The organism is Hahella sp. CCB-MM4 (assembly GCF_002260525.1).
Lineage (GTDB): Bacteria > Pseudomonadota > Gammaproteobacteria > Pseudomonadales > Oleiphilaceae > Hahella.
Genome location: NZ_MRYI01000010.1, coordinates 57,672 through 173,014, shown reverse-complemented (window position 1 = coordinate 173,014; position 115,343 = coordinate 57,672). Strand labels below are relative to the sequence as shown.

The window sequence follows — 115,343 nt, the reverse complement described above, 5'->3', positions numbered from 1 at the left end:
GCTCCCCTACCAATGAATTGATGCGTCATTGCCTGTTGGTCTGGCTGCTGGCCGACCTGGGTTGGATTTCTGCCAGTCTGGCTCTGCCGGTACTTTTTGTCGTTCATTCCATCAGCCTGCAATTTACCACCACCATGCCCTGGCTGATCAGAAATCTGATCCGCACGCCAGTCCCCATCATTGCCCTGAATGCCTTCCTGCTTCTTCTGGTGGCTTACCCCAGCCCCTGGCTGGTTGGAGCCTCGACAGTGGTTATTATTGGCTCCTACGTGCTGTCATTCTTCAGAGTTGCTCTATCAATGCTCAGCCCCTCCCCCAGCAGGGATCTGCCAGATACACGATGACTACAAAATTTGCATAGCCACTAGCCCAATTAACCACCAAAACGACTACAATAAACAGCCGGAACGTTGTAACCAAGGCGGTAATACCAGATTACTGATCAACTTACCTGACAACTATGCGCCAAAAACAGGGAATGAGTGTTGTGACAACATTGAGGATGCTTGCTTTTATCTTTTCTATTCTTTTCCTCCCGGAAGCCATGGCCGGCTGCGAGCGGCCATTGTCAATGGGATGGGAATCCTGGGAGCCCTATATGTACCGGGACCAGGAAGGCAAGCTCACCGGCCTGGATATCGAGTTGATACAACAGGTATCGAAAGAAATCGACTGTCAGATAGAATTTATCGAAACCCCCTTCAAACGCCACCTGATTGAACTTAAAAACGGCAACATCGATCTGGCAAGCTCCACCCAATACACCAGTGAAAGAGAAGAGTTTGCCTGGTACTCGATTCCATATAGAACCTCAAAATACAGCCTGATCATTCGGCGGGGTGAGCTCGATAAGTTTCCGTTCAAAACTTTCGAGGACTTCCAGAACAGTGACATACACCTGGGTATTACCCGGGGCTATTTCTACGGCGAGAGAATGGCAAGGATCATTGATAAGAAGTCCGGAAATATCGTCATCGAAGACGTGGTAGCCGAAGCCATAAACCTCAGAAAGCTCCTGGCCAACCGGATCGATGCTTTTCTCGCAGATCCGGTTGTCATTCAAAGTGTTGCCATAGAGGACAACACGCCTGACAGCTTTGAAGTCCACCCCCTCCCCATTCATGCCACAACTTTCCACTATATTGCCAGCCGCCTGTCCGTCCCAGAAAACCTGATGATGCAGATCGATAAAGCATTGACCACCCTGAATCGGGACGGGTGGATAGGCCAGTTGTCTGAGAAATATCAGGGAATGAGCAACTGACGTCACCTTACCGATGACAAATGCCGTCGATGAGGTAACAATAGCCACCGACTGAATTGTTACAAAAATAGAGAAACGCCAATGATACCAAGCTTAGATATATCCAGGTTCGAGACCGACAAAGAGGGATTTCTGAAGGACTTCGCTGAAGCCTACAAAAGTTGGGGATTCGCCGGTATTACGCATCACGGCATTGATGCAGAGTTGATTCGGAAGTCACTCAAGGTTACGGAGTCTCTGTTTGCCCTGCCCGAGGAAGTCAAAATGAAATACTTCCTGGACAACGGCGGCACTCGCGGATACACCCCGTTTGGAACGGAAATCGCCAAAGACGCTCAACATGTAGATCTGAAAGAATTCTGGCATGTGGGAAGAGACATTGAAGGTGTACCCCCTTATCCGCAACTCCAGCCCAATATCTGGCCAGAGGAACTGCCAGAATTCAAAACGACCATGTTGTCGTTATATAAGGCCCTGGACAGCCTCGGACGCCGGATGCTCTCGGCATTTGCCCTAACTCTCGGTGAAAGTGAAGACTTCTTCGATAACAAGGTAAATCTTGGCAACAGCATTATCCGACCATTGCACTATCCTCCTCTGCCGGAAGGCGAGACTGCCAGCGTCAGGGCGGCTGCTCATGAGGATATTAACCTGATCACTTTGTTGGTAGGTTCCGAGCAGGCCGGACTGGAGGTTCTTAACAAACACAATCAGTGGGTTCCAATTACCATGATTCCCGGCACGATTGTCTGTAACGTTGGAGACATGCTGCAACGCCTGACGAACCATGTGTATCCATCCACGACCCATCGGGTTGTCAATCCGGACGGAGATGCCGCCAGACACAGCCGTTACTCTATCCCGTTCTTCCTGCACCCGAACCCGGACGTATCGCTTGACTCGTTACCGCAGTGTGTTACCGAAGATAATCCTAAACGTTATCCGCCAATCAGCTCCCATGACTATCTGCTGGAACGGTTGCGTGAGATAGGCTTGACTAAATAACTGCAATAGAAATAATCACGTCTCGCCGAGTCTTTGACTCGAACGTGTTTGATGTCACCAGGGAATGATATTCCATGAAGAAGTTTTTGGTTCTGATCGTCGCTTGTGCGGCCATCTATCAGTATAAACCGGAGTGGATACCATTCCTTGATCCTGGCGTTGGATTTGCCTCCGACGGCAATGCTCAAACCATTATGTTCACTTTCAATGAATGCGCTACTCCCTGTGATAAGGCTATCAACGATCTTCAAGAGAGAGGGGTCGACTTTCAACTGATCAATGTCAATGATTCAGAAGAGAACATGGCGATCTGGAGAGACCTTAAGGCCCCCAATTCATTTCCTCTGATCGTTGCCGGGAGTGAACGCAGTTACAGTGATGCAACAGGGGAAATTGCTTCGGTGTTGGCGGTTAACTTTGGTGACAAGTACCTGACCTCAGAAGAAATGGAGCTGTTTGAACGGCATTTCAATTCAGATGGTTCAGATAAAGTGATCATGTATGGCGCGAGTTGGTGCCCTTACTGCAAGAAAATGCGGGAATACTTTGCAGAAAACAACATCGACTACGAAGAAATTGATGTTGAAAAAGCCAGTAATAAAGAACAGCTGATCAGAGCTTTAAGCATTTCCGGGTATCCGGTTACCTACATCGGCTACCATCGCGTAGAAGGAATGAACCCTAAGAAAATCAGTAAGCTTGTCGGCAGTTAAGCTGACAATAAGTTCCGCGCCTCCTGCTTCTAACTGCGTCTTCTTCCTTATTTCGGTGATATAACCAAACCAGGTTTTATCACCGATAACTCCTTCCTGCACCCAATTGTTTGTTTTCCCACCCAAACCTTTCGAATTATCACTTTTTCTTTCATATATTTTCTTTTTTTTACTTTTTAGTTCCTTTTCCCTATGCTACTTTCGTTTATAGGTCATAATAAATAATCCGCTCAAAGCCTGGCCAAAGTTGAGCAAATGTGCAGGACTTAGACAAAAAACATTTGAAAAATAAGTGACCTGGACAAAATGAAGGCTAAGAAATGCCCGCTAAAAACAAACATAAAACGAACGTGGTATATGAAAAATGAAAACTATCACAACAGGTTTACATACTTCCATCGCCTCCGCGTGCCTTGCCACTTCCCTGCTCCTAAGCTCCACTCCTTCTCAAGCTTCATACGCCGATCAGATAAGCCCGAAACAACGTGCAGTTATCGAACACTGGGTTGATACCGAATTTAAAGATTCTTCTATCAGCCGGGATCAGCAAATCGAGGAGTTAAGTTGGTTTGCAACCATTGCAAAGCCTTATCAGGGCCTGGAACTAAATGTTCTGTCTGAAACCATCAAGACACATGAATACGAATCCCAGGTACTTGCCAAGGCCTTTGCTGAGATCACCGGCATCAAGGTAAATCATGAGTTGCAACCGGAAGGTACCGTCATCGAACGTTTATGGATTCAGTTCATCTCTGACCAGCATCGATATGACGCTTTTATCAATGATTCAGACAATATCGGCACACATTCCCGCTCAGGGAAAATTCTGGCATTGAGCGACTATATGCAGAACGAGGGTAAGGACGTCACTCTGCCGACACTGGACACCGACGACTTTATTGGCATGAGCTTTGTGACCGGACTGGATGGCAAAGTCTATCAGCTGCCGGACCAGCAGTTCGCCAACCTGTATTGGTTCCGCTATGACTGGTTCCAGCGGCCGGAGCTGCGGAAACAATTCAAGAAAATCTACGGCTATGAGCTGGGCGTTCCGGTTAACTGGTCAGCCTACGAAGACATTGCCGACTTCTTTACCAATCACGTCAAACAATTAGACGGCAAACGGGTCTATGGCCATATGGATTACGGCAAGCGTGATCCTTCTCTCGGGTGGCGCTTTACCGATGCCTGGTTCTCCATGGCAGGATCCGGAGATGCAGGCTTTCCTAACGGCAAACCCGTAGATGAATGGGGCATCCGGATCGACGGCTGTCATCCGGTTGGCTCCAGCGTGGCCAGAGGTGGGGCGACAAACAGCCCGGCATCAGTGTACGCCCTGGAAAAATATATCAAATGGTTGAAAGAATATGCGCCACCTGAAGCTATCCATATGAACTTCTCTGAAGCCGGCGCAATTCCCGCACAAGGCCAGATCGCTCAACAGATATTCTGGTACACCGCCTTTACCGCAGATATGACCAAACCGGGCCTGCCGGTCGTTAATGAAGATGGAACCCCAAAGTGGCGCATGGCTCCCTCCCCCCACGGAGCTTATTGGAAAGAGGGCATGAAACTGGGTTACCAGGACGCGGGATCCTGGACGATTCCCAAAAACATGACACAGACCCGCCAGAAAGCCACCTGGCTCTATGCCCAATTCACCGTGGCCAAAACAGTCTCATTACGCAAAACACTGGTGGGCCTGACTCCTATCAGGGAATCCGATCTAAGATCGACGGCAATGCAAAGGGTGGCTCCCAAATTAGGCGGGCTGGTTGAATTCTATCTGAGCCCTGCCCGCAAAGCCTGGACTCCGACAGGGGTTAACGTTCCCGATTATCCCAAGCTTTCCAAATACTGGTGGCAGACCATCGCCAGTGCAGTGACGGGCGAAAAATCCGCCAAAGCTGCTCTTGATCATCTGGCTGAAAAACAGGACAGAGCCATGGCAGTTATCCAGCGTAAAGCTGAGCTGCAAACTTGTGCTCCCATAATCAAAGACGCCAGTGAAGTGGAAGGTGAAGTGTACTGGCTGCAACAACCAGGCTCGCCCAAGCCGAAGCTCAGCAATGAAAAACCCAAAGGGATTACCGTGCCTTATGACCGGCTATTGCAGGCATGGAAGGAAGGCCGAGTTATGTAGAGAGTCATGTAGAAAGTTATGTAAAAGGTATGTAGAAAGCGTTATATAAAGAGCTAAATAGAAAAGCAGAACAAACAACAGAACAAACAACAAGCAGTTTTTAGGAAGATAACCAAGGTGAGCCCAGCCTGGCCCTAGTTGGCCAGGCTGGGTTTTCTTTAAGGAAGAACGCAGCTGTTACTCCAGCCGGTCTCGGGTGAATAACAACCGTTCAGGTCACGAAACAAATCTGCTGTCTGAGCTCCACTCCCCGAAGCTCCCGCATCATTGAATATCAAGTTGGTAGACCGCACACCTTCCGGCATCTGGAAAAAGTACCAACCGTTACCCAAATCTTCCATCGGCGTACCCGGCCAGCCAGCCCCCTCTACTGCAGCTCCCCAAAAATACAGATTGGGTAAATCGCTCCACTCCGCAGGCTTTTCAAACCAGAACTTCAAGCCCGGCAAGGTACATTCATCTGTCCAGTCTCCAGCAATACTGTAGCAACCGTCCCCTTCGCGGTACAGGTCAGTCGTCTGCCCGCCAGCACCTTGATTGTTGAAGATCAGGTTGCCAGCAGTCACACCATTGGGAAAGGTAAAGCTATACCAACCATCCCCAAGATCGGTCATGGGAACACCCGGCCAGTCCACAGCTGGGGTTTCCGGGCTGGTCTCCCAGTAATAGACGCTTACAGCATCCCATCCTTCTGTGTTATTGAAATACACAGTAAAGCCGGGTTCTGTAATCACGCCGTACTGAGGATTGCAGGGAAAATCTGATTGCCCGCCAGACTGCCTGGCAACAAATACAGCAGCCGTTCGTGCCGGAATGCTAAAGCTGTTAGCGCCTGAATCATAGTTCGCTGAGCGTACAATCGTATCAACGCCGGTTTGCTGAACCTGGTGCAGCTCAAATAACTGCCCGGCCAGAGCCTGGGAAGAGAACGTCAGAGTTTCATCATCAGCATTAAACAGAATCACCAGACCGTTCAGCTCGCTATCCAGATCCACACCTGCACAGCTGCCATCGCTGACTGCCATCACAATCAATCCTGGTATCTGTCCTGCACCGGAGTTAAGAAAACTCAGCCGGCGATTGACATCATCGGCACTGTCCAGTCTCAGTAACGGCGTCGAGTAGCGAACGGACAACTGCTCCTGGAACAGACGCGAAGCCAGCTCAATATGCTCCGGCTGCGGCGCAATATTCGGATTGCTCATAATCTCAGACATCACCGTCCAGCGGGGTCCGTTCTTATCCTGGGAAGGAAGTCCTACCGCCCAGTTATTGTCCTGCTTGGTGAAATCCACTTTGTTGAACCAGTCTCCTGCATCAAAACTATCCCGTCCCATGGATTTGGAACGCAACAGGTCAGTTCCCATCTGATGGAATGGGACCCCCTGAGCATAGTTAACAAATGCCTGACTCAATACCTGAACCCGGACGCGAGCATCCATTCCCAGGTTATCCGGCAATTTGGCCTGCGTGTTATCCCATAGGGATTCATTGTCGTGCTTGTCGATATAGACAATATTTTCCTGGGGATCCGCTGTATATCCAACCCCGGAATAACTCTGCCCGGTAGTGACATTGCCGGCATTGTCTTCAAATGGGTAATTTTTAAGATTTCCGGCCAGCCCGATACGAATCCGGTCCGCTTGATCACCAATACTGCTGGCGCCGCCGGTTACTCCATTGGGGTAGGTTTCATTTCCATTGGCAAAGCCCTGGGCACGTCCCCGATCGGTAAAATTACCACCTCGCACAGCATCACGCAGACGATCATTGAAGGTACCGATTCCAGTTCCCGCCATGTTTGGCTGTGTCGCCTGTTCAAAACGTTGGTTGCCCGCCACTTCACCGAAGTCCCAGCCTTCTCCGTAGATATATATATTGGCTCCGTCTACCCCATGTTCAACTGAATTCAGCGTAGCCAATGCCTGCTGGATATCCTCCATAACAGCTTTAGGGTGATGGCCCATCAGGTCAAAGCGGAAAGCATCCACTTTGTAGTATTGTGCCCAGTTTTTCAGCGCCTGCACCATCAGGTGCTCCATCATGGCGTGCTCGGCCGCGGTGTTGTCACAGCAGGTGGAGGACTCAACGTCCCCATTGGTCGCATTACGCCGGTGATAGTATCCGGGGACGACTTTATCCAGCACGGACTTGTCATATAAACCTGACGCATAGGTATGGTTGAACACCACATCCACCACCAGCTTCAGTCCGATTTCGTCCAGCGCCTTGACCATTTCGCGGAATTCCAAAATTCGGGTTTTCCCCTCTGGATTCGTGGCATAGCTTCCTTCCGGCACATTGAAATGGTAAGGGTCATACCCCCAGTTAAAGCCATCAACCGACGGGAATCCCTCGGTACGCATATCATAATTAATCGCCTGAATGCGCGTATTAACCGGGTCCGCGTCCTTCAATTGGGTAAACACATCGCGAATAGATGTGTCACCGAATTCCTCACAACCTTCCTGAACCGCCGGAACAGATACCTTGTCACACAGCCGACTATAGGGGTCATCCAGGTTCACCTGATCATCCGGGTTTTCTTTCACTGAAGCCAGATCGTTAACCGGCAGCGCATGAAAATGAGTCAGACCTGCTTGCTTCAGCTCCTTGAGGTGCGCCATACCGGCAGATAGTGCCATGCCGTTCTCACCGTCATAGGTAAACGCCTTATATTTACCGCGATAGGCTTTCGGTACCACTGGATCATTGGCGCTGAAATCCCGGATATGACCTTCATAGATACTGATATCCTTGTGCGCCGGAAGACTTTTCACCAGAGAATCCCATCCCGCAGGCTTCAACGTCGGATCATTGGCAATATCCACAAACTGACTGTACTGACTATCCATACTCAGGCTTAAGGAATACGGATCCGTCACTTCGTAGGTTTCAACCTGATCATTTGCCGGGTGATAAACCTGTATTTCGAATCGGTAAAACAGATCCAACCAGCCACTATTTCCCGCAAAGGTGTAGACACCGTTTTCCTGTGACGTAGGAGTTAAGGTTTCAAGCAGATCCTTATCGGCATCGTAGAGCTTCAACCTGACACTTTGAGCCGTTGGTGCCCACAACCGCAGATTGAATTGTCCGTCATTGACAACAAAGCCCAATTGCCCCGCATAGGAATACAGCTCATCAATCACGCCTGGCGTCTGTACATAGGTAGCCTCCAGCAGATGGTCGTCTGCATCATATGAAGCAACCACCAACTGTCCCTTCAAGGCTGACTTAATTTCTTCCTCAGAGGCAGAAAGGGTATAAACAGGCCAATCCGCAAGGTGCTTGAATTTTGCCTTGGAGGCATCTGACAGAGGACCTCCCGTAACCAGATCCAAGGACTGTTCAGCTCCCGCGACCACATTGTCTTCAATGACAATGGACGCAGAGCTTGATGACAGTAACTTGTAGTTTGAAGCGCGGCTGTCCAGCGCCTGCCATACCAGCTGACTGCTGTTCAGCCAATGCGCCCGGAAACCATCGATGGTCACTACCCGATTATCAGGTACCACACAGGTATCGCTCCAGCTGTCATCGTTCTCGCCGAAGCAACCGTCTTTATCACGGAAGAGATCCCCCGTCTGGTTGCCCTGACCATCATTGAAAATCAGATTCGCTGAAGAGACATCCGCGGGAAACTGATACTCATACCAGCCTTCGCCCAGATAGGTCGCAGAAACTCCGGGCCACTCCACTGCCGGGGCAGGATCGGCGTTCCAGTAATAAACATTGATAGCATCTCCCCACCCATCAGGTTTCTTGAAACGCACAAGAATTCCGGGCTGAGGATGATCGCAATCATCGCTCCAGACATCACCGCTGATGTCATAGCATCCATCACCTTCACGATATAAATCGGTCGTCTGGGCGCCTTCCCCATTGTTAAAAATAATGTTTGAAGCGGTCACACCAGCGGGAAACTGATAGCTGAACCAACCTTTACCCAGATCTTCCATGGCAACACCGGGCCAGGAAACACCGCCCGCGGGGGCATTGGTATTCCAGTAATAGATCAGTGCGTTTGACCAGTCTTCCGGTTTCTCAAAATAGACTTTAAAACCAGGAATGGCGCAGCTGTCGGTCCAGCTTTCAGTTGAAACCGAGTAGCAGCCATCCCCCTCACGGTACAAGTCAGCGGTTTGATGGGTCCCGTCGTTGAATATCAGGTTGGCCGCCTGGACGTTGTCGGGAAACGTGTAGCTGAACCAATCATCGCCCAGAGACTCCATCGCCTGCCCCGGCCATTCGGGCCCTTCAACTTCGGCATTCCAGAAATAGACATTAGGTATCCCCCAGCCAACGGGCTTGCGGAAATAAACCGATATTCCCGGCTCGCTGCCCCCGTCGGTATCGGGATTACACGCATCCACCCAACTTGAGTTGATGTAACAGCCGTCTGTATCACGAGACAGATCAGCGGTTTGGTGCCCCTGACCATCATTGAAAATCAGGTTCGCAAATTGGACTCCATCATCAAACTGGAAACGGAACCAACCATTGCCCATAGCCTCGGCAGGAACACCAGGCCAGTCCACACCAGACTGGGGGACGGCATTCCAATAATAGATGTTGACACTATTTCCCCAATCCTCGGGTTTCTTGAAGATGATATTCAGCCCTGGTTCTGCACCGACCTCCACAGTCACTTCCTCAGAGACCTGCTGCCAGCTCCATGGATTCCTCGCTTTCGCGCGAAACGTCAGTAGGGTTCCCGCTTCATGTTGGTCAGCGTTATAAAACACCCGATAGTCGGGAGTCTTATCGGTACCGATGCCTTCAAATTCACCGCCGTTAACACTGACTTCAAAGCTGACCATGGACATTGGCAACAGAGTATTGTCTTCCCACTGGATCTGGGCCGGAACCTCAAAACGGCCACTGACCTTTTTCATCGGGTCCAACAGCAAAGAGACAGTGTCGATGCCTGGTGTTGAGATTTTCTGCCGCCCCTGATAAATCCTGACGGATAATGCAGGAATCGTGATAGTGACATCACCGGAGGTGTCTGCATTCAGAGAGAGTGACTTCGGATATACCGGCTTATACCGGTCACTGGTCGCCGGAAGAGTCAGACTCTGCTCTTCTGCGGAGGTGTTCATGACAACAAGCACCTCTTTGGGATCGTTATCCAGGACTCTGGAAAACGCAAACAGGCCGGTTGCATCGTCCACATGACGTATAAACATACGCCCTTGTCGCAGCGCGGAGTAATGATCCAATACCTCGGCATAGGCTTTAAGGGCACGGTACATGGGGTGGCGCCGGTCAAAGTTGTCATCGGCGGTGGTCGCATCGGTACCAATCAAGTCATTGTCGTTATAACTGAGGACCTGACTGGGCATCATATCTTCGCGAGAACCCGTATCACCGCCGTCACCGGTAAATCCTTGTTCATCTCCGTAGTAAACCACTGGAATGCCACGCCCAAAGTAGTTGAGTGCATACGCCAGTTTCAGTCGGGCAAGATGATCAGCGTCAGATTCATTGGGATTAGCGTTGCGAATTTCCCGGCCTAATCGCCCAACATCGTGATTACTGACGAAATTCATCAGGGTACCGGCATCGCTGTCCGCGTCGGTATACCAATCGTCATCCGCAAGAATTCCCGCAAGCCGAGACGGGCCGTTGTTATAGGCGAAAACATCTCTGGCGGCGAAATACATACCAAAATCCAAGGCGGAAGGAATCTGTCCTTCTGTGGTATAGCGGCTGATGACTCTGGGACTTCCGTCAAACACCTCTCCGAAAATAAAGAAATTACGTACCCCTTCAGCTTCCGCATGGGCCAAAATTTCCGGAGTCCATTGTTGCCAGAAGCTCATATCCACGTGCTTGACGGTATCCAACCGGAAACCATCAATTTTGAATTCGGATATCCAAAATTTGAATATATCCACCATCCCCTCAACAACCTGAGGATCCGCAGTGTTCAGATCATCCAGCCCATAGAAATCACCCAGAATACTTGATTCACCAGAGAAGGTGCTGTCACCGCGATTATTGTAATGGGCAGGGTCATTTAACCAGGCCGGAACCTTGTCATTTTCACGACCGGCAGGGATAAACGGTGTATAAGCGGACTGAGAGCTATCCACATAAGGGCAGCTATCCATACCGTCCTTCAACGTACCATCCGGATTGTGACATTCGTCATAACCGATCACATCAGCGGTATGGTTCACCACGATGTCAAAAAACACCTTCAGACCCATTTTGTGTGCTTTCTCTATCAATTGAGAAAGCTCCTCGTTGGTTCCCAGGTGAGGGTCGATGTGGGTGTAATCCAGTGTCCAATATCCATGGTAGCCCGCCCCACTGGGGATCGCAGCTTCGTTTCGGAACACAGGAGTCATCCAGATTGCCGTTACCCCCATCTCCTTCAGATAGGGCAGTTTTTGCAACAGGCCGGCAATATCACCTCCGTGATAGTAGGCCTCGTCTTGCTGATCAAAACCATTATCGTCCCGGGTTCCCGGGATGTTTCCGATATCATTGGAAGGGTTTCCGTTATGGAATCTATCTGGTAAAACAAAGTAGAAGACTTCGTCCTGAATAGAGCGCTCTTTACAGGCACTCAACGCCAGAAGCACAAACAGCAAGGCGAATGCCCTGCTGAGGGAGAGGAGCAGGTTATGTGTCATGGTGATTTCCCTGTTATTTTTTGTAACAAACCATACCGATAACCACCAAATTCACATCATCCCAGCCCTTAGCGGCCGGGGCGTAGGAAAAAGGTTGAGAGGGGGGAGATCAATAAAAACAGCTCAAACCACTTTTTTCGCAAAAGTGTTAGTTCTATCATCCCTGAGAGATATCAATTTGAAGTATTATTAACGAGTCGACGTTTAGGGAATTGAGTCTTAGTTGGGCTGACACACTATAATAATAGCCAGTAACTAAGTGAAAGCGGCTTCACTTTATGTTTTAAGGAGTACTCACATGAAATCTGTATTTACCGCCATGGCTGTCAGCGTTGCTCTGATCAGCGCCCCTGTTTTTGCTGACTGCACCAAAATTGTGAAAGAAGTGGACTACGAGTTGCTACACAGCTCTGTAGACTCAAAAACCAAGTCACAAGCTCGAGAGCTTAAGAAACAGGGAGAAGATCTCTGCAAGGCTGGCGATCAAAAAGGGGCAAACCGCACCTTAAACCAAGCATTGCATATTTTAAGCCCCAGCTGATACCCGGCCGTCAGGAAACAGAAACAGGGGTGGAGAATAACGTTCTGATATGCTCCACCCGCTTTCTGTTCACTCCAAGATCGGAATACCCCAACCTTGATGCTGAACGCACATGGATCAAGGAATGTTCCGCGTCACAGAAAAACTCCAAGTCGTCTACAAACCCTAGCCATTTAGTCGCACACTCAAAATACAGATAGCCGTCACGCTCCTCTACAAGCGTCGCTCCGGGAATTCTTGAAACAATCTTCTTCAGTTTTTGCAGGGCTCCTTCCGGGGAACCTTCGTATTTCAAAGGGGTAATTCCGTGACGTTTTCGCTCATCCTGACTACACACACAGTTGGGCTTACCGGAGCATAAAGACAATTTCCCTTTTTTGACTCCAATATTCTGAGGGCGCTTACCTGCCAGCATGGAAATCTCCCTTTCAAGTGGTTTGCCTGATATCTATAGCTTAGCCCCGGTCGTGGGTAAAACCCAGTAGGTCTACTACCAGGTTTTTATTCGATTCGACACCTGCCCGGATAGATAATAAAAAGAGGCTTTATCTTGTGGCTGAGGCCAGACCTATGCCAAAGCACATGAATGTACCGCCACCGATTCTATTCACGATCTTCCCCCCGCGATCTGAAGACAGCCAGCCACGAGCCATTTTGGCCAAATGGGCATATAACATATGAATCATCACCACCAGAGCACTGTAAGTGACCACCAGCAATAGAAATTGATTGGAATAGTTAGAGGAATAATCGACAAACTGGGGGAAGATGGACATAAAGAAGAACACAGCCTTCGGGTTGGTCAATTGCAGAGTCAGCCCCTCGAGAAACTGTCTTCTTTTCTTTCTCGGCTTTCCAGTCGAAGTAAACCCATCCTGATCAATTTTGACGGCTGGCGAGCGCCACAGCTTAATACCGAGGTAAATAAGATAGGCGGCTCCAATGAACTTCATGATCGTGAAAGCCACGGATGAAGCAGCCAGCAGAACGCCCAGGCTTGTCGCCGATACTCCGGCTACAATGAACGTACCAAAAGCAATTCCCAGAATCCCCCCTATCGCTCCGCCGGCACCATATCGAATGGCGTTGGTCAACGTCAGCAGGACTCCTGGACCCGGACTTAACACGGTGATCGTGGCAATAATGACGAATATCACATAACTTTCCATTCGATAGACCTTATGTTGCGATATATCTTCTGTAGCGATAGTTGACAGCAGAACCCACTGAAGTCAGATTCTATACCGCCGAGAGACGACGGCTGATCGGATGTTCCGGATTCAATTCAAGCAAATCCCATAAGTTGCCGTACAAATCCTCGAATACCGCAACTGTACCGTAATCCTGTTCCGACGGCTCACGAACAAAATTCACCCCCTTTGACACCATACGATGATAATCACGCCAAAAATCGTCGGTATTCAAAAAGAATGATACCCTGCCACCTGTCTGGTTGCCTATATACTGCCGCTGGTTTTCGTTGGAAGCCCTGGCCAGCAATATAGTAACTCCTCTGGACCCCGGAGGAGACACCACCACCCAGCGCTTGTCCTGCTCCGGCTGATAGAGATCTTCAACCAGTTCAAAACCCAGTGTGCCAACGTAGAACTGAATAGCCTCGTCATAATCCATGACCACCAGCGTAAAGTGCACAATGTCCTGTTTCATGGTTCTATCCCTGTACAAATTCGGTATCGATTAGGAACGACAGCACTGACGCACACGCGACGCAAAGATTGTTATGTCATTCACAAAAAAATACCCCGACAAGCGGGGTATTTTCATCACGGAGAAAGATACTACCTGGACAACTCAAGCAGCAACTTGTTTAAGCGGTTTACGTAGGTGGCCGGATCTTTCAAGTGTTCCCCGCCCGCCAGTTTGGCCTGGTCGAATAACACGTGGGCCAGATCATCGAAGCGCTCATCCTGCTCTTCTTTCAATCGGGTCACCAAAGGATGCTCCGGATTGATTTCGAATATCGGTTTGCTTTCCGGAACCTGTTGACCGGCGGCTTCCATAATTTTTCTCATCTGCAGACCCATATCGTATTCGCCTACGACAAGACAGGCTGGAGAGTCTGTCAGACGGTGGGTGACACGAACTTCGGCCACTTCGTCTTTCAGCACATCCTTGATCCGGTTAATCAGCGGCTCAGCTTCTTTACTGGCCTTTTCCTGCTTCTCTTTCTCTTCCTTGTCTTCAGCGTCACCAAGATCCAGTTCACCTTTGGCGATATCCTGGAAGTGCTTACCGTCATATTCATTCAGGTGACTCATCAGCCACTCATCAATACGGTCGTGCATGATCAACACTTCGATATCTTTCTTGCGGAAGATTTCCAAATGCGGGCTGCGCAGACCTGCTTCGTATGATTCAGCAGTAATGAAGTAGATCTTCTCCTGGCTGGCTTTCATACGGCCAATATAATCATCCAGAGACTGAGTCTGCTTGCCGTCTTTGTCCACTGTGGAGGAGAATCTAAATAGCTTGGCCACTTTTTCGCGGTTAGCGTAGTCCTCTGCCGGACCTTCTTTCAACACACGTCCGAACTCATCCCAGAAAGACTGATATTGCTCTGCATCGTCTTTCGCCAGCTTGGTCAGCATATCCAACACACGCTTGGTTAAGGCTGAGCGCATGCTGTCCACTGCTTTGTCGTTCTGCAGAATCTCACGGGAAACGTTCAGGGACAGGTCATTCGTGTCCACCACACCTTTGATGAATCTCAGGTACAGCGGCAAAAACTGCTCCGCATCATCCATAATGAACACACGTTGGATGTACAGCTTCAGGCCACGCGGCGCTTCCCGGTTATACAGGTCATAAGGAGCTTTGGCGGGAACATATAACAGGCTGGTGTAATCCAGGTTACCTTCCACACGGTTATGAGCCCAAAGAATAGGATCAGAGAAGTCGTGGGAGATGTGCTTGTAGAATTCCTTGTAATCCTCGTCTTTTACTTCGGATTTCGGCAACGTCCACAATGCAGTGGCTTCGTTAACCGATTCAAATTCCACAGGCTTTTCTTCTTTCTTCTCTTCGCCTTCTTCGTCCATTCCTCCCATATCTTCTTTCAGCATTTCTACCGGGAAAGAAATATGGTCGGAATATTTTTTCACCAGACTGCGCAAACGCCAGCTGTTGGCAAACTCTTTTTCATCTTCCTTCAGGTGCAGAACGATCTGGGTGCCCCGTTCAGTTTTCTCTGTCGACTCGATAGAGAACTCACCTTCACCATGGGATTCCCAGTGCACCCCTTCAGAGGCATCAGTACCTGCCCGGCGGGTAAACACCTCAACCCGATCAGCCACGATAAACGCACTGTAAAAGCCTACCCCAAACTGGCCGATCAGTTTGGCATCTTTCTTCTGATCTCCGGAAAGGCTTGCCAAAAACTCAGAAGTACCTGATTTCGCGATGGTTCCCAGGTTCTGAATCACTTCATCCCGGGTCATACCAATACCGTTATCAGTCAGAGTCACCGTGCTGTTTTCAGCATCAAACTCCAAACGGATCTTCAGTTGCTCATCACCCTCATACAACGACTCATCGCTAAGGCCCTGAAACCGCAATTTATCCAGAGCATCAGAGGCGTTGGATACCAGCTCACGAAGGAAAATTTCCTTGTTGCTGTAGAGTGAATGGATCATCAGGTGAAGTAGCTGTTTGACCTCGGTTTGGAACCCCAAGGTTTCTTTTGGCGCTGCAGTCGTCATCGGTGATTAAACTCCTGACCTTAGTTAAATGAAAAGTTAAATGAATAAGTTTTATGAAAAAGCTATGTGAAATTTTCAGTATTTAGCGCGGACTTGGCTGCCCGCTGGAGGAATCATTCACTATCCTCCACTACATGACGGCAGAAGATGGGGGCAAAAAAGAACATTTCAAGCATTCGGTGAGAAATGAGTCTGGTGTATGATGACCAAAATCCAGATATCCATGAGGCAAGAGAAAGTGGGAGACGTTGTTCCTTTCAAAAGACCGTCCCTGAAAGACAAACACAAGGGGAAAACCTTGTGTCGCAACGGTTTTCACAAGTGGGAGATACAGAACAACAAGCAGTTTGACGTCAAATTAGGAAAACTGGTGACCGTTTATAAATGCGCCCGCTGCGGCGAAACCAAAGTGAAAGCACATTAAAAAGGAAAGCATACTGAAGTGCGCACTCCCCTGCTCTTCCCGTGTTAACCGCCGGCAGATGCCGGCCAGGTCAGCTCCCATGGTGATTGCCAGTCCCCCATCAGAGAGGACCTGCTGAACTCCTGAAACAACAGTCCCTGATCAGGCGTTTGTAGAAAACACCATTCCCGTCCCAGACATTTGAATCTCATCGCAAAGGCATGCAGATATAATCGGTCGACATTGCCCCCCTCTTGCCAGACAGATCCACCTCCGTATCGAGTATCTCCCAGAATTGGCGCTCCCAGGCTTTTCAGTGCCACCCTTGCCTGATGGGTTTTGCCGCTATAGAGGCGCAACAGAAAACAGCGGACGCCGGGTATCAGACTCCTACTGTAGAAATAGGTTACCGCGGGATTCTTCTTTTCCCGGGTTAACTTCCAGGCCCCACCTCGCGATTTCACCATGTCTCCAGTGACCCAGCCTTGTTTCTTCGAAGGCTTTTGATCACTCAATGCCAGATAGTATTTTTCCACCCGGTGCTGGGAAAATTCTTCTGTCATTGTTTTAGCCATTGCCGCCGACTTGGGAAGAATCAACAATCCGGAAGTCGGTTTATCGAGGCGATGAACGGGAAATACAGGATATCCCAGTGTGTTCTGGACGATCGTGCAGATTCCGGGCTCGGAAGACTCATCGTGAAATCCAATTCCCGGCGATTTGTTAATCACTACAAATTCCGGCTGCTCCTCAACAACAGAAAAGGCCGGATGAATTAATGGATTTACTGAAGAAAAATGTGACGGCACCGCCCCTCCGTAGAGACTGCTTCAAGCAGAGATATTTAAAGGGGCGCTAGCATACCATGTCCGCGGGAACAATAAGGAGCTCCAGAGAGACTGGCTCTACTCCTGACTCTTGCGGGCCTTATAATCGTTCAGGTTAACAACATTAGCCGCCTGCTGGGTTTCACGGCTACGTCGTTGCTCCTGGTATTCGAGGGGCTCGTTCAGATAGAAATGCAGTTCAGAGAAAGACTCATACATGAGCTCACTGATACGCATGCAGGCTGCGAGAGGTGTTTTGGATTTGGCACGGGTCATATCGATCTGAAACTGCAAGCCTCTCAGACGATTCTGGTATTCACTGCGCGCGGACGATATGACATTCTCCACCATCTGCTCTCGCAGGGCTTCGAGTTCTTCCGGACGCTTTTGTGCCATTTCCAACAATAAATCGAAATTTGGAAGTTCCATCTGCTACTCAGCTGTACTACTTGTGTTTTGCCACGCTACTGTCAATTCGTGTAAAACCATCAGCTCTGATACAGCTTCCAATGCAATATCTTTCGGGCAAAACTGACTAACATTTAACCACCCAGTCAGTGTACCCGGCTGTCTATGGCCTGTATAGAGTTAATTTTTGTATCTGGCGCACCCTGTTTGTAATGTTATGTAAACTTAATTATTAGTTTGTACGTCAAAATATTTGAAATTCAATAACTTCTTTTTACCCCTTCCTGTATTTCAATTGAAATAATTTAAGACCAAAGGCTAAAAGGTTTTTTCCAAAATGTGACTTGATCGAAAAGAAGACGGGTGCCCGTTGATGGATAAGATACCTCAACCCGGCAACAGGCGGTCCTGGAATCTCCGCAGACGGTTCTGAATCCGGTCTTTGGTCAGGTGATAAGGGAACAGAACGACACCTGTTCCAAGGTCAGTCATTAATTGTGTTCTGGGCAAGCCTTCGTACAGATTAAGGTAGGTACCTGCCATGGCTGTTAGCGAGCGACTGAGATGTAAATAGTCACTCTGTACAATAATGCCCATTTGATAAGTGTTTGAAAGCAGGTGCATAACCGCTTGTAAGCGTCGGTGTATTCCTGGGCGTCCTTCCTTCAACAGAACCTTCCAGGGTTTACTCCCCAGGGGTTGTACCTGCTTCTTGGCCAGTGTTTCAGCCAGCGCCTCACGTATCGCCTCACGGCGCTGGCGATTGTCTTCCGGGTGAGTGCTCATGTCGATCAGAGCCTCTGTCAGCTTATCAATATCCGCCGTCAGAGCTCCGACAATGTAGTCCCATACCAGTGACCACTTACCTTCCATTGCAACAGTGTTACCCCAATCAATCAGATAGAGCCGACCTTCAGGGGTAACCATGATATTCCCCGGATGCAGGTCTCCATGGAATTCCTGGTAAACCAGGATATGCTGCAGCACGGTATACAGAAAACGCTGGGCAATATGGCGCTGGGTATCGCCTCGATCCGCACCGGCCAGTTCTTTCACCAGTCGGTCGACAGACACTGCCGTGTCGAGATATTCCATCTCAATGACCCTTCCGGTGGCTGAATATAACCGCGGCACTGACCAGCATTCCCCTTCCTGGGAGCGCTCATAGAAGCGATTCTGTATCGCCGCCTCGCCTTCAAAATTCAGTTCCTGCTCAAATCCCCGGGTGAACTCTTTCACCTGTTTGGACATAGCTTCAAGAAATGGCAGCAGCTTGGAGTGAGGCGCCCAATATTGACTGGAAATCAGCATCAGCTCCAGCGCCAGAGCTCCCATCTGAAATTCCCTCTCAAGATTATGCCGGGATACCTTGACCACCACCGGAATCAGTACTTCCTCTCCTTCCCTGACCACCGGTTTTTTCGCAACATAGACTGATCCTATGGAGCCGGAACGCAGGGGCTTTGATATATCAAAGCTGAAATATATTTCCTGTGGAGTTTTGCCATAGCACTCAAGAAATGCCTGATTGACCTCATCAGCCGTCATCGGACTGACATCCTGCTGGAATACCCGAAGCTCTCTGGCAATTTCCTCTGGAAGAAAGTCTGCATTGGCTGCAGCGACCTGAGCCATTTTGATAAATAACGGCCCGAACTCGCTTACCATCTGGGCCACTATCTGTGCCTGGCTGGCAAAATCCCTGGGATCGGTTTGCAGGAACGGCTTGATATAGCGAATGGCGCGAATCTGTCGTCGTAATATAATCAAATCGCTGCGCAGCACCCGGGCCTTGATCATCATATCGCCGATAGCGACCTGGTTAACCCGACGCAAATGCTTGGTACGATTGACCAGATCCACCAGTAGTGGCTCATAGGTTCTGAGCACCGAGCGGATAATTTCAAGGTTGAGCTCAACCAGTCCTTTAAGCTCTGGCGCACTGATCAATTCTTGGAAAAAATCCCAGAATTCATCAACCAACGCCTCAGGAACTTCCACCGGACTGCGGGATACCACCTGCTTCACCAGAAACTGGATCAGCCCTTCAGTGGTCTCTTCATTGGGGATTAACTTGTACTTGCGCAGATAGCGGGTCAGTGCCCGGGACTGTTCAGATATGGGATGCTGATAGAGAACTTCGAACAGCTTATCAAGCTCATCAGACAATTGCTCCCGGTCAATCGATTCCTCACTTAACAGCAAGTGCATCAAAGGACCAAAAGCGCTCGGGAGTTTGACAGTACTGACAGCCAACTGCCCCGCCCCACGCAACATCCGATCAGTGCGACGGCGGAGAACAGGAAAGTTGATTTCAATAAAGTTCTTGGATTCTGGACTATTCATGCAGATTGAATGAGGTCCGGGCCTGATCACGATGGATAGGCAGCTTATCAAGTTCGGTCGATTTGAAACAGAGTTTTATGGCGAATTTGGAATGATGGTATCCAATTCCCCGTATTTTCCCTTGTATTTCAAGATATAAGTCTTCCAAAGTCATGCATATATCCGTTGCAGTGATTCAAAGAGTTATTTACTTCATGCCCGTCAGCAGTTTAAATGACCAACGGTCACTTGATAATATTTCAGGCTGATACATCCGTTATCAACCGCCTTAATCATAATAATGCACTCAAAGAAAGTATAAAGAGACCTACAACTTCGCACTTTCTCAAGGAAATCATATACATGACAAAAACCGCACTTATTACCGGAGCTTCTTCGGGTATTGGGTTGGCACTTGCCAGGCAGTTTGCCGGCGAAGGCTGGAATCTGGTACTGGTCGCCCGTCGGCAAGCCCAGCTGGAACACCTGGCAAAACAGTTGAAAGATGAGTTTGGCGTGAACAGTCACTGCATCGCCATTGATCTCAGCAAAGAAAACTCTGCCCGGGTACTCCATGACGAAGTCAGATTCCGCAATTTGGAAATCGATTGCCTGGTCAACAATGCCGGACGAGGCCACTACGGGGCCTTTATCGACCAGCCTCGCGAAATCAGCGAGGAAACTCTCTATCTCAATATCACTACCCTCACCTCCCTTTGCCATCTGTTCGGCAAAGAGTTTTCCAACCGGGGCAACGGCTACATTTTGAATATCGCGTCCGTCGCAGCCTTTATCCCCGGCCCGGGCATGGCCATATACAACGCGACCAAATCCTATGTCCTGTCACTGTCACGAGCCCTGCATGCGGAACTTGCTGACGATGGCGTCACCGTTACCGCCTCGTGTCCGGGCCCGACCGAGTCTGAATTCTTCGACAAGGCCGGAACAGACAACCTCAAAGCGATGGAATATATCAAGCTTATGCCTGCCAGCCAGGTGGCCAAGGAGGCTTATCGGGCGCTGATGAAAGGCCAATCCGTTGTAGTGCATGGTGTACTGAATAAAATGATGACAGAAACCACCCGCTGGTTACCCAGATCCTGGGTAGCACCCATGGTTAAGAGTCTGATGCGTTAGAGCGCTTTTTGCCTAAGCTCACGCTGCAGTTGCCATTCATCCTGGGCACGTGAGCTGTAACGGAAATGAAGCAGTACCAGAGCGGCGATCAGGACACTGATCCCGCCTGCTATCCAATAAAGCACCTCATAGCCGGTCAGTGCTGCCACCACTCCACTCAAGACACTCCCAAGCCCGGCGAACATAATCTGTATACATGCCTGAAAACTATAGTCAGCCCCCTCATGCTCGCGACGACAGTAGTGCATCATTACGGCAAACAATGTGACATTGCTCATACTGTCGACCAGTTGTTCAAACATGGTCAGCGCCAGTAACTCTCCCATCGACAGACTTCCTCCCGCGATAAGGCTGATACTGGCCAGACTGATCCCCTGAAGAATCGCCATACCGGCCAGGCTGTTGCGGGGCCCCAGCCGATCATATACACCACCGCCGGCAAATACGGCCGCCACGCCTACCAGCGATGACAGCAAAGTAATTGAGCCAATTTCACTTAAATCCAACCCCACATCCACGAGCATAGGTTTAATCATCCCGGAGGCCAGACTGTCCGGTAATTTAAACATCAGCAGTACGGCAATCCACCAGACAATTCCAGGTTGTTTCAGGAACCCCAGATAGGTCTCCAATGGCAAGGGAATGTGCTTGTCAGAAACTCGTTCACCGCTTCCGGGAGTGTCCGGAAAAGTGCTTGATTCATTAAAAATCAAAACTGGAATCAGACATAAACCCAGTACGACCACCATAAACCCGATGCTGACCGACCATCCCACCAAATCTATCGACATCAGTAACAGGCTGGAACATACAATCATGCCAATCTTATATCCGCCGACCTGCAGTGCGTTTCCCCAGCCTCTTAAAGGTGGTGGCAAGAGCTTCACTGCCAGACCATCGGTCGCGATATCCTGAGTTGAAGCTCCAAGGTTCAGCCCCAGTATCAGCACAAAGAAGCCGCTGATCATCAAAAGCGTCATCCGCTCTGGTGCCACCAGCGACATCAGCCCGAGCATCAACATGGACCAGCCAATCATGGCAATAATCCAGCCCCTGTGCTGCCCCCAACCAAACAGGTTTCGCTTATCCACCCAGGGAGCCCAGATGAATTTCAACACCCAGGGCAATGCCAGTAGTTTAATGAATCCAATGTATTCCAGGGGCAGGCCATGCTCCCTCATCACCGGAGGCAGCACATGGGCGACCAGCCCGGCAGGAAACCCCTGTGCAAAATACAGGCTGATCAGCAGCATGGAATGAAAGGGCGTAAATCTGAAAGCCAACTGTCTGATCCCTCCTGATTGGTATATATATTAATAGTTGGTTTGTGAACTAATGGCTGGGTGGTAATCCTAATAGGAACAAAGTGATTATTCACCAGGAACCAAGGACGATTAAAAAGTTCAATGGCTACTAATACACTCCCGTTGCCGGAAGAATTACCCCGGAATGCCAGGTCTTTGTTGCGCCAGCTTAAATTGGAACCTCATCCTGAAGGTGGCTATTACCGGCGAATCTTCACCTCTACGACATCGATAGATACGGATTCCGGCAGACGCCCTACCGCCACCATTATTTACTATCTATTGCCCAGGGGAGCCTATTCCCAGTGGCACCGTCTCCGAAATGAGGAGGTTTGGATATTCGTGGAAGGAGACCCGATTTCCATACACCGAATAGAAGGTGATGGCTCTCTCCATACCGACTTGCTTGGTGCAGAAACATCTCTTACCCGACAAGCCATTGTTCCCGGTGGCCAATGGCTCGCGGCCGAACCGGTCGATCATTCGCGATTAGGATACACGCTGGTTTGTTGCCTGATGACACCCGGATTTGATTACTCGGATTTTGAATTGGCTGAAAAAGGCGTTCTCAGTCTCCAATACCCCCGTTTATCGTCATTGATTGAACGTCTGATCCGATAAGACCTTATTCCAATCGCGCAGACTGAGTTACCATAGGGCTATAATCCAATTACTACAACAGCGAGGACTATCCATGAGCACAGGCTTATTGAATGCCGAAGACTGCGTCCTGGTATTGGTCGATATCCAAGGCAAACTGGCTCAACTAATGACCGAGCGGGAATCTTTGTTCAAACAACTCAGCCGCCTGGTCCAGGGAGCCTTACTCTTTGAACTTCCCGTCATCTGGATGGAACAGGTTCCTGATAAGCTGGGTCCGACCATTGCAGAAGTCGCTGAACATCTTCCCCACCTCCAACCTATCCCCAAGACCTCATTTGGTTGTTACGGCGAACCCGCTTTTGTGGAAGCGTTGCAGGAAACAGGAAAAAAGACAGTGCTTTTGGCAGGTATTGAAAGCCACGTCTGCGTTTATCAGAGCTGTATTGCCCTACTTCAGAACGGCTATCAGGTAGTCACGATTAATGACGCCATTTCCTCTCGTTCGGCGCTGAACCGCCAATTGGGGCTGGATAAAATGAAGGATGCCGGAGCCGTTCCGTCTTGCGTGGAAATGGCTTTGTTTGAATTCCAACGGGAAGCCGGCGGCGAACGTTTCAAGGCCATGTCGAAGCTGTTTAGAGACTAAAAGCAGTTTAAAGACTAAACGCTATTTAAAGACCAAAAGCTATTCAAGGATTAATAAGCAGCATGCCAATAGATATTGATTTAGCAGACCTAAAGACTATCTCTGTCCGCAACACAGGTGAATTTGAAGTCCTGGATATAGAAAGGGATGACTGTGTGGGCTCTGTGTCTCTGATGGGGGGGCAAGTCCTGACCTATGCCAGCCATGGGCAACGCCCGGTTTTGTGGGAAAACTCGCGCCTGGAATTAAGCACCGGCGCAGCTCTTCGTCAGGGTATTCCCATCTGCTGGCCCTGGTTCGGTCCCTTGAACCAGAATCAGGACCCGGTCATTCAACAATTCGCCGGCGACCAACCTCCCAGCCATGGGCTGGTGCGCGAGACCCTCTGGGAACTGGTCTCCGCCACAGAACAGGCTGAATATACCGAAGTCGTTCTGGCCAAAGGTGTGCACCTGCCGGGTCTGGAGGGATTGGGGATCACCATGCGCTACAGGTTCAGTGACAGACTGGAATGCCAACTGGTTTCTCATAATCAGACAGACCAGCTGGTCAATCTGAGCTTCGCCATGCACACCTATCTTGCGGTGAGTGATATCAAGAACGTCAGCATCCATGACCTCGACGGAATCCCCTATATAGACTCCCTGGATCGTGGAGCCAAGCATCTGCAGAATGGTCACATTACCTTTGATAAGGAAGTGGATCGGATCTACTACAACACTCCTCCGCTGATCCGTATGAAAGATGCCGGCTGGAAACGTACGATCTCTTTGGAAGCTCCGGAAAGTCATTCATCCATTGTCTGGAATCCGTGGATCGAGAAAAGTAAGCGTCTGTCCCAGTTTTCCCCGGAAAGCTATCGGGATATGGTGTGTATTGAAACCGCACGGGCCTGGAATGACTTTGCCCCAATCCCTGCTGGAGAGCGACACGAAGTCACCCTGACGTTAATGTCCTATAGCTGATTGCGAACCTGATGAGTCGTGATGGGTTCAGAGCATCTCTCAATGCTTGAAGAACAACTCAGGAGGGCAATGATTGACTCTGACTTATCCACCCTTGACCAACTGTTGGCAGATGATCTCATTTTCACCAATCATCTCGGACAGGTCATGTCAAAACAGGATGACCTGGAAGCCCACAGAACCGGGTTTGTGAACATTCACTCGATTGTTCAGTCGGTGCAAATCACCCGATCTCAGGAGGAGATGGCAATCGTTTCCGTGCACTCTCATATCTGCGGAGAATTCGGCGGTATGCCGTCTGACGTTTCGCTGAGGTTTACCCGCATCTGGCAAAGACGCAACCACCAGCAATGGCAGGTGGTTGCGGCCCACTCTACCCTCGTACAGGAGATATGAGGGAAATCTTACCGACTCATTGCCACTCAGTGGCAAGGCATATAAGGCGCTGTCAGGTCATATAATGAGGTTAACGGAGGGATCACTCCTTCCATGGCGGTAAACAGTGCTTCCGCATTGTGTGGCCCTTTCACGACTGCGACAAACTCACCTGCCGGGTTAATCAGTGCCATATTGTCGCTATGGCTGACCACATAGTTTCCGTCTTCATCCGGCTTTTCAATTTCGAATATCGTGTTCAACTGCATCGCCAATGAACGGATGTCTTCCACATTGCCCGTCAGGCCTGCGAAGTTCGGGTCAAAATACTGCAGGTATTCCTTCATGCGCTCAGCAGTATCTCTAGCCGGATCCAAAGTCACATATACCACTTGCACGGGGTAAGCAGGATACTCCTCTCTCCACCGCTTCATCGCATTATTGGTCGCAGCAAGATTGGTAGGACAAATATCCGGACAGGACATGTAACCGAACTCCACCAACACCCATTGCCCCTGGAAATCTCCCAGGGTCGACGGTTTATTATCCAGATTAGTCAGACTGACCGGCTGCAGGAGCCTTGGAGTTGGATAAACGTAGGTGTGCACCTTGGCCAGTGCCGCGGCATCCACCTGCTTTCCAATGGTAAAATACCAGCCCGCGACCAGGCCCAGAAGTGCCGCAAAAATGGCAATCAGTAATGTAGAGAGTCTGGAATTCATATTCTGTCAGTTCGTAAGAGGGAGCCTATCGTCCCAAGGCACATGTCCTTGTCAATCAGTTCTGTTCTGTTCCGTTCAATACAACTAGTCCCATTCAATACAACCTGGCCCGGTCATCCAAATGGAGCTGATTGGCGTTGCACCTTATCATACGACGAACGCCAAAAGAAATATCCTTACCAACGTAAAGCGACCCAAACTACAGGGAGAACTTAGCGGCCTGGTCACTGCACTCCATGTGTTGCGGACAGCCGACCAGATGGTCATTGACCATGCCGACCGCCTGCATGAATGCGTAAACAATTGTCGAACCTACAAAGCTGAATCCGGCCTTCTTTAATGCTTTTGACATCCGGTCAGACAACTCCGTATTGGTTGGAACATCTGCGGTATCATGGTAATGATTGATCAATGGTCTGCCATCCAGAAAATCCCACAGGAAGCAGGAGAAGTCCTTCCCTTTCTCCAGCAATTCCAGATAGCCCCGGGCATTCTTTATCACAGACTGAATCTTGAGACGGTTTCGTACGATGGCAGGATTGAGCATCAGCTCTTCCACTTTTTCATCGCCCCACAAGGCGATAACGGCCGGATCAAAGCCGGCAAAAGCTTCTTCATAGCCCTTTTGTTTCTTCAATATGGTGATCCAGGAAAGGCCTGCCTGCTGACCATCAAGACACAACTTCTCAAACAACACCCTGGAGTCAGCGACAGGACGACCCCAGACCCGGTCGTGATAATCAACATACAATGGGTCCGACCCACACCAGGGACATCGTTCAATTGACATCATTCTTTCCTAATCTTATGTTTTGTCTTCACCGGCGCTGATACCTGCAACCGGAATTTCGTTGCAGTGTCCTCTATTCCCCTGGTGAAATTCAACTGACATTCCCGGGCATGCGCAATCAGGAGATTACCCATTAAGGACCACACCACAGGCACAGGCACAGGCACAGGTAAAGATAGTACCGATAAGCTTCCCGAACAGACAAAACCTGACAATGCTGAACTAACCCGTGAGGATTTTCAGCAGGCGCTTGATCGTCTCGAGAAATTTGCCACCTGGATGGATGCCCAATATCGAATTCCCGGCACTTCCATTACCTTTGGCTGGGATACGATCATTGGTCTGGTGCCGGTACTGGGTGACCTGGTGACCTTGATCATGTCAGGCGCTATGATCGGTGAGGCACGGAGACTGGGGGCTCCTGCGGGTTTACGCTGGAAAATGGTTTTGAATATTGTGATCGATTTTGTTGGAGGCCTGCTTCCCATCGTAGGTGATGTGTTCGATATTTATTACCGCTCGAGCACCCGTAATCTAAAACTATTGAAGGACTATCTTCTCATCCGGATAACACCGCCGACAGAATCCAAACGCACTCCCTGGTTGCTACTTTCACTTATCCTGGCAGCTGCCGTGTTGATGGTACTGTATTTACTGTCGACGCCCTCGACGAATTAGCATCAGCGACTAAGCGATCCTCATCAAAAAGTTACGATCATTCCAATCTGAGACAACCGAATTTCATGCGAATTTTTTGGGAACTACGACACTTCTTCAAAGCCAATCAAAAGCAGTACTGGATCGCTGTGGCACTGCTGACGATTGTTGCTCTGCTCTTGATGATTCCTCCCCGGTTAATCGGGCAAATTGTCGACGAGATCGTTAATCAGCAACTCGACAGCTCGACTCTGTATTTCACCGGAGGGTGCCTCTTTGTTCTGGCAATCGTGATCTATATTGCCCGGGTACTCTGGCGAATTTTCCTGTTTGGTGCCAGCCATAAACTGGCGGCCGAAACCCGGATTAAACTCTATCAACACTGGCTAAGGCTTTCCCCGTCCTATTTCCAGCGTAATAAACTTGGCGACCTGATGGCCCATGCCACCAATGATGTCGAAGCTCTGCAGATGACCGCCGGTGAAGGTATTCTGGCAGCCTTTGACGGCCTTCTGACCGGCCTGATAGTCCTGACCATGATGGTTTTGACCATCAGCTGGGAATTGACCATTGCGGCGTTCATCCCCTGGCCGATTGCCGCAATATTCATGTACCGCTTCGGACGAGAGCTGCATTCCGGCTTCGCCGTCGCCCAGGACTCATTCGGGCAGCTGACGGATATAGGTCAGGAGACCGTATCAGGAGTACGAACGATCAAGTCCTACGGACAGGAAGCGGATATTCAATCCAAATACAACGCCATTGCCCGAACCTCTTCCGACGCTTACATGAAAGTGGCGCACACAGATGCCAAGTACCACCCCACTATCGGCATTACCATTGGCGCGTCTTTTCTTATGACATTGATCTACGGGGGCTGGATGATTCTGCAACAACGACTGACCCTGGGACAGCTCACCAGTTTTACCATGTACCTGGGTTACATGATCTGGCCCATGTTTGCCTTCGGCTGGATGCTGAACATTGCCGAACGCGGTTCTGCCGCGTTTAAACGCATTACCCGGTTGCTTGCAGAAAAACCGGACATTGAAGACACGGGAAGCATCGAGCAACTGGATCAATACGATCTGAATGTAGAGCTATCCGATTTCCATTACCCCAGTTATTCGGGCGCGGACGCCGATCAGGCCGACCGTAAAGAGCAAACCCTTGGACACAGTCAGGTTCATCTCCATAGCCTCCCGATTCTGAAAAACATCCGGTTCACTCTGCCTCAATCCGGAACTCTGGGCATCACCGGACCTACCGGAAGTGGGAAAACCACTCTGCTACGACTCTTACTGAGGGAGTATGAAACCCAGGGAGCGCAAATCCTCTGGGGAGGTATAGAAGTTCAGAATCTCAAACTGGATACCCTGCGCCATCACATCGCCTATGTCCCACAGGAGCCGTTTCTGTTCAGCACGACCATACGGGAAAATCTTCTGCTCGGGCACTCGGCGGCGTCGGAAAAAGATCTCCAACGCGTCATTGAGGTGGCGGCACTACAGGAAGATATTGAAGGCTTTCCGAAGGGCTTGGATACGGTCGTCGGCGAACGCGGCGTCACATTGTCCGGCGGACAGAAGCAGCGTGTAGCTTTAGCCAGGGCGTTGCTGCGGGAGGCACCGATCCTGATTTTGGATGACGCTTTGTCAGCGGTCGATACAGGAACGGAAACCCGCATTCTGGCACATTTAAAAACCGCTTCCCGCAGGCAGACCACGATCATCGTCTCCCACCGCCTATCCGCCTTGCGCCATGCGGAGCAGATCCTGGTATTACAGGAAGGACAAATACGTGAGCAGGGCAGCCATGCAGAGCTGCTGGCACGCCAGGACTGGTACGCCAGCATTTATGCTCTGCAGCAGATAGAAACAGAACTGGATCGGGGACACTGATGTATTGGAATGTATTTAAGCGGCTGCTCCGCTTCAGCCTGGTCCATAAGCAACTCTGGATCTGGGGATTAATCACTTTGCTGATTGCCACCCTATGCGACGTGGCTGGCCCTTATCTGATCAAGGTGTTTATCGATGAACACCTGACCAACGGCGTCTATATCAGCGAGGCCACCCTGACCCTGCTTGCTTTTTATCTGGCCGCGATGTTTATCGGGGCCGTAGGACATTATGCACAGGCATTATTGTTCAGCAAAGTGGCCTTATCGGTCGTGGAGACTTTGCGCGAGCAGGTTTTTCACGCGGTTATTCATCGCCCTGTGGCTTATTTCGATACCACCTCAACCGGGGCCATTGTCTCCAGACTGACCAATGATTCGGAGGCCATCAAAGAACTCTTCCTTAACGTCATTGCCACATTTGTACAAAACCTGGTGCTGGTGACCGGCATATTTATCATGATGGGGATTCTGGATATTCACCTGATGCTGGTCAGTGCCCTTATTCTCCCGTTCATTGCACTGGCCATGTGGGGGTATCAGCGACTAAGCACTCCCCTCTTCCAGAAGGTGCGATCTCTGCTAAGTGACATTAATGCCCGACTGCATGAATCCCTGAGTGGGATGTCCGTCATCCAGGCGTTGAATCAGCAACCCCGATTCGATGAGCAATTTCAGGATACCGTCTGGCAGCACTATCTCTGGCGGGTACGTAACGTCCGTCTGGATGGCCTGATGCTCAGAGCTTTAGTCGATTTCATGAGTATGCTGGCCTTAGCGGCGATTGTATTTGCCTTTGGTCTGACGTCTTTGGAACAAAGTGTGGAAATCGGGGTTCTCTACGCCTTCATCAACTACCTGGGACGATTCGTGGAACCCTTGATTGAGTTGACTCAGCGGCTGAACATCATGCAGCAATCACTGGTGGCCGGCCAACGGGTATTCGAACTGCTGGATGCTCCGCTGGAGCAGTATTCAGGCACCGCGCGAATCGAGCACGGCCGCATTGAGGCCCGCCACCTGAGCTTCAGCTACGATGATGAGACCACTGTGCTGGACAACATTTCATTTAGCATTGAGCCCGGAAAAATGCTGGGGATTGTCGGTCGCACGGGCAGCGGAAAGAGCACCCTGACTCAGCTGCTGCTGAGATTCTATCCGGTCGCTCCAGACATGCTGCTAATTGATGACATTCCAATGGATCAGATTTCCACCTCCAGTCTGCGCAAATCAGTCTGCATGGTGGAACAGGAGCCATTTCTGTTCCAGGGCACTCTGGCAGAAAACCTGATCATGGGTGAACAATACACAACCAACGAGCTGACTTCAGCGTTGGAACAGGTGGGGCTTTCCTCGTTATTGCAACGTCTTCCGGAAGGACTGAATACCGTGTTGGGAGAACGGGGCAGCCGGCTGTCTAACGGAGAACGGCATCTGGTGGCCATCGCCCGGGCACTGCTGCGGCAACCCAAAATTCTGATTCTGGATGAAGCCACCGCCACTGTCGACTCCGCCAGCGAGGCCCTGGTACAGCGAACCATTCAGCGTCTGCGGGGAAATCTCACGCTCATTGTCATCGCTCACCGGCTCTCGACGATCAAGGATGCTGATAATATTTTGGTGCTACATCACGGAAGGCTGGTGGAAGAAGGGAGCCATGTTTCGCTATTGGAAAAAAGAGGGCTGTATGAACACCTTTACAGTATCCAGACAGCCCATTTGGCGTTGGAATAGTCCAACCACTCTGCGAATCGGTCAGGCCTGCACGGCCTGCTCATCCAAATGACAGCCTAACAAAGCATGGTAGATATTCTGATCATTGATCACACCGGTGATCCGCTCGCCGTTCCCTACCAGCAGTGCATGGCCGGTCACGTGGCGGATCTCCACCAGATCCCTCATTAACGTATTATTCGGGATGATGGTGGGCTTTTCTGCCAGCCCGGCGATCGGCTGGTCTTCATTCCAGCGCTGCACATCGAAACGGGCTTCCGCGTAGCGCACTTTGCACTCCTCGGGACTCGCAGCCAGTTTCAACCAGTAGTCGTAACGTGAGCTGATACAGATTTCCCCTTCGTCGTTGCTGGGTTCACCTAAAGGTTTCATCAGAGAGCGGGCCTGCAACACATTAACCGGGTTGGTATGAGCTACGAAGTTACGAACATATTCAGTGGCCGGATTCAGCACAATATTCTCCGGAGTATCATGCTGTACAATTACACCATCTTTCATGATCGCAATATGATTGCCCAGTTTGAGCGCCTCATCCAGATCATGACTGACGAAGATCACCGTCTTGTTCAACTTCTCCTGCAGGCGCAACAACTCATCCTGCAGCTGTGTGCGAATCAAGGGATCCAATGCTGAAAACGGCTCATCCATCAGGATAATATCGGTCTCCATGGCCAGCGCCCGGGCCAAACCGACCCTTTGCTGCATCCCACCGGACAGCTCGCCGGGTTTGGAGTTTTTCCACTTATCCAGCCCCACCAACGCCAATTGTTCATCGACCTTGGCCTGCAATTCCTTCTTGGACATTCCACGTCGTTCCAGCCCAAAGGCCACATTCTCCCCAACGGTCAGCCATGGCATCAGAGCGAACTTCTGGAACACCATGGTGATTCGCTCAAGACGCAGGCGACGCTGCTGCTCCTCAGTGAGTGAGAAGAAGTCCTGCTCGCCTTCATCGGTATCAATCAGTACCTGACCACGGGAAATACGGTTCAAACCGTTGGCAGTCCGCAACAAGCTGGATTTACCGGAACCGGACAGCCCCATCAGGACACAGATTTCGCCTTTTTCCACGCGCAGACTGGCATTATGCACACCCACAGTCTGGCCGGTTTTTTCATAAATCGCGGCACGATCTTCGCCTTGATCCAGCATCTCCAGAGCACGAGCCGAATGACTTCCGAAAACCACATCAACATTCTTGAATTCGATCATGTTTTCCTCCTCCCAACTTCCGGCTATGCCTTCTTGAACATACGGTCAAGCAAGATTGCAATCAGAACTATGGCCAAGCCGGCTTCAAATCCAGTTGCGATATCAACGGTATTCAAAGCTCTCACCACCGGCTTACCAAGGCCGTCAGCCCCCACCAGGGCTGCAATAACCACCATCGACAGCGATAGCATGATGCACTGGGTGACCCCGGCCATAATGCTTGACATGGCAGCTGGAATCTCCACCTTGAAGAGCAGAGCCGTCGGCTTGCAGCCAAAGGCTTTACCCGCCTCCAGCAACTCTTCGGGAACCTGCGTAATGCCCAGGTGCGTCAACCGAATCGGTGCGGCTATGGCAAAGATAATGGTAGATATCAAACCGGGTACGACACCCAATCCAAATAACGTCAGTGTTGGAATCAAATAAACAAATGTCGGAATGGTTTGCATCAGATCCAGAAGAGGACGCATCACCCGATATAGCCATGGCCGATGGGCCGCGGCAATACCAATAGGCACTCCGAACAAGACACAAAAGCCGGTCGCAAAAAGTACAAGTGCAAGAGTTTCAATCGTCTCCTGCCAATACCCCAGGTTCCAGATCAACCCCAGGCCCAGTACAACGAGTGCAGAGATCGACCAGCGACGCTGTAGCCATCCGGCTCCTGCCGCCACCAGCAGAATAAATGCCAGTGGGTGCAGCATCATCAGCAGATCGATCAACCCCTGGATAATCGTCTCCAGGGAAACGGCTATCCAGTCAAAGAATGCGCCACCGTGGTCGGTCAGAAAATCGACCACGGCTTCCATCCACTCGCCGACTGGCAGTTTATGATCACTCATCCAGTCCATAATGGTTCCCTGCTTACATCAACTGCAGATGTTTTTTGACAGCGGGAATGGCTGGCTTGCCATCGATGGTGTTCACACCTTTGAGCCACTTCTCGACTTGGGCGAAGTTAGCCTTAATCCAGTCTGAAGCGGCAACTTCAGGCTTCTTCTTGTCATCAAGAATCGCGCCCATGACTTCGTTTTCCATGGCCAGCGAGAACTGCAGATTTTTCAGTAAGGCACCCAGGTTCTGACATTCGCTCATCAATCCACTGCGAACGTTGGTGTAAACGGTGGCACCGCCAAAGTCAGGACCAAAATAGTCGTCACCGCCACTGAGGTAAGTCAGCTCGAAGTTGGCATTCATGGGATGTGGCTCCCAAGCCAGGAAAACAATCCAGTCTTTGCGTTTTACAGCACGCTTCACCTGGGACAACATACCTGCCTCGCTGGACTCAACTACCTTGAATTCCTTCAGTCCGAAGGCACCCTTGTCAATCATGTCCTGGATCAGGCGGTTGCCGTCATTGCCAGGTTCGATGCCGTAAATGCGGTCGTCAAATTTGTCAGCGTTTTTGACGATATCCGCAAAAGATTTGACTCCTGCTTCAGCCACATAGGAGGGAACCGCCAGGGTGTATTTCGCCCCTTCCAGGTTTTTGCCTACGACTTCAACAGTCTTGTTGTCAATATAAGGACGAATGTCCGCTTCCATGGTCGGCATCCAGTTACCCAGAAAGATATCCAGATCGCCGTTAGATAGAGATTTGTAAGTGACAGGAACGGACAGAAGCTGAGTTTTAGGTGCATAACCCAGTGCTTCCAGAACAACTGATGTCATAGCGGTGGTCGCCGTGATATCCGTCCAGCCCACATCGGCAAAATTTACTTGTTTACATTCCTCTGCTGCCTGGGCGGTAACACTGCCGAATACCAGAGTGGCCGCCACAACGAGTTGCTTCATGTGTTTCATCTCTTTCCCCTGTTGTTTTAAAAAATCAACATCGGTAAACGAGCGTCCCTGCGTTGGCCAGCCGTTTCACTACGAAACCGCAGGCGCACTTCACACTACCTCTGCTGAGTTGAATAGTTAGGGTGAATCCATACCGGCGCCTCAGAGGGCGTCAGTAACGTTTTACCAAGAATGTGATCTGCACATTTCTCGGCCATCATGATGGTGGGAGCGTTCAGGTTTCCGCTGACAATGCTTGGCATAATAGAAGCATCGACTACACGGAGGTTCTGTACGCCGCGAACCCTGGCTTCAGAGTCCACAACCGCCATCGGATCATCATCAGCGCCCATCTTGCAGGTGCACGAAGGGTGATAGGCACTATCAGAATAATTGCGAACAAATTCATCGATCTGCTCATCTGTTTTCACTCCAGCCCCCGGACGCAGCTCATTGCCACGAAACGGATCCAGTGATTTCTGAGCGAATATTTCGCGGGTAAGCTTGACGCATTGCCGCATTTCAAAACGATCGCGCTCAGTGGCCAGATAATTTGGTTGCAATAAAGGATGCTTACGCGGATCTTTGGAAACGATTTTCATAAACCCGACGGAAGTGGGACGCATCGGACCCACGTGAGCCTGAAACGCGTGCTCCTGAGGATCTACACGACCATGATCAATCACCTGCGACGGCAGGAAGTGGTATTGGATGTCGGGATGCTTCACGCCCGCTTCCGTACGGATAAAACCGCCGGCTTCAAGGTGCGCTGTCCGGCATGCACTCTTATCGTGATTGAGAAACCACTTCACCCCTTCCACCGTTTTGCGTGGTTGACGGGTAAAGTTGTAAAGCGTCAGTGGCTGAATACAGGCATTCTGAACATAGAGCTCCAGGTGATCCTGCAAATTCTGACCGACTCCCGGTACATGGGCTTTCACCTCAATGTCCAGGGCTTTCAGTAATGCCTCATCACCTATTCCGGAAAGCATTAACAGCTGCGGAGAATTGATCGCACCGCCGGATAGAATGACCTCTTTGCGGGCCAGAGCCTGGACAATCTGCCCCTTCTGCTCATATTCCACACCGATACAGCAGTCTCCTTCGAACAACAGACGGGTCGCCAGCGCACCGGTTTCCGTGGTGAGGTTGGAACGGTCCAGAACCGGCCGCAAATAAGCCTGCGCAGTACTCCAGCGCTTACCTTTTTTGATGGTCATATCCATGACCCCAAAGCCTTCCTGCTGGTAGCCATTCATATCTTCGGTGAACGGGTACCCTGCTTCCATCGCAGATTTAATAAAAGCTTCAAACAACGGGTTGGTTTCATCACCCGTATGTACGTTCAAAGGACCTTTGCCACCGCGGTAATCGTCTTCCCCCTTCTCCCGGGTTTCCGCCCGGCGAAAATAAGGCAATACATCTTTATAGGCCCAGCCTTTGGCGCCTTCTTCATCCCAACGGTCATAATCCAGGGCATGGCCACGGATATACACCATGGCGTTCAATGCGGAACCACCACCCCAGACACGACCGCGCGGCCAATACAGCTTGCGCTGGTTCATGAATTCCTGTGGCTCAGTATGGTAGTACCAGTTGTACTTATCATCCCCGAGGTTGTACGTCAGTGCCGCCGGCATATGGATTTTCCAGGTGTCGTCTTTACGACCTGCTTCCAATACCAGCACCTCATCACGACCACTTTCTGTCAGCCGATTCGCCAATACACATCCGGCGGAACCGGTACCGATCACGATGTAATCAAAGCTTTTTGCATTACTCTTTACTGTCATGACTACGCCATCATTGCCAAAGGTTGAAATTAAAACGGAGCATCCAGATCTGTCATACCGACATAGACAGCTTTCAACTGGGTGTATTGATTGAGTGTATAAACGCCGTTTTCACGACCAATCCCGGACTGCTTATAGCCTCCCACCGGCATTTCGGCAGGAGATGCCCCAAAGGCATTAATCCAGCAGATGCCCGCCTGTAACTTACCTATTACACGATGCGCCCGGCGAATATCGTTGGTAAACACAGCAGCTGCCAGCCCATACTCAGTGTTGTTGGCACGGGCAATGACTTCCTCTTCGCTATCGAAGGACAGCACACTCATGACGGGACCAAAAATCTCTTCCTTCACGATTCTCATATCATCCTGACAGTCAGTAAAAACTGTCGGCTCAACGAAGTAACCGTTTTCAAATCCTGAAGGTTGGGCGGCCTGCCCACCGTGTACCAGGGTTGCGCCCTCTTGACGACCAAGGTCGATGTAGCTCATCACCTTTTCCTGGTGTTTTGCCGAGATCAGAGCACCGATGTTGGTATCGGGATGCATGGGATCGCCAATCACAATATTGGCCTGAAGCCGGGCCTTAACCCGTTCAACGAATTGGTCAAGGATGGCTTGGTGGACAAATACACGGGTTCCATGGGTACACACCTCGCCCTGGGTGTAGAAGTTTCCTACCAGCGCTGCGGATACCGCATTCTCAAGATCACAATCGTCAAATATCACCAAAGGCGACTTGCCGCCAAGCTCCATGGTGACGTCTTTTAATGTGGAAGCCGAAGCAGCCATCACTTTTTTACCGGTGCCAACTTCTCCGGTGAAGGAGACTTTCTCGATACCTTCGTGACCGGTCAGCATCTGCCCGACCCGGTGGTCACCCTGCACCACATTGAATACACCCGCCGGAACACCTGCTTCTATGAAGATTTCGGCCAGTTTCAATGCTCCCAACGGAGTTTCCTCGGAAGGTTTGAACACCATCGAGTTGCCCGCAGCCAGGGCGGGTGCAGACTTCCAGCAGGCAATCTGCAACGGATAGTTCCATGCGCCGATCCCGGCGCAAACACCCAGAGGCTCGCGTCGGGTATAGTAAAAATCGCCCCCCAGATCCTGGTGGTTACCTTCGATAGATGCCGCCAGGCCAGCAAAGAATTCAATGCTGTCCGCACCGGTGACCACATCGACCACACTGGCTTCCTGCCAGGGTTTTCCGGTATCCAGCACTTCTATCCGGGCCAGCTCGTCATTTCGTTCGCGCAACAGGGCCACGGCCTTATTGAGGATTCTTCCCCTTTCCATACCAGACATGGCCGACCATTTGGCAAAGCCTTCACGGGAAGATTTCACCGCGAGATCAACCAGTTCCGGCGTCGCCTGTTCAACCCGATAAATCACCTCACCGGATCCCGGATACACCACATCGAAAGTCTCCGAGGTGTTGTTGCTATGGTATTTACCATCGATAAAAGACTGATAAACCGGCAGATTCATTGTTGGTCCTGTGCTTCAAATAGTTCATTGACATAATTGCGGCATATCCGCTCTGCCTGACTCACGGTCAGGCCTCCTGTGCTGAGCGCACTACGCAACCAGAGCCCGTCGATTAATGCGGCAATGGTTTGCGCTTTTTCTTCCACCTGATCTTCCGGCAGAATTTCTCTTAGCGTCACTTTCAGGTTAGAGAACAAACGCTTTTCGTTGACTCTTTGCAGTCGTGCCAGTTCCGGGTCGTGCATCGCCTGAGCCCAGAACGCCAACCAAGTTTTGGCAGCCCGATCACTGACCTGCAATTTACTGAAATTGGCCTGAATAATGGCCATCATCCTTGCCTGGGGAGAGCCGTCCGATTTCTCCAGCTCAGTAATTAATGTTTTCTGCAGTGCATTCAACAGATACCTGACTGTTGCTTCCATCAATGCCTGCTTGCCACCGAAGTAGTGGCTGATAATGCCTGTTGAAACGCCAGCGAACTGGCTGATCCTGTTAATGGTTGTGCCCTGAATACCGTATTCCTCTACCGACTGCAGAGTGGCCTCAATGAGCTGTTCTCTCTTCTCTTCTTCAACGACGATCTTAGGCATAATTTTTATTGATTGAACGTTCAATTAAAAAAAGACTAATACTTCGACCTATAAATTTCAAATGGTTTTATTTTGCTCACACCCTGTCCAATCTGCTCAAAAACGACACGTAAAACATCAACATTTACGTGATTTTCGGAGCATAAACAGCGCGTAAACTCCACCTCAACACCTACATTTATCATTTAATATCAATGTAATATGCAATTTACAAATTCATTGAGGCAATCTTTTACCAGATAAAGTTCATAGACTTCATCAGCCACCTGAAAACGACCAAAATTACTTTGATCATGACGTTTTTAGAACTGCAAGTTGACGTAATTAGTACCGCCAGATTGATAAACGGAGCTCTCTTGACCTCCCATTTTTTTATGAGTAACCAGCTTAAAATACACTAAACAAGACTTTCATACAGTCTGCGTCTATGCTTCATATAGAAACATCAGGTCATGGATAACATTGAAATGATGGTGCAGGAATTGGTGCTTGAACTGAAACTGTTCACATTGTTGGTTATCGTTAACGGGGCGCCAATCCTGGCCCGCAATGTATTTCCGTCATGGAATGCCGCTATTGATCAGGGCCGGAAGGCCTGGGACAAACGCCCATGGCTGGGCAAATCTAAAACCTGGCGCGGCCTCCTTGCCGGAATCTCTGCCGGAATATTGACCGCATTTCTCCTCGGTTTTCCCTGGCTACATGGGCTGCTGCTGTCAGCCGTCTCACTATCAGGAGACATCCTCACCAGCTTCATCAAACGCCGACTGGATCTGAAACCCAGCTCCCAGGCCCCTATACTGGACCAGTTTCTTGAAGTTTCCTTACCGCTGGGCGCGGCACAATATCTCTATCCCCTGCCAACCTTGAATGCCATTGGGGTTCTGGTGGCATTTGTGGTCTTTAACTGGGGTATATCGCCTTTACTGTATCGGATGGGATTGCGAAAGAAACCCTATTGAAAATACCGGGTAGTGGACCTTCGATTCGGATAGTGGACCTTCGATTCGGATAGTGGACCTTCGATTATGGAATTGTTCAAAAAATACCGGCGTCCAGTCCCGCGGCCATATACATGCCCAGCTCCCGGCATTGCTCAAGAAATTCTTCCTGAAACTCTCCCCGGCATATCAATGGATCCCGGCAGGCACGCCATTTCAACCCCGTAATAATCGTTTCAACCCCACGCCGTGTACCTGTACCGTCATGGCCGGCACGGATATAAAGCGCATAAGGAAGACCCTGCCGCTCTTCAAGACAGGGGTAATAGATACGATCAAAGAAATCTTTAAGAGCTCCGCTCATATACCCAAGGTTTTCTGTGGTTCCCAGGATAATGGCATCACAGGCAAAAACATCTTCAGGACCAGCCTCCAACGGTGGCACCCAGCGCACCTCGACAGCTTCGATGTCAGGATGGCGCGCACCCTCCAGTACCGCATCCAGCATGCGGCGGGTATTGGCGGATGGCGCATGTGCAACAACTAATAATTGAGGCATGGCGTCGAATAAAGGATACTTTGGACCCTGGCTTGGATTTGAATGAACTAAGCTGTATATAGATAACACTCTGAGTGTAAACAATCACTCGCTGAGATCAAATCAAGGCGCGTCTTTCTGACCTGCGATTGGGATATCCGGTCGGTCGGTATGGTGCCCAGAATTACTTAAACCAGGCCCTGAGATGAACCAGGATCGTTGGACCCTAATACAACAAATATTTGATCAGGTTGCTGACCTGCCCTCAACAGACCGTCAACAGTTCCTGGCAACCCACTGCCCGGATGACGAGATAAAGAAAGAAGTGCTGGATCTTCTGCAGGCAGATGAAGAAGTGGGAGACCTGCTTCCAAGCAGCTTTACCATGGAATCGCCAGAAGCCACCCTGGTTCTTCCCAGAATGCACCCCGACACCCTGGTCGGCCCATACCGAATTATCAGCAAGATTGGTGAAGGTGGTATGGGATGGGTGTTCAAAGCCGAGGATACCCGGCTTGACCGATATGTCGCCTTAAAATGCCTGGCTCCGGCTGTTGCGTCCGAGCCCGGTATAAAGGAACGCCTGTTGCTGGAGGCCAAGGCCATTTCCCGGCTTGACCACCCCAATGTCTGTATCATTCACGACATGGGGCATACCGAGGATGGCGGTCTGTATATCGCCATGCAGTTCTATACCGGCAAAACTCTTGAAAAACTGCTTTCAAAAGGCCCTCTGGATCTGAAACAGGCCATCAAGATTGCCAAGCAGATCGCTTTTGGCCTCAGTGCGGCCCATCAACACCATATCGTCCATAGGGATATCAAGCCGGCCAATATCATGATCCAGGATGACGGCGTCGTAAAAATTCTTGATTTCGGTATCGCCAAGCTTGCCGACACGGAGATTACTCTTGCCGGCGCACGCATGGGCACCCTAGCCTATATGGCACCCGAGCAGTTGGAGGGTGATGATGTAGGCCCCTACACCGATATATGGTCATTGGCGACGGTATTGTTTGAAATGCTCACCGGCAGACCTTTGTTTACTGGAGACAAAGCGTCCAATCTGTTGAATGCTGTAATGAACCAGGAACCTCCACTGAACGACCCGGTGCTGGAAGCACAACCCCATTTACTAAGACTCCTCCAGGCCATGCTGATTCGCGATATTGATTTGCGACTGAACTCCATGACCAAGGTGGTACAGTGGCTGGCAACTTACCAGCAGCACTTGTCGCAAAACCCCAATCGACGGCGCCCACAGGAAGAAGACGAAAAGCTGCACACCGACAAGGTGACCTTCACAGATCAGTACCTTATGAGACTTGCAGCAGTCCTGACTGCCCACATTGGCCCGACGGCACCGGTGTTGATACAGCGTTACACCGAATCAGCCACCTCCTATGAAGGCCTGATCATGGCATTGGTCAGCCATTTACCGGCCCACACCAGACAATCTGTCGTCAGTCAACTAAAGGCAATACAACCATGAAATTACTGTCGCGCATATTCACCGGCCCAGGCATAACCGTTGTGCTGTTACCGATATCCATCCTGGCCGGATGTAGCAACCAGGGAATGTATGACAGCATTCGTTACAGCAACCAGGTAGAATGCCGCAAGTTGCCGCAACCCCAGTACGAGGAATGCATGCAGCAAAATAGTATGGAGTACGACGATTACCGTCGCGAAAGGGAAAAGGTACTGAATGAGAAGACTGAGTCTGCAGGATGATCCGGTTTAATGACCGACCTCAACCTGCAGAATGGTTTCCTGGGAAATGAGAGACCTTAGTCCTTCATTTCCTTGACCAGCCAGGCTTTGGCAAAACGCAGATCTCTCTCAACAGTAGACAATGACACATCAAGAAACTCAGCGATTTCTTCCTGAGTCATACCGCCGAAAAAGCTCATTTCAATGATTTTAGCCTTGCGGTCGTCAACCTGGGACAATTTTTCCAGAACATCTTCCAGCTCCAGAAGATCCGGCTGACTGCCATCATCACATATCTGTGCTTCATACAGAGTTACCTGCAAATCGTCGCCACCACGCTTTTTGCGCTTCTGGGACCGGGCATGGTCCACCAGAATCCGGCGCATGGTCTGGGCGGCAACAGCCAGGAAATGCACCCGGTCATTCCAGGCCACCTCTGCATCCATTAACTGCAGGTATGCCTCGTTTACCAACGCGGTTGCCTGCAACATATGCCCCTGACGCTCTCCTGCCATGTAACGACCTGCAATCTTGCGCATTTCTCCATGCATGGCTTCGATTACCTGGTTTAGTGCCTGGCCATCACCAGCCTGCCAGCTGGCCAACAGCTGTGTTACATTTTTCGCGGACATAAATTCAACTCTTTAGATTAATCTTCACACAAGACAACTTATCAGCTGCATTTACCACCTTACTGCTTCCATGGTCACGCAGTCTCTGCTTCATGCCTGAATCCAATGCCTGCCCTCACCCGGAATACAACCGATTACCGGCGAAGTACATATGGCACGAGGCTCAGGAAAAACAAGTGTCCAGCAATGATGGGATAGTTCGTTAATAGCCTGTGGCTGAAATCTTATTGTATGAAGCGGCTGGGAATGCCGCAACCTTTGGAGAGTCAATTGGGACGCTGATAACAGAAAGACAGGTAGCACATTCATCAATCATGGCCAACCCGTTTTAAACCTGCTTGGGTTTGGATGACACGCTGTCGCTACCCGCTTACCTTCATTCTACGAGGTAAAACCTTAATACCGACTCCAGTCGGGTTGAACTCTTGAAGTTAAAAATGACACTTGAAAATCATAGTTTTCCAGCGAATTGGATCCAATCTCATGTGTACCCAGCATGGATACAGAATTCTGAGTAATATGGGATCCGCTTTCCTGCGCTTTGTGCTCCGTGCTTCGCTGCTGCATCAAAAATAGCTGTAACACAACTACAATCACCGCGAGAATCGCGGCCAACAGATTTGTTTTCATGATATCAGTCCAAAAACCCATATAGGGCTTTTATGTTTTGAAAACCAACCCTCCCTAACACTAATAACCGATTACACTAATGCGACCACTAATCGGAAAAACACTTTGGAGGCGTGAACACATTGAGGAAAGCGACAGAACTGTCAAAAAACCTTCACATGATGGGAAAATTTTCACAAAAACCTGAATAAAGCTTTCTTTTCCGGGTTGGCTTATATGGAGGTTAACGTATGGAGGGTGATTTCCGGCGGACAATTGAATCGTATGGGTATGATGGATGTACCAGCACCAACACTGGTATATCCCAGCATGCCTCCCCAGTGCCATGCCCCCTTTCCGACAAATCTCGGACAATCAGAATCAAGCGTGATAGGTATACCGCCCGGGAAGCAAATCTGCCCTCCGTGGGTGTGCCCACTCATCATGAAATGAAATCCCGCGTGGGCCGCCTGACGGAATATTTCGGGGGTATGGGACAACAGCATGGAAAACTGCTGCAGATTATTGTCTTCAGCCGCGGCCTGCAGATTGTCCACCCTGTAATAATGAGGGTCGTCCACTCCTGCCAACTGAATAGAGACGGATCGACGCTGTATGGATACCCCCTCATTCAGCAGCAGGCGGTATCCCATATCCTCCATGGCGGGCAGCATTCGGATGCTGTCATGATTCCCCAGAACCGCATAGACATCCCCTTTAAGTGCCGACTTGAGCCTCTTCAGCCCTTCCAATGCCCCATCGTGAGAGCCAAAGGTCTGGGCACGATAGTCTCCTGTCAGTACGCAGACATCATAGTCCACCTGACGGACCGCCCCGATAATTGAGCGGGTTATATCCTCATCCATATCCAGATGAAGGTCACTGAGATGAAGAATCCGATAACCATTGAATACCTCAGGAATCAATACATGCTGGACGCGATTTCTACGCAACTCGATATTGCAGGCATTGCGCCGCCCTTTCTCATATAGCCGCGTCATTTTCAGCGCGCAACGCATCAGGGTCTGAATGGAGTACCAGTTTTCAGGGTGGAAGAAATTCAGCCCCCCTCCCCCAAAGACTCTCTGGGCATGATCGTTTTCAATTCCCAGCCTTTGGCGCGCATGAACGACGCCAAGCCGACGCTCCAGGCGTGCCAGCAATCGAGACTCAGCATCAAGATACTCTGCTATAAGATTCACAGAATTCATGGCCTGCAGGGGAATTTATTGATTCATTATCTAAGTAATGTAGTTCTACGGGAACAACAAAGCCAGATCAACAATGCAAGACTATTCTACAGGATGTGATTCAACCCCCTGCCCAAAAGACACTAAAACCGTCATAATCGGGCGAAAAAATATAACGAGCGTGATGTAACGCCAGAAACAGTTTCAGCAGCAGGAGAAACAATGAAAGTTCTAGTCACCGGAGCAAACGGGCATATTGGTTCACATGTTGTCAGACTGCTCCTCGAACAGGATCATCAGGTCGTTGCTTTTGTACGCAAAGGATCGGACCTTCGTGGACTCGAAGGCCTGAGTCCGGAGTTTGCCTATGGCGATGTGATGGATAAGGAATCCGTCTCAAAAGCAGCCGAGGGCTGTGAGGCCATCATCCACATGGCAGCGGTATACAAAACGATCGCCAAAACGGCAGAAGAGATCGTCGAGCCGGCCATCCGCGGAGCTGAAAGTGTTTTTCATGCGGCCAAACTGCATGGAATCAAGCGCATTGTATACACCAGCTCGGTGGCATCTATCGGATTTTCTTACGACCCCAATGTGCTAAGGACCGGCAACGATTGGAATGAAGATGCTCACAACCCTTATTACGTCGCAAAAACCCAAAGTGAAAAAACCGCTCAGAAACTTGCCAGAGAGAATGACATCCATCTGGTGGTGATATGCCCCGCTATTGTTCTCGGTCCCAATGACTTCCGCATTACCCCATCCAACCAGATCATCATGGATTGGCTGAACGGTGTCGGCCAGACTTACAAAGGTGGACTGAATGTGGTGGATGTCCGGGACGTCGCTGCCGCCCATGTTGCCGCCCTGACCAGAGGGGAAAATTGCAAACGCTATGTGTTGGGAGGCGAAAATATTCTGGTCAAGGAGTTGGGCAATCGACTGAAGCTATTGACCGGTGTGAAGCCCATCCACCTGCCCACGGGACGAGGGATGACACTTGTCTTTGCCCGCGTAGTGGAAACACTCTGCAAATTGCTTCATGTGACACCGCCCTTTACCTATGATCTGGTTTACGAAGTCGTTGGACGTTATGCCTACTACGACACGACAGACACAACCAAAGAGCTGGGCATACATGCCCGCTATGCGGATGACATTCTCCCGGATACGGTTCACTGGCTTCTGACTCAAAACAGAATCAAACCGCGTATCGCCAGAAAAATCGAGCAGACGATGGGAAAACCATTGACGACCCAACAAGCGAGCAGTTAAGCATTTTCCTCCCTCATCGCTTTGCTTAATTTTTAAACACACCAAACACAAGATGTAGTGCCGGAGAATTTCCGGCACCGCTAACTACCAGCCTCTTTATTGGCAATAATATCCCTTCATTTACCTGCTCAATTTTCGTTCCCGGATAGTGAAACTCCGCGCCATTTATGACTTTCGGGAATGCTGCCAATTCGATCTTACTTCTCGCCATTCTGCACCAGTAAAATTTACTTAATAAGCACTTCACATCACAGGATATAGTGTTATACTTCTCAGAAATCGCCATATATTGGGTCACAAAGCAAATTGACTGGTAACAGCTAAGAACTACCAAGTCAATACCCAAAGTGACGAAATATTTATTTTTATGGCCGCATTTATCGATCGTGGTCCCCGGCGCCTCAGAGACGAATTAACTCGATACGCCGGAGCAATAATAAGAAAAGGAAGTGGGGTTACCAACACCTGTCGCACACGTATTGTGCACTAGATATTGTGGTCATCATTGTTCCGCTCAGGACGTTGACAGCAGTATTAGTCAGAAATGAGCACCAGAGGGTAAATCGCCGATACACAGGAGTCGGATGTCGGTCGTGATTTGGTGAAGCATACCAGTGGATTATCAGTGATCTGTCTCGGCAATACCGACGGCAGATATACAACATCAGGCCCAAGTTACCAATCGGCACCGCAGTACAGCGGAGGCCGTTTATGGCGAGGCCGTAGAAAAACGAAACTTATCGAGGGCTTAACCTTAAGCCATCAATTGAACAAGGGGATAGTATGAACGCTAAAGTCCAGCAACTTATTGCGCCCATAGACATGCAACCGGCATCCCAGGATATCTGGAACACCAAGTACCAGCTGAAAACAAAGTCTGGCGAGCCGGTAGATCAGGACATCCAGGGAACCTACACACGTGTAGCGGCTGCCCTGTCGTCTGTTGAAAAAGAAAATGTGCGCGAAAAAGTTCTGAATGACTTTGTATGGGCTCTGGAAAATGGCGCTATCCCGGCAGGACGGATTATGTCCAACGCCGGCGCAGAAGCACACAAACCAGCCACTTCCACGATTAACTGCACTGTTTCCGGCAGCATCATGGACTCCATGGATGACATCCTGCTGAAGAACCATGAAGCAGGACTAACGCTCAAAGCGGGCTGCGGTATTGGTTATGAGTTCTCCACCCTTCGTCCTAAAGGAGCCTACGTCGCTGGTGCTGGCGCGACAACTTCAGGCCCCCTCTCCTTCATGGACATCTTTGACCGGATGTGTTTTACCGTTTCCTCTGCGGGCGGTCGCCGCGGCGCCCAGATGGCGACCTTCGACGTTCACCACCCGGATGTATTCGATTTTATTCAAGCCAAGCGTGAAGATGGTCGTCTGCGTCAATTCAACCTTTCCCTGCTGATCACAGAAGATTTTATCCAGGCAGTCAAAGACGACGCCGACTGGAAACTCTCATTCCCGGTTACCCGCCAGGAAGCAGAATCTGAAGAACTTGACCTTTCCGACAGCACCCAGTTTGTTTACCGGGATTTTCCAGTCAAGAAAAGCTATGTGACTGACTCAACCGGACTGGTAGCCTGTCGCATTTACCGTACAGTTAAAGCCAGGGATATCTGGAACGCCATCATGACGTCCACCTATGATTTCGCTGAGCCTGGTTTCATCCTCATCGACAAAGTCAATGAAATGAACAACAACTGGTTCTGCGAGAACATTCGTGCAACCAACCCTTGTGGCGAGCAACCACTTCCCCCATATGGCAGCTGCCTGCTGGGCTCGGTTAACCTGACCAAGTTCGTTGAATACCCGTTCACGGAGAACGCGAAATTCAATTTCGAGAAATATCGTAAAGTTGTCGGCATTTTCACACGGATGCTGGATAACGTAGTGGAAATCAACGGCCTGCCACTGGAAGGCCAGCGCCACGAGATTCAATACAAGCGTCGCCATGGCATGGGCATTCTCGGCCTCGGTTCAACCCTGGCTATGCTGCGCATGCCTTACGGCTCTGAAGGTTCAGTGACGTTTACTGAAGAAGTCTGCCGCGAAATGGCCGTTGAAGGATGGCGCCAGGGCTTGGAACTGGCCAAAGAAAAAGGCCCGGCACCGATCATGAATGACGACTTTATCGTCAACGAGGAAATGTTGCGCCTGCGTCCTGAAATGGCTGATGACGGCTACAAAATTGGCGACAAAGTGAAGGGTCGTATTCTGCATGCAAAATACAGCCGTTACATGCAGCGTGTGGCCGCAGTCGATCCTAAATTGGTAGAAGCTCTGGGCAAAAAAGGGTCTCGCTTTACCCACCACACCTCCATTGCCCCCACCGGCACCATTTCCCTGTCGCTGGCGAACAATGCCAGTAACGGTATTGAGCCCAGCTTCGCCCATCACTATTCCCGCAATGTGATTCGTGAAGGCAAGAAAACCAAAGAGAAAATGGATGTTTTCTCCTATGAACTACTGGCTTACCGCCACCTGATCAATCCAAACGCCATGCCTTTCAGCGATGATCCTGAAGCACAGCTGCCGAGCTATTTCACCACCAGTGACGAAGTCACCCCCACTCAACACGTGGATATTCAAGCTGCGGCGCAGAAATGGGTAGACTCCTCAATTTCCAAAACAGCAAACGTGCCGACAGACTTCCCCTACCAGGAATTCAAAGACATTTATATGTACGCATACGAAAAGGGATTGAAAGGTTGCACGACTTTCCGCTTTAATCCCGAAGCATTCCAAGGTGTACTGGTCAAAGAAAAAGACCTGGAAAAAACCATTTACGAGTTTACGTTGGAAGACGGTTCCAAGGTAAAACTGAAAGGGAATGAAGAAGTCGAGTACGATGGAGAAGTGCATACGGCAGCCAATCTGTTTGATGCACTAAAAGAGGGCACATACGGCAAATATTAAGCGCCGATTGTCTACAGTGTTCAATAAGAGGGCATTTCTCTTCAATGCCCTCTTCAGAAAAGGTTATTAACATGGCTGTCAAAATTGAAAAGAAAATCGTTGGCTACAACGTAATGAAACCGGAAGATGCTGCCGCCGCCCAACAGCCGGCCAGCACCGAACCCAAACCGGTTGAAATGAATGAAAACATTGCCCGTCCGGACTTTTTGCTGGGTACGACCTACAAAATCAAGCCACCGGTGTCGGAGCATGCATTCTATATCACCATTAACGACATTATTTTGAACGAAGGCACTGACCACGAAACCCGTCAGCCTTATGAGATATTTATTAATTCGAAGTCAATGGAACATTTTCAGTGGGTCATTGCTCTGACAAGGGTTATTTCAGCTGTCTTCCGTAAGGGTGGTGATATTGCCTTCCTGTTGGAAGAACTACTTTCAGTTCACGATCCCAACGGTGGCTACTACAAGAAAGGCGGTGTATTTGTCCCTTCTTTGGTAGCAGAAATCGGCGCTGTGATTGAGAAGCACATGAAGGCTTTGGGCATCATTGAATCCGAGGAACTAAGCGACGCCCATAAGCGAATGCTGGCAGAAAAGCGCGCAGACTATGAGTCCCGCCAGAAGGCGGCTAATGGTGAAAGCAACAGCAGCGAAGGAAGCGCCTTTCCTGCAAACGCCACCATGTGTAAGAAATGCTCGCAAAAGGCCGTCATCCTGATGGATGGATGTCAAACCTGTTTGAATTGCGGCGATAGTAAGTGCGGATAATTTTTTGCATTTGAATTGACGAAAAAGGAGGCTTAGCCTCCTTTTTTTATGGTATATATGGCGCCACCGGAATTCGGGTCTTCTTGTACAGGAAACCCAACCGTACTGAAATCAGCAATATACACTTATACCCCAGTCACCAACCTCTTGCTGGATTGCGCTCACTGGCCTGGTAATTGCAGAATGAGCAGTACGACAATAATTAGAGTTGTAAGAATCAAGGAGTTTACATGATTAGAAAGTGTCTCTTCCCTGTCGCAGGATATGGAACCCGCTTTTTACCTGCTACTAAGGCTATGCCCAAGGAAATGCTGCCACTGGTGAACAAGCCCCTGGTTCAATACGGCGTAGAGGAAGCTGTCGCAGCCGGCATGAACAATTTCAGCTTTGTTACCGGCCGGGGCAAACGGGCAATCGCAGATCATTTTGATATTTCATATGAGCTGGAAACCCAGATCAAAGGTACCGGCAAAGAAGAGCTACTCACATCGATACGCAGCCTGATCGACAACAACAAGTTCTCTTTCACCAGACAAAATGAAATGAAAGGACTTGGACATGCCATCCTATCCGGCCAAACTTTGATTGGCGACGAGCCTTTCGCCGTTGTATTGGCAGATGACCTGTGCGTTGTAGAGAACGGCCAGGATAGCGTGCTGGCACAGATGTCCAAACTATATAATCAGTTCCGCTGCAGTATCGTTGCCATCCAGGAAGTCCCGATGGATGAGGTTCACAAGTACGGAGTTATTGCCGGCGAACCAATGAAAGAAGGCCTTTTCCGGGTTACCGACATGGTTGAGAAACCACCTGCCGACAAAGCGCCAAGTAACTACGCCATTATCGGCCGTTATATTCTGACTCCGGATATTTTTGACATCATTCGCGATACAGAACCAGGTAAAAATGGGGAAGTACAGATCACGGACGCGCTACTTAAGCAGGCTAAAGACGGATGTGTTCTGGCCTATAAATTTAAAGGGCGCAGATTTGATTGCGGCAGCATCGATGGATTTGTTGAAGCAACCAACTACGTTTACGAGAATTACTACAAGAAAGGACAGCTTTAAGCCTGAGCTTTTCATCTGGGCCAGCAACACTGGCCCAGTCATCTCTCTAATTCTTTAAACGGCACCATCCTTTCACTGCCCACATTGAAATATCGTGCACCTGAATATCTGAGCATTAAGTCCTTGGCAACATTTGCATGATGAACTGCCTCCGCTCCTCGTCACATTCCCTGAAGCGACGCAACAACTCTCTTTCCCTTTCATCAGGCAACGAATGGTCCAGAGCCTCATCCAACTCATTGATGGCTGAATACAAATCCCCTTCTTCCTCGGCACCAAAGCCCGGCAAAACCAACTGCGGAGTGAACTTGTTACTCTGATCGAAGTCGAGAAAGCTATCCAGCGCGACTCCTGTTTTGAAACACAGGTCCAGCAAATTATCCAGAGTCGGAAAACAGCGATGTGCATCAGAAGGTGCTTCCCACCCTTTGACCACGGACTCATCCACCATACAGAAGGTGGCAACATCTTCCGTCGTCAGTTTCTTTTTCTGGCGTAATTCGCGCAAGCGCTGGTTGAATGAACGAAGATACTTCATGCAGAAGGCTCCAGCCGATAGAAGTTGGTATCCTGGCACTAAGAAAAAGGGCTAACTAAGCTACAGTGAGGACCTTTTCAACCACAATAGAATCGACACAACAATAACAGAATCAGTGGAGATTTCGAAGAAAATACAAAGGAAGGAAAAAGGAGTTTGGTAGGACCGACCAGATTCGAACTGGTGACCTCCACGATGTCAACGTGGCGCTCTAACCAACTGAGCTACGGTCCTAAGATTGAGACGACGTCTCAAGAGGCTGCGTAAGATAGCAAAGAAGCTTGGGCGGTTCAAGCGTTTTTTGTGTTTGGAATCCAAGCCCTGATGTATAGTCGTCAAAGGAGCAAACGCTCTTCAATGCGACCCTATCATCGAAAGAAAACTTGATCAGATTCCCAATCCGGAAAACGCCAAATATTCCACCAGATCCCCTTGCTCAAACGTCCTGCCTGGCGGAATGACTGCAAAACCCTCGGCCCAGGTAGCAGATGAGAGAACACCGGAGCTTTGATTGGGATGAGGCTCCAACGAGAGCCCACCATCCCTTTCCACTACCCGAACTCTCATGTATTCCTGTCGCAGGCCTGCCTTGCTAACAGAAAACCCCACCGGCAACATCACCTTTGCAGCACTTTGGACTTCCCTGCCTTGCAGCTTTTCAATAAACGGCCGGGCAATAATCGAAAAAGTGACAAATACGGCGGATGGATTCCCCGGCAGCCCTAAAAATGGCTTCCCGGCGACATTCCCAAAGGCCAGCGGCTTTCCAGGCTTAATCGCCAACCGCCATAGATCCAGCTGCCCCAAGTGTTCGACGGCAGCTTTCACGTGGTCTTCTTCACCGACAGACACTCCGCCGCTACTAAGAATAAGATCAGCCTGCCCAGCTGCAGTTGATAGAGCCTCAACCGTGGCCTGGTAATCATCGGGCACGATTCCCAGATCAAGAATGTCGCACCCCAGGCGCTTCAATAAAGCCACCATGGTATATCGGTTGGAGTTGAATATTTTACCCGGTGCTGCGGGTTCACCCGGCTCAATCAACTCATCACCGGTAGACAATACTGCCACTTTCAAGCGGCGCCGACAGGAAACCTCTCCAATACCCACAGATGCCAAGAGCCCAAGATCCTGTGGCTGGAGTTTGCGACCTGACTCAAGCACCATTTGCCCGGAACGAACATCCTGCCCTGCCTTGCGGACATTTTGGCCTTCAGGGATATCCGGCGGCAGGGTTACCCGATCACCATCCACCTGACAGCTTTCCTGCATAACCACGGCAGCGCCGCCTTGCGGCACCTCTGCACCGGTAAAAATACGAGCCGCAGTTCCCTGCTGCAATTCTAAAGGGACTGTACCGGCAGGAATGCGCTGGGACACAGACAACTCTTGCGGCTGCCCTACCCCAACGGATCCAGCACCCACCACATAACCATCTACCGCACTATTGTCATATGGCGGAACATCCACATTTGAATAGACATGCTCAGCTAAAATTCGATCCAGTGCATCGTACAGAACCACCTTTTCCCCATCGTTTACCGAAACGGCGGTTCTCAACAGGTATTCAAGGGCCTGCTCTACAGGCATTAAATTTGCGCTGGGATGCGTCATGATCTTGGCCCGCAATCCGGTTTAACATCGCCTGGGCTATTCACCTTGTCCACAGACTCGGTTGATAGAATTCCCACAAAATTGCACGGCCGATGACGTGCATCCAGCTGTTCGCGGATAATCTTATTCCAGGCTGTCTTACAGGCATTTGTAGATCCGGGCATACCGAAGATCAGAGTGGCATTTGCTAATCCTGCAAATGCCCGGGACTGTATGGTTGAGGTACCGATTTCATCATAGGAAACAGACCTGAACAATTCGCCGAATCCTTCTACCAGCTTATCAAGCAAAGGGATTACCGCCTCTGGCGTGCTATCCCTCAACGTGAACCCGGTACCGCCGGTAATCAGAACAACCTGCACAGCAGCATCTGCAATCCAGGCAGACACAACAGCCCGCATGACGTAGACATCATCAGGAATCAACTGACGATCAACAATTTTGTGACCTGCCGACTCCACTCCGTCCACCAAGGCCTGTCCGGAAGTATCATTCTCCGTTGTACGGGTATCAGAGACAGTGAGTACTGCAATGTTTAACGGGATAAATTCTGTAGACTTGTGCTGTGCCATGCTGTTTCTCATTAATACCAAGCCGGTGATCAGCCGCCCGATTTACTCAGGCCTTCTTCTTACAGCCGACTCTCTATACCCGACTTCTGCTATATCGTGCTTCTACTATACCGTGCTTCTGCTATATCGGACTTCTGAATAGCTGACTGCGATAAACCCAAAACTGTATCAGGACTTAACATAGACGTAGGGAGCATCCAGTTGCTCAGAACTCGTCTTAGTGACTTCCAGGTCTTTAATCAAACCATCTTTCAGTCCATACACCCAGCCGTGCACTGCCAGGAACTGGCCACGATGCCAGGCATTTTGCACAATACTTGTACAACATACGTTCTGAACCTGCTGAATCACGTTCAGCTCACAGAGGCGATCAACTCTTTCCGTCTCTGTCGGCAGAGCATCAATTTCCCCCTTGTTCAGAGAGTAGACATCTTTGATATGGCGCAGCCAGTTATCGATCATGCCAAACTGCTTATTCTGCAACGCAGCTTTCACCCCCCCACATCCGTAGTGGCCGGTCACAGTAATATGACGAACCTTCAGGACCTCAACAGCAAACTGTAAGACTGAGAGACAATTCAGGTCCGAGTGAACCACCACATTGGCAACATTTCGATGAACGAATACCTCACCCGGCATCACCCCGACGACTTCATTGGCCGGCACCCGGCTGTCAGAGCATCCTATCCACAAAAAGGTGGGAGCCTGCTGTTTTTCCAGTGTTGGGAAAAAATCCGGCTGCTCGCGGCGAATTCTTTCCGACCAGGTTTTATTGTTCTCTATCAGACGTTTGACTTCTTCCACAATATCTCCTGAGCACTTTTTAACGATTGATTAGCAGACTGATTTCGTCAGACTTTATAGTAATCCCGATACCAATCCACAAATTTGGCAATACCTTCCTCAACTGTGGTAGAAGGCTTATATCCCACATCATCAATTAAAGCCTGGACATCAGCATAAGTGGCCGGCACATCTCCGGGCTGCATAGGCAATAGATTCCGCTCAGCTTTTCTACCCAGACACTCTTCCAGAATTTCTATATAGCGGGAAAGTTCGACTGGATTATTACTTCCGATGTTATAGATCCGATAAGGCGCTTTGCCGGTACCAGGATCAGGCTGCATACCACTCCACTGGTCATTTGCGGTTGCCACATGATCCAGCGTTCGGATGACCCCCTCGACAATATCATCAACATAAGTGAAGTCTCTTTTATGCTTCCCATAGTTGAAAACGTCGATGGGTTCACCGGCAAGGATCTTACGGGTAAATATGAACAAAGCCATGTCCGGCCTGCCCCACGGACCGTATACGGTAAAAAACCGTAATCCCGTTGTAGGCAACCCGTACAAGGAGCTATAGGTGTGGGACATCAGCTCATTGGCTTTTTTTGTAGCAGCATAGAGGCTGAGCGGGTGATCGACATTATCATGGACCGAGAACGGCATTGACTCGTTGGCACCATATACCGAGCTACTTGAGGCATATACCAGATGCTCCACCTGATGGTGTCGACAGCCTTCGAGAATATTCATATGCCCGACCAGGTTAGCATCCACATAGGCATGAGGATTTTCCAGCGAGTATCGCACACCTGCCTGAGCCGCAAGATGCACCACACGATCAGGTTTATGCTTGGCAAATAACGCCTCCATCCCCTCGCGATCAGCAATATCGAGCCGAACATCCGTAAATCCAGACTTTGGAGTTAATCGGGCCAGACGGGCTTCTTTCAGGGATACTTCGTAGTAGTCATTAAGATTGTCTACCCCAATGACTTCATCCCCACGGTCCAGCAAGCGATGCGCGACATGGGAACCAATAAAGCCTGCTGTTCCCGTAACCAAAACTTTCATATGCGAATTCCCGTTAACAAATGATTCCACTTTTTCTGCCGCGATTAGTCCTTAGCTTAAAAGTGGACGCTGATTCCAAGGTATGGACCCCCAACAGACAAATCCGCCGAGATGTCATTGATATCATCCAGATCCACACTGATTTTACGATAACCGGCTTCCACTCCGACCACCGCTATTTCGTAATTTATACGGGCATTAACATCAACCAGCCGATTGTCATCATATTTCAGCCCGGCCACGTTCACTCCGGCACTCAGTCCAGTCAGTGGTAGATCAACGCCAATACCACCATATAACATGGGCACCACTTCATCGATGTCAGTGGTTGATTCACTCTTGGTCCCGGAGGTCTCACGAATCACCACTTCACCATCAAACATTCTTGCCTGCAAACCGAGATCCAGATTCACGACATTGTCGAGCACTCTCCAGTATGCAATCAGATCCGTGTGGGTCAGATCCACATCAGAGGCGACATCACCGGTAAAGGTAACATTATCAAATGTCTTGGTTAACGTACCATTGGCAGACTGGCTCAACTCTGTGTACTGGAGTTTCAGATTCGGCAACCCGGGAACAGGATGCTCAAATGCAACATACGCCTGAACGAACGTATCATCGTCGAACCCCAGCTCATCCTTAACATCTACGGATTCCGGGCCAGACTGGACATCACCAGTTAAGCCTGCATTCCAGGCACTGACTCCAGCAAAGAAACCGAGAGAATCCGCATGAGCTCCCATACTGACAACACCAGCAAGAATGCCCGTCAACAAAGTCTTATTTAATCCACTTTTTACCATCGATTCGCTCCAAAGTTTGTGATGTCTGGGCTACTAAAAGGTCATTCCCAGACGTTTACCCACTTCTTCGTAGTACTCAATAACATTGCCCAGATCCTGACGAAAACGGTCTTTATCCATTTTCTCTCCGGTTTCCGCGTCCCAGATTCGACATCCATCCGGGCTGAATTCATCCCCCAGAACAACTTCACCCTGGAAGGAACCAAACTCAAGTTTGTAGTCCACCAGTGTCATCCCGGCTTCAGCAAACATAGCCTTAAGCACATCGTTCACCTTGAAGGTCAACTCCTTCATCCGGTCCAGTTGTTCCTGGGTCGCCCACCCGAATGCCAATGCATGGTATTCATTGATCATGGGGTCATGGAGTTCGTCATTCTTAAGAAATAATTCAAAGGTAGGAGGAGTCAGAGCCAAGCCTTCTTTGATCCCCAGGCGACGACACAAACTGCCGGCAGCCACATTCCGAACAACACATTCCACCGGGATCATTTTGAGATTCTTAACCAGGGATTCGTTATCTGAAAGCAACTTTTCAAAGTGAACCGGCACTCCGGCAGCACTGAGTTTTTCCATAATGAACGCATTAAACTTGTTGTTCACCATACCTTTGCGAGATAACTGCGCTTTCTTAACCCCATCAAATGCTGAGGTATCATCGCGGAACTCCATAATGAACCGATCAGCGTCGTCGGTTTTGTAAATGGATTTTGCTTTACCAGAATAAAGCTCTTCGCGCTTTTGCATGGGGGCATTCTCCAAAAAGAATAGTCTGTAGAACAGATTGGCGTGGTATTCCCACAAAGTTAATAGACTTCGGACCAACCAGACCTGGCTGATCCGCAATATTCATTTCCAGGCACAAACAATAGAAATCCTGAATAGCCAACCGGTTATTTCCCGCACCGGAGCCATGCATCATCAGGACAAGTGATCAAGCAACTGATTCAGCAAACGAACCTGATCCTGATCATCAACATCAGCCTGCGTTGGTAGTGACTCAATATGGATTCCATCAGCTTCCTGCTTCAGCTCAATGCGGAAGTTAAAACGATCAGACAACAAGTCTTCGTCATCCCCCTTCAGCCAGCCGAAGAACCCTCCGGATTTCTTATCCTCATCTTTACCGTAGCGAACGAAATACGAGCCTTCGCTACGATTCAGGTCAATCACCGGAACATGAGCCTTATCCAAGGCTTCACCTACCGCAAACCAGGCCCGCTCAAAATCAAGCTTTACACGGATAAAAGGGGTTTCTCCGGTTTCATTGACCAGAGCAAGCTTTTCCTCGCCACCAATATTCTGGGCCACCAGAGAGTAGCTTTCCAGTGATTCGGCATTATCATCCAGATAGCTTTTAATCCCGGTGAGCAACGCCTGTTGCGTATCAGCGCCCAACTCCGAAAACAGCACAGGTGAAACCCGAATCTCAGAGCTGCGTCGTTTTAACCCTTGCTGAACATAGATATGCAGCATCACCTCTCCGTCGCGGACAAATGACTGCAGGCCGTTATTGGTAATAAAGTCCGCCGCTTTCAAGGAGGTATTGGGGAGTAGGACCTGCATATTTCCTGCCGAAGTATTCACTTCTCTTACTTCCGCACCCTGGGATTCCCAATAGTTTTTCAATGCAGGCCAGATTTTTCCGGGCGCTTCGCTGGCAAGCAACCAAGTCTCTGAATCCGTGGATTTCACCACAAATTGCTCCAACGTGATTTCAAGCCCTGGCTCCGGCGGGGGGGGAACCTGAAACTCCTCAGTAGCCACAAAGCCCTGATCCGCTTCAGGTATCGGATATCGATCCTTCAGACGCCTGGTCGAGTACCATTCCGGCACTACCAGCGGCTCTCCTTTGTTGGCAGTCATATACTGATCGGTTCTATCTTCGATAAGACCGCAACCGGAGGTGGCCAGAACAGCCACTCCGCAAAGAACATAAATAATTCGCATGGATTTCACATCAACCATGTAAGCGCCTGAGGCTGAATATTGTATTAATCAATGGACCACTTATCAGTCAGAGGCATCCAACACTTTTAGCGCGGCTCTCACAGTATCATGGTATTGCGCGTCCAACTCCGTCAGAGGCAGACGTATTCCCTTCTTGATCAGCCCCATCTCAGCCAACGCCCACTTAACCGGAATCGGGTTGGATTCGAGGAACAGCGCATTATGCAAAGGCATCAGTTTGGCTTGAAGAGCCTGCGCAGCTTCGCGCTCCCCATTCAATGCCATTTCACAAAGCATCGACATCTGTTTGGGGGCAACGTTGGCAGTCACGGAAATGTTGCCTTTACCGCCGGCCAAAATGAGATCTACTGCTGTACCATCGTCGCCGGAGTATACGGCGAAGTCCGGACCAACCGCTTCGATCAGTGCACGACCACGGGGAATATCTCCCGTAGCATCTTTTATCCCAACGATATTGGGAATTTGCGCTAGCCGACAGACAGTGCTGTTGAGCATATCGCAAGCAGTTCGACCTGGAACGTTGTACAAAATCTGTGGGATATCAACAGACTCGGCCAGTAACTTGTAGTGCCTGTAAAGGCCTTCCTGGGTAGGCTTGTTGTAATACGGAGTGACCAGCAGACATGCATCGGCTCCGGCCTTTTTGGCCTGTTCAGTCAGATGCAATGCTTCCTGGGTGGAGTTGGCTCCGGTTCCGGCAATCACCGGAATACGTTTGGCGACGTAATTGACAACATGTTTAAGAACCGCTTCGTGCTCTTCAAAGTCCAGGGTTGCAGACTCACCGGAAGTCCCAACGGCGACAATGCCGTGAGTACCATTATCTATATGGAAGTCCAGCAGACAATCGAGAGACTCCCAATCAATGCTACCGTCTTCATGCATTGGTGTCGCCAAAGCCACCAAGCTGCCTGTAATCATGTCTTACTCCACAAGAGACTCACATTCTCCGGTATCGGAGAATGGATTTAGATGTATGAAAAATCGACCCACTATGGTACTCATCGCCCCTGACCTTCACAAGAGTCGGCGCAGCTTATTAACAATATTCCATGTTACTTTCACAATCCCTGGCGGCAGCCCTGACAATCTTGACTGACGATGATAACACCTCCCTGTCATCCACTTGACACTGAAGCTCCTCGAGAGTAACTATGTGGCTGCTTACCATCGAGACGCAGAACCGTTATTTAAACCACCCTTCAACAGAAAAGGTTACCTACCGACATGGTTAACCCAGTATCACAAATCAATCATCTGGTTATTTCCGCCCTGGGCGAAGACCGCCCTGGAATTGTCAACGAACTTTCCAAGCTCTGCAGAGAATATCAATGCAATATCATCGACAGTCGGATGACTGTTCTGGGTGGAGAGTTTGCAGTAATCATGATGGTGTCTGGCAACTGGGATTCTGTGGCAAAACTGGAAAATGCCCTCCCGACACTGGCCCGCAAACTTGACTTGACCACCATGGTCAAGCAGACCAAGGCCAGATTACCTGCAAAATCCATCACCTACTCCATCAACGTTGTCGCATTGGATCAACCAGGCATAGTGCATGACATTTCACAGTTCTTCTCCCGGCGTAACATCAATATTGCCGACTTGGAAACCAGCACTTACAGCGCCCCACATTGCGGCACCCAGATGTTTAACATGAATATGACCATTCACATTCCTTCAGATACGCATCTGGCCAGCCTGCGGGAGGAATTCATGTTATTTTGCGACGACCGAAACCTGGATGCCGTCATCGAACCCATACGCGGCCTCTAACCTCTTCTGTGGCAGCTGCTCGCCCGGCTGCCCATATTTTCTGCAGATTCTGCATACAATGCACCGTATATATCGCGCAACCTAGACAACCCCCTTAAGGAACAACATGATTGAGCTAAATAAACAGATTCCTGAATTTTCCGTCACCGCCACTCCCGACCAAACCGTAAGCTCAGGGGATCTGCTGGGGCGAAATGTCGTCATTTACTTTTACCCTAAGGACAACACTCCGGGCTGCACCACCGAAGGACAGGACTTCCGAGACCACCATGAAGAATTTACGAAGCTGAATACGGTAATTTTCGGGGTTTCGAAGGACAGCCTTAAAACCCATCAGAATTTTAAGGCCAAACACAGCTTTCCCTTCGAACTGATCACTGATCCAGACGAAGAGCTATGCAAGCTTTTTGACGTGATAAAGCTTAAGAAACTCTATGGCAAGGAATACATGGGCATTGAACGCTCCACGTTCCTTATCGACAGCTCAGGTAAACTGGCAAAAGAATGGCGTAAAGTAAAAGTGAAGGGCCATGTTGCAGAAGTTCTTGAGGCCGCCCGTCAACTATAACCCTCGATTTTCATAGCCTTCTATCTTTATAGCTCGATTTTGATTTGAGAGTCCCTATTCTGACCTAAGAACATTCAATCTGGCGGACCGCCTTCCCACCGGCTCAGATTTGGGCCGATGGGCGACTGATACGTGGCCAGGCAGCAAAGATCGCCTTGATCAACGTTGCCAGCGGAATCGCGAAAAACACTCCCCATATCCCCCAAAATCCGCCAAATAACAATACACTGGTTATGATAATGACCGGATGCAGATTGACCACCTCTGAAAACAACAATGGGACCAGCACATTGCCATCCAATCCTTGAATCACACCATATATCACCATCAGCCAGATAAAATCACTCCCCCAACCGAACTGGAACAGCCCGATGAGTGCTACAGGTATCGTCACCACTGCTGCACCGATATAGGGAATCACGACAGATAGACCCACCAGAATGGCCAGCAAGACGGAATACTCCAACCCCACCCAGACAAATGCCAGATAGGTGGCAACGCCGACAATCACAATCTCCAGCACCTTGCCGCGAATATAGTTGGCAAACTGCACGTTGGATTCCCTCCAGATCTCTTTCATCAACCGACGCTCGGTCGGGAGAATTGACGAAAACGACGCTAGCAACTGATCCTTATCCTTAAGAAAAAAGAACACCATGATAGGCACCAATACCGCATAAATCATAATGGCAATGACGGTAGGGATACTTGACAGAGAGAATGACAGAACCCACTGAGTAAAAGACGTCACTTCGTTAGTGACCTGGGAATAAATGCTGGCCACCGCCTCCTCGGAAATAATCTCCGGATATTGCTGAGGCAACAACTTGATCAGGCTCTGGGCATTGGACAGCATATTAGGCAACTCTTTGAACAAAGAGCTGACCTGGGTAGCCACCATTGGCAGCAATACCAGAACAGTTGCCAACGTCACACCCAAAAATGCCGCAAACACCGTTAACACGGCATAGATATGCCTAAAACCGAGGCGTTGCAGCTTAACCACAAGCCCCTGCAGAATATAAGCAATGACAATACTTGCTATTACCGGGGCAACGAGCGCACCCAGGGTCAATATTAAAAAAGTGCTAATGACCAGCAGCAGAAATACAATGACCGCCTCTTCGTCGGAAAAGTATCTCTCAAACCAGTTTTGAATGATCTTAAGCATTACAGCAACTCAGCAGTCCAATTAGACCAAAGATTTGTCGTCAGAATTCAAGCATGACCGACAGGTTACTCTGATTATCCCTTTACAATCCAGAAGTGGAACTCGCCACCTTCTTCCCGTTGCTCACGCAACTGGTGCTGGCTCAATTCCAAATATGAGCCAAAGTCCCGAACCGAACCAGGATCAGTGGCAATCACGTGGAGACACGCCCCAAGCTCCAGCTGATTGAGACGCTGTTTGGTTTTTAGCAATGGCATAGGACATCGCAACCCTCGCAGGTCCAGTACATCCTCTGCCGAAAAACTCTCTGACATGCACCCTCCGATTTGGACAGCCCGGCACTGGATATTTCAAACCAGCACCCGCAAACACTGAACATATTATCGCCGCTCACCTTCAACGAGACATCCAAGACAATAGGTCAGCGGCAAATACTACATCATCACACACCTAATCGCGCGCGATCATAGGTGGTTATAGGCCGAATTGCCATATTGTAATGTTGCATCGCGAAAGTTGTTTTAGCAGCCACCCCCGGACTATGCTATTCAACACACCATTTTCTAAGTAACGGATGCAAGCTCGCCACGGCAGATTTTCCTGATCCGCCCAGGCTACAGGTAGTCGATGTGACATTCAGGTTATATAAAAGAATCTCCCCAAAATTCATCCCCACTCATTCTGTCCAGACTATCTTTTTTGCGCTGGTCTTTTTTGCACTGGCAATTTTTTTCCCAGGTTACTCTTTTGCAGCTGGCCAAAGTGATTTACCAGATCTGGGCAACAGTTCAGGCTCGATAACCCCGTCCCAGGAACAAGCACTTGGTCAGGCGTGGCTAAGATCTCTGCGCGGCCAGGTAGAAATGCTGGAAGACCCACTCACCATTCAGTATGTCAAAGACCTGATATTCAAATTAGCTCCAAACAGCCAACTATCAGACAAAAAACTGACCACCATCGTTGTCGACTCCAGCGCTCTGAATGCGTTTGCCGTTCCCGGCGGAGTGATTGGTATCAATGGCGGACTGTTTCTGCATGCGCAAACCGAGCAGGAATTTGCCAGCGTCGTAGCACACGAATTGGCTCACTTAAGCCAGCGCCACTTCGCCCGCAGACTAGAAGAAAGCAAGTCCTATACAGCGTTGAATATGGCCGGAATACTGGCCAGCGTCATATTGGCAGCCGCAGCAGGCTCTGATGCCGGCATCGCGGCACTTGCCTCCAGCCAGGCTCTATCTTTGCAGGAACAACTCAGCTACAGCCGCCAGAACGAACAGGAAGCGGACCGCATTGGAATGGAAACCCTTGTTAATACAGGCATGGATCCCGATTCCATGCCCTCAATGTTTGAGCGCATGCTGAAGAGCTCCCGCTACAGCTCCCAGGTTCCCGAATATCTGCGCACTCACCCGCTAACAGAGTCCAGGGTCGCCGATACGGCCAATCGTGCGGCCTCTTACCCTCCCGGTCATTATCAGGAAGACGTTGATTACTACTATGTTCAAAGCAGAGTCCTGACACATTACGCCAAAAATACCGAAGAGGCTCTACAGGTATTTAAAGGCCGCATCAGTGACAGCTCTGGCCTTGAACGAAAGGCAGCTCTCTATGGGGCAGTTCTGGCATCGATCAAAGTTAACCGCCCGGAGGAAAGCAAGAACGCTCTGGACCAGCTACTGGCAACCGACGCCAATCGCATTTCTGTCGTGGTACTGAATGCCGATTGGTTGGCAGCGACAAATCAACTGGATTCAGCAATTGATCTGTTGAAGCGTCATCTGGAGAGAAATCCGGACAACTATCCAATCTCTCGCTCGCTAGCGAACCTCTATAGTCAGCAAGGTGAGTACGCCAAGGCTGAAGACATTCTGCGCAGGCTTAGCACCTACTATGGAAATGAACCGGATTTGTGGTACCAGTTAGCAGAAACTCATGGCCAGGCCGGCTCCATTGCAGAGCTACATCAAGCCCGGGCAGAGTACTTCTATCTGAAAGGGGATATTGGTCGAGCGACCCAGCAATTGCGGCAAGCCCTAACGAAAGCCAAGGGCAACTATCAACAAACCCTGATTATCAAAAACAGACTTAAGGAAATCAGCGCTGCCGGCGAGGGATTCAAATTTTAACCTCGCCAAGCCAATAGAACAGTATCAGGCATTTCCCGATACTGTCATTTTTCTTTCTTTCGAGAAATTCAACATTCTTTGCAGCGGAATAAGAGCCTTCTCACGTACTTCCGCCTCTACCACCACCTCCTGATGCTTATTCACCAGCACGTCACGAAGATTTTCCAGCCCATTCATTGCCATCCACGGACAATGAGCACAGCTGCGACAGGTGGCACCATTTCCTGCGGTAGGCGCTTCAATTAGCGTTTTGTGTGGCGCTAACTGCTGCATTTTGTAAAAAATGCCTGCATCAGTCGCAACAATGAATGTCTCGCTTTCCGACTCCTGAACCGCTTTAATTAACTGCGAGGTAGACCCCACCACGTCCGCCATGTCTACAACGGCCGACGGAGATTCCGGATGTACGAGAATCTTTGCGTCCGGATATATATGACGCAAATCCTGCAATCCCTTCGCCTTAAACTCTTCATGAACGATGCAGGCGCCGTCCCAGAGGAGAATATCCGCTCCGGTTTTTTGTTGAACGTAGCTTCCCAGGTGCTTGTCTGGCGCCCAGATCAACTTTTCTCCGCTGTCATGCAGATACTCGACAATATCGAGGGCGATACTGGATGTCACCACCCAATCGGCACGCGCCTTGACGGCGGCCGACGTATTGGCATAAACCACAACGATACGATCAGGGTGATCATCACAAAACTGAGTAAACTCTTCTTCCGGACATCCAATATCCAGGGAGCAGGTAGCTTCAAGCGTGGGCATGAGAACTGTTTTTTCAGGATTCAGGATTTTCGCCGTCTCCCCCATAAAACGCACACCGCACACAATAAGCGTGGAGGCAGGATGCTGATTACCAAAGCGGGCCATCTCGAGACTGTCTGCTACACATCCGCCTGTCTCTTCAGCCAAAGCCTGGATAACCGGATCCGTATAGTAGTGGGCGACAATTACGGCATCTTCTTTTTCCAGAAGGGCCTTGATTTCTTCAATCAGTCCAGCCGCTTCCTGATCGCTCAACTTGGCAGGCTCGTGCTCTCTCGCCAGGTGCTCTTGAACCAATATACGATCACTAAGACTAGTCATTCCAATCATTCCACCATTTCAACTCTCGATAGCCCGGTAATTACCATGGCTTGCCAAGCGCCCATTATATGACATTCTGCAAAAATCTGCTGCCATATGACGTATTTCCCCCAACGGCATTCCGGGAAAGCATGAATCACTAACGTAATGAACTAGAACGAAAAAAGGGGCCTTTAAAAGGCCCCTTTCAAATGATGGTGGGTCGTGAAGGATTCGAACCTTCGACCAATTGGTTAAAAGCCAACTGCTCTACCGACTGAGCTAACGACCCAGACAATCTGGATTGCATCACATCTTTGTGACACGGCGACCGATACAAATCTTGATCAGTCAACTCGTATAAACGCTATTTTGTCTACACGAAAATAATTCATGGTGGGTCGTGAAGGATTCGAACCTTCGACCAATTGGTTAAAAGCCAACTGCTCTACCGACTGAGCTAACGACCCAAGCGAGGCGCATATAGTACGGATTTTGAGAAAAATAACAAGAGTTTTTTGCAACTCTTTCTGAGGAAATTTACGCTGGCCTACTCTGCACCAAATACCAACGTAAATATTAGATTTGCTTGAGATAATCTCGCGCAAGATTGGCAGAGGAACTCTGCGGATACCGATCAATGGTTTGCTGAAGATACTTACGGGCTTCATCTTTCTCACCAAGCCTGTCGTAAGTCACTCCGAGCTTATACAGAGCGTCCGGAGCCTTTCTATGCTGAGGATATTTACCCACAACAATAATAAAAGACTGACGCGCCTGCTCAAGCTTTGGCAGCACGAGGTAGACTTCGCCCAACCAATAATAGGCATTGGCTGCCAAGCCTGAATCTGGATGGTCATTGATAAACGTATGCAGCGCAGTTACAGCCTCATCATACTTACGCTGCTTAATCAAATCATAGGCAGCATTGTATTCACCTGTTTCTGCTTGCGATGGTGGCGCAGAAGAAGTCGGCGCATCTCCACCCACCTCTGCTGATGTCGGCGCGGGAACTACGGACACCTCAGGCGATGAGGAAGGCTTTGCATCCAAATCCTTTCGCAATTGCTGAATACGTCGATCAAGATCCACATACCGGTCACGCTCCTGTTTTCTGGATTGTTCGACCTGATACTGCAACTCTTCAACCTTTCCTCTCAGCTCTCTGATCTCCTGCTGCAACTGCTGCACCAGAAAATAAAGATCTGAAGAGACATCAGACCCACCGCTTGCAGAGCTGTTTTGAGAAGCCTGCAGCACTGGAGCAGCCTGAGGATTGGTTGCCGAATATGACAGCGTCGGCAGGCTAATGGCTATAACTGTACAAAGAACAGCCATAGCACGAACAGAAATTCGTAGGAATATCACCGGCATGGGATTTATCTTCTAATCAATATCTATTGATTACTTATACTCAATAACAACGCGGCGATTTTTTGCCCAAGCCGCTTCGCTGTGACCTGCGTCTACAGGAAATTCTTCACCGAAGCTAACAGCTTCCATCTGAGACAGAGAAACGCCTTTGAAGCGCAGGTAATCCTGTACCGCTTTTGCACGACGCTCACCCAGTGCCAGGTTGTACTCTTTAGTTCCACGCTCGTCGGTATAACCGTTCAGTACTACACCCTGGTTAGGGTTGGCAGACAGAAACGCTGCATGAGCATCCAGGTAAGTACGGGATTCAGGCTTGATAGTGGACTTGTCAAAATCGAAGTAGAATGTACGAACTTCGCGCAGTGCAGCTTCTTCTGCACGACGAGCTTCCTCTTCAGCCATTCTTTGTTGCTCAGCCAGCTCAGCTTCGCTCAAGCCGGAATCAGTACCCATACCGGTTGCAGTAGCATCACTACCACTGCTGTCTTCAACCTGCGCAGTCGGCGTATCTTCTGTAGTCCCCTGTGAGGCACAACCGGTTACGATAAAAGCGGCGAACACAAGAGCCAGGATGTTGCGAACACTCAAAACATTCATGGTTTTTCCTTAGTACTAATTAGTTAGCTTGTTTTATTTCTTGATGTACGGAGACCAGGCAGGCTCCCGCACATCTCCGAATTGGGCAGGCAAGGTATATTTCGATCCCGAGTTCACCCCAACGACCGCTAAAACGCCTTTACCTTGTCTCTGGGTAGCATAAATTATCATACTTCCGTTAGGTGCGACACTGGGAGATTCGTCCATTTCGGTTTCTGTGAGAATTCTCGACTGACCGGATTCCATATCCAGAGCCGCAACATTGAACCCACTTCTCTGATGCACATAGTATATCGTCTTGCCGTCCAGACTAAAGCGCGGCCTTGCATTGTAGCGCCCTTCAAAGGTCAAACGCCGGGGAGTACCACCGTTTGAACTCATCATATATACCTGAGGGCCGCCGCCCCGGTCGGATGTAAACACAATTGACTGACCGTCAGGAGACCAGCTTGGTTCAGTGTCAATTGCCCAATGATCCGTAAGACGCTTCAAACTATTACTTCGCATGTCCATCACATAGACTTCAGCATTACCATCTCTCGATAGAGTCATGGCAAGCTTACCTCCGTCCGGACTCCAGGAAGGCGCGCTATTTAGTCCGATGTATGAAGAAATTAAAGTTCTCACACCAGACGCCACATCCTGAATATATATTGCCGGTTTACCTGACTCGAATGAGGCGTAGGCCAAGCGCTTACCATCTGGAGACCAGGCAGGCGAAACAATTGGCATTGGTGACTTGAATATCAGTTTTGAGCGCCGTCCATCCGCATCTGCGACTTCCAGCGTATAGAGCGTTTTACTTTTGCTTTGCTCCAGAGTGACATAGGCAATTTTCGTCGAAAACACACCCTGAATACCGGTCAGAGCCTCATAAACCGCATCTGCGATGGAGTGGCCGATATCCCGCATCTGATCTTGGCGCCCCCCCACAACTTTACCCAGAATCCGCTGCTGTGTCTGAACATCATAAAGCTCATATTGAACCTTATACGACTTGGAAGGTGCATCGTAGTTGATTGTACCAACGAGAAGATTACGCTGGCCCAGGATAGACCAATCCCTGAAGTAAATATCTTCGCCCTTACCCGGCAGGCTGAGCATGCTAGCCCGAGACAACAACTGGAAATCACCGCTCCTTTGCAGATCATCCCCAACAATTTGAGCAATATCTTCTGATAGAGGCTGACCCGATTTATTCGAAAACGGAACCACCGCAACCGGCAATGCTCCACGAATCCCCTCGTCAATTTCGATGACAAGATCAGCACGCACACCCAAACTCAGCAGCAATACCAAACCACTTAACATTAAACGTAAATACTTTAGCTGCAACTTTAAAACTCCTGCTGTGGCTTAAATATCAAGGTTAGATTTCGAAACTCCTTTTCAAACAACCGACTATCAGAGGGGACAGGATACTTCCGAACAGCATAAGCTGCACTTAACGCAGATTGATCAAACGCCTGCACCCCGCTGGATTTGGCGATAGTAGCGGATTGAAGCTCCCCTGTAGGCAAAAGCTTCAACTGGATATGGGCAACCAGCCCTTTGGCACCATCCAAACGTATCCATTTACTTTTTATCGCCTCATATATGAGGGCCCTATATCGCTCCAACTCGGTAACATCCTGCTGATGCTGCTTTTCCGCAGCTTGTTGTTGCTGCTGTTGCTGGAGCATCTTTTCCAACTCCATTGCTTGCTGCTGCAAGGCCAACTCTTCCTGCTTAGCCTTTTCCAACCTTGCCTGTTCTCTTTCAGCAATCAACTTCTGCTCGAGAGCCTTACGTTTTTCTTCCTCTTGCTTCTTCAACTCTTCCTGACGCTTTTTCTCTTCAGCAAGACGCTTCTCTTCTTCCTTGCGCTTCTGTTCGGTTTTACGCTTTTCCTCAGCTTTTTTTTGCTCATCTAAACGCTTGGCTTCTGCGAGCTTTTTGTCTTCCTCTTTTTTCTTCTTGTCCGCCTCTTGTTTCTTCTTCAGCGCAATCGCTTCCTGTTTTTTGCGTTCCGCTGCTGCTTTACGGGCTGCTTCAGCTTTCTTCGCCTCTTCAGCTTTTCTCCTGGCCTCTTCCATCTGTTTACGGGTATCTACCTCAGGAGGCTTAGGCTTTTCCTGCACCGCAGGCTTGGGAAGTGCCTGCTTCATCTGCTCCAGCATAGCCTCATCAACGATAACCGCTTTGATATGGGGCTTCACCGGATCTGGCTTGGACAAAGAAGGCCAACTGATCAGCGCCAAAATAACAATTCCGACGTGCAGGCAGACAGAAAAAATTGCAGGGCCAAGGTATTCGTTTTGATTACGTCTGGGACGGGCCATCGCTCTAATCAGTTCCAACCTCTGGCATTAGGGGGTTTCGGTTATCAGACCGACATTGGCAACACCGGTTTCTTTGAGTGCAGACATGAGATTCACCACAACACCATAGGAAGCGTTTCTATCTCCTCTCACCAAAACCAGCGTTTCGGGGTTTTCCTGTTTCACAGTACGAACCCGCTTGATCAACTCTCCCAACTCCATGGGCTTGCTTCGATCATCACCGATCTCAGCATAATATGCGCCGAATGAATCAACGGATACCACGAGAGGAGGATGATCCGGTGACACATTCAGCGGATCACTGTCTGTCTGTGGCAAGTCCACATCAACTCCCTGCATTAACATAGGAGCCGTAACCATAAATATGACCAGCAACACCAGCATGACATCAATGTAGGGAACCACATTGATCTCTGACATCGGCTTTCGCTTGACTCTCTGCATGGGGACCATCAGAAATCCTCCGCCGGTTAGCTGGATGAGTGCACTTTACGGTGCAATATACTGGAAAACTCTTCTGAAAAAGTCTGGAAGGAGTTAGCCAGATAATCGGATTTGGCAGAGAAACGGTTATACGCAATAACCGCCGGGATTGCAGCGAACAAACCCATGGCTGTTGCAATCAGGGCTTCTGAAATCCCCGGGGCCACCGTTGCTATAGTCGCCTGCTGCAACTGAGCAAGACCACGGAAAGAATTCATTATTCCCCACACAGTACCAAACAGTCCGATGTATGGACTGGTGGAACCAACCGTTGCCAGAAATGGAAGATGTGCCTCCAATCGATCCATTTCCCTGGACATCGCAACCCGCATAGCTCGCTGGGTCCCTTCCATCAGGGCATCCCGATCCACTCCCTGCTGCTGCCTGAGCCGTGAGAACTCCTTAAACCCAGATCTGAAAATCTGCTCCATTCCACTGTTGGGATTCGGCGCTGCACTGGCTTCGCGATAAAGCTGGTTAAGATCCATTCCGGACCAAAAGCGATCCTCAAACTTAGTAGAGGCTTTGCGGGCAAGATTGAATATTTTGGTGCGCTGGAAAATGATACCCCAGGATACCATTGATGCCATCACCAGAATCAGCATGACAATCTGAACAATGAAGCTGGCGTTAGACACTAGCTCCCAAACTGATAATTTATCCGCCACAGATAAACTCCTTCATTCTAATTATGATGTCTTGGGCCTTTAGTCCTTGCAGTCACACAGCCTATGCTTTGGCCAGAGACTGCATTTGCCCAACACACATTATTACCGGGCCCAATGTCGAAGAGTTTTAAGACTCTCTACTCTTAATTGCATTCAGCAATGCTGCTGGCAACCCTTTTGGTTTGAATGTCTGCTGATCGATACAGGCAACTTTCACACTCCCTTCCACCAACAGAATCTCTGTGTCGGCATTCCTTACCTCCTGCCGGAACTGCATGAATGTACGTCCATACTGCACGATGTCCGCACTTATCTGAAGCTGATCATCTAGACGTGCCGGCTGATGGTATCTCAGTTGCAAGCTATGCACCACAAACTGAACACTTGGATCAATCGTCTCGATACGGGGAAATCCTAAATAACGAATACACTCAGTTCGAGCCCGCTCCATGAAGCGCAGGTAGTTGGCATAAAACACTATACCGCCAGCGTCAGTATCTTCAATATAAACTCTAACGGGCCAACGAAACGAGAGGGGAGGCATTAAATTCCCTTAACTTTATTCATTTTCTGCAGACGAGTAGTACTTTAAAAGCAGTATGTTACACAATATATTTGATAAGTAGATAGAACTTCCGTCTAGCTCAGCAGGGCAATTTCTCCACGAAATCATTCCGGAGCGGGAAGCCCAAAGTGGTTATAAGCCTGCTGAGTCGCAGTGCGCCCTCGAGGCGTACGCATCAAAAAGCCCTGCTGAATGAGAAAAGGTTCAACGACATCTTCGATCGTTCCCTTTTCTTCTCCGATGGCAGCAGCCAGACTCTCAACCCCGACAGGCCCGCCACCGAACTTCTCCATTATGGCCAAGAGCAAACGACGATCCATATGATCCAATCCATGTAAATCGACATTCAGCATGTTCAAAGCCATGTCAGCGATTTGATCAGTAATAACACCGTCCGCCTTCACTTCTGCGAAATCTCTGACTCGGCGCAACAATCGGTTGGCAATACGCGGCGTGCCACGGGACCGGCGGGCGATTTCATGAGCACCCGCATCTTCTATCTGAACCCCAAGCATCTGCGCAGACCGTCGGACAATACTTCCAAGGTCAGCCACCGAATAAAATTCCAATCTCTGCACGATACCAAAACGATCACGCAAAGGACTGGTCAGCAGCCCTGCCCTGGTCGTCGCCCCCACCAACGTAAACGGCGGAAGGTCGAGCTTGATGGAGCGGGCCGCCGGCCCCTCACCAATCATAATATCCAGCTGATAATCTTCCATGGCAGGATACAGAACTTCTTCCACCGCAGCGCTCAAGCGATGAATTTCATCGATAAACAGAACGTCATTAGGTTCAAGATTGGTTAACAGTGCTGCCAGATCCCCAGCCTTTTCCAAAACCGGCCCCGAGGTGGTTTTAATGGAAACGGACATTTCGTTGGCAATGATATTGGCGAGCGTCGTCTTACCCAGACCCGGCGGACCAAATATCAGAGTGTGGTCCAACGCCTCGCTTCGCCCGCGAGCGGCATTGATGAAAATCTCCATCTGCTCGCGGACTTGCGGCTGTCCGACATAATCCTGCAAGCACTTGGGACGGATAGCCCGGTCGAGAGACTCTTCACCCGTTGAAGTGGCCGGCGATATGATTCGATCGGACTGTATTCGATCTGCTTCGATCATGAATAAACTATGGTTATATAAACAGTAGATTGGGGCTCATCATAACTTGACGATCAGCCTTTTACCATACTTTTGAGGGCTCGCCGGATCACCTCATCCCTCAACATACCCTCTTCATATATGGCATTGATGGCACGACTTGCCTCCTGCGGCTTATAACCTAGAGCCAATAGCGCCTGCTCCGCCTCCTCGAGTCCACTCCCTGATTCGGCCAATTTGATCTGCTGGGACACCTCTGTTCCAGCCTGAGGAGAAATCCACCCCTTCAGTCGATCACGCATCTCGATCAAAAGACGTTCCGCCGTCTTCTTCCCTACACCAGGCATCTTGGTCAAGCGCACCAGATCATCAGACTGTACGCAGCGTACAAACTCCTCCGCGTTCATATGCGAGAGGATAGCCATTGCCAGTTTTGGACCAACTCCATTGACCTTCAACAGCAACCTGAATAGTTCCCGATCCTTGCGCTGGGCAAACCCGTATAACAGCTGAGCATCTTCCCGCACAACAAAATGCGTGTACAAAGAGCATGATTCGCCAGTAAGCGGAAGCTCTCCCAACACCGACAAAGGAACCTCAACTTCGTATCCGATACCATTTACGTCTATCAACAAGAAAGGTGGAGAGTTTTCCAATAACCTACCTGACAACCAGCCGATCAAAATTCATTCCCCCTATCCAACATCAATCTAAACCTTGAATTGACACAATCTATAAACAACTTACGGCGGACTATAAACAACTTACGGTGGATCTAGCGCATTCGTCCTCTGCGACTCCCCGAAACAGAACCTATTCGCACCAGGCTTTGCTGAGTATGCAAGTGACACAATGCGATCGCCAAGGCATCTGCCGCATCCGCCTGAGGCTTGGCAGACAACTGTAACAGCGATTGAACCATATGCTGTACCTGCCATTTTTCGGCATTTCCTTTACCCACCACTGACTGCTTAACTTTTTTTGCTGAGTATTCAGCCACCGGCAGCCCTTGATTTGCCATTGCAAGAATAGCCACCCCTCTGGCCTGCCCCAGCTTCAGCGCAGAATCAGCATTCCTGGCCATAAACACCTGCTCAATGGCAGTTTCTGTTGGCTGATACATTGAAATCACCTGGGAGACACCCTGATATACACAGCGCAGTTTTTCTGCCAGATCATCACCCGTTACACGTATACAGCCGCTGGCCAGATAGGATGGCTTTCCTCCTTGCCACTCTACCACTCCGTATCCTGTCAATCGGGATCCGGGATCAATCCCCAACACTCGAATCATGGATTTCTGCCAAGCCCCTTCTGTCGTTTAACTCAACCAGAATGCTATCTGAAAATAAAAAAGGCGGGATTGAGCTTTACTCAACTCCGCCTGCATCATACCGTTTGATCACCAGCATCAGCCAGAAGCTTATGCTGCTTGAAAAGTCGTCAGCCCAGCTTTTCCATCACTTCATCAGGAATATCTGCATTAGTGTACACGTTCTGCACATCATCCAGATCTTCAAGAGTGTCGATGATTTTCATCACTTTTTCTGCCGACTCAACATCCAGGGATACCGTCGTCGACGGCACCATCGACACATCAGCAGTTTCCGGTGTTAGACCTGCCGCCACCAGAGCTTCCTTCACTGATGAAAAATCTTCAACTGCCGTCTGAACTTCGAGAGAGCCATCGTCATTCGTAATAATGTCCTCCGCTCCTGCCTCCAGAGCTGACTCCATGACCGAGTCCTCATCCACTCCGACAGGGAATGTGATCACCCCCGTCTTATTGAACAGATAGGCCACAGAACCGTCCGTACCAAGATTTCCACCGTACTTGGTAAATGCATGACGCACTTCAGCCACCGTACGATTGCGGTTATCAGTCATAGCCTCGACATAGATTGCCACTCCGTTTGGCCCATATCCTTCATAGGTCAACTCGTCGTAGTTATCACCATCTGCTCCACCAACACCTCTTTGAATAGCCTTGTCGATGGTATCCTTCTTCATGTTGACAGTAAGCGCCTTGTCTATCACGAGACGCAGGCGGGGGTTGTCTTCAGGCACCCCGCCACTTTTTGCTGCAACCGTGATCTCCCGGATCAGCTTGGTGAAAATCTTGCCGCGCTTAGCGTCCTGGGCTGCCTTCCGGTGTTTGATATTGGCCCATTTACTATGCCCCGCCATGAAATACTCCGCTTAACTCTCTTCTCTTCAAATACACTAAACTTTTGGACTGCCTTAACCCAGCATCAACTTCCTGCAGATTCTTTCTTGCGCAGGCGAATATTCAGCTCACGCAATTGCTTCTGATCCACCTCTCCCGGCGCATGAGTCAACATACACATAGCACTCTGGGTCTTCGGAAATGCAATCACTTCGCGGATAGAGGTAGCACCTGTCATCAACATCACCAAACGGTCCAGACCAAATGCCAGACCTCCATGAGGAGGACAACCAAATTTCAAAGCATCCAGCAAGAAACCGAATTTGTCTTCAGCTTCCTCATCTCCGATACCAAGAATTTTCAGCACTGACGCCTGCATTTCCGCATCATGGATACGAATAGAACCACCGCCAAGCTCGGTACCGTTAAGGACCATATCATAGGCACGAGACAGCGCAGTTTCAGGATTCTTCTGTAGATCTTCTACCGAACAGGCAGGGGCCGTAAATGGATGGTGAATCGCCGTCCAACCACCTTCACCGTCTTCTTCAAACATCGGGAAATCGACAACCCAGCAAGGCGCCCATTCTGATTCAAACAGATTGAGATCATGCCCCAGTTTCACCCTCAGAGCTCCCAGGGACTCATTAACCACCGTTGTCTTGTCAGCACCGAAGAACACCAAATCTCCAGTTTCAGCCTGAACACGATCCAGAATATTGTTTACCGCATCTTCAGGAAGGAACTTGAGGATCGGAGACTGCAAGCCCTCCATTCCCTGGGAAAGGTCATTGACCTTGATATAGGCCAGCCCTTTAGCCCCATAGATACCAACGAACTTGGTGTAATCATCAATCTGCTTACGTGACAGCAGCTCTCCGCCTTTCGGCAGACGCAATGCCGCGACTCTGCTGCGTTTGTCATTGGCCGGCCCACTAAAGACCTTGAATTCCACATCCTTCAGAAGGTCATCAACATCCACCAATTCCAACGGAATACGAAGGTCCGGCTTATCGGAACCGTACTTGTTCATCGCCTCTGAGAACGGCATTCTCGGGAAATCTGGCAATTCAATTGACAACAATTCCTTAAACATGTCCCGAACCATCTTTTCCGTGATGCCCATAATGGCATTTTCGTCCAGGAAAGAGGTTTCAATATCCACCTGAGTAAACTCAGGCTGGCGATCAGCACGCAAGTCTTCATCACGGAAACACTTTGCGATCTGATAGTAGCGATCGAATCCGGACATCATCAGCAACTGCTTAAACAACTGCGGAGACTGGGGCAAAGCGAAAAAACAACCTTCATGAGTACGACTAGGCACCAGATAGTCACGCGCACCTTCCGGAGTAGCCCGAGTCAGGATAGGCGTTTCGACATCCAGAAATCCGTTATCATCCAGGAAGTTGCGGATATAACTGGTTACCTTGGAGCGGAACCTCAGCTTGTTCAGCATTTCGGGACGACGCAAGTCCATATACCGGTAGCGAAGGCGAACATCCTCACCTACATCGCTATATTCATCCAGCGGGAAAGGAGGAGTCTGGGCTCGGCTCAAAACCTCAAGCTCCTTTCCAAGCACCTCAACCATACCAGTCGGCATATCAGGGTTAGTGGTACCTTCAGGACGGGCGCGCACTCTGCCTTTTACGCTGACCACAAATTCACTACGCACACTGTCGGCGAGACTGAATGCTTCGGGAGTATCAGGATCAACTACGATCTGAGCAACCCCATCACGGTCTCGCAAATCCAGGAAAATGACGCCACCGTGGTCCCGACGACGGTGAACCCATCCACAAAGAGTGATTTCCTGACCGATATGAGACTCATTAATGGCCCCACAATATTGACTGCGCATAATCTAATCCTGTTATTAATTTTGCCTATCGAATCGGGTATCGACGGGCCTGATTGGTCAAATCTGTCTGACGGAGATCAATACCCCGCCTTGATATTAATTGGCCTCAGCCGCTTTAGCACCAGAGCTTGCCCCACCTGCATCACCAGCAAGGTTTTTCTTTTTCCCGGTTTTAAAATCAGTCTCGTACCAACCGCTGCCCTTCAGCCGGAAGCCCGGCGCTGAAATTTTCTTTGTGAACTCTGGCTTTTCACAGCTTGGGCAATCGGTTAAAGGCGCCTCACTCATACTTTGCAAGACATCTTTTTCAAACCCACAGGCATTGCAAACGTATTCATAAATCGGCATCGCAAAAAAACCTCAACTAAGGCTACAATCAATACGGAATTCAACTCAGCGGGCGTCAAATCAGCCTGCTCTTATAGTGTAACTTTTACTTACCGGGCCAAAATAATATTCATTCAGCCGTCGCCCCATACCTGCATCGGACTTCACCGAGTGCTCGGGCCGCAAAAAAGCGCTGTATTATAGCGATATTTTTTACTAAAAGCAGTCCCATTGCGCGCCCTCCCGTGCCACGCCTCACAAATCTCAACCAATTAAACTTTGCTCAAATTGGGCACCACCTCTATCATGCGAGGTTTGCTCAACCCCAATCTTGCCTAAGGAACAGCTTTCTTTGACCTCCCGCGCAGAACAAAAACGCCGAACCCGGCAGGCCTTAATGGATGCTGCACTCAATCAGCTGGGACAGGACAAACACTTCACCAGCCTAAGCCTGAGAGAAGTTACCAGGGAAGCAGGCATTGCCCCAACCTCCTTTTACCGTCACTTTCATGATTTAGAGGAACTTGGGCTTGCGCTGGTCGATGAAGCCGGAGTAGCGCTACGCCAACTAATGAGGCAAGCGCGTCAGCGTATCGCAAAAAACGGTGGGGTTATTGATACATCGCTCAACACTTTTTTTGAGTTTTTGAACGAAAATCCCAACCTATTCAGACTACTCCTTCGTGAGAGAACGGGGGTGTCGGCCAGATTCAGGAATGCGATACAAGCCGAAATTGAGCACTTCATCGCCGAGTTAACAGCTGATCTGTCAGGATTCGGAGAAGGAACCAATCGCGCCCTGCGCCAACCCCGACTGGCTGCTGAAGCGATTGTCATCATCGTATTCCATGGCGGCAACGAAGCCCTGGACAATCCAGAAGAAAACATTCCGCTACTGAAACAAAGATTGGCAGGACAACTAAGGATTATATTATCGGGGGCCAGGGCCGATCAGGCCAGATAACTCAAGCAGCTTGATAGTCAATTGCCTGGCTGCTCAATACCTCTCCCATCATGCCTTTGATTCTTGCGAGCTCAGCGTCGTCATAAGCTGTCGGCGGCACTTTACCCCAAACAGGACCTGGCCAGGCAACATCCGACGGAAATCTAACAATATGATGCAGATGGAGCTGGGGCACCATGTTGCCTAGGGCAGCAACATTTAGTTTATGCCCGTGAAAACAGCCCATTATGCACCGCCCTAACAGAGATGACTCTTGCAGCACCTGCACTTGCTGTTCTTCCGGCAACTCATACACTTCACGAATTCCGGCGACCCGTGGCACCAAAATAAACCAGGGGTAGTGACTGTCATTCATAAGCAATAAACGACACAGCGGAAAGTCACCCAGCCAATGGCAGTCTTCCGCCAAGCGCTCATGCAAATCAAACACAGTCACCCCCATAATTTACAGATCGATCAATATTGACGCACACTCAACCCACGACCAATGCCGTAGTATTGAAAGCCCTTGCTTGCCATGCGCTCGGGATCGTAAAGATTACGACCGTCAAATATAACCGGCTCATTCAAGACAGCCATCACTTCATCGAAATCCGGAGAGCGGAACTCCTTCCACTCGGTACAAATAACCAGACAGTCCGCACCTTTCAGCGCCTGCTCTTTGGTTCCGCACAGAGTCAGATTATCCCGGCTACCGTATATGCGCTGAGTTTCCTTCATGGCCTCAGGATCAAAGGCCTGAACCGATGCACCCGCTTCCCACAGTGCTTCAATCAATACTCGACTGGACGCTTCTCGCATGTCATCGGTATTTGGCTTGAATGACAATCCCCACAAAGCCACCGTTTTACCCTGCAGATCACCATAATGCTGTTTGATTTTCTCAAACAGAGACTGCTTCTGACGTTCGTTTACAGCCTCAACCGATCTCAGCAACACTGCGTCATAGTCGATTTCGGCAGAGGTTTGAACAAGAGCCTTAACATCCTTCGGAAAGCAGGAGCCTCCATAGCCACAGCCAGGATAAATAAAGTGGTAGCCGATACGGGGATCAGAGCCAATCCCCTTTCGAACCTGCTCTACATCAGCCCCTAACCGCTCAGCAAGGTTTGCTATCTCGTTCATAAAGCTGATCTTGGTTGCCAGCATTGCATTCGCAGCATACTTGGTCAGCTCAGCGGACCGAATATCCATGACCACCATGCGATCATGATTACGGTTAAACGGCTCATACACCTCACGCATAACGGCGACGGCCTTAGCACTTTCAACCCCCACAACGATCCGGTCAGGCTTCATGAAGTCAACAATTGCATCCCCCTCTTTCAAAAACTCCGGGTTCGATACAACGTCAAATGGAATATCAGCATCGCGAGAGGCTATTTCAGCCAGAATCGCATTTTTAACTTTGTCTCCTGTTCCCACCGGTACAGTTGACTTGTCCACCACCACCTTGTAATCGGTCATGTACTTTCCAACGGACTTGGCCACGGCAAGTACATATTTGAGATCAGCAGAACCATCTTCGTCCGGCGGAGTACCTACCGCGATAAACTGGAGCTGGCCAAATGCCACAGCCTCTTCTGCATCGGTTGTAAACTGCAAACGTCCGGCTTCGAAGTTATGCTTAACAATTGGCTCCAGACCTGGTTCATAAATAGGAATGATGCCGTTTTTCAGGTTCTCAATTTTGGCTTCGTCAACATCAACACAGAGTACATGATGCCCAACATCCGCCAGACAAGCCCCTGTTACCAAGCCGACATATCCGGTGCCAAAGATGGTGATTTTCATATTGTATTTGCCTTGTAAGGTGATTGATCTCGTAAAATCTAATTAGCTACTCTGACGACGGGTTGGCAGAACCGCTTCCCAGTCCAGTGCCGACTTCACGATAACTTCAAGGTCATCGTAGTCAGGCTCCCAGCCCAGCACCTGCTTAACCTTATCATTTTTAGCAATCAACGCTCCCGGATCTCCTGCCCGCCGACCGACTTCTTCTACAGGGAAATCATTTCCAGACACTTTTTTGACAACATCAATCACTTCCTTGACCGTAAACCCGCGACCATAGCCACAGTTCAGAACATTGGACTCACCGCCCTTGCTCATATAGTCCAAAGCCATCACATGAGCTTTCGCCAAATCATCTACGTGAATATAGTCCCGAATACAGGTGCCATCACGAGTTTCATAATCGGTACCAAACACTTTCATGCCGTCACGCAATCCTTGAACACACTCACAAGCCACTTTGATCAAGTGCGTTGCAGCTGGAGTTGCCTGACCAATGCGACCCTCCAGGTCGGCGCCTGCAACATTGAAATACCTCAGAATGGTGTACTTCAGGTCAGTGGCAAATGCGAGATCCTTAATCATCATCTCGCTCATCATTTTTGTGGCGCCGTAAGGGTTAATCGGTGCCAGCGGAGTCTCTTCGGTAATAATGGTATTCTCAGGCATCCCATAAACTGCTGCCGTGGAGGAAAACACCATGTACGGAACCTTGTACTTTTGGATCTTCTCCAGAAGGTTCAATGTATTACGCGTATTGTTTCCGTAGTACTTAAGTGGATTTTCCACCGACTCAGGCACCACAATATTGGCAGCGAAATGCAGTACGGCCTCGAACTGATGGCTGGCAAAAACATTTTCCAATTCTTCGGGATTGGACAAGTCCCCGACAACCAGCTCCCCATAGGTCACTGCCCAGGGAAACCCTGTGGACAAATTATCAAAAACAACAATGTCGTGACCCGCTTCACCCAACTGGCGAACTACATGGCTTCCAATGTATCCCGCACCACCTGTTACCAGTACTTTCATACCTGTTCCTTAGCCGTTTCAAATTAGTTTAAATATTACGATCAGTTTTCTTTTTTGCCAGCCGGCGCTCACGAAAGAAATCGCTGATTATCGCTGAACATTCTTCCTGCAGTACGCCGCCCTGCACATCAATCGACCAGTTAAAAGGATGCTGGTCGAGCAAATTGGCCTGACTGCTTACAGCTCCCGCCTTAGGCTCCCTGGCACCATACACCAGCCTAGAAACCCTTCCGTGCACCATTGCCCCCACACACATCGCGCATGGCTCGAGGGTCACATACAGTGTTGCACCCGGGATACGATAGTTATTCACTTTTTCGCAGGCAAGTCTGAGCGCCACAATTTCAGCATGGGCCGTCGGATCATGACTTTCGATTGGCTGGTTAAAGCCTCCAGCCAACATCTCCCCATCAAGAACCAATACTGCGCCGACCGGCACTTCACCGCAATCATAGGCCTGCCGGGCGTAGCGAAGAGCTTCCTGCATCCAACGCTCATCATCTTTACAATCATTTTGACCCAATATTTGCCCTATTGATCGTCTATCACCGAACCATCATCATTCAACGCCATAGTAAGCCTACAATAGCGACATTTTCCGGCAAAGCCCCTTACCCCTGAGCAAATGGAAAGCGACAAGCTTTATCCAACACAAAACAACCACAGTGGCAACCAAAAGTAGTCGGGACCAAAATTTACACACCCGTCTCCTGTATTGCTCTTTAGCTAGTATACCCAGACTCAACGATCACAGTAGAAATAGAATTAGCTACCTACCAATAACACTTCTATCAAAAATTGTCGGAACATTTTTCTTAGCCCAATCAGTAAAATAGGACTGCAACTGTATTGAACCGAACTCGGATAAATGCCCCTCGTCTCTATGCAGCGGCATCCCGTTCAAAGTATAGGTGCAACGCTCCCCGCTACAAAACAGACCATTTTGCTCAAAGAAAAGCACATCAGGATTAGTCTTAGCAATAGACTCAATCAGTGGAAGAAAACTTTTGTATAAGTCTTTTCGATCCTTTGCTGCAAAGGAACAGTCTCTAGCCACCCTTCTGATAGGGGTTGTAAAGCAAGCTTTTGGATTAAATCCTGGCTTGATATGAGGAGTAAATATAATTACCCGGATACCCATATTTTCCAAATAGCTCACCCTTGTGCGGAGGGCTTCAATGTATGCTTGATCCGGCTCACGACTCAAACCATCTATCACAGCAAACTGTATGGAGGGCTCATTTTCAATCAACTTATCTATAAATTTTCGCTGCTTCGCAGCCCTATCCAGATAACAAGGGTGTTTGCTATCAACACCTACATATCTGCGATTATCTCCCGCAAAATCACAAGTACCAATCGATACGATAGTGTGATGAGTCAGCAACGAATTATTTACAAACCCTGGGTATAGTTGATTTGCATAACTATTACCCAAAATAATCAGTGTTGGTTCCCTTTTATCGCTTTTCATACAAAACCACCAACGCATCTGGGAAACATCTTGAAAAGGGAACTCATTGAGACATATATCATTCATAGTATACTCCCAAAGAGGCCCCATAAACTGATGCCTTACTTCTTCACTGAACTCACTTTCAACGACTACAGACCGATCCGCAAGCCCTCCCTTGGAATACACATAACCACCAGAAAGCGCTGCACACAAGCTCACGATCACAAGGAAATTTACATATCTTTTTCCAGAACTATGCCGAACATTCAGCTCAACAAACTTATAGGTCGCCCAAGCAAGAACTATTGATGCAATAATTGCATATATCTTGAACTGTCTATCTGGGGTTTGACCTTCAGCGATGGCTCCAAATGATAAGATCGGCCAATGCCACAGATATAAAGGAAAGCTGATCAATCCAAACCAAACAAATATTTTACTTGCAAGAATTTTACGATTTATTGACGCCTTCATTCCTGCCATGATTACAAGTGCTGTACCGACAACAGGCAATACAGCCCACCATCCTGGAAACGAGTAGTCTTTATTTGTCATGAGTATTGATACACCCAAAAGAAGAGAACCCACCAATGAAAATCCATTTGCCATCGATACGGTCATCACTGACGGCGTGATGAATTTATGCAAGGTCATATAGGCCAACAGCCCCCCAACAGAGAGCTCCCAAAACCTTGTTACAGGCCAATAGAAAGCAGCTACAGCGTCATAACGAATGATGAAGATATTAAGTAAAAAGGAAACGGCCAACACACCTGTTGTACATAGGAGGAAACCCGATCGTTTAAAACTGGATAACCATAGAAGCAATGGCCAAAATATATAATACTGCTCTTCCACCCCCAGACTCCATAAATGGAGTAGCGGCTTCATTTCAGCAGCACCATCAAAATACCCACTCTCACCCCAAAGAATGAGATTAGAAACGAATCCAGTTCCTGCAACTACGTGCTTTCCTATCTGCTCATATTCATCAGCCAGCAAAGCAAACCAACCAAATACCAAGCAGGACAACAACACGATCAAAAGGGCGGGAAAAATCCGCTTGATTCTCCGGGCATAGAATTCAAGAAAACTAAATGTGCCTCTATCGAGATTCGAAAATATAATTGATGAAATCAAGTATCCCGATATTACAAAGAAGATATCGACCCCAACAAAGCCGCCTTTTATTTTTCCCGGGAAGGCATGAAACAACACCACTGAGATAACAGCTAAAGCCCTTAAACCATCTATATCAGGACGATAGTCTGGTCGAAGCATATGCTCCTTGCTAGATGATATTTGCACTATTAAAACTTATCTGATTTCTATAACTAAATAAAAGAATCGAATTTAGCCGGTGCACACTTCATAGCCAGCCCATGCGTGATCAAGAACCAAACCTCTGACCAGACTACTGGAAACTGAAACAGCCAAATCCACAAAAAATATATACCATCGCATTACCGCCGACATAGCATCCAACAAATTGTAAAGATACTTCTGTGCGGCAATGCGACAAACTAACAACTATGTCTAGCTGCTAGCCTCTACTCCCACTCAATAGTGGCAGGCGGCTTGGAGGAAACATCGTAGGTCACTCGCGAGATGCCGGAAATTTCATTGATAATCCGGTTAGATACTTTTTCCAGCATGTCATATGGCAAATGGGCCCAGCGAGCGGTCATAAAGTCGATGGTTTCCACAGCTCTGAGAGCTACGACATATTCATATCGACGGGCATCCCCCACCACGCCAACGGATTTGACGGGTAGAAAGACCGCAAATGCCTGAGATGTTTTGTGATACAACTCCGCTCTGTGCAGCTCTTCAATAAAAATAGCATCTGCCTGCCGCAGGATATCGGCATATTCCTTTTTCACTTCACCAAGAATACGCACACCGAGACCGGGACCAGGGAAAGGATGGCGATAGACCATATCGTATGGCAGACCGAGTTCCAGACCAATTCTGCGTACTTCGTCCTTAAACAGCTCCCGCAATGGTTCAACCAGCTTCAGTTCCATATCTTCTGGCAAACCACCTACGTTGTGGTGAGACTTGATGACATGCGCCTTGCCGGTTTTGGCCGCAGCAGATTCGATGACATCAGGATAAATAGTGCCTTGCGCCAACCATTTAACGTTCTGGATTTTGGTGGCTTCAGCGTCAAATACTTCAATGAAGGTGTGCCCGATAATCTTGCGCTTCTCTTCAGGATCACTTACTCCTGCCAGTTTACCCAGAAACTGATCCTGGGCATTGGCGCGAATTACCTTGATCCCCATATTCTTCGCAAACATATCCATCACCTGATCGCCTTCGTGAAGGCGCAGCAGACCGTTGTCTACGAATACACAGGTCAGTTGATCCCCAATGGCTTTGTGCAGAAGCGCTGCAACAACAGAGGAATCCACCCCACCGGAAAGCGCGAGCAGGACTTTGTCCTCGCCGACCTGGGCACGGATTTGCTGTACCGCGTCTTCAATAATCCTGCCTGGCGTCCACAACTGCTCACAACCACAGATACCAACAACAAAGCGCTCAAGAATACGCAATCCCTGCAGTGTGTGTGTCACTTCCGGATGGAACTGCACCCCATACCAAGGCTTGCTCTCATGCTGCATGGCCGCAATCGGGGCGCTTTCCGTTGATGCGCTCAAAACAAAGTGTTCCGGCAATCCAACCACTTTGTCACCATGACTCATCCATACGTCCAACAGAGGAGCACCGTCCTCATCCACATGATCCTTCACATTTTCAAACAGACCCGACTGCTCACGCACCTTCACCTGGGCGTAGCCGAATTCTCTTTTATCAGAACCGGCCACCTTGCCACCCAGCTGCTCAGCCATGGTTTGCATCCCATAACAAATACCAAACAGCGGCAGATCCATGGAAAACAGACATTCAGGAGCTCGTGGTGTATTAAGCTCAGTTACCGACTCCGGTCCGCCGGCCAGGATAATACCTTTCGGATTGAATTCTCGAATATCCTCCTCACTCATATCATAGGGATAAATTTCACAGTAAACCCCGATTTCCCGAACACGCCGAGCAATCAGCTGGGTGTACTGAGAGCCAAAATCCAGTATCAGGATACGATGAGAATGAATATTTACGGACATTCGTGTCTTTCCTCAGCTAAAAACAAGAGCGGGGCCATGGAGCCCCGCTGATCAAAAACAAACCCGGTAAACCTTAGCCTGCCCTGTAGTTGGGGGCTTCCTTAGTAATCGTGACATCATGAACATGACTTTCACTGATTCCGGCATTGGTAATACGGGTAAATTGCGGTTTGGTACGCATTTCCTCAATGGTTCGGCATCCGGTATACCCCATGGAGGCTCGAACCCCGCCCATCAATTGATGAACAACATGAGTCAGAGGCCCCTTGCTGGCAACCCGACCTTCAATTCCTTCGGGAACCAGTTTTTCAACGCCTGAACTCGCATCCTGGAAATAACGGTCGCTACTGCCCTGGTTTTGCGCCATGGCCCCAAGCGATCCCATTCCACGATAGGCTTTATAACTACGCCCCTGGAACAGTTCGACTTCACCTGGAGATTCATCAGTTCCCGCCAACAGGCCTCCAACCATCACGCAGTAGGCACCTGCTGCAATCGCCTTGGCGATGTCACCGGAAAACCGGATACCACCATCAGCAATTAAAGGCACCCCGTGAGGCTTCAACGCTTCCGCCACATTGGCAACGGCAGAGATTTGCGGCACACCGATACCGGCGACGATTCGGGTGGTACAGATAGAACCGGGACCAATACCGACCTTGACAGCATCAGCACCAGCCTCGACCAACGCCAGAGCCGCTTCAGCCGTCGCGATATTGCCGCCGATCACCTGAACTTCAGGAAAATGCTGTTTCACCCAGCTAATCCGGTCCAATACGCCTTTGGAATGGCCATGCGCCGTATCCACTACGATAACATCAACGCCTGCTGCGGCCAGTGCGGCCACCCGCTCATCGGTACCGGCACCGGTACCTACGGCAGCGCCGACTCGCAGTCTGCCCTGCTCGTCTTTGCTGGCGTTGGGAAAGTCGTGAGCTTTCTGGATGTCCTTCAGGGTAATCAGACCTTTCAGTTCAAAATCGTCATTGACGACCAGCACTTTTTCAATTCTGTGACGATGAAGCAGGTTCTTCACTACTTCAATGTCAGTCCCCTCTTTCGCTGTGACCAGCTTTTCTTTAGGGGTCATTAATTCGGAGACTTTCTTATTCAGATCGTTCTCAAAACGTATATCACGCCCGGTAATAATCCCCACCAGATCCTTGCCATCCACCACCGGCAATCCGCTGATGTTATTGGCCATGGTGATTTCCCGTACTTCTCTGACAGTGGTATTAGGCGTTACGGTGATCGGATCCTTGACTACTCCGCTTTCAAATTTCTTGACGGTGCGCACTTCCGCTGCCTGCTGTTCCACGGTCATATTCTTGTGAATAATCCCGATCCCGCCTTCCTGGGCCAGAGCAATAGCCAGCCGCGCCTCGGTGACAGTGTCCATAGCAGCAGACACCAGAGGCATGTTCAGGGTAATTTGCTTGGTCAGCTGGGTTTTCAGGCTGACATCTTTAGGGAGAACTTCGGAATATCCGGGGATGAGGAGAACATCATCAAACGTTAGCGCTTCCTGAGCCACTCGAAGCATATGAATCGCCTTTTTACTTTCAGGTAAGTTAATCGGACTATTATAAATTTTCAGGGCGGGCCAGTAAACTTGCGGACTACACTAATGTCCGATTAATTTCCCGGAATTGCCTCACAGGTGAAAAATCGTTCAGATATTCGGCATAAATCGGCACGCTTCCTCAACTTCCGCTGTTTTATTGATCATTAACTCTGACCACATAAATTTATTGGCCGACAAGGATATTAATTGAATCGCCTCCCGGTATAATCAACAGCTTACTATGAGAAGCCAGTCAAACAGACTCTTCCGAAAATACCTAACCGATTGCCCAGGACAGCTTCAAGCCAGCTTATGAATGAACTTTCACCGAAAGCAGACTCCATGCAGCGCCCTCTTACTGTAACCGAACTCAACCGACAGGCGAGAAACCTGCTGGAAGTGAGTTTCATGCATGCATTGGTCGAAGGTGAGATTTCCAACTTCAGCGCCCCCAGCTCAGGTCACTGGTACTTTACTCTCAAAGACGACAAAGCCCAGGTACGCTGCGCCATGTTTCGTAATCGCAACATGTTTCTGCGAGAACGACCCAAGAACGGTGACGCGGTGACACTCTATGCCAAGGTCAGCCTTTATGAAGGTCGTGGCGAGTACCAACTGATAGTTGAGTCGCTGGAGGCCGCAGGAGAAGGCGCTCTGCGACGCGCCTTTGAAGAACTAAAGGCCAAATTATTAAGGGAAGGGTTGTTCGATGAGCAGCGTAAAAAGCCCATTCCCCGGCTACCGAAACGGGTTGGTGTAGTAACCTCTCCGACTGGCGCTGCCATCAGAGACATCATCAGCGTCCTGAAAGCAAGATTCCCCGCCCTGCCCGTTTTAATACTTCCTGTACCTGTGCAGGGAGTGGAAGCCGCGCCAGCGGTGGTAAAGGCAATACAAACGGCTAACCGGGATCAGTTGTGTGATGTATTGATTGTCGGCAGGGGCGGCGGTTCTCTGGAAGACCTCTGGGCCTTTAATGAAGAGATCGTCGCAAGAGCCATCGCTGACAGCCATATCCCGATCGTCAGCGCCGTCGGCCATGAAACCGACTTCACGATTGCAGACCTGGTAGCAGACTGGCGGGCTCCCACCCCCTCGGCGGCCGCTGAAAAAGTCAGTCCGGACTACCGTGACTGGCTGGAACGCTTTCATCAGTACCAAAACCGTTTGGATTTCCAGATTACCCGGGTTATTCGCCAGAAACGGCAGAAAACCACAGAACTCGGCGCTCGACTGAAGCATCCTGGCAGACGGTTACAGGAATTGTCTCAGCGTGTAGATGACATCGAAATACGCCTGCAGCGAACCATGCGGTCACGACTGCAGACGCTTAATGACAGGCTGAGCGGTGCCCACCACCGCCTGGGACTGATTCATCCCGAGAAAAGAATTCGCCAGGGACATGAAAATCTGAGCGCAATCCAGGCGCGACTGCAGCGGGCCATGCACTCTCTGCTGACGTCGAAGCAACAGCATCTGGCCCGAACCGTGGCCTTCATGGAAGGTGTCAGTCCTCTGGCAACATTGAGCCGCGGGTTTTCTATTACCTCCAATGCCGCCGGTGAGATTCTCAGGCATTCTGACCAGGTTACCGTCGGGGAGCAAATTACCACTCGCCTGAACCAGGGCACTTTGACCTGCACGGTGACTGCTGCAATTCCCGAGGGTTCGTAACCCTGTCAACTGAACACCACTTCCATGGATATTCCAGGGTCACGGTTCGACGTTATTGATCCTTAATCGGTAATAGAAAGTGCGCCCTGGCCAATGCTATTGGCTCTTGTTTCTTTTTCTGCCAGGCACTGACACTAACATTGGCAACGCGATTTCCCTGACGCGTCAAACGACATTCAGCATAGGTTTCCTGATGAAAGCCGGCTCTGAGGTAATCCAGAGAGAAATCAACGATTCTTGGTAAATCATCGATCTCAAGGAATATTGCGAGATGGAAAGCTGCCGCAATTTCCATGAAACCACCGATCACGCCACCATGAATGGCTGGCAAAATAGGATTTCCCAGATTCTGATCCCTCTTGGGCAGGACAAATACAACTTCATTTCCAAAGCGCTCACACCTCACTCCCAGAGTCTGGGCGTACGGAATGGTTTGCAACAGTTGATTGTAATCACCTGATTGATGTGCTTTTTGCACCAGACTCTGCAAATTACTCATTGCCAGCCCCCTCAATCTGCTTCCAAAACCAGTCGGGGGACGCCTGACGACCAATTCTCATAAATGTGGCCACACATTGGGCGACAGACACATCCGGATCACGCTGAAATGCTTCGCAACGGGTGAATATGATCGTATTGGTAATCCGATAACAGGTCGCTCTGGCATATACGGATTTTCCCGGCTCCGCAGGACGCATGTAGTCCACACGCAAATCAAGCGTGGGACAAAGTTCGAGTTCAGGGAGACAGCAAAGCACACTCGCCCCGGAAGCAGTATCCATCAGCGTCGTAATCGCCCCGCCATGAATAACACCGGTATCCAGGTTGCCGATAATTTTCTGATGGTAAGGCAGTTCCAGCTCCAACCCTTGCGCATTGGCACACATTGGAGTGATGCCAAGCTCCTGGCATTGCTTCAGACTACCGATAAATCGCTCAACATACCCCAGACGAACCGGGTCGTTGGTCCAAGCTTCATACTGCTGCATAAGACCTCATACTCTCCAATTTATTCTCATTCTCGATGATTTATTTTCATTCTCGCCAATCTATTCTCATGGTTGTCTTTTTCAGACAACCAGACTGACTTAAACCATCCTTGTCAGGACCCCTTCGTCTCTTCAAAGGATTTTCCTGCTCTCAGAGCTTTCAACGCTCTGGACCTGAATTCCCGGTGATACAGAACCAGTACCACCAACGTGGTGACGACCATAAACAGCACGGGATGAATAAACCACGTAAGGACAGCCATACTGTAATAATAGGAGCGCAAGCCGAGGTTAAATGCATCTCCCGCGAGATTCGCAATCCTGGTGGCATTGGAGGCCAAGGCCTCGCGGGCACCGGAGCTGACTTTATCCTCGAAGGTCATGGGCGCACTTCCAACCAGGACAGAACAGAAATTGTATTGCCGCATGGACCAGGTAAATTTGAAAAAGGAGTAAATAAAAACGGCGCACAGCAATACCAGCTTGATTTCCCACATCAGTTTATTACCGGTGGCAACCCAGGGGACTTCCGCAAACACTGACATCGCAGTATCGGCATACCCCAATGCTGTCAACAAACCTGCAAGTATCAACAAACTACTGGAGGCAAAGAAGGCACCGTTTCGCTCCAGATTACCCACTACTGATGCATCGGCAATCCGGGCGTCTCGCATCAACATGCGTCGCATCCAGTCGCCTCGATATAGATCCAACGTATTGGACAGGCATGGACGTGTCCGCGCCCAATAGTTGGAGCCATGGGTATAGCCCACCGTGCACAAGAAAAACCAGATCAGGGCAATAAGATCAAGAACTTCCATACCTTCCATAACTTCCCGTTCACTATTCATTATGATTGGATCTGCTACCATATGGACCCAGATCACCCGTATGAGACAAGGTTAGCAGCAGGCAAGAATATAAGATCGTTATTTTCGGCCTTTAACCTGACCTCGAAAACTAGCAATTATGCGCACCAAGGTCCTGTCAAAGCCTGCACTGGCCACCTAAGATCAGTCACCTGAACCAATTTGTCGCATATTGTGATAGAAACAGAACTAAAAATCATGAAAAGAACTACTTCAAATAGCATGAGCACTGTCTGCCACACCAACGTTTCCCACTACACCAACGTTTCCCACTACACAAATGGTTCCCACCACACCAATGCTTCTTTCAAGCACCATGTATTCGCTCGAGTACTCCAGTGGCTGATCGGGCTATTTTTTATCACCACACTGGCCGGCTGTTCGGTTAACCCCGTTACCGGAAAGCGCGAACTGATGCTGATCAGTGAGCAACAAGAGTTGGCCATTGGTTCGGAACAGTATGGACCCGCCCAACAATCCCAAGGCGGGCGTTATGTCGTCGACCCGGAACTTACGTTCTATATCAAAAGCGTCGGACGCAAGTTGGCAAGTGTCAGCGACCGGCCCGATTTACCCTATGATTTTGTGGTTCTAAACAATTCCATTCCGAATGCCTGGGCGCTGCCTTCGGGCAAGATCGCGGTCAATCGGGGGCTGCTGGTCAAACTGGAAGATGAAGCGCAACTGGCAGCCGTACTGGGACACGAGATTGTCCACGCCGCAGCCCGACATAGTGCAAAACGCCTGCAGTCCAACTTGCTGATCTCGGCCACCGTTGCCGGATTGGGAATGGCGCTGGATACCGATTACAAAGATCTGATTGTCGGCGGTGCAGCGCTCGGGGCATCCCTGGCCGTCGCCAAATATGGCCGGGATCATGAATTGGAGTCCGACCACTATGGTATGAACTACATGGCCAAAGCAGGCTATGACCCTCAAGCTGCAGTGGAGTTGCAGGAGCTTTTCGTCGAACTATCCAAAGGGCGCTCGCAAGGTTGGCTCGACGGACTATTCGCCTCCCATCCCCCATCCCCTGAGCGAGTGACCGCCAACCAGAAGACTCTCCAAAACCTTCCGGCAGCCAGTTTCCGTGGTCGTAAAGAATTTACAGAAGCTACCGCACGATTGAAACGAACCGTTCCCGCGTATGAAGCTTATGAAGGAGGACTCAAGCTCCTAGAGAAGAAGGACTATCAGGGAGCCCTATTGAAAGCTGACCAGGCACTCAAGATCGAACCTGAAGAAGCCCTGTTTTACTCCTTAAAAGGTGACATCTATAAAGCCCGTGGGGATAACAAAAAAGCGGAAGAAAACTACAACCGGGCCGTTAGCTTGAATCCCGAGTATTTTGCCAACTATCTCAAACGAGGCGTATTGAACAAGGAAAGCGGAGACACCAAGCAAGCCGAGCAGGACCTGAAGCAGGCCAACGACCTTTTGCCCACGTCAGTCGCCTATCTGGCATTGGGTGATATAGAGCAGGAACGCAACAATCCTGAAGCGGCTTTGGGATTCTACGAAAATGCGGCGCAAGGCACAGGAAAAATCGGCCAGGAAGCCAAACTAAAATTCTCCCAACTGGACCTGCCTCGCAACCCGGATAAGTATCTACTGATAAATCAAATGAGCGATAAGCGTCAACGTGCGTTCCTGGCATTGAGCAATCGTAGTGCCCTGCCGATGGCAGATGTAACGGTGGAGATCACTCTCATTAACAATGCGGGATGGATTCTTAAGAAGGAAACCATGTCATTCGGGGCAATTGACGCAGGCTCTCAATCCAGACCCCAGTTCAGCAAGCTGGCAACCCAGGCACTTAATAGCAAGGAGCTCAAGTTGATCACGAAGATTCAGGAATACAAGCTTAAGTAGCTTTTTTAATTAGGTAGCTTTCTTAATTAGGCTGCCTTCTTAATATGAGAATGCAGCCAATCTCAATAAGGGTAGCTATTACCCTAAAAAACAAAAAGGAGGCTTAGCCTCCTTTTTTATTGATAATCGCAATGATGGATTATCACAGAAATTTAAAGAATCACATGTACCCGTTTGCCATTCAGGACAAGCCCGAAATGTTGTGCAATCTGGTTCTTTCCAGCTTGCACCAGACGGGAAACCTCCCTGGCACTTAGATCCTCCGGAATATTACCCGGTACCAGTTCTCTTAACTCTCCGGCAAAAGAATAGAAGCCCAAAGTCATTCCACTAGAATGAACAACGCGTTTCGACTCTCTTTCTATTTTCCAGTCCACTGAGGGTATCCATTGGTTTATCTATGAATTCAGGAACTTAGTCTAGTGACTCATTATGGTGCAGTCTGTAGTGACTTCCCGAATACTTCGGAAACTGCTTATTTCACGATAATTTTTCAGTATTGGAGAGGAGAAAATCCAGAAAAGCCCGGTTCGCTTTTGACAGATAACCGTCCTTGCGCCAGGCAATGTTGAGATCGAGCCAGATCGGGGGATCGAATGACCTGGTAACCAGATCCCGATCTTCGGCCACGACCATGGCCAGCAATGTGGAAATGCCAAACCCTTGTTTGATAATGGACTTGATCAATGGAATCAGGTTGGTTTCAAAGCCGATATTCGGGGTAAATCCAGTAGTTTTCGCTAAACGGTCCACGACCTTGCGGTGAAAGTATCCCTCTTTAAACATCACCAGCTCTTCAGCAAAGAATGCTTCCGGCGTCACCTTATCCAACAGCGCAAAAGGATGGCTCTCATCCACGGTTACCAGCATTTCCTCCCGGATAAGAGGACGAGCTTCCAGTAACTCGGGGACGTCCTCCGCCACGATCACCCCCAAATCCAGGAGTCCCTGCTCCAACATCTGCTGCAATTGCCAGGTTCCCCCTTCAATCACTTCCAGATTCAAAGTGGGATGACGATACCGAAACGCCATCAGAATCGGAGGGAAATAGTAGGACCCCAGCATACTGGGAATCCCGACCCGGACTTCGCCCTTACTTAAACCTTTCAATTCCCGCATTTCGAGTTCGGCGTCATCGACCGCGCGGACGATTTTCTCTGCATGTTCGTATAAACGCAGCCCCTCATCCGTTAACGCAACCTTTCTGTCAGCCCGCTGGAATAGCGTTATACCGAGATCCTGTTCGAGCTTTCGAATCGACATACTGACAGCCGGCTGGGCCACACCAAGCATTTCCGCCGCTCTGGTAAAACTGGATTGTCGTGCAACCTCTAGAAAATAACGAAGTGGCTTTACATCCATAAGCATCTCTTATTGATTACATAAATTGGATATATTTTATTGATACAAGCCCTCTTCGTATAGTAGTCGCATCAACCTATTCATGCATTCACCAGGAGGTAAAGGGTGATTGAATCCGGAAGCCGGGCTTTTTGGCGAGGCACTCTGGCCATGTACATTGGCTCCTTTATGGTATTTGCCAATGTCTGGATGCCGCAGCCGCTATTGCCGGTCATTGCCCAGCAATTTGAGCTAACGACGTTGCAGGTCAGCACCAGCTTCTCAGTCACCACCCTCATGCTGGGGCTGTCACTCCTGGTTTATGGTCCGGTTTCCGATGCCTTGGGACGCAAAGGCATCATTCTACTGACGATGACCGGCGCCATGGCGACCACCTTTCTTCTCTCACAGGCTGGCAACTTCCAGGAGTTATTGTTACTCAGAGCCTTACAGGGATTCTTTCTCGGGGGCTTGCCCGCGATTGCCATCGCTTACTTGGGAGAAGAATACCGGCCCGATGCCGTCATCATGGCAGTAGGGTTATATATCAGCGGCAACACCCTAGGCGGAATCGGTGGACGACTGATTGGCGGGTTCGTTGGCGAATGGATGGGGTTGTCCTGGTCATTCGGTCTGATGGGCACCATCAGCCTGCTTTGTCTGCTTATCTTTATGTATCTACTGCCCCGCCCCCAGCATTTCTCTCCCAAACCGTTAAGACTGGGAACAGCATTTAAGGATCTTGGAGCTCATCTGCGGAACCCGCTTTTATTGACCTGCTTTATGATCGGTGGACTGAATTTCTTCATCTTCATCAATCAATACAGCTACATCACCTTCGTATTGAAGTCTGAACCTTACTCGCTCTCGTCAAAGTATATCGGCTTATTGTTCCTGACCTACCTTACCGGAACCTTTGGATCCGCCATATCAGGAAGGATTGCCAAACGACTATCGCAGCCGGTATGTATCGCCCTTGGTACGAGTATTTTGATGCTGGGATCTGCGGTGACTCTGATCCCCTCAATCTCCGCTATCATTACTGGGTTGCTGATCAACTGCTTTGGCTTCTTTCTGGCTCACTCGTCAGCCAGCAGTCTGGTCAATGCGAAAGCGACAACGGCGAAAGCGAGCGCCTCGTCTCTCTATCTGACCTTCTATTATCTCGGAGCCAGTACGGGAAGCCTCTATCTTGATCCTTTCTGGCAACATTTTGGTTGGACAGGCGTGGTGGCAGGCTCATGGATTGTCTTGAGCGTCGTTCTCGTGGCAGCCCTGCTTCTATATAGAAAAACAGAACGACATATGAAAACAGGACAACAAAAAAAGGAGAGCGATACATTCCAGCTCTTACCGGAATAAAGCCCTCTCCTATTATTCAGGAAGGTCTGTTGTCACATACTCAGGAAGATCTGTTGTCACATACTCAGGAAGATCTGCTATCACATATTGAGGAAGACCTGTCGTTGCATATTGCCCAGGCAGGATCTTCCTCAGAGCCGTTCTTTATAAAACAATCTTTTTTGAACGAGCCTTTTTAGAGCAGCCTTTCATAACCTTAACGACTACTCACATTGACCTGCTTCATAGATTCCAGAAGAGGACTCCTTCACCCAACTGGTCGTGCCTGAAAAGGCACCAATATAATCATTCCCGCCAAGGGTATAGTATCCAAATGCATAGTAGGCCCGTCCTGCCATCTGGTGGATAAGATTTGTGGCATTCCAGTCCTGACAGTCATTTCCACCACCAGATCCGGCACAAGCCGCAGGCTGCTGGGAGTACCAGGATCCTGGCACCCCTTCGTATAAAACGACGTTGCTCCAGGTATCAAACGAAGCACCGATATCCACTTCATCGCCATTAGCATAGGCTCTCAGATTCTAAGTACCTCCAGCATATGCACGACCAGCGGCAATGTGGGCATAGGGAGACCCCACCACCTCCTCACAGGTTTCTTCCGGGGCATCGGGATCAAATACTTCCACAATACGTGTCTTATTGGATGTATTGGAATCCGTATCGGTCGCCGAATAAGTACATTGATAGCTCCCGACAATATTGGAATCGACCGAGCTGCAATCAGCTGTGACAACGAGATTCCCATCTTCTGCATCAGTGGCCGTAGCACCAGGATCAACAAAACTGCTGCCAAGGGCAACCTTCAACGGATTCTCCCCTGCCAGAACAATCACAGGAAAACCTTCAGGTTCACCACCATCGCGACTATGACGATTAAAAAAAATCCCAAATAATATCCGGATAGCTGGGGCCGACCTTAACCGACCATTTGCCGTTATTACCCTCACCTCCACTGACCCAATAATGCCCATGGTCGGTATCCGAAGTATTGGGCGTCGCCAGCGGACCGTTCAGGATGACCGTTTCAACAACTGAGCGGGACGCAGTTGTTCCGTCCTGGGTATAGCGTTTATGCACACAACCATAGTCATCCTGATAATAGGGTGAGCACTTCGTGGAAGCCGCCTCTGCCTCGGCAGGCGTATCAAAATCCGGCATCCCGAAAACCTTTAGATGGGCATCACGAGCATTTTCAGCGGCAGTTATCAAAACAGTGCAGTCATTCTGATTGTTCAGCAACATCAGCGGAATGACATAGTTATCATTCAATTCGCCTTGCATATCCGAGACAACCCGACTGACACTGTGAAATGTTGCACTACCGGGACATTGTCCCGAAAGAGATACCGAAGCAGCATCTTCCCCATAAGGCAAACCCGCAGCCGAAGCGGCAGCCGCCCAATATTCATTGTGAGCCACTGCCGCTACCGCTGTCATGGCAGCTCCAGAGGAAAGCCCGGCAATGAACCGCCGGTTGGAATCAACGGTGAAGTTCGATTCAACCTGTAGCGCAATCTGATGCAGATCCTCGACTTCTCCACCACCCTCATGGCGATGATGCTCGAACCAAAAGCCCCAGCAGTTTTGATTACGTAACCCGTCATAAGAGGTTATGAAGGGAGTCACCAGAATAAAACCATATCGATCAGCCGCCTCTTTCATTCCCCAATCGCTCATGACATCGTCATCAGTTTGTTTACAGCCATGAAGCGTCATGACCATCGCTGCCGGGCCGCTTAGCCCATCAGGGATATACACCTGATAGTTCCTGGCACGCGAATCAGCATAACTTTGTTGTGGCAACGTATAAGAATAGGTTTGGGCAGCCTGGGCAATGCTGGATGTTGACAGCAGGGCCACTACCGCCATTAGCAGGCCCATATATTTCCTTATGACAGAGAGTGAATAGCGCTTGGTCATAGCCGACAGATTCATTGATTTGCTCCTTATTGGATTTATTTTTGCAAACGCAATGCTCGCCTTAGAAAACACCATGCCAACCTGGAATAAATCCAGCCAAATGGCCGTTTCCCGCAACCCGATGGCAGAATTGTACGGCCGATAATAATGGCCATATTCCGATAGTTCAGACACTTCAATCCGTAGAGAGGAAGAGAGGTTTAAATCTGTATGGATTGCCTGACAGAGCTGTCAGGCAGATAGGACACTCACATCAAATCCAGCAATCAGAACGCTGCCAATACCTTTAATATCCAATCATAGGTTGAGGCCGGATGCTCCTGCATAAAACAGTGTCCACCCGGATGCGCCTCCGCCTTAAAATGGCGGTTTACACGGCAGGCTTTTTTCGCCGAGCCAATAACAAAAGAATAAGTGTCAGTCCCATACAGCACATGGGTCGGCACCTTGATTCGACGAATCGAAGCCCAGAGTTTTCTCGGCAGCATATTGAAGTTTTCGGCTTCCCTAAGAGGAGGACACTTCAACCGCAATGTACCCATCTGGTCTTCCGCCAAAGCGTATTGCACATAGGCCTTGATTGCATCAGGCTGCCACCCCTTGAACATCCCTCTGTCGGTAAAATATTCCACAGCTTCCTGCTCATTGGTCCATTCATTGCGGCGGACAGCAGTTTTGGCAGCAAGTGGATTACTCAATTTCAGGCGAAGCACTTCAGACATTCGAAATGAAAATAGAATGGTTGAAGAGAACAGGATGGGATCCAGCAGCACCAGACTGGAAAACACTTCGGGATGCCGACCAGCCCACAATAAGGTGTTGACTCCCCCCATGCTATGGCCCGCACCAATCAGAGGAGCTTTCTGGTATTCGGAATCAAAAGAAGCCCACACCTCATTCGCCAGCTCCGCATTCCTGTTCCACCCCCAGTTCACCGAACCGCTATCACTGTCGCCATGTCCAAGCACATCGTGCAAAAACAGGTCGTACTTTTCAATCAAGCGAGATAACAGAGGCCAGTATGTCAGACCGCTAAAGCCGTTTCCGTGCATGAAGTGTATCACCGGCTTTCCGGTAGGTGCGGAGCGCCATCCCCGCAGCGTTACTTCAGAGTCCACCGGAAACTCCCAGGGCACCATCAGGTCCTGGGCATGCCCGAATATTTCATCATTTAAATTCAGAGAACTCACAGGTGTTTTCTACTTTCTGATTTTCTATTTTCAGGTTTTCTGGTTTTCTGGTTTTCTGGTGTCTAGGTAGTACCGTGGACATTATATGGCATCAGATTCAACCGAGCTTACCGGAATACTCTTCAGCCCCTGATCCCGCCACCAGTGGATAAACTTAAGCGTTTTGAATGCATCAAACCAACAATGAAAATGACGGGAAAAGGCATCTTCATTGGCAGACTGCCTGATGAGACCTTCTACCCTGCCGGTTAGACCCTGCTCATGACACCACTGCTTGGGCAATTCGGGATCCAGGCCATGGAAAACGATAACGGCCTGCATGTCCTTGCACAAAGATTCCGTCGCCATTTCCGGGCTTAACTGGTGATGCCAAAACACTTTCACCTGAGCCAATAACAATGCAAGCAATCGATATATATCAGGGTGATATTGCACAATCGCAGTATCCACGATGCCATTTGTAATGTCGTTCGTAATGTCATTTACATTCTGACGGGATGCATTGACTTCCAGCGCCGAACTCAGCGCAGGCCCGGTTCCAAATGGAACCCGCCGACTGATTCTCCCGCTCAATTCAATGGCCGCGCCGTCCAGCGAAATCACTGGCGCGATCTTGGACAACTTATTCAGAAAATAGAAGTCCTCTCCTGCCGGTCGGGCTGGCATGCCTCGCACTTTCAAATAAGCTTCGGCTCTGCAGGCGATGGTGCTGCCGATACTATGATACGCATAGGGGGAACCGGCTGTTTTAAGCCCGGTAACGTGCCTGTCCAGTTTTAACTGATAGCGCCGCATGGCTTCCTGCTGCCGCGCATCCCCCTCTTCCCGGTGAAAATGGGCATATACCGCTGCAGAGCACTTCATTCCCATCCCGGTGGTCTGCTGGAAATAGTCCCGGGGAAGCCGCGCATCAGCATCGGTATAATGAATCCAGCCGGATTTGATATTTCCAGAGTGAGACAGCACCAAAGCACAGTCTCCTCCCACTTTACGAGCCAGCCCAACCCCTTGTCTGGGCGAGATTTGATTCCCTTCACCAAAGCGGTCAACCAATAACGCGTCACCAAATGCAAACCTTCTCAAAACCATATTTGAGAAAGAGGCAATCTCATGAGATTGCTGCAGACATTCATTCCAGCAATGACGCGTTTGCTCCAGGTGGTCGACATCGGCGTCTTCCGGTGCATTGATCACCCATATCTGTAATAGCCGAATATGATCGACTTCCTTCGTCAGCGCTTCCGTCACCCTCATTAAATCAGCAAAACACTCAGCATAGGCCGGGACAATCAGGACAGCATCATACTGTTCTTTCAAAATACCAGCGCTGTCATGCCACAAGCTGACCGCCTCTTGCTCAGCGTAGCGCTCTATGTACTGACGTATCACTCAACAAAACCTGACTGCAGCGTCCCGTGGGGAGGTGCTTTCAAAACGCTCAGCAACCGCCAGTAGGCATACAGTGCGGTTGATAGTGCACTGATGATAGGCACCGTAATCCATAACCCCCAATGGGGGCTGAATGGCATTTCAAAAAGCCGATGCTGCAGAAAACCCGCAACCAGTTCAGCGACAATCAATCCAAGAATGCCGGCCATTCCCCCAATCAGGGCAAACTCTCCCCAAACAGCACCGACCACCACCTTGCGATGAGCACCAAGTGCACGATAAAGAGCGGTTTCAGCTCTGCGAACGGGAACCTCTCTGGCCAGCAGAGATGCCACCACCAACAGTGCCGCAGCAAAGATCAGAATCAACAGTGCTTCAATGGCGAGAGTTACCTGCCGAATAATTTCCCGGACTTTCACCACAAACTGATCCAGCTCCAGAACTGATACTGTCGGGAACTGGCGATTAATGTCATTAACCAGATCGCTTTGCTGCTTCGGAATATAGGCGCTGGTAATGTATGTCGCTGCCAATCCGTCAAGGGCACCAGGGTGGAAGGCCATATAAAAGTTAGGCTTCAGACTATCCCATTGAACACTTCGAATGCTTTGTACTTGCGCCGTCAAAGGCTGGCTGCCGATCGTAAATGCCAATTTATCGCCCACAACCAACCCCAGTCTCTCCGCCAGCCGACTTTCCACCGAAACGCCGGGTAATGCAGCAGAACCAGACTCTCCGGCATCCTCTTCATTCCACCACCGGCCTTCCAGTATTCGATTATCTGCCGGCAGATTGTCCATCCAGGTTAGATTCAATTCCCGGTTCAATGCCCCAATTTCTTCTTCCTTGCTAACCGCCTTTTTAACCGGCACATCATTAATTTCTGTCAGCCTGCCCCTTACCATTGGATACAAAGGCGCAGACTCCACTCCACCTGATTTAAGCAGACTCCCAATCGCTTCAACTTCATAAGGGGCAATATTAACCAGAAAGTGATTAGGGGCGTCCTCAGGAATCTGGGCCTGCCAGTTATCGATCAGCTCAGTTCTGATGAGAAACAGGGTCAACAACAGTGACCAGGCACTTCCCAAAGCCAGAATATGAGGTACCGTCGCCCAGGGCCGACGCTTCAACTGCTCCGCTCCGGAACGCAAAGCCCCCGGAACCAGTGTAGCCCCAGGAGGACTCACCTTTAACCAAAGGCGCATCAGTCCGGACGCCAGAACGATCATACCGGCCAAACCGGCCAGCACCGAAATGACAATGACCGGCTCTCCGCTATAGATCCACAGCAACACACCAAACCCAAGAGCCGCGAACCCAAGGCGGCGAGGCGAGAATCCCAGCAGCCTTTGCATTTCCTGGTTAGCAGCCCCCCGACGCAGAATGATCATGGGGGGTTCTTTTGCCAACCCCAAAAATATCGGCCAGGCAAATGCCAGCAAAACGATCGCCAGGGTCACCACCGGAAGCCAGATCCAGGTCACCGGGAGGTTGCCGGATAGTGGAGGCAATAAATCACGCATCGCCCAGGCCGCCCACCGTTCCGCCAGCCAACCGGCAAACAGACCGGCAATGATCGCAGTGGCAGCAGAAATACCAAGAAATACTGCAAACCTGCGCAGCATTTGCCCGGTTTTGAATCCAAGAGTTTTTAACAGGGCCACCGTATCTTTTTGTTGCTGGGCATAAAACTGAGCCGTAATAGTCAATGCTACCGCCGCCAACAACACTCCCAGCACGCCTCCAAGCAACAGGTAGCGCTCCGCCCTTTGCACAGCATTGGAAACGGCAGGCCTCCCCTCCCTGGCCGCGACAATTCGCTGCGAGGCGGTCATTTCCGGCTCAATCGCCTGATTAAAGTCCGTTAAACGAGCCGCATCGCCAGCCAGCAACAAACGATAGCGCAATCGACTGCCGGGCTGTACAACGCCAGTTGCCGCCACATCGGCATAATGCATCATCACTCGCGGAGCCACATTCATCAGCGAGAAATTCGGATCGGGCTCCTTGTACAAAAGCGCCCCAATCTTTAGCTGTGCGCGACCAATCGATACCATGTCGCCGATCTTCAGCCCCAGTAATTTGAACAGCCGGGGAGCAATCCACACCTCACCCTGAGATGGCCCTACCCGCTTAACCTGTATTTCGTCGTCAGCCAATGCCGCAATGTCGGTACGGCTGCGTACAATGTTCACCTCCCCTTTGAGCGGATAACCCTCGTCAACTGCTTTGATTGACACCAGTTGCATTTGTCCGCCAGCGTTTAGCATGGAGGGAAATTCCAGTGTCATTGCGGTCTGCAATTGCTTCTCGTGAGCCACCTCCAGCCAGGAAGCCGGCATGGTTTTGGAGCTTTCCACCACCTGATCGCCCCCCAGAAACCGTGCTGCGCCGGCGTCAAAAACGGCTCCCAGGCGACTGGTAAAAGCCGTGATGGAAGCGACTGTCACCACAGCAATAAACAGCGCAATCCAGAGCAGGCGAAATGATGGCTGCCGCCATTCGCGTGTCCACAGTTGCCAGGATTGAATAAACGATTTCATCAGCTTGCGCCCGCTTGTCCGTGATCCGGTGCCGGTTGTCTATGATCGAGCGCCAGTTGTCCGTGATTGAGCAACAGCGCCCGGTCACAGCGAGCAGCCAAGTCCGTATCGTGGGTCACCAGTACAAGAGTTGCGCCCTCTTCACGATTCAATTTGAAAAGCAGCTCCATCACCATCTGGCCGGTCTCTTCATCCAGGTTGCCGGTTGGCTCATCAGCAAATAGCAAGGCTGGATGCGTGACAAAAGCCCTTGCCACCGCAACCCGCTGCTGCTCACCGCCCGACAGTTGCCTTGGGTAATGATGATGACGCTCCTCCAGACCAACCTTCTTTAGCCAGTCGAATGCTCGTTCCCGACTGTTATCGGTCCCGCTCAAATCAAGGGGTAACATGACATTTTCCAGTGCGGTCATCGTCGGTACCAACTGAAAGGATTGGAACACGAACCCCACATGACGGGCGCGCAATGCTGCCCGGCCATCTTCATTCAGAGCAGCGAGATCTTCTCCCATCATGGTAACGGAACCACCGGAAGCAACATCCAACCCGGCCAGAATACTTAGCAGCGTGGTTTTACCCGAGCCCGAGCGCCCGACAATGGCAAGTGACTCACCCGCCTTGATTTGCAGATCAATACCTTTCAGTATTTCGAGCCTGTCGATTCCATTGGGAACGTATTTGGTCAGTTGATGGGTCGATAGTACAGTGTTGTTGGCGGCAATGTCGTTCACAGCAGTTTCCTGTCAGCACGCAAACCATATTGAATGGAATGAAAATCAGATGATTGCTCAGTATATGGCACCCAAACATACCATGATCAAGGGGACCGGGAACCGGGTTTTTATCCGGCAGAAATTAAAAAGTCTTCATGTTTTATGGGGACTCATAATGCTGATTGCCACAACCGCCTTCGCAGAGGAAGCCCCGACCAAAGTCTTGATCGTGGGAGACAGCCTCAGCGCCAGTTACGGTATTCCTACTGAGCAAAGCTGGGCAGTATTGCTTGAGCAGTCCTATGACTCCTCGCCAATTTCTACCGTTTCTCAACCCTCTGACTCATCTCAAAGCTCTGGCTCACCTCAAAGCTCTACCCCTTCTCAACCCTCAAAGCCGAATACCGTCATTATCAATGCCAGCATTTCCGGCGAAACCACCGGAGGAGCCCGGCAACGGCTGCCGCAACTGCTGAAAACTCATCTGCCGGATATCACCATCATTGAACTTGGAGGCAACGACGGCTTGAGAGGGTTTCCACTACAGGTCATCAAAACCAATCTGGAGAACATGATCAGCCAGGTTCTTGAGCACAACAGCAAGCCGGTACTCATCGGCATGCGCATTCCTCCCAACTATGGTCCGCAGTATACCGAAGGCTTCTTCGGGATATTCCAGGAACTGGCCGAGCAATACGAGCTCCCTCTCATCCCCTTCTTTCTGGATGGCATCGCTCTGGACTCATCACTGATGCAAAGCGACGGCATTCATCCCAATGCAACCGCCCAACCTTTACTGCTCGACAAGGTGCGTCAAGTACTCGATCCGGTCCTGGCGGAGGTGCATTGATATTTGCGCATCTGAATATTCAACTATACTGGTTTATAAAACAGTGAATTAAATTAGATATTTACGGGGTCGGAAGAGGTGCCTGATGAAGCCTCAAAAGGCCTTGTGCATACCTATAAGAAACGTCTTTTTGCACACAGGCATAGAGTTAATTTACTCACAACATCTAGACCTTTCGGCGTCTGCAAAACTACTGATTGTGGAACCCTCAATAGCGTCTAGACTAAAAATTAAGCAACCACTCTGTTGTCGAGAGTCTTATGCCTATGACCAGTACGTTGAAATTTTGGTCCAGGGATTTGGTTTCCATTACCCGCCTGATAGGAATATGGGCACTTCTGACGGCATCACAGTCTTATGCCGCGATCGTCAATAACAATCATCTGTTTCAGCTTAGTGAAACCATGAACCAGAAAGTGGTGGCACTGACCAAAGCCAAAGGTAAATCGGTCAGCGATATTGATCCCCCCATTTTTCTGGATAAGCTGCCGATACACCTCTATGCCAAGTCTCTGGATGTCTACGACCAGATAAAGCGACTGAACCCAAACAGTAATCTTGAAGACAAGGAACTGCCATTCAAGACGCTGCGCCCGAAAGATGTTCTGGATCTGTTAACTGAAGCTTCCGACGCCCTGGATAAAGAACTTACCAACAATAATATCGACCCCGCCACCTTCGAAGTGGAACGCCCGCTGGGCAAAACGGCCGCTGATGCGTACCAGAACCTGTGGTTGCTGACCAATCGATTGGCGTTCCTGGTGCCTCCTCCGGATCTCGCCGACACCCTTCAGCAGGTTCGCAGAATTGAAAAGGAAATTCGTCTGATCGCAGAAAATAAAGGTCTAAAGATTCCCTCTGCCAGTTCTGTCCAGGTGCAGGACAAAACTGTCAGAGACGTATTGCTGGTCATGTACCAGGACATGCATCTTCTGGGGCGCCTGCAGCGGATTCTGGGGACCGAGGCGATCATCCCCGGCTCACCCCGCACCGGCGAACTTCAGGTCACGGATATTTACGACACGGCACGCACCACACTGGCAGATTTACACCGAATGAAAACGGCCTTGTCGATTACCTCAGCCGCCCCTGCAGCTGAAAAACCGGGGGCAGCTTCGTTGAACGACCTGTATTCCCAAGCCAGGGTCATTCACGATCTTTTGCTGAACCTTTCCAGTACGGCCAGTTAGCTATGTCAATAACTATGCTAATTACTATATCAATAACTACGCTAATTACTATATCAATAACTACGCCAAGCCATGAACTCTAACCAGCGACTTCACCGGGCCTCAATATGCGGTTAAACAATATCTCCCTGATTTTCAAGCTCAGTCTGGTACCTGCAATAATTCTGGTGTTGGTTCTTGTCCACAGTTTTATCGTGACATGGACTCTGCAGGACATAAACTCCAAAGCCGAGCATTTTGCCAAAGTGATTGAGCCCAGCGCACGGCTCTCCAGCTCTCTGACCACGAATGTTCTGTCCCGGGCTAACCTTATCGAGCGCTACCTCAAACAACCGACCCCGGCTCTGTTGCAGGAATATACGGATCTCAGCAAACAGGCCAAAACACTATTTTCAGATGAGAACTTTGTCGCCCTGGACAAGCATCAATCCATTGCTGATGCCAGTAACAAGCTCGATTCACTTTTCGTCAACACTCTTACTCCTAACGATCATGATCTTCGGGAACGCATACAGAAGATCCAGGATCAGATCATTCCCCAGACACTTGAATACAGCGATAACATTCGTGCCACATTGAATCCATCTGTGGATCAGGTCCTGATTCAGTGGACCATACAGATCAGCAATCACATTCAGGCAGCCATTATTAACCTGAATGCCTTTGTCCGCTCTCAGTCCCCCACGTCGATAGATGCCTACCTGATGGAGCTGTATGGTGCGCAAAATGCTGTCATTGATTTACAAGACAGACTGCGCAAAGAAGAACATGTACGCTGGATCAAGCAAATTGACACCAATCTCTCAGAACTGGCAACAGACTCCAAGAGAGTGTTCGAGTTAGTCAGGCAACAACAGGACACCCTGCAGCAGCAAATCACCCCGCTGACCCAGCAGGTGCTGGCAGATGTGGCCAACGAGCAGGAAATGATATGGGGCGATTTGAGTGAGGCCAGCAGCACGATCAAAAACTCGCTGACCAACGAAATTGCCACCATCATGATTTTCTCAATCGCCATTATCGTTATTGCCGTTGTACTGACCCTGATTGTGTCGCGCTTCATTACCAGCCCTATCAAGGCCGTGGTACACACCATGGAAGACATCGCCCAGGGCGGTGGTGACCTGACCAAACGTCTGAATTATGTGGGAACAGATGAACTGGGACGCCTCTCCGATGCGTTCAACCGGTTCGTAGAATTGATTCGGAACATTTGCACCGGCATCAATGCCACAACCTCTGATCTCGGGGAATCCTCCCATCAGCTGCAAAATGCCGCCTCTCAGGGAGAAGCCAGCCTCAAGCGCCAGCAGGCAGAGTTCCAGACGGTGGTGACCGCGACGGAAATCATTTCACACAGTTTCCGCGACATTGCTGAACAGACCGCAAGGCTGCGGGAAATAGCCAACTCTATTGCCAGCGAGTCCAGCGAAGGCCAGAGCCTGCTACACAACAACACCACCATGCTTAACCGTCTGGCAGACCAGATGCAGATGTCAGCCTCGACGATGGAAAGACTTGCCAGCAGCAGTGCCAAAATCTCTGAGGTTCTCCAGGTAATCAACAGTATTGCGGAACAAACCAACCTACTGGCATTGAACGCCGCCATCGAAGCAGCACGCGCCGGTGACCATGGCAGAGGTTTCGCTGTCGTTGCCGATGAAGTCAGGCAGCTCGCTATGCGGACCCGGGATTCCACCGACGAAATCAGGGTGATCATGGAGGAATTGCAGAAGGATGCCCAGCAGGCCGCCAGCATGATGACTCAGAGCAATGAAATGACCCAGGACAGCCTGAACCAGATTCAGCAACTGGGAACGTCGGTGACCAATACCAATGATCAGATAGGTAACGCGACCTCATTGATTGAACAGGTTGCCCAGACAACTGAAGAACAGGCCAAGCACGCAGAAGGCATCGCCAACAGCATGCATACGCTTGAAGAGCTGCTCGAAGAGAGCTGGAAACAAGTCAACACCACATCGGAGAACAGCTCCAACATCAATCAGCTGGCGGGTCAGCTGGAGACCAATGTATCCAGGTTTAAAACCTGAAACAGTCGTCTATTTCACCACGACAACATCACATTGAATATGCTCCAGCACGCGCTCAGCTGTGCTGCCGATAAAGAGCCGGTCGAATCCATCCCGGCTCACCGCTCCCATCACCAGGATATCGATTCCCTCCCGGTTCACACAGTCCGGTAGGAACCGGTCTGGGGCTCCTTCTTCAAAATACACCTGTGTGGTAGGTTCTACATACTCTTCCAACAGACGATCCAAAGCCTGCTGGTGTTCGGCCTGAACCTGGTCCCGGTAGCTTTCATAGTCGGACACCACCGTATCAAATTCCAGCAACATCCCGGTAGGAATAGGCTCGTAGGCATGACCTACTGAGAGAGTTGAAGGAAGATTGGAGGAGATCTGATGTGCCAACGTCAGGATTTTTGGATTCAGTTTCTCCACGCCTTCGCTGAACGACAGAGGGTCCACCGCTGCCATCAACTCAAGATGACTACCCCATTCATGCTCTTCCCTGACAAACCATAGGGGAACATCCGCTTCCCGAATCAAGTGCCAATCAGTATTGGTAAACAGAGCACGATTCAGTAACGAGTGATGGTGAGTGGCTTTGACGATAAGATCTGCATCAATCTCGCCAGCCCGCTCCAGGATAGCCGAATACAAGGGCCGCTCCCAACACACATGGACGGATGCCTGCACGCCGCCGGAAGCAAATTGGGCGGCAACCTCTTCAAGAACACGCCGACGTTTGGACAAATATGCCTCTCTGGCCTGCTGAAGAGCATGGGTATCAAATGGATAGCTGGATTCCAGCGCCGTTCTGAATTCCGCCTCGAATAGTTCAACCCGGGCGTCAAAAGCTTTGGCGATATTCATACAACGACCAACAATCGCCTGTTCGGTTTTTGTGGGATCCATCACCACCAGAATGGTATTTATGTCCATGTCGAGCCCTCCGCAGCCTTGGGAAGCATCCCGTAATGGTCAAAAAGAGACTATTTTTCAACCACTTAACCTCAGCACATGAGATTTCGAAGCGCCATTTGGCCAAAAAATAATATCTCATTATTAAATTAAGCATAGAAAAGGTTGACGGGATTAGTCCAAATCATTATTATTCCGGCCTCAAAATTGACGTTCCCTGATAGCTCAGTTGGTAGAGCAAATGACTGTTAATCATTGGGTCGCTGGTTCGAGTCCAGCTCGGGGAGCCATTTTTCACGGGGTATAGCGCAGTCTGGTAGCGCGCCTGCTTTGGGAGCAGGATGTCGGGAGTTCGAATCTCTCTACCCCGACCACTTCTTTTCTGGTTCTTCTCTTTTTCCAATCCTGATCAAATTTCTTATTTTTGGGCAAAAGTCTCGATTGGCAGCATATATGCCGCTGATGACCAGCCTTAAGCTTACCCTGATAAAACAGCCCTACTACATAAAACACTCCCACCACATAAAACAGCCCTACTACGCCACGCAACATAAGGGATCTGCAACACAGAAGTTGAGATCGTTTAACAGGCCGGATAACAGAAGGGCGCTACAATGAGCGCCCTATGACAAACCAATCACTCCTGATAGAAAATCACCAGCCGCCCATCAGACAACCGGCAGTTTTTCGGTATTGAAGAACGCCTGGGTCACTTTGAACAGATGGTAAGCATCTTCCGTTCCGCACAGTTCACGAATGGAGTGCATTGCCCACTGGGGAGCGCCTATATCCAGGGTCTTCACTCCCAACTCTGCCGCAGTCAGCGGCCCAATTGTGCTGCCACATGCCATGTCAGTGCGCACCACAAACACCTGATAAGGCAAATCCAGCTGCTCGCTTAACTGACGATAGAAACTACTGGTAACGCTGTTGGTGGCATAGCGCTGATTGGCGTTGATCTTGATCACCGGCCCCTGGTTCAGAATCGGACCATGGTTATCATCATGCTTGTCCATATAATTGGGATGGATACCGTGGGCATTATCGGCAGAGAACATCAGTGAGCGACTCAGGGTCTGCCCCAAACGGCCTTCTTCTTCAGTCAGACGCAACAGCAGAGACCTCAAAAACGGCCCTGATGCTCCTTCGGCCGAGGTGCTGCCGACTTCCTCATGGTCATTGCACACCAGGATGCACGGGTACTCCCCGTTACTGTTCAGTAGCGCCTGCAATCCCGTGTAGCAACTCAAAAGGTTATCCAGGCGTGCAGAAGTGATGAATTGGTCACTCATTCCTACCAGACTCGCACCCTGGACATCGTACAGACAGAGCTCAAAATCCAGCACTCTAACCACATCCGTGCCTTCATGCTCCGCTTTGACACGCTCGAGCAACTGCTCCCGGAAATCCTTTTTCTGACTATCTTCAACCTGCATGACAACAGGAGGCAGTTGGGTTTGCGGATTGATAGAGCGACTGCTATTTACCTCACGATCCAGGTGAATGGCGAGACTGGGTATTGTGGCGACAGGGCGCTTCCAATTAACCAGCAGGTTACAGATACTGCCGTCAGAACTCTGACAGGTAACCCGACCCGCAATAGACAAATCCCGGTCAAACCATGGGTTGAGCAATGCACCGCCATAGACTTCAACACCCAACTGATAAAAGCCCTTACGATGAATCTCCGGTTGAGGCTTCAGCTTCAGGCAGGGGCTGTCAGTATGAGCGCCAAACAGCCTGACACCCGTCAGCTCCATAGGCGTCTTGATGCCCGAAAACGCCACAATGGAAGAGCCGTTGCGGATCACATAGTACCGACCGCCCGGCTTCAGCGACCATTCGTGAGACTCCTCCAAACGCCGGAATCCGGCCGCCTCCAGATGCTCAGCCATGGTAGCCACCGCATGAAACGGTGTTGGGGAAGCATCAAGAAATGCTAATAATTCCTGGTTAAACTGTTCTTTCTTCATTTATATCACTACCACGTATCACCGACAGGAAAGCAACGCGACACCCCACTTTCCATTTAGCCTCTGACCACAAATCAGAGCCCTTACATGCAAAAGGCCCCATCCATGCAACAAATGGCGCTCAGTTTAACCACCCGACAGGATGAACGCCAGAAGCTTACCGATCCCTCTCTGCATCATCCGAAATTGAATCGTCCGAATTTGTATCATCCGAATCGGACTTATCATCTCCTTCGGACTCACTGGCTCCGGACACGGATTCATCGGCATCCGGCCCACCCCCTCTCTTTTCTTCAGCTCCATTTTCGTCATGTGCCGGCATATCCTCGTCATGGCTTGCTTCGCGATGATCCATCTCACTTTTGATCACCTCATCACCATCTACTTCACTGAGGGTTGCCTCATTACTATCTACCTCACTACCATCTACCTCACTACCATCTACCTCACTACCATCTACCTCACTACCATCTACCTCACTACTATCTACCTCACTAATACCTACTCCACTATTGGCCATCCCCTGAGCGGAATCCTCGGTGTCGGATACCCCCTCTTCAGACAATCGCTCAAAGTCGCCTTCATCCTGAACATGCTCAAGGCTATCCCCGTTCGGTACCGGCTCACTGAACCTTCCCCACCCCCATTGCAGCCATTTAAGCATGGCAAAAGCCAACCACAGCGCCCAAAGTAGTATCGCCACCCGATAGAACATCACCGGCACAGCAACCACCCACGCCTCAGGCAAACGACCATCCACTACATCTGTGTACCAATGCATCACTCTCATGCTGGAGCCATTACCGGCAACATAGTCAATCGGTTGACCTATCAGTCCTTGCGGAATGCTCCCAATGACCCATCCCAGCGCAGCAATGGTCAACAGCACCAGCCACACCTGATACCCACGGCGAATCCATTTACCTCTGGACTGAACCATCTGTGCTCGATAGTTCAGCGAATAAAACCACACCACCAGGATCAGCAATCCCTGCACCCACCCCAGCGTTGCACCCAAAGCCAATATTAACCATGCCCCACGTCCCAGGGGATTTCCCTCGTGCCCGCCCAGAAAATAGGCGACGGCCAAAGTCACGACCAAAACTCCCCAAAACAATACGGCCGGCCCGATCTCCGGCCCTTCTGTCCATACCGGCCATACAGGACCCGGCAATACTGACGTTAAATTGATATTGCTGGCGGAGACCGGCAGTTGCAGATTCGGTGTAAAGTACTGCCAGCCACTCTCATGTACAGGCATCGTCCAATTTACCTGTAGATTTTGCGCCCCATAACCAAGCACGACATCCACCTCTTCTGACAGATTACCGCGCGGAATTTCCTGGCCATTTAACCGAACACTCTGAAGCTCACCTCCCACAGGCAACTCAAACCGAAATCGCTGACTCTTGGAGCTTCGAATCAGAATATCCATATTCAGATTTTTCGACTTCCCTCCAATTTCCTGACGCAAATCCACCCGATCAATCGTCAACAACTGACCAGCCACCGGCATCGGCTTACTTACCTCCAACAGCACCGAATCCCCTGGACGTGGCTGCCAACGCGGTTGCCATACCCCGTTTGACACAATCTGATACGGTGCAACCCCTGAGTAATTGACCCGCCAGTGAGGACTGACAAACACCTCCCAATGTTCAGTCCAGGGCACATTGGAGGGCGCCACCAGATCAATGCGATCAATCGTCGACAGCGCAGACTCCCATTCCAACTGCCGGGAGAGGTCCGGCAAAGTAAATTGCGCATACCCGTCCTTCGCCGAAGCATCGCCTTTAAGCACATTCTCCCCCGGCAGCAATGGCACCGACATCGAAATAGCCCCTCGTAACGGCGCTAAACGTATTACCCGGGTTCTCACCCGCCACTGCACTCCCAGCTCGATGGTCCTCTCCAACCGGACAAATGCCGGGGCAGCCTCTTGGAACAAGGACTGACGACTGTCCGCCCTGCGCTGACTGACAGAGGTTCGTTCGAACCCGAGCTCCGCCCCCTGCATCCCCTGCTCATTGGCACCGCTCACCACCCAATCCGATATCTGACTGGAAAACTTCTTGGGCTGCAGTGGGAAAAACAATTTAAACTGATCCTTTTCCCGAACCCCTCCTTCAAGCACCACCTCATGCACACCCGGTCCCACTGAGAGCGACCAGTTTCCCACACCACCGCCGGATTGACCGGGAAGCCCTCCCAGCGTCGTGGCATATTTGACCTCACGTCCATCCAGGAATACTCGCTGAGGCACCCAGTAACCTGCCTTAGCAGGCACGGGCACCACCACCTCATCCATCACACTTAGTTCCATGGAAATGGTCAGACTATATCCATCCAGCACTAACTCAACACTATTCAAATCAGCACATTGAGGCATACAGACCGGCGCTTCTGTAAGCCTCGCCTTCAACTCGCCCAACAACTCAGGTGACGGAAATCCATCTGCCTTTGCCTCGCCCGTCACCCCCACTCCAATTATCAGCGATACAGCCAATATCACCGATACTGAAGAGGAAGCATTCCCACCAGCAGCTCCCGGCAGAAGATCAGACGGGCGCCGCCGATGCCCCAGCAATGAAGCAAGCAAAACGCCAAGCAAAGCCACATGAATGATTCGCGCCAACCGGGTTTGAGCAGGCGAAAGCACCAGCAAGGTCACCTCTTGCCCATCAGCAATCCCCCCACTCCAGCCAAGCTGAATCGAATTCCAATGCCAGTCCGGCACCCCCGGCCCGGTTTGCCAGGGTTCGTCCAGCGGGGTTTGTGCAACTTTCTGTTTCACCATGGCACTTTCTGCCTTGGGTGCCTGGTACAGCTGGCTTACGGATGGTAGAGCTTCACCCTCTGCCCCGGAAACATCATATTCCGGCTCTTCAAAATACTGCTGCGGAATCTCTCCGGCCTGCTCCAGCTGCGGATAAATACTCATGCGTATCTGATCGACGCTGTAATTCAACAGAATGGCGACAACCCCCAGAAACGCTCCCCAACGCCAGATATTCAGCACAACTTTCCATATCGGATGCTTGACGACCCTAAGCAAGGCCAGGGGAATCAAGACTGTGAGCCATACCCAGATCGGTGAAGCCGTCTCATGGTAGGCAAACGCCAATCCGATCAGTGCTGCGCTTCCTGCCAGAGGACCTTCCATCCGCCAAAATACAGCCACTATCAGCAGCCAGAGAAAAACATCCCACAGAGTCCACTGATCCAGCCAGCTTCCCAGACTTCTGTCCGCTCCCTGCACTGCCACCGGCCACCAACCGGGAGGCAAATTTACCCGGGTATTAATCTGCTCAAAATCACCGTTACTCGACCATCCCGACACAGGCATCGAGATTGCCCAACCCTCCTTGGATACCGGAAAAATACTGACAGCTTCCAACTGGGTCTGCTGACGACGAACTTCCGCCCCGCGCAAACCTCCGCCTGACAACTGGGTTATTAGCCTGGGCTGACCATCAACCTTGGTATGCCCCAGAATAAATGGAGACTTCTGCTCGAGACGCCAATGCTCACTCATCTCCCCCCGTATCTGATCCTTCCAGATCCATCGGTCGGCGTTAAAGGAAAGCCAGACCTCAGAGTCCTGCCAAAGCCTGTTCTCCCCAACCTGCTGAACTCCCCGGCTCAATTCCCGGAGTCTCAAGATATTTTCTGCCCCCATTTTGTATGCAGGCAGCGCTTTCCAGGCTTCCGGCAAAGAGGTCTGCTGAGGATCAACAGCCTCACCTTCAATGGCAATCCGACGTATACCCGGCCGACTTTGTACCACCCATATTTCCCTCAACGGCCATCCACTATCAACATCGATCAATGGTCGAAACAGATCCAACTGATTCTGCTGCCGAAAGCTTGACGTTACCTGCCATATTCCAGGCCTGACCTGCATGCGCAAAGCACCGGTATCCTCTATCCGGGCCGGCAAAGGCGACTGAAAATCCATCAACGCCCACCCGGGAAGCTGCAGCGTCTGCAATATGACTTCCCGCTCATTTCCGGACACCTCAAGCTGCAGCACCACGTCCATCTGCTTGGGCTCGCTGTCCGTCAATTTGCGAAACACTCTGACCGTCAGGTTCTCTGTTTGTGGTTCGGTTTGTACCTGATCCCGAACCAACCACAAGCGGTTTCCCCCATCGATATAGGCACGGCCCTGCAGCTCAGCAGCAGGCTTGAGTTGAATCATGGCGAATTCGGAGGGAAGACGAATACTTTGCGGAAGTTCGGACCAGTGGATCACCCCCTTCACCACATGGGTTCCAGAGCCAAGCCAGATACTGGGAACGCCTTCGCGACTGACCACCGCCGCCCGATTCCCTCCAACACGGATTTCCTGGGGCCAGAGACGATCCGTTCCCGGCAACGCTTGCCAACCATCTGACAGCCGCCGGACAGGGAACTGAAACTGAAGATGACGAACATCAATATCCAGTGTCACCTTACCAATCCAGGTGCAGATCTTTTGGTCAACGGAATGATAAAGGGGGGTGCAATCGATATTGTCCACGCGATCCAGCACCCAGGAAGTCCAGGGCTGTAAAGGTGCGGGGACAAAAGTTTTGGCCATCACGGCCGGAATAGCTGACAGCAAAAAAAGTAAAACAAGCACTCGGGCGATATACATGCCTGATATCCCTAATCATTATCTGTAACAGAGAACATCCGGAAGTGTACTGCTGCATTCCGGTACCAGTGGCGTCAACAACACACCCCGATACACTTTCAGAATATACTATGCTGTCCTGGTACTAGCCAAATCACTTTGAACAAATATAATGTAGTGTCAATCACTTACCGAGCCATCGCCGACATGAATGAACCCGCCCTGTTTATCGATATTGAGGCCAGCAGCCCGGACGAAGACGGCTATCCGATATGTATCGCCTGGTCGACAGAAGACGGCGTGATCAATACCGCCCTGATCATCCCTGAAGACGATTGGGTCGACTGGGATTTCAGCTATCAGCACAGCCATGGATTATCCAGGGAACACCTGTTTGATCAGGGTGATACCGCTCTGGATGTGGTAAAAGCATTGACCCAGGATCTGGGCGATTGCACCGTGTATGTGGATGGGTTGGACCTTGATGAAGACTGGCTGATCAGGCTCTTCGACAGCTTCGAAATGGAGCTGCCCTTCAACATTCAACCCTTTACGCGCTTCCCTCCCGGACTGGGGTTTGAGCAGTTTCTGCTCTATCGCGAAGAATTGTTACAGGATCACGGCCTGTCTGGCTTCAATGCGGAAAACAATGTCTATGTCATGCTCCAGATTGCCAATCAATGCCAGACGCTTGAGTAACTGGACTGGTTAACAAATTCGACAAATGTATACCGAAGTCATCTTGTTGTTGGCCATCGTCACTGCTAGTTTTTTAATGGCAGATGCTATTTTTTTGAAAGAAGACGGCTTTTTTGAAAGACGACTACCAGCAGTTTTTTAGAGACAGCTGGTAGCAGTTTTAACTAAGCTGTTACCAGGCGATAAAGAATAACTATTACCAAGCGACAAAGACCGGCAGAGAAAATCGTAAACAACCTTGCGCACCCGGACAAATATAACAGCCGACGCGTCAATGGATCAGATGGAACCCTAATGGAAATTGCTCAACAGAATAATTCTGACCTGATTTGGAACATCGAACGCATAAGTGACCGTGACTGGGCACAAAAGTTCGTGCTCCAGTTTGAAAAAGTGCTCTGCGTATTTTCAGGGACTGTAGGTCAGATTTACACCAATTACAGCATGCACTTTCCAGAGGATTATCAACGCAACCTGGTCATCCTGCCCAATCCCTATGCCTTCCATGACACCTTCAATCACGTCAACGAGGAAGCTGTGACCGCAACGGGGTTTCACATCATTCCCGGACAAGTGGTCAAGCGGGAAGGCCTGTTCATGCTGATCAAACCCAAAGATCCAGACGCTCCTGCCAAGCCTATTCCGATGAACCGAGCAATGCAGGTGCTTAATAACATGCGCACTGCCGACGACCCGTTCCTGCCGGTACTGGTCAAAGGCGACCTCAAACCTTTCCAGGATAAAGTTCCCTGTCTGCACCTGCACAGACTCAGACTCCCCTTCCTCTCCCCCAGGATTACAGGGTTTGAAAAAGAAGAACTGAAAAGGGTCATTCAGGAAAAAATGCAAGCCCTGGCAAAAATGTAATCCTCCTTCATGCGAAACCAGTAACACGCCTGACATCCATTTGATTTGTGACGTTTTTCCGTGACTGTCCTGTCCGCTTGGGTCAGAATGCCTGACAGATAATAACGACTACACCTCATATCAAGGACACCCGCTTTCCATGAAAAGTTTCTCAGCCAGCAGCACGTTTTGGCCGATCCTGGTAATGACGTTCGCTTTCAGCACCAACGCTTCAGCAGATGTGTCCAAAGAGGACCTGGCTTATGTCGGCATAAACTGGACCCAACTTGAATTTGAACGCGTCCTGGGAGACCGCAAAGGCAGAAGCTACGCAGGCACCCTGGTTCTGGGGACTTATATTACCGACTACATCAAAACCGAATTCAGAGCCGCTTTGGGTGTCGGTACAGATGAAATCAATACATCTGATGCCTCCGACGCCTTCGGCCAGCAGGAATACGCCTCCATTGGTATTGAGGACTACTACAGCTGGTACATGGGCGCCCAGTATCCGGCAACAGACTATATGACCGTCTTCGCCCAATTCGGCTTTACCCGAATGATCGGAACCGTCGAATATCCAGACCCGGACCAGCCCAGGCGGCTACCAGATGAATTGACCGACAGCTCTTTCAGTATGAGTTACATACTGGGCACCGACATCCAGGTATATGGGGACTTCTGGGCCACACTGGAGTATGGCCGTCTGCATCGCGATACCATTACAGAGATTCGCACCAATCAGATGAGCCTCGGAATCAAATACGAGTTCTAATTGAAAAGCTCAGCGCCTTTTACCGGGAGTGACGGATAAACCAGCATTGATGGATACGCTGGTTGCGCTCAAAGTCTTCCGGCAGGCTTTCCCGGCTTTTATCTTCAACCTGAAACTTCTGCTCAATCTGTGAATCGAGCTTGAAGCGACGGTAGTTATTGGAAAAGATCAGTACGCCGTCGTCCGCAAGCAGGTCCATCGCCATTTGAATCATGGAGACATGATCCCGCTGAATATCCAGCACGGATTCCATTTTCTTGGAGTTGGAAAAGGTGGGCGGATCCAGGAATATTAAATCATACAGCCCTTTCCCCTTCTCCTGTTCCAGCCATTCCATCACATTCGCCCGAACAAAACGGTGCGGTTTACCGGCAAGATGGTTAAGAACAAAATTCCGCTCGGCCCAGCTAAGGTAAGTTTGAGAAAGATCCACACTGGTGGTCGATGCCGCCCCTCCGTATGCAGCATGCACGGAAGCACTGCCGGTATAGCAGAACAGATTCAGAAAACGCTTTCCTTTGGCATGTTTTTGAATCCAATAACGCATGGGACGATGATCAAGAAACAATCCGGTATCCAGATAATCAGAGAGATTCACCCAGAATCGGCAGCCATGCTCCATGACACTCAATTCACGGCCGGCACGGTCAACCTTCCCGTATTGATCCACGCCCTTCTGTCTTTTACGCTGCTTCAGAAACACTGCTGACTTCGGCACCCCACACACCTCGGGTACCACTTCCAACAC

General features: G+C 49.9%; 104 protein-coding genes and 5 tRNA genes (2 of these 109 cut by a window edge). 37 read left to right on the top strand and 72 right to left on the bottom strand.

The features are described 5' to 3' along the window. From BTA51_RS17550 to BTA51_RS17530, 5 genes are all read left to right on the top strand, one after another. Positions 1-344, top strand: partial view of a CDP-alcohol phosphatidyltransferase family protein gene (locus BTA51_RS17550; RefSeq protein ID WP_094709570.1) — the 3' end only. The gene continues 379 nt to the left of window position 1, outside the view; only the last 344 of its 723 coding nucleotides appear in the window; the start codon falls outside the window, past its left edge; its stop codon occupies positions 342-344. A gap of 143 nt (positions 345-487) precedes the next feature. Then, positions 488-1,264 carry an ABC transporter substrate-binding protein gene (locus BTA51_RS17545; protein ID WP_168188203.1) on the top strand — a complete coding sequence of 259 codons (777 nt, stop codon included), beginning with the start codon at positions 488-490 and terminating at the stop codon, positions 1,262-1,264. Between the two features lie 81 nt (positions 1,265-1,345). After that, positions 1,346-2,269: an isopenicillin N synthase family oxygenase gene (locus BTA51_RS17540; protein WP_094709566.1), complete on the top strand. Its 924-nt coding sequence runs from the start codon at positions 1,346-1,348 to the stop codon at positions 2,267-2,269. A 74-nt stretch (positions 2,270-2,343) separates the two neighbouring features. Beyond that, the gene (locus BTA51_RS17535; RefSeq protein WP_094709564.1) at positions 2,344-2,982 is read left to right on the top strand and encodes a glutaredoxin domain-containing protein; all 639 of its coding nucleotides are present in this window, start codon (positions 2,344-2,346) and stop codon (positions 2,980-2,982) included. A 364-nt stretch (positions 2,983-3,346) separates the two neighbouring features. Further along, the gene (locus BTA51_RS17530) at positions 3,347-5,125 is read left to right on the top strand and encodes an ABC transporter substrate-binding protein (protein WP_094709562.1); all 1,779 of its coding nucleotides are present in this window, start codon (positions 3,347-3,349) and stop codon (positions 5,123-5,125) included. A 158-nt stretch (positions 5,126-5,283) separates the two neighbouring features. On the opposite strand, the gene pulA is transcribed toward BTA51_RS17530, so the two are convergent. Continuing rightward, positions 5,284-11,772 carry a pullulanase-type alpha-1,6-glucosidase gene (gene pulA, locus BTA51_RS17525; RefSeq protein WP_094709560.1) on the bottom strand — a complete coding sequence of 2,163 codons (6,489 nt, stop codon included), beginning with the start codon at positions 11,770-11,772 and terminating at the stop codon, positions 5,284-5,286. A 298-nt stretch (positions 11,773-12,070) separates the two neighbouring features. On the opposite strand from pulA, the gene BTA51_RS17520 reads away from it, so the two are divergent. Then, the gene (locus BTA51_RS17520) at positions 12,071-12,313 is read left to right on the top strand and encodes a hypothetical protein (RefSeq protein ID WP_094709558.1); all 243 of its coding nucleotides are present in this window, start codon (positions 12,071-12,073) and stop codon (positions 12,311-12,313) included. A gap of 10 nt (positions 12,314-12,323) precedes the next feature. Here the strand turns inward: BTA51_RS17520 and BTA51_RS17515 are convergent, their stop codons facing one another. From BTA51_RS17515 to htpG, 4 genes are all read right to left on the bottom strand, one after another. Then, entirely contained in the window at positions 12,324-12,728 is a 405-nt protein-coding gene (locus tag BTA51_RS17515; RefSeq protein ID WP_094709556.1) for a DUF1499 domain-containing protein, read from the bottom strand. A 130-nt stretch (positions 12,729-12,858) separates the two neighbouring features. Continuing rightward, positions 12,859-13,482: a LysE family translocator gene (locus tag BTA51_RS17510; RefSeq protein ID WP_094709554.1), complete on the bottom strand. Its 624-nt coding sequence runs from the start codon at positions 13,480-13,482 to the stop codon at positions 12,859-12,861. Positions 13,483-13,552: 70 nt separating this feature from the next. Continuing rightward, positions 13,553-13,981, bottom strand: coding sequence for a VOC family protein (locus tag BTA51_RS17505; RefSeq protein ID WP_094709552.1), 429 nt, complete (start codon positions 13,979-13,981; stop codon positions 13,553-13,555). A gap of 131 nt (positions 13,982-14,112) precedes the next feature. Then, positions 14,113-16,032, bottom strand: coding sequence for a molecular chaperone HtpG (htpG, locus tag BTA51_RS17500; protein WP_094709550.1), 1,920 nt, complete (start codon positions 16,030-16,032; stop codon positions 14,113-14,115). A gap of 199 nt (positions 16,033-16,231) precedes the next feature. Between htpG and BTA51_RS17495 the strand changes: the two genes are divergently transcribed. Beyond that, positions 16,232-16,456, top strand: coding sequence for a hypothetical protein (locus tag BTA51_RS17495; RefSeq protein WP_371333192.1), 225 nt, complete (start codon positions 16,232-16,234; stop codon positions 16,454-16,456). A gap of 44 nt (positions 16,457-16,500) precedes the next feature. On the opposite strand, the gene BTA51_RS17490 is transcribed toward BTA51_RS17495, so the two are convergent. The 3 genes from BTA51_RS17490 to BTA51_RS17480 all read right to left on the bottom strand — a co-directional run bounded on the left by BTA51_RS17490 (position 16,501) and on the right by BTA51_RS17480 (position 20,016). After that, the gene (locus BTA51_RS17490) at positions 16,501-17,244 is read right to left on the bottom strand and encodes a pseudouridine synthase (protein ID WP_246841076.1); all 744 of its coding nucleotides are present in this window, start codon (positions 17,242-17,244) and stop codon (positions 16,501-16,503) included. Positions 17,245-17,340: 96 nt separating this feature from the next. Beyond that, positions 17,341-17,691, bottom strand: coding sequence for a DUF3135 domain-containing protein (locus tag BTA51_RS17485; protein ID WP_094709548.1), 351 nt, complete (start codon positions 17,689-17,691; stop codon positions 17,341-17,343). A gap of 366 nt (positions 17,692-18,057) precedes the next feature. Further along, positions 18,058-20,016, bottom strand: a complete 1,959-nt coding sequence (locus BTA51_RS17480) for an AarF/UbiB family protein (RefSeq protein ID WP_094709547.1) — start codon at positions 20,014-20,016, stop codon at positions 18,058-18,060. 342 nt (positions 20,017-20,358) lie between these two features. Here BTA51_RS17480 and BTA51_RS17475 point away from each other — a divergent pair, with 342 nt between their 5' ends. Beyond that, the gene (locus BTA51_RS17475) at positions 20,359-21,132 is read left to right on the top strand and encodes an SDR family oxidoreductase (RefSeq protein ID WP_094709546.1); all 774 of its coding nucleotides are present in this window, start codon (positions 20,359-20,361) and stop codon (positions 21,130-21,132) included. Here the strand turns inward: BTA51_RS17475 and BTA51_RS17470 are convergent. Continuing rightward, the gene (locus tag BTA51_RS17470) at positions 21,129-22,415 is read right to left on the bottom strand and encodes an MFS transporter (RefSeq protein ID WP_094709544.1); all 1,287 of its coding nucleotides are present in this window, start codon (positions 22,413-22,415) and stop codon (positions 21,129-21,131) included. The two genes, BTA51_RS17475 and BTA51_RS17470, sit on opposite strands and share 4 nt — an antisense overlap. A 123-nt stretch (positions 22,416-22,538) precedes the next feature. Between BTA51_RS17470 and BTA51_RS17465 the strand changes: the two genes are divergently transcribed. The 4 genes from BTA51_RS17465 to BTA51_RS17450 all read left to right on the top strand — a co-directional run bounded on the left by BTA51_RS17465 (position 22,539) and on the right by BTA51_RS17450 (position 25,046). Next, entirely contained in the window at positions 22,539-23,057 is a 519-nt protein-coding gene (locus BTA51_RS17465; protein ID WP_094709542.1) for a cupin domain-containing protein, read from the top strand. 73 nt (positions 23,058-23,130) lie between these two features. Then, positions 23,131-23,685, top strand: coding sequence for a hydrolase (locus tag BTA51_RS17460; protein ID WP_094709540.1), 555 nt, complete (start codon positions 23,131-23,133; stop codon positions 23,683-23,685). Positions 23,686-23,747: 62 nt separating this feature from the next. Next, complete coding sequence (locus tag BTA51_RS17455) at positions 23,748-24,650, top strand: D-hexose-6-phosphate mutarotase (RefSeq protein ID WP_094709538.1); 903 nt, start codon at positions 23,748-23,750, stop codon at positions 24,648-24,650. Positions 24,651-24,671: 21 nt separating this feature from the next. Further along, positions 24,672-25,046: a nuclear transport factor 2 family protein gene (locus BTA51_RS17450; protein WP_094709536.1), complete on the top strand. Its 375-nt coding sequence runs from the start codon at positions 24,672-24,674 to the stop codon at positions 25,044-25,046. A 26-nt stretch (positions 25,047-25,072) separates the two neighbouring features. On the opposite strand, the gene BTA51_RS17445 is transcribed toward BTA51_RS17450, so the two are convergent. Next, a complete protein-coding gene (locus BTA51_RS17445; protein ID WP_094709534.1) occupies positions 25,073-25,747 on the bottom strand; it encodes an SCO family protein in 675 nt (224 codons plus the stop codon). A 199-nt stretch (positions 25,748-25,946) separates the two neighbouring features. Then, the gene (locus BTA51_RS17440; RefSeq protein ID WP_094709532.1) at positions 25,947-26,537 is read right to left on the bottom strand and encodes a DNA-3-methyladenine glycosylase I; all 591 of its coding nucleotides are present in this window, start codon (positions 26,535-26,537) and stop codon (positions 25,947-25,949) included. 117 nt (positions 26,538-26,654) lie between these two features. Here BTA51_RS17440 and BTA51_RS17435 point away from each other — a divergent pair, with 117 nt between their 5' ends. The 3 genes from BTA51_RS17435 (at position 26,655) to BTA51_RS17425 (ending at position 30,828) form a co-directional block, all read left to right on the top strand. Then, a complete protein-coding gene (locus BTA51_RS17435) occupies positions 26,655-27,215 on the top strand; it encodes a DUF4112 domain-containing protein (RefSeq protein ID WP_371333196.1) in 561 nt (186 codons plus the stop codon). 65 nt (positions 27,216-27,280) lie between these two features. Then, entirely contained in the window at positions 27,281-29,095 is a 1,815-nt protein-coding gene (locus BTA51_RS17430; RefSeq protein WP_094709528.1) for an ABC transporter ATP-binding protein, read from the top strand. Then, positions 29,095-30,828 (top strand): ABC transporter ATP-binding protein, encoded by a 1,734-nt coding sequence (locus BTA51_RS17425; RefSeq protein WP_094709526.1) that lies wholly within the window; start codon positions 29,095-29,097, stop codon positions 30,826-30,828. The genes BTA51_RS17430 and BTA51_RS17425 overlap by 1 nt, the downstream gene beginning before the upstream one ends. Positions 30,829-30,849: 21 nt before the next feature. Here BTA51_RS17425 and choV read toward each other — a convergent pair whose 3' ends face one another. The 6 genes from choV to betI form a co-directional block, all read right to left on the bottom strand. Continuing rightward, on the bottom strand, positions 30,850-32,040 hold the full coding sequence (gene choV / locus BTA51_RS17420; protein ID WP_094709524.1) for a choline ABC transporter ATP-binding protein: 1,191 nt from the start codon (positions 32,038-32,040) through the stop codon (positions 30,850-30,852). Between the two features lie 23 nt (positions 32,041-32,063). After that, on the bottom strand, positions 32,064-32,891 hold the full coding sequence (choW, locus tag BTA51_RS17415; protein WP_094709522.1) for a choline ABC transporter permease subunit: 828 nt from the start codon (positions 32,889-32,891) through the stop codon (positions 32,064-32,066). Between the two features lie 13 nt (positions 32,892-32,904). Next, complete coding sequence (locus BTA51_RS17410; protein ID WP_094709661.1) at positions 32,905-33,834, bottom strand: choline ABC transporter substrate-binding protein; 930 nt, start codon at positions 33,832-33,834, stop codon at positions 32,905-32,907. 104 nt (positions 33,835-33,938) lie between these two features. After that, complete coding sequence (betA, locus tag BTA51_RS17405) at positions 33,939-35,615, bottom strand: choline dehydrogenase (protein WP_094709520.1); 1,677 nt, start codon at positions 35,613-35,615, stop codon at positions 33,939-33,941. A gap of 29 nt (positions 35,616-35,644) precedes the next feature. Continuing rightward, entirely contained in the window at positions 35,645-37,108 is a 1,464-nt protein-coding gene (gene betB / locus BTA51_RS17400; protein ID WP_094709518.1) for a betaine-aldehyde dehydrogenase, read from the bottom strand. After that, positions 37,105-37,698 carry a transcriptional regulator BetI gene (gene betI / locus BTA51_RS17395; protein WP_094709516.1) on the bottom strand — a complete coding sequence of 198 codons (594 nt, stop codon included), beginning with the start codon at positions 37,696-37,698 and terminating at the stop codon, positions 37,105-37,107. The genes betB and betI overlap by 4 nt, the downstream gene beginning before the upstream one ends. Positions 37,699-38,150: 452 nt before the next feature. Between betI and BTA51_RS17390 the strand changes: the two genes are divergently transcribed. Then, complete coding sequence (locus BTA51_RS17390; RefSeq protein WP_094709514.1) at positions 38,151-38,660, top strand: CDP-archaeol synthase; 510 nt, start codon at positions 38,151-38,153, stop codon at positions 38,658-38,660. Between the two features lie 76 nt (positions 38,661-38,736). Here the strand turns inward: BTA51_RS17390 and BTA51_RS17385 are convergent, their stop codons facing one another. After that, entirely contained in the window at positions 38,737-39,198 is a 462-nt protein-coding gene (locus BTA51_RS17385; RefSeq protein WP_094709512.1) for a flavodoxin family protein, read from the bottom strand. 184 nt (positions 39,199-39,382) lie between these two features. On the opposite strand from BTA51_RS17385, the gene BTA51_RS17380 reads away from it, so the two are divergent. Both BTA51_RS17380 and BTA51_RS17375 read left to right on the top strand, forming a co-directional pair. Further along, a complete protein-coding gene (locus BTA51_RS17380; RefSeq protein WP_094709510.1) occupies positions 39,383-40,669 on the top strand; it encodes a serine/threonine-protein kinase in 1,287 nt (428 codons plus the stop codon). After that, entirely contained in the window at positions 40,666-40,911 is a 246-nt protein-coding gene (locus BTA51_RS17375) for a hypothetical protein (RefSeq protein WP_094709508.1), read from the top strand. Before BTA51_RS17380 ends, BTA51_RS17375 begins: the two co-directional genes overlap by 4 nt. A gap of 56 nt (positions 40,912-40,967) precedes the next feature. On the opposite strand, the gene BTA51_RS17370 is transcribed toward BTA51_RS17375, so the two are convergent. The 3 genes from BTA51_RS17370 to BTA51_RS17360 form a co-directional block, all read right to left on the bottom strand. Next, a complete protein-coding gene (locus BTA51_RS17370) occupies positions 40,968-41,522 on the bottom strand; it encodes a sigma-70 family RNA polymerase sigma factor (protein WP_094709506.1) in 555 nt (184 codons plus the stop codon). Positions 41,523-41,918: 396 nt separating this feature from the next. Beyond that, on the bottom strand, positions 41,919-42,152 hold the full coding sequence (locus tag BTA51_RS17365; RefSeq protein ID WP_141215624.1) for a hypothetical protein: 234 nt from the start codon (positions 42,150-42,152) through the stop codon (positions 41,919-41,921). A 212-nt stretch (positions 42,153-42,364) separates the two neighbouring features. Beyond that, on the bottom strand, positions 42,365-43,342 hold the full coding sequence (locus BTA51_RS17360) for a metallophosphoesterase (protein WP_094709502.1): 978 nt from the start codon (positions 43,340-43,342) through the stop codon (positions 42,365-42,367). Between the two features lie 201 nt (positions 43,343-43,543). On the opposite strand from BTA51_RS17360, the gene BTA51_RS17355 reads away from it, so the two are divergent. The 4 genes from BTA51_RS17355 to galU all read left to right on the top strand — a co-directional run bounded on the left by BTA51_RS17355 (position 43,544) and on the right by galU (position 49,361). Further along, on the top strand, positions 43,544-44,596 hold the full coding sequence (locus BTA51_RS17355) for an NAD-dependent epimerase/dehydratase family protein (RefSeq protein ID WP_094709500.1): 1,053 nt from the start codon (positions 43,544-43,546) through the stop codon (positions 44,594-44,596). Positions 44,597-45,379: 783 nt separating this feature from the next. After that, positions 45,380-47,518, top strand: a complete 2,139-nt coding sequence (locus BTA51_RS17345) for an adenosylcobalamin-dependent ribonucleoside-diphosphate reductase (protein WP_094709496.1) — start codon at positions 45,380-45,382, stop codon at positions 47,516-47,518. Positions 47,519-47,589: 71 nt separating this feature from the next. After that, entirely contained in the window at positions 47,590-48,291 is a 702-nt protein-coding gene (locus BTA51_RS17340) for an NrdJb (protein ID WP_094709494.1), read from the top strand. 230 nt (positions 48,292-48,521) lie between these two features. After that, positions 48,522-49,361, top strand: a complete 840-nt coding sequence (gene galU / locus BTA51_RS17335) for a UTP--glucose-1-phosphate uridylyltransferase GalU (RefSeq protein ID WP_094709492.1) — start codon at positions 48,522-48,524, stop codon at positions 49,359-49,361. A 115-nt stretch (positions 49,362-49,476) separates the two neighbouring features. Here the strand turns inward: galU and BTA51_RS17330 are convergent, their stop codons facing one another. The 10 genes from BTA51_RS17330 to dapA form a co-directional block, all read right to left on the bottom strand. Next, complete coding sequence (locus tag BTA51_RS17330; protein WP_094709490.1) at positions 49,477-49,899, bottom strand: helix-turn-helix domain-containing protein; 423 nt, start codon at positions 49,897-49,899, stop codon at positions 49,477-49,479. Positions 49,900-50,056: 157 nt separating this feature from the next. After that, a tRNA-Val gene (locus tag BTA51_RS17325) sits at positions 50,057-50,133 on the bottom strand. A gap of 153 nt (positions 50,134-50,286) precedes the next feature. Then, positions 50,287-51,513, bottom strand: a complete 1,227-nt coding sequence (gene glp / locus BTA51_RS17320) for a gephyrin-like molybdotransferase Glp (protein ID WP_094709488.1) — start codon at positions 51,511-51,513, stop codon at positions 50,287-50,289. After that, entirely contained in the window at positions 51,510-52,085 is a 576-nt protein-coding gene (gene moaB / locus BTA51_RS17315) for a molybdenum cofactor biosynthesis protein B (RefSeq protein WP_094709486.1), read from the bottom strand. Before moaB ends, glp begins: the two co-directional genes overlap by 4 nt. Before the next feature lie 168 nt (positions 52,086-52,253). Next, entirely contained in the window at positions 52,254-52,889 is a 636-nt protein-coding gene (gene can, locus BTA51_RS17310; RefSeq protein ID WP_094709484.1) for a carbonate dehydratase, read from the bottom strand. Between the two features lie 47 nt (positions 52,890-52,936). Then, a complete protein-coding gene (locus tag BTA51_RS17305; protein WP_094709482.1) occupies positions 52,937-53,944 on the bottom strand; it encodes an NAD-dependent epimerase in 1,008 nt (335 codons plus the stop codon). 56 nt (positions 53,945-54,000) lie between these two features. Then, a complete protein-coding gene (locus BTA51_RS17300; protein WP_094709480.1) occupies positions 54,001-54,750 on the bottom strand; it encodes a TIGR04219 family outer membrane beta-barrel protein in 750 nt (249 codons plus the stop codon). 33 nt (positions 54,751-54,783) lie between these two features. Continuing rightward, a complete protein-coding gene (gene purC / locus BTA51_RS17295) occupies positions 54,784-55,494 on the bottom strand; it encodes a phosphoribosylaminoimidazolesuccinocarboxamide synthase (RefSeq protein ID WP_094709659.1) in 711 nt (236 codons plus the stop codon). 174 nt (positions 55,495-55,668) lie between these two features. After that, entirely contained in the window at positions 55,669-56,715 is a 1,047-nt protein-coding gene (gene bamC / locus BTA51_RS17290; protein ID WP_094709478.1) for an outer membrane protein assembly factor BamC, read from the bottom strand. Positions 56,716-56,760: 45 nt separating this feature from the next. Next, positions 56,761-57,639, bottom strand: coding sequence for a 4-hydroxy-tetrahydrodipicolinate synthase (dapA, locus tag BTA51_RS17285; protein WP_094709476.1), 879 nt, complete (start codon positions 57,637-57,639; stop codon positions 56,761-56,763). Positions 57,640-57,945: 306 nt separating this feature from the next. Here dapA and BTA51_RS17280 point away from each other — a divergent pair, with 306 nt between their 5' ends. Beyond that, positions 57,946-58,494: a glycine cleavage system protein R gene (locus BTA51_RS17280; protein ID WP_094709474.1), complete on the top strand. Its 549-nt coding sequence runs from the start codon at positions 57,946-57,948 to the stop codon at positions 58,492-58,494. Positions 58,495-58,600: 106 nt separating this feature from the next. Next, positions 58,601-59,062 carry a peroxiredoxin gene (locus BTA51_RS17275; RefSeq protein ID WP_094709472.1) on the top strand — a complete coding sequence of 154 codons (462 nt, stop codon included), beginning with the start codon at positions 58,601-58,603 and terminating at the stop codon, positions 59,060-59,062. Positions 59,063-59,165: 103 nt separating this feature from the next. On the opposite strand, the gene BTA51_RS17270 is transcribed toward BTA51_RS17275, so the two are convergent. After that, on the bottom strand, positions 59,166-60,233 hold the full coding sequence (locus tag BTA51_RS17270) for an AI-2E family transporter (RefSeq protein WP_094709470.1): 1,068 nt from the start codon (positions 60,231-60,233) through the stop codon (positions 59,166-59,168). Between the two features lie 74 nt (positions 60,234-60,307). Then, positions 60,308-60,547: a sulfurtransferase TusA family protein gene (locus tag BTA51_RS17265; RefSeq protein ID WP_094709468.1), complete on the bottom strand. Its 240-nt coding sequence runs from the start codon at positions 60,545-60,547 to the stop codon at positions 60,308-60,310. Positions 60,548-60,862: 315 nt separating this feature from the next. On the opposite strand from BTA51_RS17265, the gene BTA51_RS17260 reads away from it, so the two are divergent. Beyond that, complete coding sequence (locus BTA51_RS17260; protein WP_246841075.1) at positions 60,863-62,359, top strand: M48 family metalloprotease; 1,497 nt, start codon at positions 60,863-60,865, stop codon at positions 62,357-62,359. A gap of 24 nt (positions 62,360-62,383) precedes the next feature. Here the strand turns inward: BTA51_RS17260 and nadA are convergent, their stop codons facing one another. From nadA to BTA51_RS17180, 16 genes are all read right to left on the bottom strand, one after another. After that, complete coding sequence (gene nadA, locus BTA51_RS17255) at positions 62,384-63,445, bottom strand: quinolinate synthase NadA (protein WP_094709466.1); 1,062 nt, start codon at positions 63,443-63,445, stop codon at positions 62,384-62,386. Between the two features lie 195 nt (positions 63,446-63,640). Next, a tRNA-Lys gene (locus tag BTA51_RS17250) sits at positions 63,641-63,716 on the bottom strand. Between the two features lie 102 nt (positions 63,717-63,818). Further along, positions 63,819-63,894, bottom strand: a tRNA-Lys gene (locus BTA51_RS17245). A 109-nt stretch (positions 63,895-64,003) separates the two neighbouring features. After that, entirely contained in the window at positions 64,004-64,798 is a 795-nt protein-coding gene (ybgF, locus tag BTA51_RS17240) for a tol-pal system protein YbgF (RefSeq protein WP_094709464.1), read from the bottom strand. Positions 64,799-64,828: 30 nt separating this feature from the next. Then, entirely contained in the window at positions 64,829-65,395 is a 567-nt protein-coding gene (gene pal / locus BTA51_RS17235) for a peptidoglycan-associated lipoprotein Pal (protein WP_094709462.1), read from the bottom strand. 33 nt (positions 65,396-65,428) lie between these two features. Further along, the gene (gene tolB / locus BTA51_RS17230) at positions 65,429-66,706 is read right to left on the bottom strand and encodes a Tol-Pal system beta propeller repeat protein TolB (protein ID WP_094709460.1); all 1,278 of its coding nucleotides are present in this window, start codon (positions 66,704-66,706) and stop codon (positions 65,429-65,431) included. 26 nt (positions 66,707-66,732) lie between these two features. Then, a complete protein-coding gene (tolA, locus tag BTA51_RS17225; RefSeq protein ID WP_094709458.1) occupies positions 66,733-67,716 on the bottom strand; it encodes a cell envelope integrity protein TolA in 984 nt (327 codons plus the stop codon). Between the two features lie 27 nt (positions 67,717-67,743). After that, on the bottom strand, positions 67,744-68,169 hold the full coding sequence (gene tolR / locus BTA51_RS17220; RefSeq protein WP_094709456.1) for a protein TolR: 426 nt from the start codon (positions 68,167-68,169) through the stop codon (positions 67,744-67,746). Positions 68,170-68,186: 17 nt separating this feature from the next. Continuing rightward, a complete protein-coding gene (tolQ, locus tag BTA51_RS17215) occupies positions 68,187-68,867 on the bottom strand; it encodes a protein TolQ (protein WP_094709454.1) in 681 nt (226 codons plus the stop codon). Positions 68,868-68,994: 127 nt separating this feature from the next. After that, a complete protein-coding gene (gene ybgC / locus BTA51_RS17210) occupies positions 68,995-69,411 on the bottom strand; it encodes a tol-pal system-associated acyl-CoA thioesterase (RefSeq protein WP_094709452.1) in 417 nt (138 codons plus the stop codon). A 125-nt stretch (positions 69,412-69,536) separates the two neighbouring features. Beyond that, positions 69,537-70,556, bottom strand: a complete 1,020-nt coding sequence (gene ruvB / locus BTA51_RS17205; RefSeq protein ID WP_094709450.1) for a Holliday junction branch migration DNA helicase RuvB — start codon at positions 70,554-70,556, stop codon at positions 69,537-69,539. Between the two features lie 53 nt (positions 70,557-70,609). Further along, entirely contained in the window at positions 70,610-71,206 is a 597-nt protein-coding gene (gene ruvA, locus BTA51_RS17200; RefSeq protein ID WP_371333195.1) for a Holliday junction branch migration protein RuvA, read from the bottom strand. 104 nt (positions 71,207-71,310) lie between these two features. Then, entirely contained in the window at positions 71,311-71,829 is a 519-nt protein-coding gene (ruvC, locus tag BTA51_RS17195) for a crossover junction endodeoxyribonuclease RuvC (protein ID WP_094709446.1), read from the bottom strand. Between the two features lie 149 nt (positions 71,830-71,978). Then, entirely contained in the window at positions 71,979-72,722 is a 744-nt protein-coding gene (locus BTA51_RS17190; RefSeq protein WP_094709443.1) for a YebC/PmpR family DNA-binding transcriptional regulator, read from the bottom strand. Between the two features lie 65 nt (positions 72,723-72,787). Beyond that, positions 72,788-74,566: an aspartate--tRNA ligase gene (gene aspS, locus BTA51_RS17185; RefSeq protein WP_094709441.1), complete on the bottom strand. Its 1,779-nt coding sequence runs from the start codon at positions 74,564-74,566 to the stop codon at positions 72,788-72,790. Between the two features lie 96 nt (positions 74,567-74,662). Beyond that, on the bottom strand, positions 74,663-74,914 hold the full coding sequence (locus BTA51_RS17180) for an FmdB family zinc ribbon protein (RefSeq protein ID WP_094709439.1): 252 nt from the start codon (positions 74,912-74,914) through the stop codon (positions 74,663-74,665). Between the two features lie 331 nt (positions 74,915-75,245). On the opposite strand from BTA51_RS17180, the gene fabR reads away from it, so the two are divergent. Beyond that, entirely contained in the window at positions 75,246-75,857 is a 612-nt protein-coding gene (gene fabR, locus BTA51_RS17175) for an HTH-type transcriptional repressor FabR (RefSeq protein WP_094709437.1), read from the top strand. A gap of 1 nt (position 75,858) precedes the next feature. Here the strand turns inward: fabR and BTA51_RS17170 are convergent, their stop codons facing one another. From BTA51_RS17170 to guaB, 7 genes are all read right to left on the bottom strand, one after another. Further along, positions 75,859-76,287, bottom strand: coding sequence for an HIT domain-containing protein (locus BTA51_RS17170; RefSeq protein WP_094709435.1), 429 nt, complete (start codon positions 76,285-76,287; stop codon positions 75,859-75,861). 26 nt (positions 76,288-76,313) lie between these two features. Continuing rightward, positions 76,314-77,651 (bottom strand): UDP-glucose/GDP-mannose dehydrogenase family protein, encoded by a 1,338-nt coding sequence (locus BTA51_RS17165; RefSeq protein WP_094709433.1) that lies wholly within the window; start codon positions 77,649-77,651, stop codon positions 76,314-76,316. Between the two features lie 42 nt (positions 77,652-77,693). Next, positions 77,694-78,683 carry a UDP-glucose 4-epimerase GalE gene (galE, locus tag BTA51_RS17160; RefSeq protein WP_094709431.1) on the bottom strand — a complete coding sequence of 330 codons (990 nt, stop codon included), beginning with the start codon at positions 78,681-78,683 and terminating at the stop codon, positions 77,694-77,696. 28 nt (positions 78,684-78,711) lie between these two features. Beyond that, complete coding sequence (tadA, locus tag BTA51_RS17155) at positions 78,712-79,209, bottom strand: tRNA adenosine(34) deaminase TadA (protein ID WP_371333194.1); 498 nt, start codon at positions 79,207-79,209, stop codon at positions 78,712-78,714. 243 nt (positions 79,210-79,452) lie between these two features. Next, complete coding sequence (locus tag BTA51_RS17150) at positions 79,453-81,420, bottom strand: acyltransferase family protein (protein WP_210404860.1); 1,968 nt, start codon at positions 81,418-81,420, stop codon at positions 79,453-79,455. 269 nt (positions 81,421-81,689) lie between these two features. Further along, complete coding sequence (gene guaA / locus BTA51_RS17145) at positions 81,690-83,267, bottom strand: glutamine-hydrolyzing GMP synthase (protein WP_094709427.1); 1,578 nt, start codon at positions 83,265-83,267, stop codon at positions 81,690-81,692. A 73-nt stretch (positions 83,268-83,340) separates the two neighbouring features. Next, positions 83,341-84,810 (bottom strand): IMP dehydrogenase, encoded by a 1,470-nt coding sequence (gene guaB, locus BTA51_RS17140; RefSeq protein ID WP_094709425.1) that lies wholly within the window; start codon positions 84,808-84,810, stop codon positions 83,341-83,343. A 333-nt stretch (positions 84,811-85,143) separates the two neighbouring features. On the opposite strand from guaB, the gene xseA reads away from it, so the two are divergent. Further along, positions 85,144-86,505, top strand: a complete 1,362-nt coding sequence (gene xseA, locus BTA51_RS17135; protein ID WP_094709423.1) for an exodeoxyribonuclease VII large subunit — start codon at positions 85,144-85,146, stop codon at positions 86,503-86,505. A gap of 52 nt (positions 86,506-86,557) precedes the next feature. Here the strand turns inward: xseA and BTA51_RS17130 are convergent, their stop codons facing one another. From BTA51_RS17130 to BTA51_RS17120, 3 genes are all read right to left on the bottom strand, one after another. Then, on the bottom strand, positions 86,558-87,004 hold the full coding sequence (locus BTA51_RS17130) for a PaaI family thioesterase (RefSeq protein ID WP_094709421.1): 447 nt from the start codon (positions 87,002-87,004) through the stop codon (positions 86,558-86,560). Then, positions 86,997-87,494 carry a PaaI family thioesterase gene (locus BTA51_RS17125; protein WP_094709419.1) on the bottom strand — a complete coding sequence of 166 codons (498 nt, stop codon included), beginning with the start codon at positions 87,492-87,494 and terminating at the stop codon, positions 86,997-86,999. The genes BTA51_RS17130 and BTA51_RS17125 overlap by 8 nt, the downstream gene beginning before the upstream one ends. 113 nt (positions 87,495-87,607) lie before the next feature. Then, positions 87,608-88,345, bottom strand: a complete 738-nt coding sequence (locus BTA51_RS17120; RefSeq protein ID WP_246841074.1) for a DUF599 domain-containing protein — start codon at positions 88,343-88,345, stop codon at positions 87,608-87,610. Between the two features lie 216 nt (positions 88,346-88,561). Between BTA51_RS17120 and BTA51_RS17115 the strand changes: the two genes are divergently transcribed. Beyond that, positions 88,562-90,235, top strand: a complete 1,674-nt coding sequence (locus tag BTA51_RS17115) for a M48 family metalloprotease (RefSeq protein WP_246841073.1) — start codon at positions 88,562-88,564, stop codon at positions 90,233-90,235. A 152-nt stretch (positions 90,236-90,387) separates the two neighbouring features. On the opposite strand, the gene BTA51_RS17110 is transcribed toward BTA51_RS17115, so the two are convergent. Beyond that, the gene (locus BTA51_RS17110; RefSeq protein ID WP_094709415.1) at positions 90,388-90,612 is read right to left on the bottom strand and encodes a hypothetical protein; all 225 of its coding nucleotides are present in this window, start codon (positions 90,610-90,612) and stop codon (positions 90,388-90,390) included. A gap of 103 nt (positions 90,613-90,715) precedes the next feature. Beyond that, positions 90,716-91,597 carry a LysR family transcriptional regulator gene (locus BTA51_RS17105; protein ID WP_094709413.1) on the bottom strand — a complete coding sequence of 294 codons (882 nt, stop codon included), beginning with the start codon at positions 91,595-91,597 and terminating at the stop codon, positions 90,716-90,718. A 105-nt stretch (positions 91,598-91,702) separates the two neighbouring features. Here BTA51_RS17105 and BTA51_RS17100 point away from each other — a divergent pair, with 105 nt between their 5' ends. Continuing rightward, positions 91,703-92,938 (top strand): MFS transporter, encoded by a 1,236-nt coding sequence (locus BTA51_RS17100; RefSeq protein ID WP_094709411.1) that lies wholly within the window; start codon positions 91,703-91,705, stop codon positions 92,936-92,938. A gap of 203 nt (positions 92,939-93,141) precedes the next feature. On the opposite strand, the gene BTA51_RS30520 is transcribed toward BTA51_RS17100, so the two are convergent. From BTA51_RS30520 to BTA51_RS17075, 7 genes are all read right to left on the bottom strand, one after another. Further along, a complete protein-coding gene (locus tag BTA51_RS30520; protein WP_210404859.1) occupies positions 93,142-93,429 on the bottom strand; it encodes a hypothetical protein in 288 nt (95 codons plus the stop codon). Between the two features lie 30 nt (positions 93,430-93,459). Further along, a complete protein-coding gene (locus tag BTA51_RS30515; protein ID WP_210404858.1) occupies positions 93,460-93,771 on the bottom strand; it encodes an immunoglobulin-like domain-containing protein in 312 nt (103 codons plus the stop codon). 40 nt (positions 93,772-93,811) lie between these two features. Further along, positions 93,812-94,873 (bottom strand): PHB depolymerase family esterase, encoded by a 1,062-nt coding sequence (locus tag BTA51_RS30510; protein WP_210404857.1) that lies wholly within the window; start codon positions 94,871-94,873, stop codon positions 93,812-93,814. A gap of 251 nt (positions 94,874-95,124) precedes the next feature. After that, entirely contained in the window at positions 95,125-96,048 is a 924-nt protein-coding gene (locus BTA51_RS17090) for an alpha/beta fold hydrolase (RefSeq protein WP_094709409.1), read from the bottom strand. Between the two features lie 81 nt (positions 96,049-96,129). After that, complete coding sequence (locus BTA51_RS17085; RefSeq protein ID WP_094709407.1) at positions 96,130-97,437, bottom strand: hypothetical protein; 1,308 nt, start codon at positions 97,435-97,437, stop codon at positions 96,130-96,132. Then, positions 97,434-99,983, bottom strand: coding sequence for an ABC transporter permease (locus BTA51_RS17080; RefSeq protein ID WP_094709405.1), 2,550 nt, complete (start codon positions 99,981-99,983; stop codon positions 97,434-97,436). The genes BTA51_RS17085 and BTA51_RS17080 overlap by 4 nt, the downstream gene beginning before the upstream one ends. After that, positions 99,983-100,714, bottom strand: a complete 732-nt coding sequence (locus tag BTA51_RS17075) for an ABC transporter ATP-binding protein (protein WP_094709403.1) — start codon at positions 100,712-100,714, stop codon at positions 99,983-99,985. Before BTA51_RS17075 ends, BTA51_RS17080 begins: the two co-directional genes overlap by 1 nt. Before the next feature lie 157 nt (positions 100,715-100,871). Between BTA51_RS17075 and BTA51_RS17070 the strand changes: the two genes are divergently transcribed. The 3 genes from BTA51_RS17070 to BTA51_RS30210 all read left to right on the top strand — a co-directional run bounded on the left by BTA51_RS17070 (position 100,872) and on the right by BTA51_RS30210 (position 104,790). Beyond that, positions 100,872-101,546 (top strand): arylesterase, encoded by a 675-nt coding sequence (locus BTA51_RS17070; protein ID WP_246841072.1) that lies wholly within the window; start codon positions 100,872-100,874, stop codon positions 101,544-101,546. Between the two features lie 266 nt (positions 101,547-101,812). After that, positions 101,813-102,736 carry a hypothetical protein gene (locus BTA51_RS17065; RefSeq protein ID WP_094709399.1) on the top strand — a complete coding sequence of 308 codons (924 nt, stop codon included), beginning with the start codon at positions 101,813-101,815 and terminating at the stop codon, positions 102,734-102,736. A 107-nt stretch (positions 102,737-102,843) separates the two neighbouring features. Next, positions 102,844-104,790: a methyl-accepting chemotaxis protein gene (locus BTA51_RS30210; RefSeq protein ID WP_094709397.1), complete on the top strand. Its 1,947-nt coding sequence runs from the start codon at positions 102,844-102,846 to the stop codon at positions 104,788-104,790. Between the two features lie 9 nt (positions 104,791-104,799). On the opposite strand, the gene BTA51_RS17055 is transcribed toward BTA51_RS30210, so the two are convergent. Continuing rightward, a complete protein-coding gene (locus BTA51_RS17055; protein WP_094709395.1) occupies positions 104,800-105,705 on the bottom strand; it encodes a universal stress protein in 906 nt (301 codons plus the stop codon). Positions 105,706-105,898: 193 nt separating this feature from the next. Between BTA51_RS17055 and BTA51_RS17050 the strand changes: the two genes are divergently transcribed. Together BTA51_RS17050 and BTA51_RS17045 are read left to right on the top strand one after the other, a co-directional pair. Then, a tRNA-Asn gene (locus BTA51_RS17050) sits at positions 105,899-105,974 on the top strand. A gap of 7 nt (positions 105,975-105,981) precedes the next feature. Then, positions 105,982-106,058 (top strand) — tRNA-Pro (locus tag BTA51_RS17045). A gap of 294 nt (positions 106,059-106,352) precedes the next feature. Here the strand turns inward: BTA51_RS17045 and BTA51_RS17040 are convergent. Next, a complete protein-coding gene (locus BTA51_RS17040) occupies positions 106,353-107,657 on the bottom strand; it encodes a M18 family aminopeptidase (RefSeq protein WP_094709393.1) in 1,305 nt (434 codons plus the stop codon). A 157-nt stretch (positions 107,658-107,814) separates the two neighbouring features. Further along, positions 107,815-112,296, bottom strand: coding sequence for a hypothetical protein (locus tag BTA51_RS30205; protein ID WP_094709391.1), 4,482 nt, complete (start codon positions 112,294-112,296; stop codon positions 107,815-107,817). A gap of 186 nt (positions 112,297-112,482) precedes the next feature. Here BTA51_RS30205 and BTA51_RS17030 point away from each other — a divergent pair, with 186 nt between their 5' ends. The 3 genes from BTA51_RS17030 (at position 112,483) to BTA51_RS17020 (ending at position 114,595) form a co-directional block, all read left to right on the top strand. After that, the gene (locus tag BTA51_RS17030; protein ID WP_094709651.1) at positions 112,483-112,974 is read left to right on the top strand and encodes a hypothetical protein; all 492 of its coding nucleotides are present in this window, start codon (positions 112,483-112,485) and stop codon (positions 112,972-112,974) included. 294 nt (positions 112,975-113,268) lie between these two features. After that, on the top strand, positions 113,269-113,841 hold the full coding sequence (locus BTA51_RS17025; RefSeq protein ID WP_094709389.1) for a hypothetical protein: 573 nt from the start codon (positions 113,269-113,271) through the stop codon (positions 113,839-113,841). 139 nt (positions 113,842-113,980) lie between these two features. Then, a complete protein-coding gene (locus BTA51_RS17020) occupies positions 113,981-114,595 on the top strand; it encodes an outer membrane beta-barrel protein (protein ID WP_094709387.1) in 615 nt (204 codons plus the stop codon). 19 nt (positions 114,596-114,614) lie between these two features. Here the strand turns inward: BTA51_RS17020 and rlmKL are convergent, their stop codons facing one another. Then, on the bottom strand, positions 114,615-115,343 hold the final stretch of the coding sequence (gene rlmKL, locus BTA51_RS17015; RefSeq protein ID WP_094709385.1) for a bifunctional 23S rRNA (guanine(2069)-N(7))-methyltransferase RlmK/23S rRNA (guanine(2445)-N(2))-methyltransferase RlmL. The gene runs 1,464 nt beyond the window's last position; the window shows 729 of its 2,193 coding nt (coding positions 1,465-2,193); the start codon falls outside the window, past its right edge; its stop codon occupies positions 114,615-114,617.

Excerpts from the sequence above, each read along its gene's own strand:
- BTA51_RS17460 (WP_094709540.1), top strand. The coding sequence starts at position 23,131 with ATGAGCACAGGCTTATTGAATGCCGAAGACTGCGTCCTGGTATTGGTC.
- glp (WP_094709488.1), bottom strand. The coding sequence starts at position 51,513 with ATGACGCATCCCAGCGCAAATTTAATGCCTGTAGAGCAGGCCCTTGAA.
- ybgF (WP_094709464.1), bottom strand. The coding sequence starts at position 64,798 with ATGCCGGTGATATTCCTACGAATTTCTGTTCGTGCTATGGCTGTTCTT.
- BTA51_RS17355 (WP_094709500.1), top strand. The coding sequence starts at position 43,544 with ATGAAAGTTCTAGTCACCGGAGCAAACGGGCATATTGGTTCACATGTT.
- BTA51_RS17510 (WP_094709554.1), bottom strand. The coding sequence starts at position 13,482 with ATGGAAAGTTATGTGATATTCGTCATTATTGCCACGATCACCGTGTTA.
- BTA51_RS17115 (WP_246841073.1), top strand. The coding sequence starts at position 88,562 with ATGAAAAGAACTACTTCAAATAGCATGAGCACTGTCTGCCACACCAAC.
- BTA51_RS17190 (WP_094709443.1), bottom strand. The coding sequence starts at position 72,722 with ATGGCGGGGCATAGTAAATGGGCCAATATCAAACACCGGAAGGCAGCC.
- ybgC (WP_094709452.1), bottom strand. The coding sequence starts at position 69,411 with ATGCCTCCCCTCTCGTTTCGTTGGCCCGTTAGAGTTTATATTGAAGAT.
- BTA51_RS17280 (WP_094709474.1), top strand. The coding sequence starts at position 57,946 with ATGGTTAACCCAGTATCACAAATCAATCATCTGGTTATTTCCGCCCTG.
- BTA51_RS17020 (WP_094709387.1), top strand. The coding sequence starts at position 113,981 with ATGAAAAGTTTCTCAGCCAGCAGCACGTTTTGGCCGATCCTGGTAATG.
- BTA51_RS17390 (WP_094709514.1), top strand. The coding sequence starts at position 38,151 with ATGGATAACATTGAAATGATGGTGCAGGAATTGGTGCTTGAACTGAAA.
- BTA51_RS17150 (WP_210404860.1), bottom strand. The coding sequence starts at position 81,420 with ATGCTTCGACCAGACTATCGTCCTGATATAGATGGTTTAAGGGCTTTA.
- ruvB (WP_094709450.1), bottom strand. The coding sequence starts at position 70,556 with ATGATCGAAGCAGATCGAATACAGTCCGATCGAATCATATCGCCGGCC.
- BTA51_RS17430 (WP_094709528.1), top strand. The coding sequence starts at position 27,281 with ATGCGAATTTTTTGGGAACTACGACACTTCTTCAAAGCCAATCAAAAG.
- BTA51_RS17345 (WP_094709496.1), top strand. The coding sequence starts at position 45,380 with ATGAACGCTAAAGTCCAGCAACTTATTGCGCCCATAGACATGCAACCG.
- BTA51_RS17055 (WP_094709395.1), bottom strand. The coding sequence starts at position 105,705 with ATGGACATAAATACCATTCTGGTGGTGATGGATCCCACAAAAACCGAA.
- BTA51_RS17330 (WP_094709490.1), bottom strand. The coding sequence starts at position 49,899 with ATGAAGTATCTTCGTTCATTCAACCAGCGCTTGCGCGAATTACGCCAG.
- htpG (WP_094709550.1), bottom strand. The coding sequence starts at position 16,032 with ATGACGACTGCAGCGCCAAAAGAAACCTTGGGGTTCCAAACCGAGGTC.
- choW (WP_094709522.1), bottom strand. The coding sequence starts at position 32,891 with ATGGACTGGATGAGTGATCATAAACTGCCAGTCGGCGAGTGGATGGAA.
- BTA51_RS17040 (WP_094709393.1), bottom strand. The coding sequence starts at position 107,657 with ATGAAGAAAGAACAGTTTAACCAGGAATTATTAGCATTTCTTGATGCT.
- BTA51_RS17465 (WP_094709542.1), top strand. The coding sequence starts at position 22,539 with ATGGCTACTAATACACTCCCGTTGCCGGAAGAATTACCCCGGAATGCC.
- betI (WP_094709516.1), bottom strand. The coding sequence starts at position 37,698 with ATGCCTAAGATCGTCGTTGAAGAAGAGAAGAGAGAACAGCTCATTGAG.
- BTA51_RS17360 (WP_094709502.1), bottom strand. The coding sequence starts at position 43,342 with ATGAATTCTGTGAATCTTATAGCAGAGTATCTTGATGCTGAGTCTCGA.
- aspS (WP_094709441.1), bottom strand. The coding sequence starts at position 74,566 with ATGCGCAGTCAATATTGTGGGGCCATTAATGAGTCTCATATCGGTCAG.
- moaB (WP_094709486.1), bottom strand. The coding sequence starts at position 52,085 with ATGGCACAGCACAAGTCTACAGAATTTATCCCGTTAAACATTGCAGTA.
- BTA51_RS17530 (WP_094709562.1), top strand. The coding sequence starts at position 3,347 with ATGAAAACTATCACAACAGGTTTACATACTTCCATCGCCTCCGCGTGC.
- guaA (WP_094709427.1), bottom strand. The coding sequence starts at position 83,267 with ATGTCCGTAAATATTCATTCTCATCGTATCCTGATACTGGATTTTGGC.
- purC (WP_094709659.1), bottom strand. The coding sequence starts at position 55,494 with ATGCAAAAGCGCGAAGAGCTTTATTCTGGTAAAGCAAAATCCATTTAC.
- BTA51_RS17380 (WP_094709510.1), top strand. The coding sequence starts at position 39,383 with ATGAACCAGGATCGTTGGACCCTAATACAACAAATATTTGATCAGGTT.
- BTA51_RS17410 (WP_094709661.1), bottom strand. The coding sequence starts at position 33,834 with ATGAAGCAACTCGTTGTGGCGGCCACTCTGGTATTCGGCAGTGTTACC.
- BTA51_RS17275 (WP_094709472.1), top strand. The coding sequence starts at position 58,601 with ATGATTGAGCTAAATAAACAGATTCCTGAATTTTCCGTCACCGCCACT.
- BTA51_RS17165 (WP_094709433.1), bottom strand. The coding sequence starts at position 77,651 with ATGAAAATCACCATCTTTGGCACCGGATATGTCGGCTTGGTAACAGGG.
- BTA51_RS17180 (WP_094709439.1), bottom strand. The coding sequence starts at position 74,914 with ATGCCGATTTATGAATACGTTTGCAATGCCTGTGGGTTTGAAAAAGAT.
- BTA51_RS17130 (WP_094709421.1), bottom strand. The coding sequence starts at position 87,004 with ATGAGTAATTTGCAGAGTCTGGTGCAAAAAGCACATCAATCAGGTGAT.
- tolR (WP_094709456.1), bottom strand. The coding sequence starts at position 68,169 with ATGGTCCCCATGCAGAGAGTCAAGCGAAAGCCGATGTCAGAGATCAAT.
- pal (WP_094709462.1), bottom strand. The coding sequence starts at position 65,395 with ATGAATGTTTTGAGTGTTCGCAACATCCTGGCTCTTGTGTTCGCCGCT.
- BTA51_RS17520 (WP_094709558.1), top strand. The coding sequence starts at position 12,071 with ATGAAATCTGTATTTACCGCCATGGCTGTCAGCGTTGCTCTGATCAGC.
- galU (WP_094709492.1), top strand. The coding sequence starts at position 48,522 with ATGATTAGAAAGTGTCTCTTCCCTGTCGCAGGATATGGAACCCGCTTT.
- BTA51_RS17375 (WP_094709508.1), top strand. The coding sequence starts at position 40,666 with ATGAAATTACTGTCGCGCATATTCACCGGCCCAGGCATAACCGTTGTG.
- BTA51_RS17340 (WP_094709494.1), top strand. The coding sequence starts at position 47,590 with ATGGCTGTCAAAATTGAAAAGAAAATCGTTGGCTACAACGTAATGAAA.
- xseA (WP_094709423.1), top strand. The coding sequence starts at position 85,144 with ATGAATGAACTTTCACCGAAAGCAGACTCCATGCAGCGCCCTCTTACT.
- BTA51_RS30210 (WP_094709397.1), top strand. The coding sequence starts at position 102,844 with ATGCGGTTAAACAATATCTCCCTGATTTTCAAGCTCAGTCTGGTACCT.
- BTA51_RS17440 (WP_094709532.1), bottom strand. The coding sequence starts at position 26,537 with ATGTCAATTGAACGATGTCCCTGGTGTGGGTCGGACCCATTGTATGTT.
- BTA51_RS17485 (WP_094709548.1), bottom strand. The coding sequence starts at position 17,691 with ATGGAACTTCCAAATTTCGATTTATTGTTGGAAATGGCACAAAAGCGT.
- BTA51_RS17300 (WP_094709480.1), bottom strand. The coding sequence starts at position 54,750 with ATGGTAAAAAGTGGATTAAATAAGACTTTGTTGACGGGCATTCTTGCT.
- BTA51_RS17455 (WP_094709538.1), top strand. The coding sequence starts at position 23,748 with ATGCCAATAGATATTGATTTAGCAGACCTAAAGACTATCTCTGTCCGC.
- BTA51_RS17265 (WP_094709468.1), bottom strand. The coding sequence starts at position 60,547 with ATGTCAGAGAGTTTTTCGGCAGAGGATGTACTGGACCTGCGAGGGTTG.
- tolB (WP_094709460.1), bottom strand. The coding sequence starts at position 66,706 with ATGTTAAGTGGTTTGGTATTGCTGCTGAGTTTGGGTGTGCGTGCTGAT.
- nadA (WP_094709466.1), bottom strand. The coding sequence starts at position 63,445 with ATGACTAGTCTTAGTGATCGTATATTGGTTCAAGAGCACCTGGCGAGA.
- BTA51_RS17065 (WP_094709399.1), top strand. The coding sequence starts at position 101,813 with ATGACCAGTACGTTGAAATTTTGGTCCAGGGATTTGGTTTCCATTACC.
- BTA51_RS30510 (WP_210404857.1), bottom strand. The coding sequence starts at position 94,873 with ATGAATCTGTCGGCTATGACCAAGCGCTATTCACTCTCTGTCATAAGG.
- betA (WP_094709520.1), bottom strand. The coding sequence starts at position 35,615 with ATGACAGTAAAGAGTAATGCAAAAAGCTTTGATTACATCGTGATCGGT.
- betB (WP_094709518.1), bottom strand. The coding sequence starts at position 37,108 with ATGAATCTGCCGGTTTATCAGTCTTTTATCGATGGTAAATACCATAGC.
- BTA51_RS17025 (WP_094709389.1), top strand. The coding sequence starts at position 113,269 with ATGGAAATTGCTCAACAGAATAATTCTGACCTGATTTGGAACATCGAA.
- BTA51_RS17450 (WP_094709536.1), top strand. The coding sequence starts at position 24,672 with ATGGGTTCAGAGCATCTCTCAATGCTTGAAGAACAACTCAGGAGGGCA.
- BTA51_RS17105 (WP_094709413.1), bottom strand. The coding sequence starts at position 91,597 with ATGGATGTAAAGCCACTTCGTTATTTTCTAGAGGTTGCACGACAATCC.
- BTA51_RS17080 (WP_094709405.1), bottom strand. The coding sequence starts at position 99,983 with ATGAAATCGTTTATTCAATCCTGGCAACTGTGGACACGCGAATGGCGG.
- BTA51_RS17125 (WP_094709419.1), bottom strand. The coding sequence starts at position 87,494 with ATGCAGCAGTATGAAGCTTGGACCAACGACCCGGTTCGTCTGGGGTAT.
- BTA51_RS17305 (WP_094709482.1), bottom strand. The coding sequence starts at position 53,944 with ATGAAAGTTTTGGTTACGGGAACAGCAGGCTTTATTGGTTCCCATGTC.
- galE (WP_094709431.1), bottom strand. The coding sequence starts at position 78,683 with ATGAAAGTACTGGTAACAGGTGGTGCGGGATACATTGGAAGCCATGTA.
- BTA51_RS17505 (WP_094709552.1), bottom strand. The coding sequence starts at position 13,981 with ATGAAACAGGACATTGTGCACTTTACGCTGGTGGTCATGGATTATGAC.
- BTA51_RS17495 (WP_371333192.1), top strand. The coding sequence starts at position 16,232 with ATGATGACCAAAATCCAGATATCCATGAGGCAAGAGAAAGTGGGAGAC.
- BTA51_RS30205 (WP_094709391.1), bottom strand. The coding sequence starts at position 112,296 with ATGTATATCGCCCGAGTGCTTGTTTTACTTTTTTTGCTGTCAGCTATT.
- BTA51_RS17445 (WP_094709534.1), bottom strand. The coding sequence starts at position 25,747 with ATGAATTCCAGACTCTCTACATTACTGATTGCCATTTTTGCGGCACTT.
- BTA51_RS17070 (WP_246841072.1), top strand. The coding sequence starts at position 100,872 with ATGCTGATTGCCACAACCGCCTTCGCAGAGGAAGCCCCGACCAAAGTC.
- BTA51_RS17425 (WP_094709526.1), top strand. The coding sequence starts at position 29,095 with ATGTATTGGAATGTATTTAAGCGGCTGCTCCGCTTCAGCCTGGTCCAT.
- BTA51_RS17515 (WP_094709556.1), bottom strand. The coding sequence starts at position 12,728 with ATGCTGGCAGGTAAGCGCCCTCAGAATATTGGAGTCAAAAAAGGGAAA.
- dapA (WP_094709476.1), bottom strand. The coding sequence starts at position 57,639 with ATGATTACAGGCAGCTTGGTGGCTTTGGCGACACCAATGCATGAAGAC.
- BTA51_RS17365 (WP_141215624.1), bottom strand. The coding sequence starts at position 42,152 with ATGAAAACAAATCTGTTGGCCGCGATTCTCGCGGTGATTGTAGTTGTG.
- BTA51_RS17030 (WP_094709651.1), top strand. The coding sequence starts at position 112,483 with ATGAATGAACCCGCCCTGTTTATCGATATTGAGGCCAGCAGCCCGGAC.
- guaB (WP_094709425.1), bottom strand. The coding sequence starts at position 84,810 with ATGCTTCGAGTGGCTCAGGAAGCGCTAACGTTTGATGATGTTCTCCTC.
- BTA51_RS17270 (WP_094709470.1), bottom strand. The coding sequence starts at position 60,233 with ATGCTTAAGATCATTCAAAACTGGTTTGAGAGATACTTTTCCGACGAA.
- BTA51_RS17475 (WP_094709546.1), top strand. The coding sequence starts at position 20,359 with ATGACAAAAACCGCACTTATTACCGGAGCTTCTTCGGGTATTGGGTTG.
- BTA51_RS17535 (WP_094709564.1), top strand. The coding sequence starts at position 2,344 with ATGAAGAAGTTTTTGGTTCTGATCGTCGCTTGTGCGGCCATCTATCAG.
- choV (WP_094709524.1), bottom strand. The coding sequence starts at position 32,040 with ATGATCGAATTCAAGAATGTTGATGTGGTTTTCGGAAGTCATTCGGCT.
- BTA51_RS17480 (WP_094709547.1), bottom strand. The coding sequence starts at position 20,016 with ATGAATAGTCCAGAATCCAAGAACTTTATTGAAATCAACTTTCCTGTT.
- tolA (WP_094709458.1), bottom strand. The coding sequence starts at position 67,716 with ATGGCCCGTCCCAGACGTAATCAAAACGAATACCTTGGCCCTGCAATT.
- BTA51_RS17385 (WP_094709512.1), bottom strand. The coding sequence starts at position 39,198 with ATGCCTCAATTATTAGTTGTTGCACATGCGCCATCCGCCAATACCCGC.
- bamC (WP_094709478.1), bottom strand. The coding sequence starts at position 56,715 with ATGGTTGATGTGAAATCCATGCGAATTATTTATGTTCTTTGCGGAGTG.
- BTA51_RS17370 (WP_094709506.1), bottom strand. The coding sequence starts at position 41,522 with ATGTCCGCGAAAAATGTAACACAGCTGTTGGCCAGCTGGCAGGCTGGT.
- ruvC (WP_094709446.1), bottom strand. The coding sequence starts at position 71,829 with ATGATTCGAGTGTTGGGGATTGATCCCGGATCCCGATTGACAGGATAC.
- BTA51_RS17120 (WP_246841074.1), bottom strand. The coding sequence starts at position 88,345 with ATGAATAGTGAACGGGAAGTTATGGAAGGTATGGAAGTTCTTGATCTT.
- pulA (WP_094709560.1), bottom strand. The coding sequence starts at position 11,772 with ATGACACATAACCTGCTCCTCTCCCTCAGCAGGGCATTCGCCTTGCTG.
- BTA51_RS17540 (WP_094709566.1), top strand. The coding sequence starts at position 1,346 with ATGATACCAAGCTTAGATATATCCAGGTTCGAGACCGACAAAGAGGGA.